Origin of the sequence: Leeuwenhoekiella marinoflava DSM 3653 (assembly GCF_900129005.1) — a bacterium.
Taxonomy (GTDB): Bacteria; Bacteroidota; Bacteroidia; order Flavobacteriales; family Flavobacteriaceae; genus Leeuwenhoekiella; species Leeuwenhoekiella marinoflava.
In genome coordinates, this window is the sequence record NZ_FQUN01000004.1 from 230,686 (window position 1) to 344,985 (window position 114,300).

General features: G+C 36.9%; 101 protein-coding genes, 1 other RNA gene and 2 pseudogenes (1 of these 104 only partly in view). 43 read left to right on the forward strand and 61 right to left on the reverse strand.

What is annotated here, in order from left to right; translation table 11 throughout:
- Window positions 1-1,422, reverse strand: a pseudogene (locus BUB91_RS21205) (DNA polymerase III subunit gamma/tau) (it extends 332 nt beyond the left edge of the window).
- A 178-nt stretch (window positions 1,423-1,600) separates the two neighbouring features.
- Between BUB91_RS21205 and rnpB the strand changes: the two are divergent.
- Window positions 1,601-1,933: RNase P RNA component class A (rnpB, locus tag BUB91_RS03180), an RNA gene on the forward strand.
- 419 nt (window positions 1,934-2,352) lie between these two features.
- On the opposite strand, the gene BUB91_RS03190 is transcribed toward rnpB, so the two are convergent.
- From BUB91_RS03190 to BUB91_RS03200, 3 genes are read right to left on the reverse strand one after another with little or no spacing between them, the layout of a single operon-like run.
- Complete coding sequence (locus BUB91_RS03190; RefSeq protein ID WP_073096898.1) at window positions 2,353-2,907, reverse strand: RsmD family RNA methyltransferase; 555 nt, start codon at window positions 2,905-2,907, stop codon at window positions 2,353-2,355.
- Window positions 2,904-3,701: a DUF3822 family protein gene (locus BUB91_RS03195; RefSeq protein ID WP_073096900.1), complete on the reverse strand. Its 798-nt coding sequence runs from the start codon at window positions 3,699-3,701 to the stop codon at window positions 2,904-2,906. The genes BUB91_RS03190 and BUB91_RS03195 overlap by 4 nt, the downstream gene beginning before the upstream one ends.
- Complete coding sequence (locus BUB91_RS03200) at window positions 3,691-4,338, reverse strand: hypothetical protein (RefSeq protein ID WP_073096902.1); 648 nt, start codon at window positions 4,336-4,338, stop codon at window positions 3,691-3,693. The genes BUB91_RS03195 and BUB91_RS03200 overlap by 11 nt, the downstream gene beginning before the upstream one ends.
- A 117-nt stretch (window positions 4,339-4,455) precedes the next feature.
- On the opposite strand from BUB91_RS03200, the gene BUB91_RS03205 reads away from it, so the two are divergent.
- The 5 genes from BUB91_RS03205 to BUB91_RS03225 all read left to right on the forward strand — a co-directional run bounded on the left by BUB91_RS03205 (window position 4,456) and on the right by BUB91_RS03225 (window position 8,979).
- Window positions 4,456-5,889: an ATP-dependent DNA helicase gene (locus BUB91_RS03205; protein ID WP_073096904.1), complete on the forward strand. Its 1,434-nt coding sequence runs from the start codon at window positions 4,456-4,458 to the stop codon at window positions 5,887-5,889.
- Between the two features lie 5 nt (window positions 5,890-5,894).
- Window positions 5,895-6,455, forward strand: coding sequence for a DUF4126 domain-containing protein (locus tag BUB91_RS03210; protein WP_073096906.1), 561 nt, complete (start codon window positions 5,895-5,897; stop codon window positions 6,453-6,455).
- 7 nt (window positions 6,456-6,462) lie between these two features.
- Window positions 6,463-7,218: a 3-deoxy-manno-octulosonate cytidylyltransferase gene (gene kdsB, locus BUB91_RS03215; protein WP_073096908.1), complete on the forward strand. Its 756-nt coding sequence runs from the start codon at window positions 6,463-6,465 to the stop codon at window positions 7,216-7,218.
- Entirely contained in the window at window positions 7,218-7,754 is a 537-nt protein-coding gene (locus tag BUB91_RS03220; protein ID WP_073096912.1) for a 1-acyl-sn-glycerol-3-phosphate acyltransferase, read from the forward strand. The genes kdsB and BUB91_RS03220 overlap by 1 nt, the downstream gene beginning before the upstream one ends.
- Before the next feature lie 211 nt (window positions 7,755-7,965).
- Complete coding sequence (locus tag BUB91_RS03225; RefSeq protein WP_073096917.1) at window positions 7,966-8,979, forward strand: hypothetical protein; 1,014 nt, start codon at window positions 7,966-7,968, stop codon at window positions 8,977-8,979.
- A gap of 48 nt (window positions 8,980-9,027) precedes the next feature.
- Here the strand turns inward: BUB91_RS03225 and BUB91_RS03230 are convergent, their stop codons facing one another.
- The 19 genes from BUB91_RS03230 to rlmD all read right to left on the reverse strand — a co-directional run bounded on the left by BUB91_RS03230 (window position 9,028) and on the right by rlmD (window position 30,889).
- Window positions 9,028-9,654 (reverse strand): class I SAM-dependent methyltransferase, encoded by a 627-nt coding sequence (locus BUB91_RS03230; RefSeq protein WP_073096921.1) that lies wholly within the window; start codon window positions 9,652-9,654, stop codon window positions 9,028-9,030.
- Window positions 9,655-9,664: 10 nt separating this feature from the next.
- The gene (locus BUB91_RS03235) at window positions 9,665-11,695 is read right to left on the reverse strand and encodes a DUF349 domain-containing protein (protein ID WP_073096925.1); all 2,031 of its coding nucleotides are present in this window, start codon (window positions 11,693-11,695) and stop codon (window positions 9,665-9,667) included.
- Window positions 11,696-11,780: 85 nt separating this feature from the next.
- Complete coding sequence (locus tag BUB91_RS03240; RefSeq protein ID WP_073096929.1) at window positions 11,781-12,512, reverse strand: shikimate dehydrogenase family protein; 732 nt, start codon at window positions 12,510-12,512, stop codon at window positions 11,781-11,783.
- A 78-nt stretch (window positions 12,513-12,590) separates the two neighbouring features.
- Window positions 12,591-13,607 (reverse strand): DUF368 domain-containing protein, encoded by a 1,017-nt coding sequence (locus BUB91_RS03245; protein ID WP_073096932.1) that lies wholly within the window; start codon window positions 13,605-13,607, stop codon window positions 12,591-12,593.
- Window positions 13,597-14,577, reverse strand: coding sequence for a DUF368 domain-containing protein (locus BUB91_RS03250; RefSeq protein WP_073096934.1), 981 nt, complete (start codon window positions 14,575-14,577; stop codon window positions 13,597-13,599). The genes BUB91_RS03245 and BUB91_RS03250 overlap by 11 nt, the downstream gene beginning before the upstream one ends.
- Window positions 14,578-14,705: 128 nt before the next feature.
- Window positions 14,706-16,103 carry a tetratricopeptide repeat protein gene (locus BUB91_RS03255; RefSeq protein WP_073096935.1) on the reverse strand — a complete coding sequence of 466 codons (1,398 nt, stop codon included), beginning with the start codon at window positions 16,101-16,103 and terminating at the stop codon, window positions 14,706-14,708.
- Window positions 16,104-16,222: 119 nt separating this feature from the next.
- Window positions 16,223-17,413 carry an aspartate aminotransferase family protein gene (locus tag BUB91_RS03260; RefSeq protein WP_073096937.1) on the reverse strand — a complete coding sequence of 397 codons (1,191 nt, stop codon included), beginning with the start codon at window positions 17,411-17,413 and terminating at the stop codon, window positions 16,223-16,225.
- Complete coding sequence (locus tag BUB91_RS03265) at window positions 17,403-19,229, reverse strand: OstA-like protein (protein WP_073097190.1); 1,827 nt, start codon at window positions 19,227-19,229, stop codon at window positions 17,403-17,405. The genes BUB91_RS03260 and BUB91_RS03265 overlap by 11 nt, the downstream gene beginning before the upstream one ends.
- Before the next feature lie 72 nt (window positions 19,230-19,301).
- Entirely contained in the window at window positions 19,302-19,877 is a 576-nt protein-coding gene (locus BUB91_RS03270; protein WP_073096939.1) for a class IV adenylate cyclase, read from the reverse strand.
- Between the two features lie 50 nt (window positions 19,878-19,927).
- Entirely contained in the window at window positions 19,928-20,980 is a 1,053-nt protein-coding gene (locus BUB91_RS03275; RefSeq protein WP_073096944.1) for a zinc-binding metallopeptidase family protein, read from the reverse strand.
- Window positions 20,981-21,115: 135 nt separating this feature from the next.
- Window positions 21,116-22,387, reverse strand: a complete 1,272-nt coding sequence (locus BUB91_RS03280; RefSeq protein WP_073096948.1) for an adenylosuccinate synthase — start codon at window positions 22,385-22,387, stop codon at window positions 21,116-21,118.
- Complete coding sequence (locus BUB91_RS03285; protein WP_073096952.1) at window positions 22,388-22,873, reverse strand: Fur family transcriptional regulator; 486 nt, start codon at window positions 22,871-22,873, stop codon at window positions 22,388-22,390.
- A 24-nt stretch (window positions 22,874-22,897) separates the two neighbouring features.
- Complete coding sequence (locus tag BUB91_RS03290; RefSeq protein ID WP_073096956.1) at window positions 22,898-25,114, reverse strand: RelA/SpoT family protein; 2,217 nt, start codon at window positions 25,112-25,114, stop codon at window positions 22,898-22,900.
- A gap of 101 nt (window positions 25,115-25,215) precedes the next feature.
- Window positions 25,216-26,454, reverse strand: a complete 1,239-nt coding sequence (locus tag BUB91_RS03295; RefSeq protein WP_073096959.1) for a M48 family metallopeptidase — start codon at window positions 26,452-26,454, stop codon at window positions 25,216-25,218.
- An 11-nt stretch (window positions 26,455-26,465) separates the two neighbouring features.
- Window positions 26,466-27,269, reverse strand: a complete 804-nt coding sequence (locus BUB91_RS03300; protein WP_073097192.1) for a TrmH family RNA methyltransferase — start codon at window positions 27,267-27,269, stop codon at window positions 26,466-26,468.
- 69 nt (window positions 27,270-27,338) lie between these two features.
- Window positions 27,339-28,259, reverse strand: coding sequence for a CPBP family glutamic-type intramembrane protease (locus BUB91_RS03305; RefSeq protein ID WP_073096962.1), 921 nt, complete (start codon window positions 28,257-28,259; stop codon window positions 27,339-27,341).
- A 2-nt stretch (window positions 28,260-28,261) separates the two neighbouring features.
- Entirely contained in the window at window positions 28,262-29,008 is a 747-nt protein-coding gene (locus tag BUB91_RS03310) for a DUF6048 family protein (RefSeq protein WP_073096964.1), read from the reverse strand.
- Window positions 28,974-29,471 (reverse strand): DUF6452 family protein, encoded by a 498-nt coding sequence (locus BUB91_RS03315; RefSeq protein ID WP_073096966.1) that lies wholly within the window; start codon window positions 29,469-29,471, stop codon window positions 28,974-28,976. Before BUB91_RS03315 ends, BUB91_RS03310 begins: the two co-directional genes overlap by 35 nt.
- Window positions 29,472-29,476: 5 nt before the next feature.
- On the reverse strand, window positions 29,477-30,889 hold the full coding sequence (rlmD, locus tag BUB91_RS03320) for a 23S rRNA (uracil(1939)-C(5))-methyltransferase RlmD (RefSeq protein ID WP_073096968.1): 1,413 nt from the start codon (window positions 30,887-30,889) through the stop codon (window positions 29,477-29,479).
- A gap of 333 nt (window positions 30,890-31,222) precedes the next feature.
- Here rlmD and rocD point away from each other — a divergent pair, with 333 nt between their 5' ends.
- Window positions 31,223-32,503 carry an ornithine--oxo-acid transaminase gene (gene rocD / locus BUB91_RS03325; protein ID WP_073096973.1) on the forward strand — a complete coding sequence of 427 codons (1,281 nt, stop codon included), beginning with the start codon at window positions 31,223-31,225 and terminating at the stop codon, window positions 32,501-32,503.
- Between the two features lie 83 nt (window positions 32,504-32,586).
- Here rocD and BUB91_RS03330 read toward each other — a convergent pair whose 3' ends face one another.
- Window positions 32,587-33,048 (reverse strand): FKBP-type peptidyl-prolyl cis-trans isomerase, encoded by a 462-nt coding sequence (locus BUB91_RS03330; protein ID WP_073096979.1) that lies wholly within the window; start codon window positions 33,046-33,048, stop codon window positions 32,587-32,589.
- Window positions 33,049-33,303: 255 nt separating this feature from the next.
- On the opposite strand from BUB91_RS03330, the gene BUB91_RS03335 reads away from it, so the two are divergent.
- Window positions 33,304-34,302: a TlpA family protein disulfide reductase gene (locus tag BUB91_RS03335; RefSeq protein ID WP_164917818.1), complete on the forward strand. Its 999-nt coding sequence runs from the start codon at window positions 33,304-33,306 to the stop codon at window positions 34,300-34,302.
- Window positions 34,303-34,332: 30 nt separating this feature from the next.
- Here BUB91_RS03335 and pepT read toward each other — a convergent pair whose 3' ends face one another.
- On the reverse strand, window positions 34,333-35,568 hold the full coding sequence (pepT, locus tag BUB91_RS03340; RefSeq protein WP_073097194.1) for a peptidase T: 1,236 nt from the start codon (window positions 35,566-35,568) through the stop codon (window positions 34,333-34,335).
- Window positions 35,569-36,130: 562 nt separating this feature from the next.
- Here pepT and BUB91_RS21605 point away from each other — a divergent pair.
- The gene (locus BUB91_RS21605) at window positions 36,131-36,325 is read left to right on the forward strand and encodes a transposase (RefSeq protein WP_083557814.1); all 195 of its coding nucleotides are present in this window, start codon (window positions 36,131-36,133) and stop codon (window positions 36,323-36,325) included.
- A gap of 12 nt (window positions 36,326-36,337) precedes the next feature.
- Here BUB91_RS21605 and BUB91_RS03350 read toward each other — a convergent pair whose 3' ends face one another.
- From BUB91_RS03350 to BUB91_RS03395, 10 genes are all read right to left on the reverse strand, one after another.
- Window positions 36,338-36,559: a DUF6095 family protein gene (locus BUB91_RS03350; protein WP_073096987.1), complete on the reverse strand. Its 222-nt coding sequence runs from the start codon at window positions 36,557-36,559 to the stop codon at window positions 36,338-36,340.
- Window positions 36,549-37,367 carry an N-acetylmuramic acid 6-phosphate etherase gene (murQ, locus tag BUB91_RS03355; RefSeq protein WP_073096991.1) on the reverse strand — a complete coding sequence of 273 codons (819 nt, stop codon included), beginning with the start codon at window positions 37,365-37,367 and terminating at the stop codon, window positions 36,549-36,551. The genes BUB91_RS03350 and murQ overlap by 11 nt, the downstream gene beginning before the upstream one ends.
- Before the next feature lie 100 nt (window positions 37,368-37,467).
- Window positions 37,468-38,277: a DUF4249 family protein gene (locus BUB91_RS03360; protein ID WP_073096995.1), complete on the reverse strand. Its 810-nt coding sequence runs from the start codon at window positions 38,275-38,277 to the stop codon at window positions 37,468-37,470.
- Window positions 38,277-40,637 (reverse strand): TonB-dependent receptor, encoded by a 2,361-nt coding sequence (locus BUB91_RS03365; RefSeq protein WP_128759298.1) that lies wholly within the window; start codon window positions 40,635-40,637, stop codon window positions 38,277-38,279. The genes BUB91_RS03360 and BUB91_RS03365 overlap by 1 nt, the downstream gene beginning before the upstream one ends.
- 119 nt (window positions 40,638-40,756) lie before the next feature.
- Window positions 40,757-42,982 carry an NADP-dependent isocitrate dehydrogenase gene (locus BUB91_RS03370; protein ID WP_073096998.1) on the reverse strand — a complete coding sequence of 742 codons (2,226 nt, stop codon included), beginning with the start codon at window positions 42,980-42,982 and terminating at the stop codon, window positions 40,757-40,759.
- Window positions 42,983-43,605: 623 nt separating this feature from the next.
- Window positions 43,606-43,956, reverse strand: a complete 351-nt coding sequence (gene rplS, locus BUB91_RS03375; RefSeq protein ID WP_073097000.1) for a 50S ribosomal protein L19 — start codon at window positions 43,954-43,956, stop codon at window positions 43,606-43,608.
- A 135-nt stretch (window positions 43,957-44,091) separates the two neighbouring features.
- A complete protein-coding gene (gene trmD, locus BUB91_RS03380) occupies window positions 44,092-44,769 on the reverse strand; it encodes a tRNA (guanosine(37)-N1)-methyltransferase TrmD (RefSeq protein WP_073097002.1) in 678 nt (225 codons plus the stop codon).
- 77 nt (window positions 44,770-44,846) lie between these two features.
- Window positions 44,847-45,455: a hypothetical protein gene (locus BUB91_RS03385; RefSeq protein WP_073097004.1), complete on the reverse strand. Its 609-nt coding sequence runs from the start codon at window positions 45,453-45,455 to the stop codon at window positions 44,847-44,849.
- A 181-nt stretch (window positions 45,456-45,636) separates the two neighbouring features.
- On the reverse strand, window positions 45,637-47,085 hold the full coding sequence (locus BUB91_RS03390) for a glyceraldehyde-3-phosphate dehydrogenase (protein ID WP_073097006.1): 1,449 nt from the start codon (window positions 47,083-47,085) through the stop codon (window positions 45,637-45,639).
- Window positions 47,086-47,209: 124 nt separating this feature from the next.
- A complete protein-coding gene (locus BUB91_RS03395) occupies window positions 47,210-48,607 on the reverse strand; it encodes a trypsin-like peptidase domain-containing protein (RefSeq protein WP_073097008.1) in 1,398 nt (465 codons plus the stop codon).
- Window positions 48,608-48,744: 137 nt separating this feature from the next.
- On the opposite strand from BUB91_RS03395, the gene dapF reads away from it, so the two are divergent.
- The 4 genes from dapF (at window position 48,745) to BUB91_RS03415 (ending at window position 51,975) form a co-directional block, all read left to right on the forward strand.
- A complete protein-coding gene (dapF, locus tag BUB91_RS03400) occupies window positions 48,745-49,521 on the forward strand; it encodes a diaminopimelate epimerase (protein WP_073097198.1) in 777 nt (258 codons plus the stop codon).
- Window positions 49,509-50,051 (forward strand): GNAT family N-acetyltransferase, encoded by a 543-nt coding sequence (locus BUB91_RS03405; RefSeq protein WP_073097013.1) that lies wholly within the window; start codon window positions 49,509-49,511, stop codon window positions 50,049-50,051. The genes dapF and BUB91_RS03405 overlap by 13 nt, the downstream gene beginning before the upstream one ends.
- Window positions 50,041-51,084, forward strand: a complete 1,044-nt coding sequence (mltG, locus tag BUB91_RS03410) for an endolytic transglycosylase MltG (protein ID WP_073097018.1) — start codon at window positions 50,041-50,043, stop codon at window positions 51,082-51,084. Before BUB91_RS03405 ends, mltG begins: the two co-directional genes overlap by 11 nt.
- 231 nt (window positions 51,085-51,315) lie before the next feature.
- Window positions 51,316-51,975, forward strand: a complete 660-nt coding sequence (locus tag BUB91_RS03415) for a peptidoglycan-binding protein LysM (RefSeq protein ID WP_073097021.1) — start codon at window positions 51,316-51,318, stop codon at window positions 51,973-51,975.
- Between the two features lie 49 nt (window positions 51,976-52,024).
- On the opposite strand, the gene BUB91_RS03420 is transcribed toward BUB91_RS03415, so the two are convergent.
- The 3 genes from BUB91_RS03420 to dnaA all read right to left on the reverse strand — a co-directional run bounded on the left by BUB91_RS03420 (window position 52,025) and on the right by dnaA (window position 54,718).
- The gene (locus BUB91_RS03420) at window positions 52,025-52,744 is read right to left on the reverse strand and encodes an SAM-dependent methyltransferase (protein ID WP_073097025.1); all 720 of its coding nucleotides are present in this window, start codon (window positions 52,742-52,744) and stop codon (window positions 52,025-52,027) included.
- A gap of 9 nt (window positions 52,745-52,753) precedes the next feature.
- Window positions 52,754-53,212, reverse strand: coding sequence for a low molecular weight protein-tyrosine-phosphatase (locus tag BUB91_RS03425; protein ID WP_073097029.1), 459 nt, complete (start codon window positions 53,210-53,212; stop codon window positions 52,754-52,756).
- A 75-nt stretch (window positions 53,213-53,287) separates the two neighbouring features.
- Entirely contained in the window at window positions 53,288-54,718 is a 1,431-nt protein-coding gene (gene dnaA, locus BUB91_RS03430; protein ID WP_073097032.1) for a chromosomal replication initiator protein DnaA, read from the reverse strand.
- A gap of 200 nt (window positions 54,719-54,918) precedes the next feature.
- On the opposite strand from dnaA, the gene BUB91_RS03435 reads away from it, so the two are divergent.
- Window positions 54,919-55,332 carry an acyl-CoA thioesterase gene (locus BUB91_RS03435; RefSeq protein WP_073097034.1) on the forward strand — a complete coding sequence of 138 codons (414 nt, stop codon included), beginning with the start codon at window positions 54,919-54,921 and terminating at the stop codon, window positions 55,330-55,332.
- Here BUB91_RS03435 and BUB91_RS03440 read toward each other — a convergent pair.
- The 4 genes from BUB91_RS03440 to ribD all read right to left on the reverse strand — a co-directional run bounded on the left by BUB91_RS03440 (window position 55,318) and on the right by ribD (window position 58,556).
- Entirely contained in the window at window positions 55,318-55,932 is a 615-nt protein-coding gene (locus tag BUB91_RS03440) for an IMPACT family protein (protein WP_073097036.1), read from the reverse strand. The two genes, BUB91_RS03435 and BUB91_RS03440, sit on opposite strands and share 15 nt — an antisense overlap.
- Before the next feature lie 92 nt (window positions 55,933-56,024).
- Window positions 56,025-56,900, reverse strand: a complete 876-nt coding sequence (locus BUB91_RS03445; protein WP_073097042.1) for an EamA family transporter — start codon at window positions 56,898-56,900, stop codon at window positions 56,025-56,027.
- Window positions 56,897-57,511: an HAD-IA family hydrolase gene (locus BUB91_RS03450; protein WP_073097046.1), complete on the reverse strand. Its 615-nt coding sequence runs from the start codon at window positions 57,509-57,511 to the stop codon at window positions 56,897-56,899. The genes BUB91_RS03445 and BUB91_RS03450 overlap by 4 nt, the downstream gene beginning before the upstream one ends.
- Window positions 57,504-58,556: a bifunctional diaminohydroxyphosphoribosylaminopyrimidine deaminase/5-amino-6-(5-phosphoribosylamino)uracil reductase RibD gene (ribD, locus tag BUB91_RS03455; protein WP_262490523.1), complete on the reverse strand. Its 1,053-nt coding sequence runs from the start codon at window positions 58,554-58,556 to the stop codon at window positions 57,504-57,506. Before ribD ends, BUB91_RS03450 begins: the two co-directional genes overlap by 8 nt.
- 35 nt (window positions 58,557-58,591) lie before the next feature.
- Between ribD and BUB91_RS03460 the strand changes: the two genes are divergently transcribed.
- The 5 genes from BUB91_RS03460 to BUB91_RS03485 all read left to right on the forward strand — a co-directional run bounded on the left by BUB91_RS03460 (window position 58,592) and on the right by BUB91_RS03485 (window position 64,281).
- Window positions 58,592-59,071, forward strand: a complete 480-nt coding sequence (locus tag BUB91_RS03460) for a GNAT family N-acetyltransferase (RefSeq protein ID WP_073097052.1) — start codon at window positions 58,592-58,594, stop codon at window positions 59,069-59,071.
- 5 nt (window positions 59,072-59,076) lie between these two features.
- Window positions 59,077-59,928 carry a peptide chain release factor N(5)-glutamine methyltransferase gene (gene prmC / locus BUB91_RS03465; protein ID WP_073097055.1) on the forward strand — a complete coding sequence of 284 codons (852 nt, stop codon included), beginning with the start codon at window positions 59,077-59,079 and terminating at the stop codon, window positions 59,926-59,928.
- Window positions 59,925-60,515: an LOG family protein gene (locus BUB91_RS03470; protein WP_073097057.1), complete on the forward strand. Its 591-nt coding sequence runs from the start codon at window positions 59,925-59,927 to the stop codon at window positions 60,513-60,515. The genes prmC and BUB91_RS03470 overlap by 4 nt, the downstream gene beginning before the upstream one ends.
- Before the next feature lie 49 nt (window positions 60,516-60,564).
- Window positions 60,565-62,556, forward strand: coding sequence for an NAD-dependent DNA ligase LigA (ligA, locus tag BUB91_RS03475; RefSeq protein ID WP_073097059.1), 1,992 nt, complete (start codon window positions 60,565-60,567; stop codon window positions 62,554-62,556).
- A gap of 1,188 nt (window positions 62,557-63,744) precedes the next feature.
- On the forward strand, window positions 63,745-64,281 hold the full coding sequence (locus BUB91_RS03485; RefSeq protein WP_128759293.1) for a hypothetical protein: 537 nt from the start codon (window positions 63,745-63,747) through the stop codon (window positions 64,279-64,281).
- On the opposite strand, the gene BUB91_RS03490 is transcribed toward BUB91_RS03485, so the two are convergent.
- Both BUB91_RS03490 and BUB91_RS03495 read right to left on the reverse strand, forming a co-directional pair.
- Window positions 64,278-65,186, reverse strand: coding sequence for a metallophosphatase (locus BUB91_RS03490; protein ID WP_073097068.1), 909 nt, complete (start codon window positions 65,184-65,186; stop codon window positions 64,278-64,280). The genes BUB91_RS03485 and BUB91_RS03490 overlap by 4 nt on opposite strands.
- 2 nt (window positions 65,187-65,188) lie before the next feature.
- A complete protein-coding gene (locus BUB91_RS03495) occupies window positions 65,189-65,938 on the reverse strand; it encodes a 5'-nucleotidase C-terminal domain-containing protein (protein ID WP_073097070.1) in 750 nt (249 codons plus the stop codon).
- Between the two features lie 66 nt (window positions 65,939-66,004).
- On the opposite strand from BUB91_RS03495, the gene BUB91_RS03500 reads away from it, so the two are divergent.
- The 13 genes from BUB91_RS03500 to BUB91_RS03560 all read left to right on the forward strand — a co-directional run bounded on the left by BUB91_RS03500 (window position 66,005) and on the right by BUB91_RS03560 (window position 78,434).
- Window positions 66,005-66,523: a DUF6913 domain-containing protein gene (locus BUB91_RS03500; protein ID WP_073097072.1), complete on the forward strand. Its 519-nt coding sequence runs from the start codon at window positions 66,005-66,007 to the stop codon at window positions 66,521-66,523.
- A 1-nt stretch (window position 66,524) separates the two neighbouring features.
- Window positions 66,525-67,406, forward strand: coding sequence for a 4-hydroxy-tetrahydrodipicolinate synthase (dapA, locus tag BUB91_RS03505; RefSeq protein ID WP_073097074.1), 882 nt, complete (start codon window positions 66,525-66,527; stop codon window positions 67,404-67,406).
- 51 nt (window positions 67,407-67,457) lie between these two features.
- Window positions 67,458-68,249 carry an outer membrane protein assembly factor BamD gene (locus BUB91_RS03510; protein WP_073097076.1) on the forward strand — a complete coding sequence of 264 codons (792 nt, stop codon included), beginning with the start codon at window positions 67,458-67,460 and terminating at the stop codon, window positions 68,247-68,249.
- 19 nt (window positions 68,250-68,268) lie between these two features.
- On the forward strand, window positions 68,269-68,592 hold the full coding sequence (locus BUB91_RS03515; protein ID WP_009780002.1) for a DNA-directed RNA polymerase subunit omega: 324 nt from the start codon (window positions 68,269-68,271) through the stop codon (window positions 68,590-68,592).
- A 2-nt stretch (window positions 68,593-68,594) separates the two neighbouring features.
- Window positions 68,595-69,806, forward strand: a complete 1,212-nt coding sequence (gene coaBC, locus BUB91_RS03520; RefSeq protein ID WP_073097078.1) for a bifunctional phosphopantothenoylcysteine decarboxylase/phosphopantothenate--cysteine ligase CoaBC — start codon at window positions 68,595-68,597, stop codon at window positions 69,804-69,806.
- The gene (gene porD / locus BUB91_RS03525; RefSeq protein WP_073097080.1) at window positions 69,799-70,683 is read left to right on the forward strand and encodes a type IX secretion system protein PorD; all 885 of its coding nucleotides are present in this window, start codon (window positions 69,799-69,801) and stop codon (window positions 70,681-70,683) included. Before coaBC ends, porD begins: the two co-directional genes overlap by 8 nt.
- A gap of 148 nt (window positions 70,684-70,831) precedes the next feature.
- Window positions 70,832-72,484: a DNA repair protein RecN gene (gene recN / locus BUB91_RS03530; protein ID WP_073097082.1), complete on the forward strand. Its 1,653-nt coding sequence runs from the start codon at window positions 70,832-70,834 to the stop codon at window positions 72,482-72,484.
- Between the two features lie 39 nt (window positions 72,485-72,523).
- Complete coding sequence (locus tag BUB91_RS03535) at window positions 72,524-73,348, forward strand: enoyl-ACP reductase FabI (protein WP_073097084.1); 825 nt, start codon at window positions 72,524-72,526, stop codon at window positions 73,346-73,348.
- Between the two features lie 179 nt (window positions 73,349-73,527).
- A complete protein-coding gene (locus BUB91_RS03540; protein WP_073097200.1) occupies window positions 73,528-74,520 on the forward strand; it encodes a glycosyltransferase family 2 protein in 993 nt (330 codons plus the stop codon).
- Between the two features lie 17 nt (window positions 74,521-74,537).
- On the forward strand, window positions 74,538-75,482 hold the full coding sequence (locus tag BUB91_RS03545; RefSeq protein WP_073097086.1) for a CdaR family protein: 945 nt from the start codon (window positions 74,538-74,540) through the stop codon (window positions 75,480-75,482).
- Window positions 75,479-76,072 carry a dephospho-CoA kinase gene (gene coaE / locus BUB91_RS03550; protein WP_073097088.1) on the forward strand — a complete coding sequence of 198 codons (594 nt, stop codon included), beginning with the start codon at window positions 75,479-75,481 and terminating at the stop codon, window positions 76,070-76,072. The genes BUB91_RS03545 and coaE overlap by 4 nt, the downstream gene beginning before the upstream one ends.
- Window positions 76,073-76,137: 65 nt before the next feature.
- Complete coding sequence (locus BUB91_RS03555) at window positions 76,138-77,709, forward strand: sensor histidine kinase (protein WP_073097090.1); 1,572 nt, start codon at window positions 76,138-76,140, stop codon at window positions 77,707-77,709.
- Window positions 77,710-77,714: 5 nt separating this feature from the next.
- Complete coding sequence (locus BUB91_RS03560) at window positions 77,715-78,434, forward strand: response regulator transcription factor (RefSeq protein ID WP_073097093.1); 720 nt, start codon at window positions 77,715-77,717, stop codon at window positions 78,432-78,434.
- Window positions 78,435-78,456: 22 nt separating this feature from the next.
- On the opposite strand, the gene miaA is transcribed toward BUB91_RS03560, so the two are convergent.
- The 9 genes from miaA to BUB91_RS03605 all read right to left on the reverse strand — a co-directional run bounded on the left by miaA (window position 78,457) and on the right by BUB91_RS03605 (window position 86,293).
- The gene (gene miaA, locus BUB91_RS03565) at window positions 78,457-79,365 is read right to left on the reverse strand and encodes a tRNA (adenosine(37)-N6)-dimethylallyltransferase MiaA (RefSeq protein WP_073097097.1); all 909 of its coding nucleotides are present in this window, start codon (window positions 79,363-79,365) and stop codon (window positions 78,457-78,459) included.
- A complete protein-coding gene (locus tag BUB91_RS03570; protein WP_073097101.1) occupies window positions 79,358-80,203 on the reverse strand; it encodes an ion transporter in 846 nt (281 codons plus the stop codon). The genes miaA and BUB91_RS03570 overlap by 8 nt, the downstream gene beginning before the upstream one ends.
- Window positions 80,200-80,568: a hypothetical protein gene (locus tag BUB91_RS03575; RefSeq protein ID WP_073097104.1), complete on the reverse strand. Its 369-nt coding sequence runs from the start codon at window positions 80,566-80,568 to the stop codon at window positions 80,200-80,202. The genes BUB91_RS03570 and BUB91_RS03575 overlap by 4 nt, the downstream gene beginning before the upstream one ends.
- Before the next feature lie 3 nt (window positions 80,569-80,571).
- Window positions 80,572-81,948 carry an exonuclease domain-containing protein gene (locus BUB91_RS03580; protein ID WP_073097109.1) on the reverse strand — a complete coding sequence of 459 codons (1,377 nt, stop codon included), beginning with the start codon at window positions 81,946-81,948 and terminating at the stop codon, window positions 80,572-80,574.
- 41 nt (window positions 81,949-81,989) lie between these two features.
- A complete protein-coding gene (locus tag BUB91_RS03585; RefSeq protein ID WP_073097113.1) occupies window positions 81,990-82,652 on the reverse strand; it encodes a YggS family pyridoxal phosphate-dependent enzyme in 663 nt (220 codons plus the stop codon).
- Between the two features lie 120 nt (window positions 82,653-82,772).
- Entirely contained in the window at window positions 82,773-84,005 is a 1,233-nt protein-coding gene (locus tag BUB91_RS03590; protein ID WP_073097117.1) for a DUF1015 domain-containing protein, read from the reverse strand.
- A 159-nt stretch (window positions 84,006-84,164) separates the two neighbouring features.
- Window positions 84,165-85,055, reverse strand: a complete 891-nt coding sequence (locus BUB91_RS03595) for a 3-hydroxyacyl-CoA dehydrogenase family protein (protein ID WP_073097122.1) — start codon at window positions 85,053-85,055, stop codon at window positions 84,165-84,167.
- A gap of 93 nt (window positions 85,056-85,148) precedes the next feature.
- Complete coding sequence (locus BUB91_RS03600) at window positions 85,149-85,445, reverse strand: putative quinol monooxygenase (protein ID WP_073097126.1); 297 nt, start codon at window positions 85,443-85,445, stop codon at window positions 85,149-85,151.
- A gap of 17 nt (window positions 85,446-85,462) precedes the next feature.
- Window positions 85,463-86,293, reverse strand: coding sequence for an SAM hydrolase/SAM-dependent halogenase family protein (locus BUB91_RS03605; protein WP_073097129.1), 831 nt, complete (start codon window positions 86,291-86,293; stop codon window positions 85,463-85,465).
- 109 nt (window positions 86,294-86,402) lie between these two features.
- Between BUB91_RS03605 and BUB91_RS03610 the strand changes: the two genes are divergently transcribed.
- The 5 genes from BUB91_RS03610 (at window position 86,403) to BUB91_RS03630 (ending at window position 91,572) form a co-directional block, all read left to right on the forward strand.
- Window positions 86,403-87,356 (forward strand): PhoH family protein, encoded by a 954-nt coding sequence (locus BUB91_RS03610; RefSeq protein WP_073097134.1) that lies wholly within the window; start codon window positions 86,403-86,405, stop codon window positions 87,354-87,356.
- Window positions 87,357-87,370: 14 nt separating this feature from the next.
- Window positions 87,371-88,324, forward strand: a complete 954-nt coding sequence (locus tag BUB91_RS03615; RefSeq protein WP_073097137.1) for a phosphoribosylaminoimidazolesuccinocarboxamide synthase — start codon at window positions 87,371-87,373, stop codon at window positions 88,322-88,324.
- A 75-nt stretch (window positions 88,325-88,399) separates the two neighbouring features.
- The gene (locus BUB91_RS03620; protein WP_073097139.1) at window positions 88,400-89,773 is read left to right on the forward strand and encodes an alanine/glycine:cation symporter family protein; all 1,374 of its coding nucleotides are present in this window, start codon (window positions 88,400-88,402) and stop codon (window positions 89,771-89,773) included.
- A 230-nt stretch (window positions 89,774-90,003) separates the two neighbouring features.
- Window positions 90,004-90,198: a response regulator gene (locus BUB91_RS03625; RefSeq protein ID WP_073097143.1), complete on the forward strand. Its 195-nt coding sequence runs from the start codon at window positions 90,004-90,006 to the stop codon at window positions 90,196-90,198.
- 735 nt (window positions 90,199-90,933) lie between these two features.
- Entirely contained in the window at window positions 90,934-91,572 is a 639-nt protein-coding gene (locus BUB91_RS03630) for a hypothetical protein (protein WP_073097146.1), read from the forward strand.
- Window positions 91,573-91,631: 59 nt separating this feature from the next.
- Here the strand turns inward: BUB91_RS03630 and BUB91_RS21610 are convergent.
- The 5 genes and pseudogenes from BUB91_RS21610 to BUB91_RS03655 form a co-directional block, all read right to left on the reverse strand.
- Window positions 91,632-91,939 (reverse strand): annotated as a pseudogene (locus BUB91_RS21610) (DUF2200 family protein).
- Window positions 91,940-92,076: 137 nt separating this feature from the next.
- Window positions 92,077-93,369, reverse strand: coding sequence for a serine hydrolase (locus BUB91_RS03640; RefSeq protein ID WP_073097149.1), 1,293 nt, complete (start codon window positions 93,367-93,369; stop codon window positions 92,077-92,079).
- Between the two features lie 103 nt (window positions 93,370-93,472).
- Window positions 93,473-96,379 carry a PEP/pyruvate-binding domain-containing protein gene (locus tag BUB91_RS03645; protein WP_073097152.1) on the reverse strand — a complete coding sequence of 969 codons (2,907 nt, stop codon included), beginning with the start codon at window positions 96,377-96,379 and terminating at the stop codon, window positions 93,473-93,475.
- 156 nt (window positions 96,380-96,535) lie between these two features.
- Window positions 96,536-97,177: a hypothetical protein gene (locus BUB91_RS03650; RefSeq protein WP_073097154.1), complete on the reverse strand. Its 642-nt coding sequence runs from the start codon at window positions 97,175-97,177 to the stop codon at window positions 96,536-96,538.
- A 6-nt stretch (window positions 97,178-97,183) separates the two neighbouring features.
- Entirely contained in the window at window positions 97,184-97,678 is a 495-nt protein-coding gene (locus BUB91_RS03655; protein ID WP_073097156.1) for an RNA polymerase sigma factor, read from the reverse strand.
- A gap of 124 nt (window positions 97,679-97,802) precedes the next feature.
- Between BUB91_RS03655 and BUB91_RS03660 the strand changes: the two genes are divergently transcribed.
- Window positions 97,803-99,098 (forward strand): NAD(P)/FAD-dependent oxidoreductase, encoded by a 1,296-nt coding sequence (locus tag BUB91_RS03660; RefSeq protein ID WP_073097159.1) that lies wholly within the window; start codon window positions 97,803-97,805, stop codon window positions 99,096-99,098.
- A gap of 180 nt (window positions 99,099-99,278) precedes the next feature.
- On the opposite strand, the gene BUB91_RS03665 is transcribed toward BUB91_RS03660, so the two are convergent.
- The 3 genes from BUB91_RS03665 to BUB91_RS21615 all read right to left on the reverse strand — a co-directional run bounded on the left by BUB91_RS03665 (window position 99,279) and on the right by BUB91_RS21615 (window position 100,659).
- On the reverse strand, window positions 99,279-100,109 hold the full coding sequence (locus BUB91_RS03665; protein ID WP_073097161.1) for an alpha/beta hydrolase: 831 nt from the start codon (window positions 100,107-100,109) through the stop codon (window positions 99,279-99,281).
- A gap of 128 nt (window positions 100,110-100,237) precedes the next feature.
- The gene (locus tag BUB91_RS03670) at window positions 100,238-100,483 is read right to left on the reverse strand and encodes a DUF1801 domain-containing protein (protein WP_073097163.1); all 246 of its coding nucleotides are present in this window, start codon (window positions 100,481-100,483) and stop codon (window positions 100,238-100,240) included.
- 47 nt (window positions 100,484-100,530) lie between these two features.
- Window positions 100,531-100,659, reverse strand: a complete 129-nt coding sequence (locus tag BUB91_RS21615) for a hypothetical protein (RefSeq protein WP_394342899.1) — start codon at window positions 100,657-100,659, stop codon at window positions 100,531-100,533.
- 1,209 nt (window positions 100,660-101,868) lie between these two features.
- Between BUB91_RS21615 and BUB91_RS21620 the strand changes: the two genes are divergently transcribed.
- The 5 genes from BUB91_RS21620 to BUB91_RS21210 form a co-directional block, all read left to right on the forward strand.
- On the forward strand, window positions 101,869-102,027 hold the full coding sequence (locus BUB91_RS21620) for a hypothetical protein (protein WP_394342900.1): 159 nt from the start codon (window positions 101,869-101,871) through the stop codon (window positions 102,025-102,027).
- A 505-nt stretch (window positions 102,028-102,532) separates the two neighbouring features.
- Window positions 102,533-103,264: a hypothetical protein gene (locus BUB91_RS03675; protein ID WP_073097165.1), complete on the forward strand. Its 732-nt coding sequence runs from the start codon at window positions 102,533-102,535 to the stop codon at window positions 103,262-103,264.
- A gap of 276 nt (window positions 103,265-103,540) precedes the next feature.
- Window positions 103,541-104,107, forward strand: a complete 567-nt coding sequence (locus tag BUB91_RS03680) for a phage tail protein (protein ID WP_073097167.1) — start codon at window positions 103,541-103,543, stop codon at window positions 104,105-104,107.
- Window positions 104,108-104,158: 51 nt separating this feature from the next.
- Window positions 104,159-105,253 (forward strand): ABC transporter substrate-binding protein, encoded by a 1,095-nt coding sequence (locus BUB91_RS03685; protein ID WP_073097169.1) that lies wholly within the window; start codon window positions 104,159-104,161, stop codon window positions 105,251-105,253.
- Between the two features lie 53 nt (window positions 105,254-105,306).
- Window positions 105,307-114,300 (forward strand): putative Ig domain-containing protein (locus BUB91_RS21210; RefSeq protein WP_139250526.1); only part of this gene is annotated, 8,994 nt, incomplete at its 3' end.

Genomic DNA, 114,300 nt, shown 5'->3' on the forward strand with positions numbered 1-114,300 from the left:
CTTGCATAGCAATCTCCGTAAACGGTTTACGAGGCAATTGGCTTACGTCAATTTCTTTTTCAACCTTCCTTTTTAGGATTTCTTTTTTACGCTTAAGGCCTTTTAAAGAAAGACTTGATACGTGATTCGCTTTTTGAGTTAAGTCTGGTTTTACGAGGGGTTGAGGAACAGTGGATTTCTCTGGTTGTTCTTGTTGTATTTCTTTTTGCTGAGGCTGAACCGTTTCAGTTTTGGTTTCAATGTCTGCTGAAGTGCTACTTTCAACTGCTGTTGTTATTGCTTTATTTTGTGAAGTAACCGGTTGTGCATTCTTAAAGTAAGAAGCAGGAATTATGAAATTACGGCCTTTTTTTTTTCTCCATCAAAAGTGATAGAGGCCATTTGCATCAGACAAAGTTCTACGAGTAATCGTGCGTTGCGACTTGTTCTGTACTTTAAATCACACTCATTTGCAGATTCTAAAGCCTGCATTAAAAAGTTGAAGCTTGTTTTTTGAGCCTGCTCGTGATATTTCTTTTTAGTTTGATCTCCAACTTCTAGTAATGGAATCGTTGATGGGTTTTTACAAACCATAAGATCTCTGTAATGAGAAGCTAAACCGGCTATAAAATGATGACCATCAAAACCTCTGGACAAAATCTCATTGAAATTGAGTAGAAGTTGTGGGATATTATTTTCAAGTATTAGATCTGTAGTCTCAAAATACGTATCGTAGTCCAGTACGTTGAGATTTTCAGTAACTGCAGCTCTTGTAAGATTATCACCGGAAAAACTCACTACACGATCAAAGGTAGAAAGGGCATCACGGAGAGCTCCGTCAGCTTTTTGTGCTATTATGTGTAAACCTTCTTCATCTGCAGTAATACCTTCTTGTTTTGCGATATCGACCAGATGTTCACGAATATCTTTAACTGTAATTCTTTTAAAGTCAAAAATCTGACATCTGGATAAGATGGTAGGAATGATCTTGTGTTTTTCGGTAGTCGCAAGAATAAAAATCGCGTGTTTTGGTGGTTCTTCTAAGGTCTTTAGAAAAGCATTAAAAGCAGCAGATGAGAGCATATGAACTTCATCTATAATATATACTTTATAATTACCTACCTGCGGAGCGATACGTACCTGATCTATAAGGTTACGGATGTCGTCAACCGAGTTGTTTGAAGCAGCATCCAGTTCAAAAATATTGAATGCGTAATCTTCATTTTCATCAACTTGCTCATCAGCCTCCTGATTTATTTTTTTAGCTAGAATACGGGCACAAGTAGTTTTACCTACGCCTCGCGGTCCTGTAAATAACAAAGCTTGTGCAAGATGATTGTTTGCAATGGCATTCTCTAGCGTATTGGTAATAGCCTGCTGACCTACTACGTCTTTAAACGTTGCAGGTCTGTACTTACGGGCTGATACGATAAATTGCTCCACTTTTGTTGAATTGATGCTTTCAGAAAACAACTTATTTTCTGAGAGAACAAATATAAAAATAGCTAATCCATTAATGGTCTAACATGACTGATTTTTGCAATTATGTTATCAACAATTCTAGCTTTTCATAATGTCTTATACTTAATCAGGGCTAAGTAATAAAAGTGTACTTTTGTGGGAAGCAGACCGCCTTATCGCTTTCAGTAAAACTTTGTTTTAAAGGAAGAGGAAAGTCCGGACACCACAGGGAAGCATAGCGGCTAACGGCCGTCGGTCTCGATGAAAATTGAGATTAGGACCAGTGCAGCAGAAAGAATGTACAGGTAATGCTGTAGTGAAACCAGGTAAACTCTATGCGGTGCAATGTCATGTATACCGGCAATTAAGTGCGTCTCGTGCGATGCCGGAGGGTAGACAGATTGAGCAAATAAGTAATTATTTGTCTAGATAAATGATAAGGTATTACTGCTTGCAGTAAGAACAGAATCCGGCTTACAGGTCTGCTTTTTTATTTAAATCTTTACAGAGCAAGTTGGTAATCCACGTTATAGCTTCTTCTAAAGTAAAAAACACTTCAAGTGGCTTTTTAAAAAAGGCTTTTTCAAAATTTGCGGTTTCACGTTTTAAAGATTGATCACTTACTACAGCCATCCCGGTTATATATTTATAAAAAGGACAGGTTAAATAATCTGTGGGATTAACATTATAATCATTAACTCTAAATGATATATACCCATAGTAATTTCCTTCTCCAAAGAAATTTGTGATTGTTTTGTGGGCTTCAGCAATTTGTTTTGCATTCAGACTAATGCCTTCTTTTATTTCAGAAATAACAAAATTTGGGTAAAATGTCAAAATACAAAAGTCAAGCTCTTGTGTTTTAATTGAATTCAAGTTGGGTTTGTTTTGAGTAACAAAAGCATCTAAAAATCAATTGTTTAGAGTTAATTGTGCGTTAAAAAAACTGAAGGCACTTCCGCCATATTTTCTAATTTCGGTGAAGTTGGCATGCTCTTGCAAATCTGTATGTTTACTATGTTCAATAACCAAACAACCATTTGGAAGAAGTAGATTATGTTCTAAAACAAGATCTACTATTTTTAAAAATTCAGTTGCATCAAAATCATAAGGAGGGTCTGCAAAAATCACATCATATTGACCTCCGGCACGAGAAAGGTAACTGTAAACATCAGATTTTATTGCGGTGATATTCAATTCTAAATCTGTTGCCGTTTGATCAATAAATTTGGTGCAGCCTGAATGAGCATCTACTGCTGTTACAGCTTCAGCACCCCGTGAAGCAAACTCATAACTTATATTTCCGGTACCTGAAAATAAATCCAAAACGCTAATTCTAGTCAGGCTATATCTGTTTCTAAGAATATTAAACAGCGCTTCTTTAGCCATATCTGTAGTGGGGCGTACCGGTAATTTTTTAGGAGCTGTGATTCGCCTTCCTTTTAGGCTTCCGCTGATGATTCTCATAAACTTATACTGTATTGTAAAAATGAATTTTTAAGGATTTTGTTGCTTTCAGAAGAATAAAAAGCGATATCTCTTACATATTCGTAAATCAACTTATAAGTAGCATCTTCTTCAGTAATGCTACCATTTAACCAAAGCTTTGTAGTTTCAGTACTGAGCTGTAATTGCTCAAAACAGAACAAAATATAGTAGACAAAATCGTCTGGAGTCTCGTATTTAAAATGGTTGTTTAATAAGAGTTTTTTTTTCTGATAACTAATTAAGTCTATGGCTTGTGGGCTAACCTGAATAAAAATTTCAGCATTATCAGTTGAACTCGTTTGACTCAATATATTTTTTATAAGAATAGATTGACTGTGGTAATAAGTAAAAGTTCCAAAATGGTCAAAAAAGAAATTATTGATGTTCGCATAGGGTACATAAACATTGATAAGGTCTAATTCTTCAATCTCATCATAAACAATAAAATCGGTCTTTAAGATTTTTGTATTGAATTTGAGATAGTCAGTAAGATTTTGCTCATTGAACATAACTTTAGGAACAATCGCAAAGAGTTCGTTAGCATAGATCACAACTACTTCCTTAAATGTATGATTAAGCGACGGAGTTGTGCTAAATACTTTTTGAATCTCTTCTAAAGATTTTTGTGGAGTACCAGAATTTTTAAAAAAATATTCTTGACAAGCTACAAGAGTATTTGTAACCGTATCTTTTATATAAAAAGAAAATCCATCCAAGCTAACTTGGATGGATAGTATAAGATTTTCTGGATTTACCAGATTGTTATTCGTCATTATCGCCGTAACTCTGTGGCCAGTTTCCTGCAGTACTGACTTTAGTCATAGATCCTACAGAAAGATAAGCACCATTAACACCATCTACTGATAGAACTTGCTTCTCTTTGGTTACGTAATCTTTTGGCTGATCAGCCAATAATACATCTTTTGAAACTTTAGCTTCAAAAACCGGAATTGGCACATCGCTTTTTAAAATAGTACCAGCTTCCATCTCAAATTTTTCATCTGTACCTGGTACATTCATCATCGTTTTATAACGATCTGTACCTTGATATAAAGAGTCAGCAATAGATTTATATCCTAGCGTGTCAATAATTGTAATTTCTTTATTTGTGTCTACTCGGTAACGACGTGTAGCTTCTTCATCAAGAACTAATGTATCACGACGCTCAGTAAGTGTAAACTCAGCAGTATCAATGAATTTTACTAATTCGTCAAAGTTATTAGCAAACTTTCCGTTAAGTTGCTTGTATGCCATTTGCCCTTTTTGAATATCTATAAGTTTATCAACGGCTTTCTGGTAACGTACAACTTTAAGGTCGTTAAATTTTACTTCGCCGTAAACAGCGTCAAAAAGCAAATATCCTAATACTCCGATGACAACCCAAAGTACTAACTGAATTACTATTTTCATTCGATGTGTGGTTTTTAGATTTTAATTAAGGTTATAAGCAAATCTACAATTTTTTTTTAATCGTTAAAGTATATCCCCTTAAATTCCTTAGTATCTTTACACATTCAATAATTATTTATGGAGCTGGACCAGCACGCATTTTATAAGCTTTTACTTAAAGATTTTCCACATAACCCTACTCAGAAACAAGATATTCTATTACAACAACTTAGCAGCTATTTATTTGAGCCAAAAAATAATTCTATTTATGTTTTAAAAGGATATGCAGGTACGGGAAAAACAACTGTTATAGGTACGATTGTTAAAAACTTGTGGAAAATTAAAATGTCTTCTGTTCAATTAGCACCCACAGGAAGAGCAGCAAAAGTCATTTCAAACTACAGTGACAAACCGGCTCATACCATTCACAGAATAATATATTATCCTAAAAAAGAAAGTGGTGGGGGTGTTTCTTTTACTTTACAACGTAATAAACATCGCAATACCATTTTTATAGTTGATGAAGCTTCGATGATTTCAGATAACGCAGCAGAGTCTAAACTCTTTGAAAACGGCTCTTTGTTAGATGATTTGATGTCTTATGTATATAGTGGTCATAATTGTAAACTTCTTTTAATAGGGGATCAGGCTCAGTTGCCTCCGGTTAAAATGGATTTAAGCCCTGCGCTAGATGAACGTAATCTGGAGCTTCAGTTTGATAAAAATGTAAAGGGAATTGAGCTTGATGAAGTAATGCGACAAGCTGAAACCAGTGGAATTCTTAGAAATGCTACGCGAATACGAGAGTTTTTAAATGATGAACTTTACGACGATTTTCGGTTTGATCTTAGCAATCAGGATGATGTAGTGCGTTTAGTAGACGGTAATGAGATTATGGATGCTTTGGGTGATTCGTACCGGGAGTATGGTAATGAAGGTACCGCTATAATCGTACGCTCTAATAAGCGCGCAAATCTTTACAATCAGCAAATACGCTCTCGAATTCTTTTTAAAGAAGAAGAGGTGAGTGCCGGCGACTATTTTATGGTTGTAAAAAATAATTACTTCTGGCTTGATGCAAAAAGCGAAGCAGGCTTTATAGCTAATGGTGATATAGTAGAAATTCTTGAGATATTCAGTATAAAAGAATTGTATGGTTTCCGCTTTGCGGAAGTAAAAATCCAAATGACAGATTATCCCAACCTGGCTCCTTTTGAAACGGTTCTTTTATTAGATACGCTTACGTCTGAAACACCTTCTTTGTCTTATGAGGAATCTAATCAATTGTATCAGGAAGTGATGAAAGATTATGCGGACGAAACCTCGAAGTATAAGAAATTTATGAAGGTTAAGAATAATAAATTTTTCAATGCGCTTCAAGTAAAATTCTCGTATGCGATTACCTGTCATAAATCACAAGGTGGGCAATGGGAAACCATTATGGTAGAGCAACCTTATTTACCTAATGGTATGGATAAAGATTATTTGCGCTGGTTGTATACTGCGATTACAAGAGCACGTAAAAAGCTGTATCTTATAGGTTTTAAAGACGATATGTTTATCGAAAATTAAAACTGATGGAAATCTTTTTCAGTATTTGCTTAGGAATAGGTTTGGCTGGTGCAGCCGGTTTTAGAGTTTTTCTTCCGCTTCTTGCCTTAAGCATAGCTGCCTATTTTGATGTCCTTGATTTAACTGAAGGTTGGGCGTGGTTAGGTAATGGTCAAACTTTAATTCTTCTGGGAGTTGCTTCGGGGTTTGAGATTCTGGCTTATTATATTCCTTGGTTTGATAATGCGCTTGATACTATTTCTGTGCCGCTGGCAAGTTTTGCAGGTACTATTTTATTTTTTGTCACGTTAGGCGATTTTGAACCTTGGGTATCCTGGTCGCTTGCTATAATAGGAGGTGGTGGCACAGCCGGACTTGTCGCAGGATCTACCGCAACGGTTAGAGCTGCATCATCAGCGACAACACTAGGTATTGCAAATCCTATTTTTTCAACCTTGGAAGCTATTGTTTCTACCATACTTTCTGTACTTGCTATTTTTATTCCTATTCTTGCAGCAATTTTGGTAATCTATCTGGGTTATCGAATATTGAAATGGTTTAAATATCCAAAGCAGAACATAAATTAAAGCACTAATGACTCATAAGTTAAAAACTATAGCAATGATCCCGGCTCGTTATAAAGCTTCTCGTTTTCCCGGAAAATTAATGCACGATCTAGAAGGCAAACCAGTCATTATACGCACGTATGAAGCCGCCGTAAAAACTCAATTGTTTGATTCGGTTTATGTGGTTACAGACAGCGATTTAATCTATAAAACAGTAAAAGCTGCGGGAGGCGAAGTTATTATGAGCCAAAAGGAGCACAGCTGCGGTAGTGATCGCATTGCAGAAGCTGTGGCCAACCTTGATGTAGATATTGTTGTAAACGTACAGGGAGACGAGCCTTTTACCAATGAAGACGATATGCGTAACGTACTTCAGGTATTTTACGAGAGAGATGCAGATACTATTGATTTAGCGTCTTTAATGACACCTATTACGGTTGATGAAGAGATTAAAAACCCCAATAATGTTAAGGTAATCGTTGATGAAGCTAACTTCGCTTTATATTTTTCAAGAGCGCCTATTCCTTTTCCGAGAGATCAGGATATTGATATCATCTATTATAAGCATAAAGGTATTTATGCCTTTAGAAAACAAGCAGTACTTGATTTTGCAAAACTGCCAATGCGCGGACTTGAAGCTGCTGAAAAAATAGAAGCCATTCGGTATTTAGAGTATGGTAAGCGTATTAAAATGGTTCCTTCAAATTCTCCTGCGATAGGTATAGATACGCCTCAGGATCTTGAAGAGGCACGCGTGATTATTCAAAAACAGCAAAAATCATAATGCAATCTCTGGCAAAAGTCATTTATAAATCCTTAGGCTGGTCAATACGTGGCCGGTTTCCCGAGGAGGTAAAGAAAATGGTGGTTATTGCAGTGCCACATACCAGTTGGCATGATTTCTATATGGGATTACTTTTTAGAAGTGTAGTTGGAGTTCAAATTAATTTTCTAGGAAAGAAAGAGCTTTTCAAATGGCCATTTGGTTGGTATTTTAGAAAAGTAGGTGGTATTCCATTAGATAGATTCAATAAGCAAAATAAAGTAGACCGTATTGCTGAAATGTTTCAGGAGCATACTCTATTCCGTTTAGCACTTTCTCCGGAAGGCACCCGTAAAAAAGTTGAAAAATGGAAATCAGGGTTTTATTATATCGCTTTAAAAGCTGGTGTGCCTATTCTTCCCATCACAATGGATTTTGAAAAAAAAGAACACCATATAGGTGATTTATTCTATCCCACAGGAAACTGTGATTCAGATTTAACTTCACTTATGAGTTTTTTTGAAGGAGTTGAAGGAAAAATCCCGGAAAACTCTTAAATATTTAAATTTTCACATCTAATTCAGGTTATTAAATTCTGCCAATCTTCTATTAAACTTGAGTTAAAGTTAATAACTAGAAGCTTGTAAATGATTGATATTTATACAATTAAATATCTGTAAAAATTTCATTAAGAAAATATTTTAAACTATATGCTGAAGATTTGCGTTTATTTGAGTGAACAAAACAATAAACTAAATTTTTCAATTTATGAACATTTCTAAATTTCTTTATGTTGGGGCGATTGGCCTTTTCGCTTTAACTTCTTGTAGCGATGACGACGATAATACAACTGTAATAGTTGATGGTACAGCAGATCTTTATGCAACAAGTCACACAGACGGTAATGTGACAAAATATGATTTATTACGTGGTGGAAGTACTGTTTACACTACCGAAGCGACAGACTCTGAGGGTATTTTTTACTCTCCAGATGATGACAGTTTTACAATTGCAGCTCGTGGTGCAACTCAAAATTCTTTACAGTCGTATTTGAGTATTAGTGATCTTGTAGATGGAAGTCTAGATTTAACAGTAGATATATCAAGTCCTTCTGCATTACAAAGTCCACGTGATATTACTGTAAGCGGTGATATTTATATTGTTTCTGATGATACAAATGACAACGGACGCTTTTTTGTATTTGAAAAAGAAGGAGATTCGTTTACTTTAAGAAATACCGTTACTGTTGAATTTGCAGTATGGGGTATAGAATTTGTAGATAATGATTTATATGCTGTAGTTGATAAAGATACTGACTTAGCAGTTTTTACTGACTTTGTATCTACAAACACTACAGATGCTACAGTGGCAGCTAGCAAGCGTATTACTGTAGAAGGTATTGTTCGTACTCATGGTCTTGACTATGATGGAGGTACAATGATTATGACTGATATTGCTGCAGCTTCTGGTGGTGATTTTGATACTGATGGTGCATTCCACGTAATCACTAATTTTGACTCTAAATTTAATGCTGTTGAAAACGGAGGAACTTTAGCAGTTGAAGATCAAATTCGCTTTGAAGGCGATGCAACTTTACTAGGTAATCCTGTAAATGTTGTTTATGATGCAGAAACAGATGCTGTTTATATAGCTGAGCTTGCTAACGGTGGTGGTAAGATAAATTCTTATGGAAATGTTTCTTCTTCAGCTGGAGGAAATATTCCTCCTAATTCAAGTGCAGTACTTTCTGGTGTGTCTTCATTGTATTTATATAAAGACTAATTTTAAGTATAAGTTTTAAATTAAAAGCGCAGCGAAAGTTGCGCTTTTTTATGCTTTTAAAATAAATAAATTCTCTTGTATTATTAAATCTGTGAAGCCTAGTGAATCTTTAATATAACCTAATGCTCGTTGAGTGTAGAAAAAGCTGTGTGTAAAATCATTTTTATAAGACCAGTTATCAAAATCTATGTTCTCATTTAAAAGTGAAGTTTTACAATAAATACTTCCGTTAACCTTTAAGAGTGATTTAAGGCGTTTAAATTCTTCAGCAGGATTATGAAAGTGTTCTATGACCTCACAACAAATTATAAAGTCATATTCTAGTTCTAAGTTTTTTTCTTCTTTAGAGTAAAAGGTGTCGTATTGAAACACGGAATAGCCTCTACTTTCTAAAATTTTAGAGAGCACCGGGTTTGGTCCGCTTCCGTAATCTAGTCCTATTTTAGAGTTGTTTTCTTTTTCAATAACCGCTTGAACCAAAGGAGAAAGGAAGTCTACATAACCTTTATTTTGTAGCGTGTTTTCGTGTAGATCATACCGTTGTTTTTCCTTTTGAGGAAAAGGTAAGTCACGGGTATCTAAAAAAACAGACGCACACGAGGTGCATCTGTTATATAGTCTGTCATCGTATGTTTTAAAGTAAGCTGCCGTACTGTTACAAAGTGGGCAATGCATAGTTTAAAGATTAATACAATGATTTTAACTTCTTCAACTTAGCTTTCCAGATCTCTAAAGTTTTCTTGTGTTCAGCTATGTTTTTATGTACTTCTTTAACCAGAGGATTGTCATCGGGCACATGCTGAAAAAAGCCAAGGTTATTCTCTAGCTGGTTGATTTCAGCTTTAACTTCATCTATTTTCTTAGTGATAAAATAGCGCTCTTTGTTTAAGGCTTGAGCATTATCCTCATCTGCCATTGCAGCAACACGATTGTCGTATTTTATCAATTCAGCTTCTTTGCGGGTAAGGTCTAGTTTTTTGAACAAACCATCTAAAACCTTATTGAAATCCTGCTCAATACTCTTTTTAGAATGGGGAACGCGCCCGGTATTTTTCCATTCTTTAATAATAGCTTTAATGGTATTTAAATCTTCTTCATGTTTACCACTAAGTTCAATAGCTTTTACCTTATTTAAAAGTGCAACCTTTTCTTCAAGATTTCCTTTTTCTTCTTCAAGAACTTCTTTTTTCTCAGCGTGAAGACGGTCAAAAAAGTGGTTACAAGCTTTCTTAAAGCGTTTCCAGACCTTATCACTGTCTTTGCGAGGAACGTGGCCTACCTTTTTCCAGTCAGACTGAATACGCTTCATAAGATCAATAGTGACTTTTACATCTTCATTATCTTTATTATCTTCAGCGATTTTTACGAGTTCCATTTTTTTCTGAAGGTTCTCGTATTGTTCTTTTTTCTGGCTTTTATAAAAACTATTTTTATTGTGGTTGAATTCTCGAGTAGCATGCTTGAAGCTTTTCCAGGTAGGCTCATTAGCCTTACGTGGCACTTTTCCTATTTTGAAGAAGTTTTCGCGTAAGGCGTTTACTTCTTTCATTTGCTTTTGCCATCCGTTGTGAGAAGTAGCAGGGTTTGCTGCAATTTTTTCGATTGCTGCAATCACTTCTTCTTTTTTCTCAAGATTTTGCTCATAGACTTTATCTATGTTCTTGAAATATTCTTGACGTCCTTCGTGTATCTTATGTGTAGCAGCACTAAATTTTTCCCAAATCTCTTCGCGATATTCTCTAGAAACAGGACCTACTTCTTCTTTCCAGATTTTGTGAAGCATTTGGAGCTCTTTAAAAGCTCTGTTCACATCAGACTCTTGAGCAAGTTCTTCGGCCTGCTCAATAAGTTTTAGTTTTTTATCTAGATTCTCTTTAAAGTCCTTATCTCTAAATTCGCGGTTTAAGTGTAAGAAATCATAGAAATTTTCGATGTGATGGTGGTAGTTATTCCATACTAAATTATAACGATCCCGTGGAATATTACCGGCATTTCGCCAGCGCTCTTGAATATCTTTAAACTTGTCAAAGGTCGCGTTGATGCTTTCTTCACCACCCAACTCGTTCTTAAGCTCTTTTAATTCTTCAATAAGGGCAGTACGGGTTTCCAGATTTGCATTAAGATCTTTTCGGAGATTCTGGTAATAGTGGTTGCGTTTGTCTCTGTATTCAAAATACAGCGAGTTAAATTCTTTTTTTAAAGGGCTATAATATCTAAAGTCAATGATATTGCCACCTTCTTCTAAGAATTTATCTTTAGCCTCATCTTGCTCTTCTTCAAACTTAGCGATGAAAGCTGCACGTATTTCAGTAACGTGTTCTTTGATTGCTTGTACTTTATGATTATTTAAAAGATGCTTAAACTCCTTAATAAGCTCTTCTTTGCTTAGGGTCTCATATTCTTTTTTAGGAATACTGTGACGTTCTGCAGTGGTCTCATCTTCGCTGTCTTCATTTAAAGCAGCATCTAAATCAGCCGGATCAGCATCTTCTTCATCTGTATCTTCTGCAATAAAGTCATCGTCATCACTATCATCTGTCTTCGCATTCTGAACTACATCAATAGATTCTGTGATGAGTTCATTTTCTTGTACTTCTTCTTGGTCCTGACTAACGGGAGTTGCTTCTGCAGCTTTTTCTGTCTCAATTTTTTGAGTGTTGTCTACAATTTCTTCCGGTTTTTTATCAGTCTTAGATGCTTTATTTTCTTCTGACATTTCTTTCAATGTTAAGGTGCGTTATTAAGTAGTTAAAGATACTATTAACTGAGCAATTAACAAGAGCTGGTAGAAAGAAGGCTTTTTAGTTCCAGATAGTCCAAGCAGCTTCAGCTTGTAATTTTAGCATTTCATATCCGTTAGAAATCACAGCTCCGTGAAGTTTTCCATTCTTTAAAAACTGTGTTTCTTCTGGATTATAAACCAAATCATAGAGTAGGTGACCGCGTGTAAGTAAGCGGTAAGGTATTTTAGGGCAGTCTGTTACGTTTGGGTAAGTGCCCAATGGAGTGGTGTTAATAACCAAAGTATGTTTTGCTAAAATAGCCCCGTTAATCTCATCATATGATAGTTGGCCTTTTTTAGGATTACGAGAGACAAATTTGAATGAAATATCTTCTAACTCTAACGCATAGGCAATCGCTTTAGAAGCTCCACCTGTTCCTAAAATAAGCGCATTAGTATGCGTTTGATGTGTGAGAAAAGGCTTTAGTGATTTTCTAAAACCGATATAATCTGTATTAAATCCCTTCAGTTTTCCGCTAGGTAAGCGCTTTATGGTATTAATAGCACCTATAGAACATGCATGTTTATTGAGTTCATCTAACAGCGGCATAACATCCTGTTTATAGGGAATAGTAACATTAAAACCTAAACAATCTTTTTGTTCTTTAAGTAATTTTGCGAGATCTTTTTCATCTGCACAGTCAAAGTTCACATAAGAGCCTTCAATAGATTCGTTCTGAAACTTTTCGGTAAAATATTTTCGAGAAAAAGAGTATTCTATATTTTTTCCTATCAGTCCTAGTTTAATCATAATTTTAGGGAAGTATTGAAAGTGGCTTAATTTAGATTATCTTTTGTTGATGAAGTAAAATTGCGACTTACAAAGGACTTATGCACGGGTTTTTTCCCCGTATTTGCCTAAAGCAACAACACTCAAAATACCCAAAATTATAAATACTGTAGCTAAAATGTTTTCTGTAGAAAAACTTTCTGGCCAAAACCGGTCATAATTAGTAAGTATGGGGTCACCTATACGGTCATAGTTTATTTCACCTAAATCATTACGTTCAAATACAGGAGTTTTCCATGGCCAAACGACACCCAATGAACCCGCTATAAAACCTATGATTGCTGCATTAGTTTGGTTTTTATAGCGTTTAAGTAAATATCCTAAAAAATTAGATAAGGTTACTAAGCCGGTTACTGATCCTAATGTAAAGACAAGCATCACTTTAAGTAAACGAATTCTATGCGGATCGTTGATGAATGAAAAGTCTGCCTGAAAAACATCTGAAAGGGTATCGTATAAAGCGTTTACAGAATCTACTAGAAGCAACACATAATTACCCAATAGAATTAGAATAAAAGAACCAGACAAGCCTGGTAGTGTCATCCCCGAAACACCGATTATTCCGCAAAAAAATACAAAAATGAGATTGTCATTTTGAGTAGCAGGTTCCAGTAAACTGATAGCAATACCGCTTATAATACCAAAAGCGAAGATGATAATGTTTTTTTGAGTCCATTCGCTAAAGTCTTTTGCTATGTAGTAAATACTACCTATAATCATCCCGAAAAAGGCACTCCAAACGTAAAGTGGAAAATGGTCTATCGCAACATCTAGTATTTTAGAAACACTAAAATAGCTGATAATCATCCCTAAAATCAATAGAAATAGAAACCTACCATTTACATAACGCACAAAACTTCTAAATCTTCCGCTTATAAGCAGTTTAAATGCATTTTTATTAACCTTCTGAAGTGAGTATATAAACTCTTCATAAAAACCCGCAACATAAGCAACCACACCTCCAGAAACGCCTGGTACTTTATTAGCCGCACCCATAGCGAGACCTTTAAGCACCAGCCAGATTTTATCTGAAAAGGAGCGAGGTTTAGATTGCATTTTTTTGTTTAGAATTCGCGAAGCGTTCAAGTAGGAAAATAGTCAAAAAGCCTATAACCGCCAAAACGATAACTAAAATGATTTTTGGATCGCCATCAAAATTTTGAGGTAGAATGCTTTTCTCTAAAAGCGGTACCTGATGTCCTGCAGAATTTGTGCGATAAGACAAAACTTCTTTCCAAGGCCATACTTTATTAAGTGCTCCTATCATAAAACCGGTAAGTAATGCTAATGTTAGGTTCTGATAATTCTTAAAAAGATAGGTCAATACTTTAGAGAAAACTTTAAGACCTATAACACAGCCTAACATAAACAAAATCAATTTGATAGCCGCATCTTTTAATGCAGGAAAATCAAAGGCTAACAGCGCATCTACAAAATTACGTACAGTCCCTAAAACGATGCTGTACGAACCTAAAAGCAGTAATATAAAAGAACCTGATATTCCGGGAAGAATCATCGCTATAATGGCGATAAATCCTGATAGAAAAATAAACCAGTAGCTAGCGCCGGTACTTAAAGGCTCTGCAATTGTTATAACGTAGGATACTATAACACCTATAATTCCGGCGAGAATCACACCAAAATTCCAGCTTTTAATTTGACCACCTACGTAAACGATACTAGCTATTATAAGACCAAAAAAGAACCCCCAAAGTAAAAGTGGATGCTCGTCTAAGAGAAAAGTAATGAGTTTTGCAAGCGATAAAATGCTAAGCCCGATACCTAAAAACAAGGCTCCTAGAAACTTAAGGTTGTACGTGTCAGCCATAACGCTGAATCCTTCTTTTTTCCAGACTTTAAATAGCGAAATATCTATTTTATCTATTGTAGCTATGAGTTCTTCATAAATACCGGCGATAAATGCGATGGTTCCTCCAGACACTCCGGGAACAACATCGGCAGCTCCCATAGCCAAACCTTTTAAGGTTACGAGCGCATAATTTGCGAGTGATCTTTTTTCAGACATTGACTGATTTTGGTTAGGTTTCAAATGTAAGAAACAAATCTATAATCTTGGGAGTTCAAACAGGTAAGAAAAACAAAAAGAGACTGCTCTTACAGTCTCTTTTAAATTCGTTTTAAATAAACTTAGATTCAGCTTTTTTTAGCTTTTTTTATTTTTTGAACTACAGAGCGTTTTGCGTAGACAAAAGGAAATAGTTCTTCTAAAATAATATCATAGTCAGGTTCTAATCGCAGTGCATTTTCTAAATGAAAATGACCTTTGTCATCCTGACCCAATGTAAAATATAATCCTGCCAATCTAAATTCTATCTGTACAGAATCTGAGTAGAACTCTATTGCTTCAAATAAATTAATGACCGCAGCTTCTAATTCACCTAGGTTTATTAAAATATCACAGCGCGTTAACCAAGTATCAAGTTCGTAATTGCCTAGCTCTAAAGTTTTGCTATAACCACGTTCAGCTTCTTCATAGAATTTCAAACGGTTGTTAATTTTAGCATAGCGTTTCCAATATAAGACATTGTCACCATCAATATTTATGGCTTTATTGATATAATAAAGCGCATTTTGATAATCCATTTTTTTTGTGTAATAATCAGTAATTGCGATCCAACCTTTGTCTAAAAGCGGATCTTCTTTTACCGTTTTTAAAAAATAGGTGATGGCAAGATCATCGCAATGTAACTTCTGATAACATTTACCCATTCTTAAGTATGCAAAAGAGGTAGGGTCGTCAAGACCTAGAGTTATTTGGTAATTTTCGATTGCTTCGTTATAACGACCTAATTTTTCAAGAACCTTACCTTTTTCAAAATAAGCGCCAATAAACGTGTCGTCACTTATGATTGCAAAATCATAAGCAGCCAGCGCTTTCTTGTATTTTTTAAGGTCGAAATATTGCTTACCAACTTGATGCCAGGCAACTTCACAATAAGGATTTTTGTCTAGAAACATATTGAGGTAATCTATCGCTTCTTCGTGTTGTTCTAAAAAGTCGAAACAATAAATCACATTATATAGCGCAGAATAATCATCTTCATCAACTTCAAGACATTTCATAAAGTTGAATTTTGCATTCTGAAAATCATCCATAAACAAGTATTCCATTCCTATTAAAGAATAGATATCTGCGTCTGCATCGGTAAGTTCTAACGCAGTTTCTAAAAGCTCAATAGCTTTAGGGTGGTCATCTTGTTTAGAGTAGATGTTTGCCTTTTGAATATAGACTTCCTCATTTTGAGGTTCCAGTTCATATAATTCAGCTAAAAGACGATCTGCTTCTTCTAATTTATTTTCAAAGATTAAAATTTCAATCTTGAATAATTTCAAATTAGAAGAGGAAGGGTGCTGATCCAGCCCCAGTTTAACGGCTTTTTTTGCTAAAGCAATTTTGCCGTTCTCTAAATAATGATTAACAATATTCTCAAAGTCATCCGAATCGAAGAAAAGGACATCATTAGTCTTTAACATAGATTCAAAACGGGTGAGCGGGAAATTATCTTCTTCGTGTTCTTGATTAAATTTCATACACGTTGCTTTTAAAAAATTTCTGCCTTTATAAATTTAAAAAGGATAGCAGGCAGACAGCTGTGCTTTTTATATTGTTGTTAACAAAGTAATCAACAATTACGCCCAAATATATATATTTAAGCCATTTTAGTCGTGATTTTATCTAAAACCTTAAGTAGGATTTTACAACCCTTTTTTATCTCTTCATTAGAGACGGTTAGAGGCGGAGTGATACGTATTGCACGGGTTTCAAAAAGTAGCCAAAATAAAATTAAACCTTCTTCTTGTGCCATCAAAATTGCTTCGGTAGTTATTTCTGCCGAAGGAGTAATGGCAACCAGCATCAGACCTTTTCCGCGTACTTCGGTGATTAGGTCATGTTTGAGCAGGCTTCTAAAGAGTTTTTCCTTCTCTAAAGTTTGTGCCATTAAATCACTTTCTAAAATAGTTTTTGCTGTTGCTAGAGCAGCTGCCGCAATGACAGGATGACCTCCAAAGGTTGTGATGTGACCCATTTTAGGATTGTCAGACAAGAGCTGCATATGCGCTTTTGAAGCTGTAAAAGCTCCAATAGGCATACCGCCTCCCATACCTTTACCCATTACTACAATATCTGGAACTACGTGATAATTTTCAAAACCAAAAAATGTTCCTGTACGTCCAAAGCCGGGTTGAATTTCATCTAGAATCAAAAGAGCGCCCACTTCTTCACAGCGCTTTTTTGCCGCAGCAAGCCAGCCGTGCTCCGGTTGAATAAAACCTGCTCCGCCTTGAATTGTTTCTAAAACGACTCCGGCTGTATTTTTTGTAATCTTATTTAGGTCTTCAAAACTGTTGAAGTCTATATTTGAAATGCCGCCTACAACGGGTCTGAAAGGAGCTACACGCTCTTCATAATTCATTAAACTTAACGCTCCAAATGTATTACCGTGATAGGCTTGATTGGCAGATATAATCTCACTTCTTCCTGTAGCACGTCTGGAAAGCTTCATCGCGCCATCTATCGCTTCGGTACCACTATTTACTAAATAGGTTTGCTCTAAGGATTCGGGTAAATTTTCGGCCAATAAGCGGGTTAATTGAACTGCAGGATCTTGCGCATATTCACCATAAACCATCACGTGAAGATACTTTTCGCTTTGCGTTTTTATAGCATCTACAACTGCTGGGTGACAATGCCCTATACTCACTGCTGATACACCTGCAACAAAATCCAGATACCCTTTACCCGAAATATCATAGATGTACGAACCTTTTGCATGAGATACTTCTACAGCTAAAGGATGCGGACTCGTTTGCGCCTGATATTTAAAAAAATCAGCTTTCATTATCTGTGGTTGTTGAATCTTTAACTTTAGGCTTAGGGACTTCTTTTAAATTCGGTTTCTGTATTGTTGTAGAATCTGTTTCTTTCTGAATTGTTGCTTTATCATTGATTGGAACTCCTAATGAAGGAGCATCTTCTTCTCGGTTTTTAAAGTCTGAAGGATTCAATTTTGAAGCATCTGGGATGTCCAACTCTTCGTCTGAAATGCTATTATCAAAGAAATCTTCATCGATTTCCGGTAACGGAATACCTTCAATTTTAGTAAGGGTAAACGGAGCTTCACCTTTGAAGATATCTTCTTTGGACAATAACCGCTCATCACCCCGCCAATTCAGTCCGGGGAATTCTCTGGACTCAATAGGAAATTTAGAAAGCGGGTAAACCTCACCGTCAACTTGTTTCCACTTTGTGACTTCAACCAGTTCATTTTCTTCTAAAATCGCCGTAATTGAAGCTGATTTACTTTTGTCTATTCCTTGTAAAGCCCCATCTTCTCCACGCATATAATTGATGCTTTCGGCGTTTTTCACAATGTCTATTTGATGCAAAGCATTGTCTAAAAAAGTACCGTAAAGCACATCTCCTTTTACTTGATTAAACCCTGTTTTGTCCTTTTGATCAAATAGGGGAATGGTGTCTTGTTGCGCCATAAAAGCATTTTCAAATACTTTAAGAGAATCGAGTTGCTCGGTTTTGGTATCGCTTTTCAGATGAATGGAGTCTCCAGTCATCTGGCTCAGACCACTCCATAAAATGGGCTTGCCAATCATTTGTGTCAATCCGGTTTGTTGATTGATGTGTATAGAATCTGATTTTCCGCTTAAATCACTTTTGAAAAGGCGTACGTTGTAATAACCGCGTACAATGCGTTTTTCAGGAATTCCTGTAACTACGAGTCGATCTCCATGAATGTAAATGGAATCGTTATCCTGAACGGTTATCGCAACAGCTTTTTTAGTGATAAAAACTGAATCTTTATCCTTGTAAACTTCGGCATAATGTCCTTTGATAACACTGTTATTTGCGGTGTCTAAAACTTTGATATTGTTAGTCGCCGAAGCAAAATTAGTAGGCCTATCAAAATACAAACTGTCTCCGTAGACCGTGCGATTATCATAATCTATACGGGAATTTTTCACAAAATAACCGTTGTCGTTTCGGGTGTCATAATAGCCCCGTTCACAATAAACGGTGCTGGTCTCACTGGTAATAGTAGAGGGACCATACAAATAAGCTACACCGCTTTCCGAATAAAAATCAAGTTGGTCGCTTTCAATAACATATTCCGGGTTTGTGACCACCACGTCCTGAATAAAGGAATACTTATCCTGATCTAAAAAATAACGACCTATTTTACTGTTGATAATGCTTGCTGTGTCTCGTAGTGTTCCACCGGTTCGGTAATAGGCTTGCTGTTTGATTCTGTCAAAATAGAGCGTATCTGTATCTAAAGTAGCAGTAGGTGTTTTTAAATTCACTCCTCCTGATGCCCAAGCAAACTGGGTATTACCGTTATATTCCCCATAGTTGCTGCGCATACTAATGGTGTCGCCTTGTTTCATGCGAACATTACCAATGGCGCGGACAAAATTTTCATTTTTATAATGAAATGCTAAGTCACACCACATTTCTATACCTTCATGCTGAATATAAACCTGATTGGTATTTTTATACATTACCAAAGCTCCCGGATATTTTACCTCATCGATTTGAGAAATATCTGAGGTGATATCTAGTTCTTTTCCTTCCTGAGCAAAGGAGCTTGCGGCAAGGAAAAGCATTAAAAAAAAGAGACTGTTTTTTAAGAAATCAGGCATAATACAATTTGATGCAAATATAACGGAAAAAGAAGCGGTTAAAGTATTCCCTTTAATCAAAAATGAAAGCTATTATTTTTTAGCAGATTGCGCTTCTTTTATCATTTCGATATAGAAATCTTCAGTAAGGTCGTCTTTAGAAAGTTCTAGCTCTGCTAATAAACGATAGAGTTTTTCAAAAAGTGCATCAGTTTCAGAATGATTAGCAGTTGAAGTTTCAATCTCTATAAAAGAATCTTCTAGTTCATCAAATTGAACAAGTGCAATTTCAACAGAAGCTTCGTTGTAATTTAAATTGAAAATTTCACAGTGCTTGGTGTAATGAGCTGTTTTTATATAGCCCAAATGTAAAAGTATTTGCTCAGTATTGTGATGATCTAAAACAATGCTTTCGTATTCAGGTTTAGAACGTGTTACTTTTTCAAAAGGTTTGTCTTTAAAAGTTAGATAATGTTTTGCTTCGCCTGAGTCTAAATTGGTTTTAGTACGCAAACGAAACTCCTGATCTTCTTCCGTCAAGGTATTGTCCTTATCAAAATAGCGGTCGTCATAGTCTAAGCGATATTGAGAATCCAGACTTAATTTTAAGATAGCTTTGCGGGTTTGATCGTGGTTTTTAAGACGAGCCGTAAGTTCTACTTCATACATAATTAAACACTTTTTAGCTTAAAATTAAACTTTACAAGCAAGCTTTGCTTTTATAAACGAACAACTTTATGAATGAAACTTAATTTTTCAATTACCGGTTCTGATAAAATAAAAGGATAAGCGTCTGTATGCCCCATGCTTCGGTTTAATGAGTTTATAGAATAGGTGAGTGGTAAGTAGTGTTTAATAATCTTACTCATATCTGCACCATCATAGGGATCAAAATCACAAGCGACTCTAAGATTAGGCACCTTTGAAATTTCAGGATCTAGTCTAAGGCCAAAATTAAAAGAGGTTTCTAGCATATCCATTAAATGTAAGTAATGCGCCCATGTTTCTGCCCAGTCTTCCCAAGCGTGCATGGTCGCATAACTGCTGATGTAATTTTCACGCCAATTATCTGGAGCTCCATTTTTATAATGCTTTTGTAAAGCTTCACTATAATCTTCACTATCGTCACCAAAAAGTACTCTGAATTCTCTCAAATTATTAGGATTGTTTTTTATTAAAACATCCCAATAGAAATGCCCCACTTCGTGTCTGAAATGTCCTAATAATGTGCGATAACGTTCAGAAAGTTTTTCTTTAACATATTCTCGATGCGCAGCATTTGCTTCCTGAATATTTAAAGTTATGAGTCCATTATAATGACCGGTTTTTACAGCATTTGGCTCGTTGGGGTCTGAAGCTAAAAAATCAAAGGTTAGATTAAATGGAATGTCGTTAAATGTGAATTTTATAGGGAGTTTCAGCTTGTGTAAACTGTAAAACAACCTGCGCTTTGCTGCTTCAATTTTTTGCCAATCGAGTCTGTTTTCCGGGAAACTCAAATCTGGTATCATGTGATTAGTACTGCAAGCTTCACAATATTCATTTTCGCTTTCTGAAGAAACCAACCAATTGCAGGCATCCAGTTTATGGTTTGTACAATATATTAGAGTTTGTTCTTTATTTACAGGATTAGCAACCGGAAAGCTGTTTGCAGGGAACGAAATGATTTCTTCACCTTCGTAAAGATAGCCTAGGTTATTACCACATTTTTCACAAGAAATGTTTTCAAAATAAACCAGATTATCGCAATTAGAGCACTGAAAGAGTTTCATAGTTAGTTGTTGTTAAGGCTTTATAAATGTAAGAGTTAAGGCTTTAAGAGTGTAGTAATAATTTCAGAAATAAAGCATAAAAAAACCCGAAGCAAAATGCTTCGGGTTTTAAGTATTTCAATAAGAATTATGAGACTATCTGTGAATTGTTTGTGTACGGTCTGGACCTACAGAAACAATTTTAATAGGCACATTCAATTCTTTTTCTAAAAATTCAATGTAAGCGTTAAGCTGTTTAGGTAATTGCTCATCGCCTTTCATTTTAGTGAGATCTTCTTCCCATCCTTTCATTTCTGAATAAATAGGCTCTACATTTTCAGGCTCAATATTATAGGGTAAATGATCTATAACTTCACCTTTATACTTGTATTGTGTGCAGATTTTAAGTGTATCAAAACCACTCAAAACATCACCTTTCATCATCATCAATTGTGTAACACCGTTAACGCGTACTGCGTATTTAAGAGCTACAAGATCTAACCAACCGCAACGGCGTGGTCTACCAGTGGTAGCTCCAAACTCGTTACCTATGCGTCCCATAGTTTCACCAACTTCGTCAAAAAGTTCGGTAGGGAAGGGGCCAGAACCCACACGAGTTGTATATGCTTTAAAAATACCAAATACATCACCTATCTGATTAGGAGCAACTCCCAGACCGGTACAAGCACCGGCAGCAGTAGTATTTGAAGAAGTTACAAAAGGATATGTACCAAAATCAATATCAAGAAGAGAACCTTGAGCTCCTTCAGCTAGAATTGATTTTCCGGCTTGTTGTGCCTGATATAAATATTCTTCAGAATCAATAAACGTTAATGATTTTAAAACTTCAACAGCTTTGAAAAATTCAGATTCTAATTCTTTAAGATCAAACTCGATTTTCGCATCATAAAAGTCAATCATATCAATATGCTTATCTCTAAGCGAAGCATAACGATCTTTCCAATCAGCAAGTTCAAGATCCCCTACACGAATTCCGTTACGACCGGTTTTATCCATATATGTAGGACCGATTCCTTTTAGAGTAGAACCAATTTTAGCCTTACCTTTTGAAGCTTCAGAAGCTGCATCAAGGAGACGGTGTGTAGGTAGAATTAAATGCGCTTTACGAGAAATAAGTAATTTTTCTTTGATGTTTAGTTTAAACTGAGCAAGATTGTCTAATTCCTTCTTAAAAATAACCGGGTCAATCACAACACCGTTACCAACTAAGTTGATCGCGTTTTCGTGAAAAATACCTGAAGGAATTGTGTGTAATACATGTTTGATGCCATCAAATTCAAGTGTGTGACCTGCGTTAGGTCCGCCTTGAAAGCGGGCTATAATATCATAGTCTTTTGTAAGAACATCTACGATTTTGCCCTTACCCTCGTCTCCCCATTGGAGACCTAGAAGTAAATCTACTGCCATTTATGAGTTATTGTCTTCGGTTGTGTTTTCTGTTGAATTCTCTTTGCGGGTACCGTAAAAATAAAGGGAGTGTTTGTTGATCTCTATATCGAAAACCTCTTCGATGGTCTTCTTGATAGATTGAATACGTGGATCGCAAAATTCTATAACCTCACCGGTATCAGTTAAAATAACGTGATCGTGCTGTTTGTCAAAATAGGATTTCTCGTATTGAGACTGATTTTGCCCAAACTGATGTTTGCGCACAAGTCCACACGCCAGTAGAAGTTCTATCGTATTGTAAAGCGTAGCTCTACTCACTCGATATTTTTTATTCTTCATACTGATGTATAAAGTTTCTATATCAAAGTGGTCTTTGTAATTATAAATCTCCTGTAAAATCGCATAGCGCTCGGGAGTTTTACGATGACCGTTTTCTTCTAAAAACTTAGTGAAGACGTTCTTTACGACTTCTTGATCTTTATTTATTGTTGCTTTAGGTACCATAATAGAGGGTGCAAAGTTACGTATTTACAGGCGTATGACTTTATCGATACCGTTTATTTTTTTTAAGTTTTCTATAAGCCTGCGTAAATGCTCTTTGTTTTGAACAATGACGGTAATGTTTCCTTTAAAAACGCCGTCGTTAGTTGTGAAATTTAGATTACGCATATTTACATGCATGTGTTCTGAAATTTCACGGGTAACGTTATTTACCAGCCCAAGGGTATCGATTCCGGTTAATTCTAGGTCTGCTTTAAATTCTTGTGCAGATGAATCTATCCATTTTGCAGGAATAATTCTGTATGCATAATTGCTTTGTAATGAGATTGAATTGGGGCAGTTTTGTTTGTGTACTTTAATGCCTTCTGAGACTGTAGTAAATCCAAAAACTTTATCTCCAGGAATAGGGTTACAGCACTGAGCTAAGGTATAGTCTAGTTTTTGCTCATCTTTACCAAACACCAAAAGATCATACTTTTCGGTAATCTCATCTTTGTTAACATGCTCAGCTACCGGAGTTTTACGTATTTTATTTTTAAAGAAACTAACAAAAGCATTACTGCGGGATGTAGCATATTCTTTTATCATTTTATTGTCTATCGAGCCTATTCCAACACGATAGAACAAATCAAGACTGGTTTTTAATTTAAAATAGATAACCATCTCATTAATTACATTCTCATCAAGACTGATCTTTTGAGAACGCAATTTTCTAGTAAGAATTACTTTACCGTCTTCTGCAATAGTTTTCTTCTCGTCTTTTAAAGAAGATTTAATCTTAGAGCGCGCACGTGCTGTTGTAGCATAATCTAACCAGTTGTTATTCGGTTTTGCATGTTCTGAGGTAATAATTTCTACCTGATCACCACTTTTAAGTTCGTGACTCAGTGGAACTAGTTTACCGTTTACACGTGCTCCGCGGGTGTGCATACCTACTTCGGTATGAATACTAAACGCAAAATCTAAAGGCGTCGCCGCTTTAGGCAGAGACTTTAATTCCCCTTGCGGGGTAAACACAAAAATCTCTTTGTTGTACAGATTCAATTTAAACTGCTCAACAAAATCTACAGCATTCGTTTCGTTATTTTCTAATGCTTCCTGTAAGCGGTTTAACCACTGATCTAAAGTTTGATCTTCATCGGTTTCGTTTGATGTACCTTGTTTGTATTTATAATGAGCAGCATAACCTTTTTCGGCAATTTCGTTCATTCGGTCAGAACGAATTTGTACTTCAACCCAGCGTCCTTTAAGCCCCATTACGGTAATGTGCAAGGCTTCGTATCCTGTAGATTTCGGTGAAGAGATCCAGTCACGCAGTCGCGTGGGATTTGGTCTAAAATGATCTGTTACTATAGAGTAAATTTTCCACGCTAAAAACTTTTCGCTTTCAGGCGCTGCCTTGTAAATAATTCTAATTGCAAACTTGTCATACACCTCGTCAAACGGAATATTCTGCTTGAGCATTTTCCGGCGTATACTGTAAATAGATTTTGGTCTGCCTTTTATCTCATAATCTAGAATCTCCTTATCTAAAGACTGCTCCACAGCTTGGGTAAACTCTTCAATATATTGATCCTGTTGTTCTTTAGTATCTTTCATCTTCCGCGAAATGTCTTTAAACACTTCGGGTTCTGTGTACTTTTGTCCAAGATCTTCAAGTTCTGTTTTAATGTTATAAAGACCTATACGGTGCGCAAGAGGCGCGTAGATATACAGTGTTTCACTGGCGATTTTTACCTGTTTGTCAGGTCGCATAGAATCCATCGTTTGCATATTGTGCAAACGGTCTGCAATCTTAATGATAATTACCCTAACGTCATCGTTTATGGTAAGTAGCATTTTTCTAAAGTTCTCTGCTTGTAACGAAACATCACGATGCTTCTTTAGGTTTGAAATTTTGGTAAGTCCGTCAACAATACGTGCTACGGTAGGTCCAAATAACTCTTCTAAATCTTCAAGCGTATAGGATGTGTCTTCAACTACATCGTGTAAAAGAGCAGCAGCAATAGAAGTCGCATCCATACCTATCTCACTGGCAACAATACGCGCAACAGCAAGAGGATGAAATACATAAGCTTCCCCAGACTTACGACGCTGATCTTTATGCGCGTCTACAGCCACCTCAAATGCTTTTCTGATCATTTTTTTATCATCATCAGAAAGCGTGCGGTAACTTATGCGCAATAATTCTTTGTAGCGCCTGGTAAGCTCTTTATTTTCTTTTTCTATATCAACCGGAGTCATAATTTAAATGTACAACTATATCCTAAAAAAGCAAATGGAATTAGCGCTTCTATTCAGAAATAGATTTTGAAAAATGTAAAGTTTTAAAATCAGTTTAAATATTAGCGAAGCTGTTTTAGATTGCGGTAGCGCTGCAATAAGGTAGGGTGTGAGTAATGCAATTTTACATACAGTGGATGCGGAGTTAAATTACTCAAGCTGTTGCGAGAGAGTTTTTTAAGCGAACGTATAAGTGGTTCACCGGAATACGTGTCTTTTGCGTAATTGTCAGCTTGATATTCAAATTTTCTCGATAGCAAACTCATTAAAAATCCTGTAATTCCAGAAATAGGCGTGTATAAAATTCCAAAGGCTATTAAGCCGATATGAAAACTGGGCTGGGTTACGCCTAATGCTTCAGAAAATATGGGCATACTTATAAAAATGCCTAATAACCAAAGCGTAAAACCAGTAAGTAAAATAGAAGTTACTAAATTGATAATGATATGATTCTTTTGATAATGACCTACTTCGTGCGCTAAAACAGCAACGATTTCTTCTTCTTCCAGATCGTTGATTAGCGTATCGTAAAGCGTGATTCTTTTTTCGGATCCAAAACCTGAAAAGTAAGCATTGGCTTTTGTACTGCGTTTAGAACCGTCAATAACAAAAATATTATTCAGTTTAAAACCTACAGTAGCAGCATACTTCTCAATTTTTTCACGCAGCGAACCTTCTTCCAGCGGTTGTTGTTTGTTGAAAAGCGGCACGATGAGTTTTGCGTAAAACATATTCATTACAACCGCAAAAACAGCAAAAACAATCCATGCATAGAGCCAAAAAGAATTTCCGCTCACTTGATAAAACCAAATGACCAAAGCGAGCAAGCCACCGCCCACAAGAATAGTCATCAACCAACCTTTGAGCTTATCCATAAAAAAGAGGGCAGGAGTTGACTTATTAAAACCGAAGCGTTCTTCAATAACAAAGGTCTTGTAATAACTAAATGGCGTTGTGAGGATGTCAGATCCCAGCATAATAATTCCGAAGAAAATAAGGCCTACAATGATCTCGTTAGAGCTCACCGATCGCGCTAGATCATCTACATAAGCAAAACCATCAGCAAAGAAAAAGAGTAACGTGATCACAAGCATAAAACTCGAAGTTAACATTGAAAATTTTGCATTCGATTTTTTATAGGCTTGCGATTTGCGATAGGTTTCTTCATCATAGACGTCAGCCAATTCCTGTGGAATAGCATCGTCAAAATGCTTGGTGTTTAAAGTATCTAGAATTTGATCAATCACAAAGCTGATTGTGATAAAGCCTATAATGATATAAAAAACAAGTGTTGGGGTCATAGTAAGGTATTTTATTTTTTAAAACCGCGCTGTCTACGGGCTTCAAAAATCAAGATTGATGCGGCAACAGAAACATTCATAGAATCTATTTTGCCTTGCATCGGGATGATGATATTTTGTGTTGATTCTTTACGCCATTCTTCTGAAAGTCCGTCTGCTTCTGTGCCTACGACGATTGCTGTAGGGCTTATAAAGTCCTGTTTTTCGTAAGAAATGGCTTCTTGTAAGACAGCCGCGTAAATAGCAATATTCTTTGCTTTTAAATAAGTAAGGACTTCTTCGGTTGTGCCTGTAGCAATTTGCGTAGTAAAAACACCACCTACGCTAGAGCGTATGATGTTTGGATTGTAAAGATCTGTAAGCGGATTTGCTAAGATAAAAGCGTCAACTCCGGCGGCGTCTGCGGTACGTAATAATGCTCCTATATTTCCTGGTTTTTCAGGAGCTTCAGCAACAAGAATTAGTGGATTCTCGGGTAATTGTAAATCATTCAATTGATTTTGTTTCGCTTTCGCGGAAACAACAATTCCTTCTGTAGTGGAGCGGTAAGCTATTTTTTTGTAAACTTCTTCAGTAACTGCAATTTGCGTTATGTTTTCATCTAGTTTAGACTGAAGCAGTTGCAATTCTTCAGCATTAGCTATAGCATCGCAAAATAGAATACGTGTCAGTTGAAAACCGGCTTGCAGGGCGAGATTGATTTCCCGCACACCTTCAATAAGAAATTCACCGCTTTTGCGGCGCTCGCGCGCTTTATCTTGTAAAGCTGCAAGGCTTTTTATAGTAGGGTTTTGCGTGCTGCTAATTTCTTTAATCATTGCGGTAAATAGCCCTGCGGCGATGTAATTTATGTTATCGGCTAAAGATACTAAAGTGAGCCAGTCTTATTCATTTTTTGAAATAGAATCAGTTACCTTTTTAAAGGTATAATGCTCTTTTAAAACTTCAAGCAACTGATTTTTAGAATATCCCTCTTCTTTTTTACTGAAAAGTTTAAGGTTAAGTTGATCATTATCTCTAATCTTTAAAGTATCTGCGAGGTAAAGTTCATCAATCAATTTTTGTAGACTGTAATTTTGAGCGTCCAGACATAGAATGTTTCCATCTTGAAGAGAGTCTATGTTTAAACGCTCTTGCTTATCTACTTTGAAGGCGATCCCGGTAGCTTCAATCTTAACGTTATCATCATCAACAAGGTTTTGTTCTACATTATGGAAGAATAAAAAAGACATCATTATCAAAATGAAATTATGACTGAAATGTCCAAAAAGCGCCCAGACAAATCCCAATTTTAATCTAAAAAAGCTAAAAATAATTCCAGCGAAAAGTTGTGCTCCTACGATAATTGGAGCCAGCATAAAGAAAACGACATCAACATTGTTGTAATTGCTCAAGTGTATAAAGCCAAAAGTTGCTGAAAAAAGGTAAACAATAACACGTAGGTGTTTTTTCCAAAAACCAGAAAAATCGGTTTTAAAAAGATATGCTATAAATCGAAAGATATAGTTGCGTTCGTATTTTAAAGGAAATCTAAAGATGAATTCTTCAAGAAGTGGGGGAAGAATGGTAATTAATAAAATCGACATCCAGAACGAGTACAACTTGCTATTGAGTACATTTTCATAAGGTGTCATTAAGGGCTCTAAAATCGAGATCAGAATAACAAAAATGAATGCTATAATAAAATCATAGATAACACCAGAAATGAGGTATTTAAACTTTTCCCAAGTCGATATGGAAAATGGGATATCGTCTGGTTTTTTTATGAAGTTATTAATGCTGTTTACGCAAACGCGAAATCCCATAATTACTTCTTAAATAAAGGAATCAAATAAGATATCGTGTAACTGTAGCCTGCACCGTAGACATTGTCAAAAGTCACTTTATTATAGCCCGGTGCATACAAATTAGTAAAGTCATCAGGTTCTTTTTGGGTAATCATGCGCTTCAATTGCACATTGAGACCCATGTACAGATTATTAAAAAGTTCAACCTGTATACCCATTTGTAGCTCTAGCCACGTCAAATTGAGGTTTGTGTAATTACGAGAAACGGTTCTTACATCTGGCTCAAAAAAGGGATTTGTAGTGTAAATTGTATAGCGATCTAAATCTTGATTGAAAGTAGAAAAACCAGCATGTAAGCCTACATAAATAAGGTTAGACATTCCTATCCAGTTGTTATACGCATTATAGTTGAAACCAGCCTTTATATAGCTTCCTTGAGTTTTTGAGAAATAATTAGCATCATCAAACTCTTTAGATTCCGAACCTATCTCAGCTGCCAGATAATAACGGTCTTTAATTCTAAAATCACCTACAATGGCAAAACCTTGATAAGTATCATCAAGAACACTGCGTAGAGGTTTACTAAAATCTATACCCACTCGTAAACCATATTTATCAATTTTAGGTTTTTGGGCACTCGTATCACTGACCACTTCTTCTAAAGGTTCTTCAACCTCGATGCCACGGTCTTCTTCCTGTGCCTGAATGTTGAGAAAACTCAACATTGCAAAACTAGTGACTAATAGAAACCTGTGTGGTGTCTTCATCTGAGATAGTTCTGGTAGTAAAATTTATATCATCAATCCAGCGCCCGTCTGAACCCGGATTATTCAGGATGCTAAGATTGGTAAATATCACGCGATACCCACAAGCTGAACTTATAAATTCTTCTTGTGTAGTATAGATAAAAGTCAAGGTGTCTGAGTTATCCGGATCTTCTGTAGCAACTAAATTGTTAGGGTTTTTTGTGAAAACCAAAACTGTTGCGGTAGTGTCTGTACGCAATGGTACTTGTATTGAAGATGCATTTGAGAATACTAAGCTGTCTGAATAATCAGGTTTATATACCGTGATGTTCATTGGTTTATTTTCATTGATATTTTCATTACTTAGAAAACCAATAGTAAGTGCTGGTGTTGTAGGTGTGCTTGCAGCACAAATGTCATCTCGCTCACAAGAAAGCGAAATTAATAATACAGCAAACATTAATAAAATCCAGTTTTTTAGCATCTGGGTTATCTTAATTTTAATAAAACAACATTCTCTACGTGATGTGTCTGTGGAAACATATCTACAGGTTGTATACGCTCTACTTTATATAATTCATCTAGCATCGCCAGATCTCTCGCTTGTGTCGCGCTGTTGCAACTCACATAAACAATACGATCTGCTTTTATCTTAGCCAGTTGAGCAACAACATCTTTATGCATTCCATCGCGTGGAGGATCTGTAATAATAACATCAGGTTGCCCGTGTTGAGCTATAAATGCATCGTTAAACACATTTTTCATATCGCCCACATAAAACTCAACGTTTTCTATTCCGTTTAATTGCGCATTAGCTTTAGCAGCAGTAATCGCATCAGGTATGGCTTCAACGCCAATAACTTTTTTAGCTTCTTTAGCTACAAATTGAGCGATAGTTCCTGTGCCGGTGTAGAGGTCAAAAACGGTTTCAGCACCGGTTAAGCCTGCAAAATCACGGGTGATTTTATACAATTCGTAAGCTTGCTCAGAATTGGTCTGATAAAAAGACTTCGCGTTGATCTTAAATTGAAGACCTTCCATCTCTTCAAAAATATGATCTCTTCCGGAATAGCAAATAACCTCCTGATCATAAATCGTATCGTTACCTTTTTCATTAATAACATAAAGAAGCGAAGTTATCTCAGGGAATGTTTCCTTTAAATAGTTTAAGACCAACTCGCGTTGTTGCTTATCTTCTTTAAAAAACTGAATCAACACCATCAATTCACCGATACTACTCGTGCGTATCATCAAGGTACGTAGTAAGCCCTCCTGATTGCGCGTATTGAAAAAGGGAATATTATTTGCGGTAGCAAAATCTTTAACGCCGTTACGTATCGCGTTACTTGGATCCCGCTGTAACCAACATTTATCAATGTCTAAAATCTTATCCCACATCCCCGGAATATGAAAGCCTAAAGCATTTCGATCTTCAATGATTTTATCACTTTGAATTTGCTTTAGTGTAAGCCATTTGCTATCACTAAACGAAAATTCCATTTTATTGCGGTAAAAGTAAATCTCTTTACTGCCGCTAATAGGAGTGATTTCTGGAAGCTCTATTTTGCCGAGACGTTGCAGGTTATTTACAACTTCACGTTGCTTATATTCCAGTTGATAATCATAATGCATATTTTGCCATTTACAACCGCCGCATGTTCCAAAATGCTGGCATTCCGGTTCGGTACGTTTTGGAGAATATTCATTAATCTTTATCGCTGTACCTTCATAATACGCTTTGCGTTGTTTTTGAGTTTGTACATCTACGACATCACCCGGTACCGCATTATTGATAAAAATAACACGTCCATCAGGGGCTTTTGCTATAGCTTTTCCTTTTGCGCCGGCATCAATAACCTGCACATCAGTAAAAACTTTTCTTGTTTTCTTTCTTCTTGACACGCCGCAAAAATAGAATAAATAAGACGATTATTTCAACGGAGTAGGTATAAGTATTACCGAGTTTAATTTTAAGAGGAAGCTTCTTTATTTAAAGTCATTTTGAATAGAGCTGATGATATTGAATTTAATGCAGTTGTCCTCTAATTTTAGTATTTTGCAAGCACTTGATCGGGATGATTTCTCTCCTGTTGAGGATGTTATAAATCTGCTTCAAAAGATTTAAAATTCAGGCTGATACATTTGTTTAAAACTTTACAACGGAACTGTATAGAACTGAATTATCAAAGCATCTTAAGTAGGAATCGTATAAAGATTACCTTAAAAAATTACAAAATGACTACTGTAAAACAACTCACTTCACAAGAAGCAATCGCTCTTGAGGACAAACACGGTGCACACAATTACCACCCACTTCCTGTGGTTTTAAAACGCGGTGAAGGTGTATACGTATGGGATGTTGAAGATAAAAAGTATTATGACTTTTTATCTGCATATTCAGCAGTAAACCAAGGTCATTGTCATCCTGCAATTGTGGGCGCAATGACTAAACAAGCCGAAGTATTAACGCTTACCTCTCGTGCATTTCACAATGATATGCTGGGACGTTATGAGGAGTATGCAACAGACTATTTTAAGTTTGATAAGCTTTTGCCGATGAATACGGGTGCAGAAGCTGTAGAAACAGCGATAAAAATTGCACGTAAATGGGCGTATGAGAAAAAAGGAGTGGCAGAGCACGATGCGCAAATAATTGTTTGTGAAAATAATTTCCATGGAAGAACTACAACGATTATTTCGTTTTCTAACGATGAAGATGCCCGTAAAAACTTTGGACCGTACACACCGGGATTTATTAAAATTCCTTATGACGATACCAAAGCATTAGAACGCGCATTGATTGAAAACAATAACGTCGCAGGTTTTTTAGTAGAGCCTATTCAAGGTGAAGCAGGAGTTTATACTCCGGCTGATGATTTTATTAAAAAGTCAAAAGCTTTATGTGAAGAACATAATGTATTGTTTATAGCTGATGAAATTCAGACGGGTATTGCTCGTACGGGAGCCTTGTTAGCTGTCTGCGGAAATTGTACTTGTAAGGGACATTGTGAACGTCAGGAGACTTACACAAGACCAGATATTTTAATTTTAGGAAAGGCTTTATCTGGAGGAGCATATCCTGTTTCTGCTGTACTTGCAGATGATGCTATTATGAATGTGATCAAGCCAGGTCAACACGGTTCTACCTTTGGGGGAAACCCTGTTGCGGGAGCTGTGGCGATGGCTGCCTTAGATGTTGTAAAAGATGAAAAACTTGCACAAAATGCTCGCGTATTAGGAAATTTATTTAGAGCTAAACTAAATGAATATATTGCCGGAAGTGCTATTGTAAACTTAGTAAGAGGTCGCGGATTGCTCAATGCTATTGTGATTAATGATTCTGAAGATAGCAGTACAGCCTGGGATATTTGTGTAGCACTTAAAGAAAACGGACTACTTGCAAAACCTACTCACGGAAATATAATTCGTTTTGCTCCGCCATTGGTAATGAATGAGGAACAATTGCTAGAATGTGTTGAAATCATCACCAAAACACTTCAGAGATTTGAGAAGTAGTTTTTAAGATAAAATAAATTCAAAAAATAAAAGGAGCGACAAACCAAACAGCCGCTCCTTTTATTTTTTAAGAACTGTGTTGCTTATTCAGTTGCGATAAGTTCTATATCAAATGCGATAGCTGTGTTGGGAGGGATTGATCCACTTCCTCTTGAACCATAAGCTAATCTTGCCGGCATTAATAGAGTAGCAGATCCGCCTTCTTTCATATAAGAAATACCTTCTCTGAAACCGGGTATTACTTGCCCTAAGTTGAACTTAATTTCGTTGCTGGACTGGTCAAATACAGTACCGTCTAGAAAATAACCTTTATACGTTACGGTTACATCAGAACTAGTGGTAGGTGTAGCGCCTTCTCCTTCGGTTGTAATTATATAGTATAAACCAGAGTTAGATTTTTCAACATCCAGATCATTAGCTTCAATATATGCTTCTAACTCTTTTTGATTTCGAGTAAAAGCTTCGGCTTCAGATTCGCTATTGTCATCATCAGAACAAGAGATAAAAAATAAAAGGCAAAGACCTATGGATAATAGTGTTTTCATAAATTAGTTTTTTTTTTGAAATTGCGAATCTAGGTGTTAATGTTATTTTCGGCAAATAAAATCGATCGCTCAAGTGAAATCATCAAGTGAAAATGGTCTGTTCGCAAACTAAAGGGTTTATTTTTGCGCTTCAATCTGACGAAAGTTAAAATGTAATTTATTGTTCGTTTTATGAAATCTTTTTTTCTTGTTTTCCTTACTGCTTTTACGTTATTCTCGTGCTCTGATGTTCAGGTAAAATCCCCAGAAGAAACATTGGCTAAAGCTTTAGATACGTTAAATAATTGGCAGACTCTAAGTTATGCTGTAGCTACTACAAAAGCAGAAAGAACTTTAACAACAACTTATAAGTTGAAAAAAGTGCTTTATGAACCATACATTAGACTTTTTTTCTACAAAGAGATGAATGGGAATATAGGGGTTTATCATAAGCTAAACTCGCTTGCCGTCGTAGAAGACAAGAAGAAGAAAATATCAATTTTTGATGTTGGAAATGATCGCTCAGTTCCTAAATATCTTGAGTTGTATATGGCCGATGATAATAACCTGATTAATTTAACCGGTTATTTGAATTCTAAGAAGAATGAGATTCAGTTTGTGGAAGAAGAAAAGGTAGATGGCGAGAAAACGTATTGTTATACTTTTGGTAATTATAAGTTGTGGTTGGACGTAAATACTAGTTTGCCTGTTAAATATGAGATAGCTGCTAATACTTCAAAACTTATATCAATTAGCTTAAAGAATATCATCTTTGATTCTAGGATGACAGATGAGGTTTTTACACATCCCCAAAAAGAAGGTTATGTAACCTCAATGGTAGGTGCTAAAACTGAGCCACTACTCAATACTATGGCTAAAGACTGGGAGCTAAAAGATCTAGAAGGTAGTAGTATTACTTTAAATGATTTTAAAGGTAAGCCACTATTTTTAGAAGCCTGGATTTCTACTTGCGATCATTGTGCAGCTTCTATGCCTGCGGTTAAAAAAATCGCATCAAACTTTAGTTCTAAACTGAATGTTGTTACAGTAAATTTTGATTATGATTTACCTTCTGCTAAGGCAGCAGTAAAAGAGCACGTCATAGAATACCAAGTATTGCAAGGTGACGCACTCTTTGATAAAAATTACGATCTGCGCTCTTTTCCATCTTATTTTGTGATAAATAGTGCCGGTAAAATTGTTTATTCTGAACGTGGAACTATTGAAGGACGCAAGCAAAAAGTTTTATTAGAGGTTCTTAATTCTGTCGAATAACTATTTACAAGTTATTCAGTGAGTTAATACTTACTTTTTAGCTGCTAGTTCTGCTATCTTGATAATAACTTCAGAGGCCTTAATCATGCTTTCTACAGGAACATATTCAAACCTTCCGTGGAAATTATGACCACCAGCGAAAATATTGGGGCAAGGAAGTCCCATAAATGATAGTTGTGAACCATCTGTACCACCTCGAATTGGTTTAATTATGGGTTTAACATCTACAGCGCGCATTGCTTTTTCAGCCAGTTCTACAATATGCATAACCGGCTCTATTTTTTCACGCATATTAAAGTATTGATCTTTAATTTCAAGAGTAACCAGTTCTAAGCCATACTGGCTATTTATCTCTAAAGCAAGATTGTTGAGTACTTCTTTTCTTGCTTCAAAATGCTCTTTGTTATGATCTCTTAGAATATATTCTAATACTGTTTCTTCAACATCGCCGTGAATTCCATTTAAATGGAAAAAACCTTCTCTCCCTGAAGTGTGTTCTGGGGTTTCTAACCGAGGTAACGAACTTATAAAATCTTGAGCAATATGAATGCTGTTTATTAGCTTACCCTTGGCATAACCGGGATGTACACTTTTTCCTTTTACAAAAACCTTTACACCGGCAGCGTTGAAATTCTCAAATTCGAGTTCGCCTATCTGGCTGCCGTCCATCGTATACGCCCATTCTGCACCAAATTTATCCACATCAAATTTATGAGCCCCACGACCTATTTCTTCATCAGGAGTAAAACCTATTCTAATGGGGCCGTGCTCAATTTCAGGATGATTAATCAAATACTTTATAGCCTCCATAATCTCTGTAATACCCGCTTTGTCATCAGCTCCCAGAAGCGTTGTTCCGTCTGTGGTAATTAGAGTTTGACCTTTATAATCTAGGAGATCGTCAAAGTCATCAGGAGAAAGAATAATATCTAAGTCTTCATTCAGAACAATATCGCCTCCCTCATATTTTTCAATGATTTTAGGTTTAACATCAGTTCCGGTAAAGTCTGGTGTTGTGTCATAATGCGCAATAAATCCAATAGTGGGTATATCTGCATCTACTGTCGCGGTTAAGGTTGCCATTATATAGCCATTATCGTCTATTGTTGCATCACTAAGGCCGAGGTCTATCAATTCCTGATGCAGCTTTCTTGCTAAAACCCATTGCTTTTCGGTACTGGGAGTAGAAGAACTGTTCTCGTCACTTTGTGTGTCAATTGTTACATAGCTAACAAAACGGCTTATTAAAGCATCTTTTTCTATCATAGAATATTTTATTTTCATTTTTTTTAGTTGAATTGCTGGTTGTTCGTATTAAATAAAACCTTTCTGTTAATTTTTATTATTTAATATTAATTAAGGAGTTCTCGAGAAAAGGAATGATTTGATAATACAAACACAAACTAATCAAAATTAATATTATACTAAGAAATGACACTATTGCTTTTATTTTTTCTTGTTTTATTATTTTAACAGGGAATGCACAACAGCTTGAAGTATCTGCTGTTGTGATTGATGATCAATCCACTCCATTGTCAGAGGTTTCTGTTCAAATCAAGACTACAGACCAATCCATCCAGACAATCTGTTCTATAATAAAGAAACCGATACGTATTGCTGTCTGATGGGCCAGGCGATGAAGAAAATCGGATGCTACCAAAGTGAAACGAAGAATGGTTTTAAGCAGCAGATTCATCGTTACCATGCCGTCAACTGCCAAGGATGCCCCAGCTGCTATAAAGTCAAAGGGAACAGGGCTATCGGACGCAATTACAACCTGATTCGTCTCAAGAAAAAGACCAGAGATCTACTCTTAAGTGAATAACTAATAGCACATCGCAAAAGAAGATGCTGGGATGTAGAAACAGTCTTTGGAAATATCAAGCAAAATACGGGCTTCAAGCGTTTTATGCACAGGGGAATGGATAAAGTAATTACTGAAATAGGCTTAATAACTATGGCGCACAATTTAAAGGAGTTCAGTATAGGAACAGTAAAGGCTATCCTTGTCTTTTTTATTTAATAGTTTTCCGTTCTAATCGTTAAATAAAGCGCTCATAATTCTTCTTAAACCTTTGAATGCAAAAAATATAGCCAGAGTGGCAAATGCGATGCCTAAAACTAAAACCGGAATATAAAGTGGATGCTCTTTGTTCTTAAAGGCTTGGTAGATTATTCCTGGGCCTGTAAACATAAATAATAAGGACATAGCCATAGTGCGTACGCCTTTTGCCAAAGCTTCTTTGTTAGTTGCCATTTAAGTAAAATGTTATTGCAGCTCGTACGGAGCCGTATTCTTTTAAAAGTCGTTCTGCTTCTGAGTGATCAACAGGTATTTCTGCTTGAATCATTCTGATTCCGCGGTCTACAAGTTTATCATTACTGAGCTGCATATCTACCATTTTATTTCCTCTTACTTTACCCAATTGAATCATCGTGGCGGTTGAGATCATATTAAGAACCAACTTCTGAGCGGTTCCTGCTTTCATGCGACTGCTTCCGGTTACAAATTCTGGTCCTACGATCACTTCTATAGGATATTTTGCAGCTACTGAAATAGGGCAAGAAGCATTACACGTAATACTTCCGGTAGGGATATTATGTTCTGTACAAATATTCAATGCATGCAAAACATAGGGAGTAGTACCTGACGCAGCTATACCAATTACAAAATCATTCTCATTGATATTAAAGCCTTGAAGATCTGCCCAACCCTGAGTGGCACTGTCTTCGGCATTTTCTACCGCTTTTCTTATAGCAGCTTCACCACCGGCGATAAGTCCAATTACCAATTCGTGAGACACACCAAAAGTAGGCGGGCATTCAGAAGCGTCAACTACACCAAGCCTCCCGCTAGTTCCTGCTCCCATGTAAAACAGACGACCTCCTTTTTTGAGTTGGATAACAACTTGCTCAACTAATTCTTCAATTTGTGGTAACGCTTTTTCTACAGCTAGAGGTACGGTTTTATCTTCAGTATTTATATTAGTTAGGAGTTGAGAAACACTCATATTTTCTAACTCATTGTATTTTGAATCTTGTTCTGTAATTTTTGTAAAACTCATAATTAGATAGAAGATTGTGCTTTTTTATCGGAATGAATCTAAAATTTATTTGTGTAAATAAAGGTTATAATATTCCGATGATTTCCACACGCAATTTAAGCTATTCAATAATTATAGACTCTGAATAGGTCTGAGTGATTATAAAATAGCCCAGAGGATAATTGTTTTCATCTGTTTCATTTGTAACATTTCCTCTTATTTCTGAAGGAGGAGCTGTAAATGGATTGCCTGAAGCTTGCCCAGATTGATTAATTATGATGCTCATATAATCAAAAAAAGATTTGTCAATACCCATCAACTTAATGTTTACTGTGTCCTGCGGGTTTAAATCTTCGTAGAAATAAGAGAACGAAAAATCCTGATTTTTGTAAAATGTATCTTCACTGGTTAAATAATTGCCCAGATCCAGATCAAAAAGGTAGAAGTCATCCTGATTCTGTGCATCAGTGTAATTAATAATAACTTCGGTTTCATCCCCTGAAAATAGGCTTCCATCCCCTTGAATTATTGAATTTATAGGCACAGCCGGAATAAATTTAGCATCAGATATGTAAACCTCGTCATTATAAAAAATAGTCAGTCTTAAGGAGTCTTGCTCCATAACATCACGCGGAATTGTATTAGAGTAAAATCCGTTTCCTTGTGAGTTTAAAGTAAACGTATTTTCTAAATTGTTTAAGTTGACAAGCGCATCATTTACTGTAGGTACAGAATCTGCAAAATATTCCGCAGTAAGTGTCAACCGCAATCTGACTTCAGTAAGAAATGTCTCAGCATCCGGAATTCTCATCAATGCATCAACGACCAATCGCTCTTGGGTTTCCGGTAAATCAACGTCAATAGTTTCTTGGCAGGAAAAGCATGTGATTCCTATAAAAAGTGCTGCAAAAATTGAATATAAGTGTTTCATTAGAACTTAAAATTATAGGTTACTGAAGGAAGAATACCAAAAATTGAAGTTTTTACAGCTTCATTTTGTCTGGTGTCTTCATTGGTTCTAAAATTAATCGAAGCGGCATTCATTCGGTTATAAACGTTGTATATACTAAAAACCCATTCTCCTTTCAATTTGCGATTTTTGTTATTTGAAGGAGTTAAAGTCGCTGAAATATCTAAGCGATTGTAGGAGGGAAGTCGCTCTTGATTACGCATTCCGTAGTTTGAAATAGATAAACCCTGAAACTGAGATTGACTCACCGGATAATTAGTAGGTTGCCCGGTCTGAAAAATAAAATTGGCATTGAAGTTCCATTTTTTACTGAGTTCATAATTTATATAGGCGCTAATATCGTGCGTTTTATCATATGCTGAAGCGTACCAGTTTCCGTTATTAATTCCGATTTCTTCTGGAATACGTCCCGGAGTTTGTTGTTCGCTTCTCGATAAAGTGTAAGCCAACCAGCCTGTAAGCACTCCGTCGTTTTTACGAGCTAAAAATTCAAGACCATAAGCTCTTGCTTTTCCGTTTAATATTTCACCTTCAATAGCATCATTTGCTATAAGCTGAGCACCATTGCGGTAATCCAATCTATTCTGAATGTCTTTATAGAAAACTTCAGTTTCCACAGAATAGGCTCCATCATTAATTTCTCTGAAATATCCTAAAGCATATTGATCGAGCAACTGTGGTTTTAAATACGGTCCGCTGGGGGCATAAACATCAAGCGGAGTAGGGGAATTGGTGTTTGAAATAAGATGTAAGTATTGCGCCATTCTGTTGTAGCTGGCTTTTACAGCGCTTTTTTTGCTCAATACGTAAGACAAAGAAGCGCGAGGTTCAAAGTTGGTAAAATTAGCAAGCGTGCCGGTATTTAATAAGGTATCTGTTACGGGGGCCGTCTGATAAATCTTTAAATCTGAATTAAAAATTAGTGGATTATCGTCTGCATATATATTTAAGGCTTCCTGGCCTAAACGTGTAAAATGACTGATTCTAAAGCCATATCTTAGCGTCAAATTATCCGTCAGATCTTGTTCTGCTTCGGCGTAGACCGAAAATTCATTTGCAAATTTATGCGTGAGCTGTGAGGCTATAATTCCTGAATCTGGTCGATTAGGTTTTATGGTTGCCGGATTGAAGCGATGGTAGATTTCATTAACTCCGTAACTCAGTTTCAGATTTGAATTGATATACTGCTGAAAATCATATTTAAGGTTAAAATTGCGAATCCCGGAATCATATTGAAAGCCTACAAAATCGAGTAGCAAACCGTAATAGTAGTCAGAATAGATGAGTGATAAATTAGAAAATAGCTTATCGGTAAACAGGTGATTCCATCTTAAATTGATAGTAGCATTTCCATACGTATTTATAAAACTTTCGCTAACGCTGAACAAGTCCCGACCAAAATAACCAGATAGATATAAGCTGTTATAATCGTTAAATTTATAATTGAGTTTGGTGTTAAGATCGTAGAAATAGGCTTTATTATCCAGATCAAAAAGCGGAAGAAATAAATGCGCATACGAGGCTCTACCACCTATTAAAAAGGCCGATTTATCCTTAACTATTGGGCCTTCTAAAAGCAACCTGCTCGCGACTGCACCAATTCCGCCACTGGCGTGAAATTCTTTGCTGTTTCCTTCTTTCTGATAGATATCTAAAACTGAAGAAATCCTACCACCATAACGAGCGGGAATACCTCCTTTATAAAGTTTTAGGTCTTTGATCGCATCCGGATTAAATACCGAAAAGAAACCGAAAAGATGCGACGAATTGAAAATAATTGCCTCGTCCAGAAGTATGAGGTTTTGATCTACTGCGCCACCACGTACATTAAATCCTGAAGCTCCTTCGCCAGCACTGGTAACTCCCGGAAGCAGTAGAATAGACTTAATAACATCTGCCTCTCCCAGAACAACTGGGATCTGTTTTATGGTGGAAGCCGTAAGCGCATTCACGCTCATTTGCGGTTTACGAATACTGAGTTTTTCAATATTCTCTTCAATGATAACTTCGTCTAATGTCTGGGTAGATTCTTCTATGATCAGGTTTAATTTCTTGTTTTGATTCAGATCTATAGTTTGTGTTACCGGCTGAAAGCCTATAAAACTTATCTGAAGTGTGTAGCTTCCTTTAGGTAAAGTTATGGAGTAGAAGCCGTACTCGTTTGTGACCGTTCCTTTATTGAGACCTGGTATGAGTACATTAACACCTATTAAAGTTTCATTAGAAGAAGCGGCACTTACAACACCGCTTAACGTGTAATTTTCTTGAGACCAAGCAGTTGAAATTGCAAATAGTAATAAAAGCGCGTAAATATTCTTAATCACGTTTTTAATCAAAAATAAGAGACTTGATGAATTAACAAGGTATTTTAAGAAAACATATAGAAATAAAAAAGGGTTCCCTAGATAGGGAGCCCTTTTTGTAAATAAGCTTTATGCCTTTATGAATTTACAATAGCATTTAGTGTAGCACTAGGTCGCATTGCAGATTCAGATTTATCTTCATCCGGAAAATAATATCCATCAAGATCAACAGGAGATCCTTGAGCTTCTAATAATTCTTGTAAGATCTTTTCTTCATTTTTTTCTAACTCACTAGAAATTTCAGCGAAATGTACCTGAAGTTCTTTGTCTTTATCCTGAGCAGCTAAAGCTTGCGCCCAGTATAAAGCAAGATAGAAATGACTACCACGGTTATCTAGTTCGTTAACTTCTCTTGAAGGTGATTTTTTATTATCTAAGAATTTGATTGTTGCTTCATCAAGCGTTTCAGCTAAAACCAATGCTTTTGCATTGTCATTAGCGTAACCTTCGTGCTCTAAAGAAACAGACAGTGCTAAAAATTCACCTAGAGAATCCCAACGTAAATGCCCTTCTTCTATAAATTGCTGCACATGTTTTGGTGCAGAACCACCAGCTCCTGTTTCAAAAAGACCACCACCATTCATTAAAGGAACAATAGATAACATTTTTGCACTTGTTCCTACTTCAAGAATAGGGAAGAGGTCTGTATTATAATCACGTAGAACGTTTCCGGTTACAGAGATCGTATCTTCTCCAGCTTTCATACGCTTTAAGCTGAAACGTGTAGCTTCAACAGGAGACATAATCTGAATGTCTAAACCTTCAGTATCGTGATCTTTGAGATATAAATTTACTTTTTTGATTAATTCTGCATCATGAGCACGTTCTTTATCTAACCAGAAAATAGTAGGCAAATTAGTAGCACGCGCACGGCTAACAGCGAGTTTTACCCAATCTTTTACCGGCTCATCTTTAGTCTGGCACATTCTCCAGATATCACCTTCTTCAACAGTGTGTTCTATAAGAACAGTTCCTTCAGCATCAACAACCTGAACTTGACCAGCTAGTGGAATTTCAAAAGTTTTATCGTGAGAACCGTATTCTTCAGCTTTTTGAGCCATAAGACCTACGTTAGGAACAGTACCCATTGTGGTAGGGTCAAATGCTCCATTTTCTCTACAGAAATCTATGGTTTCTTGGTAAATACCAGCATAACTACTGTCTGGTATAACGGCTTTAGTATCTTGAGATTTTCCGTCAGCATTCCACATTTGGCCACTGTTTCTAATCATTGCCGGCATCGAAGCGTCAATAATTACATCGCTCGGTACGTGTAGATTTGTAATTCCTTTATCAGAATTTACCATTGCAAGATCTGCGCGGTTATCTAACGTATCTAAAATCGCTTTTTCTACTTCAGCACGTTTATCTTCAGGTAATTTATTAACATCGTTTAAAAGATCTGCAAGGCCATTTTTAGCGTCAACCCCAATAGCTTTTAAATCATCACCATATTTTTCAAAAACGTCTTTAAAGTAAACACGTACAGCGTGACCAAAGATGATAGGGTCAGAAACCTTCATCATTGTTGCTTTCATGTGTATTGAAAACAAAACACCTTTAGCTTTTGCATCTTCTACCTGCTCACTTAAAAAGGTGAGAAGTGCATTTTTGCTCATTAAAGTAGCATCAATAACTTCTTCTTTCTTAAGTGCTAAATTTTCTTTTAATGTTGTTTTAGTTCCAGACTCGTCAAGGTGTACAATGGAAATAGAAGTGGCTTGAGATACTGTAACAGATTTTTCATTAGATCTAAAATCTCCGGATGCCATAGTTGCTACATGAGATTTACTTTCTTTAGACCATTCACCCATACTGTGTGGGTTTTTCTTAGCATATTCTTTAACCGGCTTAGGTGCACGTCTGTCTGAGTTACCTTCTCTAAGTACAGGATTTACCGCACTACCTAAAACCTTAGCATAGCGTTGTTTTAAAGCTTTTTCTTCATCAGTATTAGCATTTTCAGGATAATTAGGTACAGCAAAACCTTTAGACTGTAATTCTTTAATTACAGCAGTAAGTTGCGGTATAGAAGCACTAATATTAGGTAATTTAATGATGTTGGCATCAGGACTTTTAGCTAAAGCTCCTAATTCTGCTAATGCATCATTTACTTTTTGCTCATCATTTAAATAATCAGGGAAGTTGGCTAAAAGTCTTGCAGCAAGAGATATATCTTTAACTTCAAACTCAATACCTGCAGGCTTTGCAAATTTACTGATTATAGGAAGTAATGAATGTGTTGCTAAAGCCGGAGCTTCATCAGTCTTGGTGTAAGCTATTTTAGATGTTTTGGTTGACATATAATGTGTTCGTTTAATAATTTTTAAGCTATACCTGAATTTGCGAAATCGATTAACCTAAGTATATTTAAAAATTTTATTTTAAGAAAAATTAGTGGTTTGCAAATATAGAATTTTATAGCAGATTTTAACAGCTAAATTCTTCTTAAAGCCCTAATAATACGGTAGACCGAAAGCAATTTAGAGAATTAAGTCTTGAATAGGGTTTGTGTAGTGAACTAAAAAAAGCTCTGTTGAGATATTTAAATTTCTCAACAGAGCTTCTGATGTTTTGATTTTTTACCAGTGAACCCTTGAAGTTCCTAAGACAAGAATATTAGTACTTATACCGTAAATCAACACATAGAGATTAGTTTTTTCTAATCCCAATCCAATACCTTTATTTAAAATTACTGCTAAACAGTGATAACGATATTGGTAAAATAAGAATGCAATTATAAAATAGCACTCTTGAAACGTTTAGTGGAACTAAGTTAATGAAAATATTTAAAACGTTGTAGTTAAATTGAATATTTTGTTAACTTCTTATAAACCAATGTTGTTAACATTTGTTAGTAACTTGTTGCTTTAAACTAAAAATGCTCCTCAATGAGGAGCATTTAAAATATATTCTAAAAGAAAGATTATTTTCTAATTTCTTTGATTCTTGCTTTCTTACCAGTAAGACCTCTGAAATAGTAAATACGTGATCTACGAACTTTACCTTTTTTGTTGATTTCAACTTTTTGAAGAGCTGGCATGTTGATTGGGAAAATACGTTCAACACCTACAGTACCAGACATTTTTCTGATAGTGAATGTTTTTGTAACTCCTGTACCACGTACCTGAATAACAACACCTCTAAAGAACTGTGTACGTACTTTTTCACCTTCACGAATTTCATAATACACAGTGATAGTGTCACCTGCGCTAAATTCGGGGAATTCTTTTTTCTCTACAAATTCGTTTTGTACAAAACTGATTAAATCTTCCATTTTTAAGATTTTTTAAAGTTGTATAAAAGCAACATTCACGTACTTCGCCAGAGGTTGGTTCTATGAGGCTGCAAATTTACTATAAAAAACAAGTTGAACAATTGAAAATTCAATTTTTTTCAATCTTTATGAAAATTAGTCTTTTAAAAGATCAGGTCTTCGCTTAAGTGTATGTTTATAAGCTTGTTCCTCACGCCAAGTTTCAATTTTAGGAGTGTTTCCCGAGGTAAGTATTTCAGGAACTTTCCAGCCTTTATACTCAGCAGGTCTCGTATAAACGGGAGGAGCTAGCATATCATCTTGAAAAGAATCTGTTAATGCTGAAGTTTCATTACCTAAAACTCCGGGAATTAATCTAATCACAGCATCACAAAGTATAAGAGCGCCCAGTTCACCACCGCTAAGTACATAATCTCCTATAGAAATCTCCCGAGTAATAAATTGATCACGTACCCGCTGATCTACACCTTTATAATGACCACACAAAAGGATAATATTTTTTTGTAATGAAATCTGGTTAGCGATACCTTGATTTAAGGTTTCACCATCTGGAGTCAGATAAATAATCTCATCGTAATCCCGCTCTGCCTTTAGTCCACTAATGCATTTATCAATAGGCTCAATCATCATAACCATACCAGCACCACCACCAAACTGATAATCATCAACTTGTTTATAAGCGTTTGCGGTATAGTCTCTAAGATTGTGAAAGTGAACTTCTACAAGTCCTTTTGCAATAGAGCGCTGCATAATAGATGCTTCAAAAGGACTTTTTAAAAGATCAGGAACTACGGTGATGATGTCTATGCGCATAAAGCACGCTATAATTTATTAAAATGAATATAAATAAAGTATTGACTTTTAGGAGTTAAACTTCAATATATGTAAGTTTATTTGTTATTATTTTTTACAGCTTTATTGCGTTCATCCTGAAGTAATCTACCCATTTTTTGCTCTTTTTCAAGTGCTTTTTTACGGTACTCTTCATATTCAGTCTCAACTTCAGCAAGCTTTTTACGAGCTTCCTGCGTATGTGCGTTACTTCCTTTAAATCTTAAAATAAAGAAAACCAAAGCTAGAGCAAGGACAGCTACGATTCCCCACATCATTCCCATATAACCGCCTTTACTCATCGGCATTCCTAAGAAATAGATCGAGTCTTTTTCAGCGCGAGTTGTTTCAAGTGTATTTTCAGTTTCCTGTAAAGAATTTTTGAGTTCGCTAACTTTCGCTTGTTGTGAGTTTATTTGTTCTTGCAGTCTATTAATCTGCTCTTTTAAACCTGAAATACTATCTGCAGTATTACTTTTTAATTTTAAAAGTGAATTTTGATTAACCACTTTATATTCTTGAAAGTTATTAGATTTCTCTAATAAGTCTTCAAATTGTTGTGAAATCGTGTTTACTTTAGGCTCAGTTGCCTGTGTTTGTTCTTCTTGTGCATTTGCTCCTGCAATTACAAATAGTAAAAAAATTAAGCTGGTCTTTATAGTATTCATTTAGGCTAGTCGTTTTTCTGTTTTTGGGAAAACGGAACGCATCCCATCTTAGTATATTAAAAGTGCAAAAATAATCAAATCATCTTGTTCTTACTGTTTATTCAGAATAAATAGAATGATTTTATAAAAACGCATATTTTGCTGAATATAGGAAGTTAAAAAAAGTTCACTTATCTTATTCCTAATAATAGGTGAACCTTCTTACTTTGGCAATATATTTTGCAAGGCGAATGACTTGATGACTGTAGCCATATTCATTATCGTACCAAACGTATAAAACTACGTTTTCAGAATCTGAAGAAATCAGCGTAGCCTGACTGTCATAGATTGAAGGTGCAGACGAGCCCACAATATCACTGGAAACGAGTTCATTGTTTATCGAATACTTTATTTGTTCAACCAGATCACCTTCTAATGCGTATTTTTTTAATGTAGAATTGATACTTTCAACAGTCGTTTTTTGATTCAGTTTTAGGTTTAAAATAGCTAGCGAACCATTAGGAACGGGAACTCTAATTGCATTAGAAGTTAATTTCCCTTCTAATTCAGGCAAAGCTTTAGCAACTGCTTTACCCGCACCGGTTTCAGTAATGACCATATTTAAAGCAGCAGCACGACCTCTTCTATATTTAGAATGCATATTGTCAACTAAATTCTGATCGTTTGTATAAGCGTGAATGGTTTCTAAATGACCGGTAGCAATTCCAAAACTTTCTTCAACGGCTTTTAAAACCGGGGTTATGGCATTTGTTGTACACGATGCCGCAGAAAAAATAGAAACTTCATCAGGGTTATATGCAGTGTGATTTACACCATGAACTATATTTGGAATACCTTTTCCGGGGGCTGTTAGCAAAACTTTTGAAGCACCTTTGGCAATTAAATGTCTGCTCAGTTGCTCTTTATCTCTAAAAGCTCCGGTGTTGTCAATGATCAAAGCATCATCGATTCCAAAGGAAGTGTAATCTATATCTTCCGGAGCATTAGAACTAATTATAGTAACAGTGGTTCCATTTATAATGAGGGCTTCCTTTTCAATACTAATATCTATAGTTCCCGGAAAATCTCCGTGTATGCTGTCGCTTTTCAGGAGAGAAGCTCTTTTTCTCAAAATAGATTCAGTAATCTCACCACGAACTACAATTGCTCGTAGTCTAAGTTGACTTCCGCTTCCGGTACGCGTCATGAGTTCGCGAGCTAGTAATCTGCCGATCCGTCCAAAACCATAAAGAACCACATCTTTAGGAATAATAGTATTTGAAGCTTCGGCATCTTTTAATTTATAATGTACAAATCCAGAAGCATCCGTATAATCGTTATCTTCTAAATGGTATTCATAGGTGAGTTTGCCAATATCTAATTTAGCAGGAGGGAAGTTTGCCTGTAAAATTGCTTTAGCTATCTCAACACTATCAAAAATTGAAATAGGCTTTTGTACAAAAGCGCCTGCATAAGCGTGCAGATTGAGTATTTCGCTCACATTTCTGTCTATCAATTGATTTCGGAATAAGACCAGTTCAATATTCTTATCATACCAAAGGTCGCTGATGATTTTTATGAATTCAACAGTTGCTCTGCGGCGATCTGCCTGAAAGGCTAATTCTTTCTCGTATGTGTTAGAAGTACTCATTAGCGTATAAAATGTTTTAAAATTTTCGGCAAAGATACTTAACTATATCGTTTTCGTGATCATTATTTGAAATAAAAAAGCCCTTCACTCTGAAGGGCTTCAAATTCAATTAGCTAAAAGCTTTTTATTGAAAAATAATTTGCTTTTTCTCACCGCCTTTACTTACAAAATTTAAGCTTACCGGTTCGTTAGGACTTTTGTCATTCAAAATGCGTTTAACGTCATCAACAGAATTTACCGTTTCATCGTCAATTTCTGTAATTACAATTCCTTTTAGATTATAGCGTTTCAATTTGTCATTAGTTGCTTGTGCAATTATAACACCATTTTTTACGCCATATTCTTTAAGAAGTTTAGCTGAAACTTCACGAACTTCCAGACCGGGCTTTTCAATAACATACGTTGAATATTTAAGCAAGCTAACTGGCACAGTTTTGCTTTCTCCATCTCTACTGTACGTAACTTGTACCACATCATTAGGACGTTTAGTTCCTAAGTATCCTGACAAATCTGCAAATTTTGATATTTTAGTATTATCAATATTTGTAATGATATCTCCTTTTTGAAGTCCGGCTTTTTTAGCGCCACTTTCAAATTCAACGTAAGCAACATAAACACCTTCTACCGCATCAATATCTAATTCGCTCGCAATACTTGGATTTAAGCTTGTGCCACTTACACCAAGAATTCCACGTTGAACATCACCATACTCCATAATATCTTCAACAATCTTGCGAGCATTGTTAGAAGGTACAGCAAATGCATAACCTACATAGCTACCGGTTTGAGAAGTAATCGCAGTATTGATACCTATTAATTCTCCATTAATATTTACCAAAGCACCACCGCTGTTACCTGGGTTTATTGCTGCATCAGTTTGAATAAAAGATTGCGGATTAGAATCGTACTCGCTGATATCTCTGGCTTTCGCCGAAATAATACCAGCTGTAACGGTACTTGTTAAATTAAAAGGATTACCTACGGCTAATACCCATTCTCCAAGTTTCACACCATCAGAATCTCCAAAGGGTAGATAAGGTAGCTCACCATCAGCATCAATTTTTATAAGTGCAATATCTGCTTTAGTATCAGTGCCAATAACTTCCGCTTTATACGTTCGGTTGTCATTTAAAGAGACATCGAGCTCTGTAGCACCGTCAATCACGTGATTATTCGTTACGATATAACCGTCTGGCGAAATGATAACACCACTACCTGCTCCTACGAGACCTTTACGCATCTCACCACCGCCGTAGAAAAACTCTTGTAGACTGCGGGGTTGTCGTGAGGTTTGTACGTTTTTGACGTGCACTACCGCATGTACGGTGCGGTCTGCCGCTTCGGTAAAGTCAGCATTAGTGCTGCTGATAGGAGTTCCATTATATTTTACCGGATTAAAAGATGAAGTTGTAGTTAGGTTAGAAACTTCAGTTTGAGATTCTTCTTCCAGAAGCTTATATGCTCCCAGCGTAATACCACCACCTAAGATGGCAACAAACAATAGGCTTGCAAATTTTTTCATAATACGGTTCTATTTTTTAGTATAACATTATAAATACGAGTGACAGTATATCACGTTGCAGTATTTAACTTAGTCTTAACAAGGCATAGAATTTTCGCTTTATGTATTTTTGCGAGGCTTTTAAAAAAAAACCAGAAATGTCAATACCTTTTTATAAATACCAAGGCACTGGAAACGATTTTGTAATGATCGATAACCGTCAACTTATATTTTCCAAAAATGATACCAAACTCGTCAAAGCTATCTGTGACCGAAAATTTGGCGTAGGAGCAGATGGTTTGATTTTGTTAGAAAATCATGACAGCTTAGATTTTACAATGGTTTATTACAACGCAGATGGAAATCCGAGTTCAATGTGTGGTAATGGAGGTCGCTGTATCGTTGCTTTTGCAAAAGAGTTAGGAGTGATAGCTGACAAAACTACATTTGAGGCTGTTGATGGAGTTCATGAAGCTACAGTAGAAAAAGGTTTGGTACATCTTAAGATGCAAGACGTTACTGAAATTAAAGAGTTTGAAGACCATCTTTTTTTAGATACCGGTTCACCACATCACGTGCAATGGGTTGCTGATATTGATGCTTTTGATGTTAAAAAGGAAGGTGCAGCTTTACGTTATGGAGCGCTTTATGGCAAAGCCGGAAGCAATATTAATTTTGTTGAAGCAGTTGATGGTGGATACAAAATGCGTACCTACGAGCGTGGGGTAGAAGATGAGACTTTAAGTTGTGGTACAGGAGCTACTGCAGTTGCTCTAGCCATTCATAAACAGAATAAAGTTTCTCAAAGCAGTATCCCTTTACAGGTTGAAGGCGGTCAGCTTCAAGTGACGTTTGAACCACAGGAAGATGGATATAAAAACATATTTTTAATTGGTCCTGCAGAAAAAGTTTTTGAAGGCGTATGGAAGGTTTAACCTTAAAAGGACAACTCGTATACTTAAGAGCATTAGAGCCTGAAGATCTCGATCTGGTTTTCAAAATTGAAAACGATGAGGATCTCTGGGAACTTACAACGACATTGACTCCTTTTTCAAAATTTTTATTGAAGCATTACATTAAAAACTCGCATAAAGATATTTATGAAGCTAAACAATTGCGTTTGGTTATCTGCAAAGCTATTGATGACGAGGCTTTAGGAATGATAGATTTGTTTGATTTTGATCCCAGAAACCAGCGTGCCGGTCTGGGGATTTTGATTTTTAGTACATCAGATCGTGGTAAGGGTTATGGAGCAGAAGCACTCGATTTAATTACACGTTATAGTTTTAAACATTTGAATGTGCATCAGCTTTATGCTAATATTTTAGAAGAAAATAAGCCGAGTATTAAGCTTTTTGAAAAGCAAGGTTTTGAGGCTGTAGGATTGAAGAAAGACTGGACTCGTATAGCGGGAACATTTAAAAATGAATATTTATATCAATTAATACATAAAGATGTACATTAAAAAAATAATTGCGGCGACCGCTTTAATAGGGCTGGTTATTGCCGGGATTTTTGCATATACTATTTACGGCAAATTTTTATCTCCTAATACGGCATTTAATAATGATGAAGCTCACGTGTATATTGCTTCAGATGCAACGTATCAAGATGTGAAAGCAGAGTTGGGACCTTTATTGAAAGATGAGGAATCTTTTGATCAGGTCGCAAAGCGGAAAGGCTACATAAGTAATATCAAAGCTGGTCATTTCATAATTAAAAAGGGTAGCAGTAATAATGATATTGTAAATTCAATACGTAGCGGAAACATTCCTATTAAAATTTCTTTCAACAATCAGGAGCGTTTAGAGGATTTAGCCGGTAGAATAGGACAGCAACTAGAGGCTGATAGCACAGAACTGATTTCAGCTTTTAAAGATGCTGAATTTCTAAAAGGGAATGGTTTTGAGGAGGAAACAGCGCTTAGTATGTATTTACCTAATACCTATGAATTTTACTGGAATACAGATGCAAAAGCATACCGAGACAAAATGTTTTCTGAATACAAGCGTTTTTGGACGGAAGAACGTAAAGCTAAAGCTGAAGCACAAGGTTTAACACCAAATGAAGTTTATGTTTTAGCTTCAATCGTACAAAAAGAAACCGCAAAAACAGATGAGCGACCTCGAGTTGCCGGAGTTTATCTTAACCGTTTACACAATGGTTGGAAACTAGATGCAGACCCAACAGTTATTTATGCTGTAAAAAAAGAAGCTAACGATTTTGATCGCGTCATCAAACGCGTGCTCTATAAGGATTTGGAGACAGATTCTCCATATAATACGTACAAATATGGCGGTTTGCCACCAGGCCCCATCTTCATGCCCGATCTTTCAGCTATTAATGCTGTGTTAAATCCAGAGTCTCACCAATACTATTTTTTCGTTGCAGACGTTTCTAATCCCGGCTATCATCTTTTTGCAAAGACTGTAGCCCAGCATAATGCAAACAGACAGCAGTATATAAATTGGATAAATAAGCAAGGAATTAACCGTTAAGCCAACAAATGTTAAATGTTTGTCTTTTTTTCAATAGGTGATTTTATACACGGTTAAATATCTAAGAAAAAGAGTTTTATTTCGTAAAATACAACACATTTTATGAAAACATTGATTTTAGTAAAAACTTAACCAATTCATTGTCAATCGCTTATATTCTATTCGTATATTTGCACGATAATATAGACTGGTAATTTAGTAGCGTTCATCTACCGGTCTGAAATTTAATTTATGACGAAAAACATTGTAAAATTAGCAGCGTTACCTTCTGTATTTGGTTTGGTGGCATTAAGTATGTCAGTTAAAGATGCAGATAAACCTCGTGAAAATTCTACTGAAGGTTTAGAGTTATTCTACACTGTACCACAATTTGATGAGACCGATACTGCTGTATTGGATAAGACTTCAAATTTAAATCTAGCCACGCCCGGGAAATCATTTACCGGCTTCAAGGAGGCATTGGGCTTTAAAGAGTCTCAAAACGATTACAAACGTATCAATCAATTAGGTTATTTAGGAAAATACCAGTTCGGTAGGAGTACTTTATTGCTTTTAGGAGTTACTGATACAGATGAATTTATAAACAATCCAAGGTTACAGGAGAAAGCATTTGTTGCAAATGCATCTCGTAATAAATGGGTACTTAGAAAAGATATTAAGCGCTTTACCGGAAAGGTTATAAATGGAGTTAAAGTTACAGAATCCGGAATTTTAGCAGCTGCTCACCTTGCAGGTCCAGGTAGTGTAAAAAGTTATTTACGCTCGGGTGGAGTAGAAGGTTTTAGAGATGCTTTTGGAACTTCGGTTTACAGTTATATGAAAAAGTTTGCAGGCTATGATGTTTCATTCATTGAGCCGAATAGAAATGCAAAAGTTGACTTAGATAGTTAAAATTTAAAAGACATATGAATTCTAAAAAAGCGACCGTCAGGTCGTTTTTTTAGTTTTGTATAATAAACAGCGCAGGCCGTTTATGTAAATCTGGTTTTTTATTTTGCCAGATTGAGATGGGTTTTGTCACAATGAATTCTGTAGGAAGTGTGATGTCACAGGCAATACAAAGTCGGGTGCTAGGGTGTAGCGTGCTACACAATTCATCAATCATTTTGTTATTGCGGTATGGAGTTTCAATAAACAATTGAGATTGGTTATAATCTTTAGAAATGCGTTCCAGACGTTTCAGTTCACTGCGTCGTTCTTTAGAATCGATCGGTAAATACCCGTTAAAAGCAAAGTTCTGACCGTTCATACCGCTACTCATCATCGCCATTAAAATAGAAGAAGGCCCCACTAAAGGAATCACTTGTATTCCTTTTTCGTGAGCAAGTCTTACTACTTCGGCGCCGGGATCTGCAATACCGGGAACCCCGGCTTCAGACATTAAACCGATTGATTTTCCTGCTAAACAAGAGTCTAAATATGCAGGAACTTCGGTAAATTCTGTGTGCTTATTGAGAGGATGAAGTTTTAAAGATGGCTGTGGTTTTTCTTTACAAATCTGTTTGATAAATCTTCGAGCTGTTTTCTCATTTTCAACCACATACTCGTCAATTTCAGTAATTATTTTCTGAACCAAACCCGGCATAACTTCCAGAGGATCAGTATCTCCTAATGTTACAGGAATTAGATACAGTTTACCGTACTCAGGTTTTATATGCATAAAATAGAATTATTTAGTCAGGCGCTCAGCTAATTTGGTTGTAGCTTCGTCAAGCATTTCGTAAACTTTATCAAAACCACGTAAACTGTCGTTATAAGGGTCTGGCACATCTACACGCTCTCCCGGAAATATCTCATCTAAAATAAGATGGACTTTTTCTTTATCTCCATCGTTGCGTACTTGCCCAATTACATCTTCGTAGTTGTAATTATCCATCACAAAAATATGATCATAGTGGCCAAAAAAAGCAGGTTTAAATTGCATTCCGCGTTGATCTGAAATGTCTAAGCCGTTTTTTTGAGCGACCGCAATACTTCGAGAATCAGGTAAACTGCCTACATGCCAATGACCAGTTCCGGCAGAATCTACTTCAAAATTTTCTGTATCTAATTTAGATTTTAGTAAACCTTCAGCTAGTGGGGATCTGCAAATATTACCTAGGCAAACCATTAAAATGCGTGTTTTCATTATAGGTAAATTTTTCGCGAAAGCGTAATTTTTAATTTATAGCAGAAAAGTATCAAAACTCAACTCAAGAGTTAATTACATCGTGAGTTTTTTGTTTAAATCTTCTACGTATTTTTTGAACTGTTTGTCTGTAGTTGATAAGTTATCAACGGTCTTGCAAGCGTGTAGAACGGTAGCATGATCACGTTTACCTATTTGAGAACCAATGCTGGCAAGAGAAGCTTTAGTTAGTTTTTTAGCAAAAAACATAGCGAGTTGTCTTGCTTGAACAATGTGACGCTTACGAGTTTTAGACTGTAGCGTATCTACATCCATCTGGAAATAATCACTTACTACTTTCTGAATATAATCTATAGAAACCTCGCGTTTGGTGTGTTTGACATAGTTGTCAACAATTTTCTTAGCAAGTTCAAGATTTATTTCTTTTTTATTGAAAGAAGAATGAGCGATTAATGAGATGATAGCCCCTTCTAGCTCTCTAATGTTAGTTTTGATATTATTTGCTAAAAATTCAACAATATCTTCTGGCATTTCTACACCATCTTGATAAAGCTTGTTTTTAATGATAGAAACACGTGTCTCAAAACCAGGCTGCTGCAATTCTGCAGAAAGTCCCCATTTAAAACGAGATAGCAAACGTTGTTCGATATCCTGCATGTCTACAGGAGCTTTATCACTAGTTAAGACGACTTGTTTTCCATTTTGGTGTAAGTGGTTAAAGATGTGGAAAAATACATCCTGAGTACCAGCTTTACCAGATAATAATTGGATGTCATCTACTATAAGTACATCTATAACCTGATAGAAATGAATAAAGTCATTTCGGTTATTCTTTTTAACCGATTCGATATATTGTTGCGTAAATTTTTCGGCAGAAATATAAAGAACTGTTTTATCTGGGTAGCGATCTTTTATTTGTACACCAATAGCATGAGCTAAATGTGTTTTTCCTAGACCAACACCTCCAAAAATAAGTAGCGGATTAAAAGAAGTTCCACCAGGTTTGTTGGCAACAGCCATACCAGCAGAGCGGGCAAGACGGTTAGAATCACCTTCTAAAAAGTTATCAAAGTTGTAATTAGGATTCAATTGAGATTCTATCTCAAGATTGCGAATTCCCGGAATTACAAAGGGATTTTTTAGTTCAGGATTTTTATTCTTAAAAGGAGCATCAACCTCTTGCGACTTCATCTTATTTGATCGGTTAGTACTCGGTATTTTTTCGGTGAAAGGTTGGCGGTTTCCGTAGGTGTTTTCCATACGAATAACATAAACCAACTTTGCGTGTTCTCCCAACTCTTTAGTGAGGGAAACTTTTAAAAGCTTCACATAATGTTCTTCTAACCATTCGTAAAAGAATTTACTAGGAACCTGTATGCTTAGTGCGTTATCTGTAAGTTTAACTGCTCGAATGGGCTCGAACCAGGTTTTGTAAGCCTGCGGGGTTATATTGTCCTGAATAAATGAGAGACAATTATCCCATACTGTTTGCGCAGTCATACTCATTCTTTTGGTTAAATTTTAAGTTATTTTTGTTTTCGGACAACTGAAAAGTGAGAAAATAAAGAGATCTTCGTTTCGTTCAGTGCGGGGCAAATATGTGAACAAAAAATGTAATAAAAAAAGAAAATTAGATTGCTTTTTTAGAATTTTTTACGCATACTCTTTCCGAGCTATAATCTAAGAATTTATTTGTTAATAACTATATGAAATCACATACAACTTCTGTTAAAGTTAGATATGCAGAAACAGATCAAATGGGTGTTGTACATCATGCTAATTATGCTGTATACCTGGAGCTTGCGCGAATTGAATGGCTAGAGGCTATAGGAATTTCCTACAAAAAAATGGAGGAAGAAGGAATAATGCTACCTGTTTATGGCATGCAGTTTTATTTTTTAAAACCTGCGCTTTTTGATGATATATTAACTGTTAAAACAATGCTTAGAAAAGTACCTCGTGCGAGTATAGTTTTTGACTATGAAATTTATAATCAGAATCAAGAATTGCTTACCAAAGCAGAAACAACCTTGGTTTTTGTAGATATGTCAACAAACAGACCTACAAGATGTCCAGAATATGTTTTAGAGAAGTTAAATGTATATTTATCCAATAATTGATATTTCGATGCCAAAAACAGCGTTAAAACGTTCTTTAATACGATTTAAATGATTTTTACGAACACTTAGTGTAATTAAGCAGCTCAATTCCATTTTTTGTTCTGCAATATCTAATTGTTCCTCTTTAATAATTCGCATTACTGTATGGAGCAATGGATATTCAAATTTTAATTGAAGTTCTTCGGTGATTAGTTTTATAACAATAGTTGAAGCTTCTAAGGCTAATTGGGCTGCTGTTTTATAAGCTTGTATTAACCCACCAACACCAAGGTTTGTACCACCGTAATATCTAATCACTGTTACCAGTGTTTGTGTTACATCAAAAGACTGCAATTGGCCATAAATGGGTAAGCCTGCAGAATTGCCAGGTTCGCCATCGTCATTAGCACGATAATGCTCGTAATTCTTACCCAGTTGCCAGGCGTAACAAACATGTGAAGCTTTATTGTGTTTGTTTTTTAAATCGGAAACGATAGCCTCAACTTCATTTTCATTTTTTACCGGATGCGCCTGACCGATAAATTTACTTCCACGGTCTTTGAAGAGTGATTCTTCTCCGGTTTTAGCGAGGATTTTATAAAAGTCTGCTTCTTTCTGCATTATTCAGTTTTTACTAGATAATCGAGATTTAAACACTCCGAGACTTGCTTCGAAGTCAAAAGAAATTTCTATTTTATGCCTTGTGGGCTTTCTTAAAAGTGATTTACAATTGCGATTAGTATGATACTCAAAATAGCAAAACCTATCCCGATCCAGTTCTTTGCGGAAAGTTTTTCTTTAAAAAATAAGATTCCTATTAAGGTTGCGACCATTACGATACCTACATTATTTATTGTAAAAACGGTAGAACTTTCTAAAGTGGGATGTCTTAGTGCGCGTACCAGAAAGTATATCGAAAAATAGTTAGGTACTCCCAAAGCTATTCCGCCAATACTATTTTTGAGTTCAATCTTTTGACTGCCTTTGATCAACTGAAAAATCAAAACGGAAACACCAAGTATAAATGCTGTTGCAAATATCATTGCAGAAAAGAGTGGTACATCTTGTTCTGAAACAAAACTATCTTCCAGATATTTTATACTCGTATCAATAAGTCCGCTTCCTAAAAAAACTAAAATTGGGAATATCAGATTTTTCTTAGCTGGTTTGCTAGAATCTTGCTTTTTTATGGAAACCAAATACACGGCAATTAGAGCAAGAAGAATTCCGGCTATTTTTAGTATTGCAGCATTTTCATTGTAATAAATTAACCCGAAAGCAATTGGGATGACTACACTCATTTTAGTCGCTACAGAAACCACTGAAAGTCCGCTGCGTTGTGTGGTTATCGCCATTAAATTGAAGATAACAATAAACAATACTCCTAGAAAGAATGTGCCGGGTAGCCAAGAATACGATGCAAGTTTACTCCAGTTAATTGGTTCTGTATATGCTGCAAAACCTGATGCACAAGCAATGATATAGTTTATAACGATTGCTTGAAAAGTGTTTATACCATATTTATCAAAAAGCTTAAAAACTAAAAAGATGATACTGGAAGCTAATATGCTTAAAAACAAATAGATCAAAATAGTGCTTTTTTGACTTCAAACAGTTGTGTCACATCTTCAAAATCAGGTTCTAAATGCCAGGTATGAATTCCCATTGAAGAAGCTGCAGCGGTATTTAAAATAGTATCATCTATAAATAGCGTTTCATTTGCTATAAGGCCATCTTTGCGCAGAACGTAGTCGTAGCTATCAAGATCTGGTTTTCGTAAATTGATTTGCTGTGAAAGATAAAAACGTTCAAAACAACTTTGGAATTGAGAATAGCGTACCGCTCCCATATTTTTAATAACCTGCTCAATGTGGAGGTCATTGGTATTGCTCAACAAAAGCAATCTGTATTTTTTAGATTTAGCTAGATCTATAATCCAGTCTAGTCGCTGTTGTGGAAAATCAAGAATGATACTATTCCATGTCTGTTGAAAAGATAAAACCGTAAGTTGAGGGAATTTTTTCAGGTAGTTTTCTGTTAGTTGATCACTGGTGATTAATCCTTTTTCATACGTATTGTGCCAGGTGATCATGTCGTTATCTATAGTTCTGATTCCCATTTTAGCTAATGCTTGCTCGGGGGCTTTTTTGTCGAGATTGATGAATACATCCCCAAAATCGAAGAGTAGATTTTTAATCATTTGTAGAACTATAGAACGTTAATATGTCGTCGTTAAGCATTGTGTTTTTAGAATTTTGAATAGCTTTAAGTACAGGAGCTTTTACGCCGGATTGAAAAATAGAACTTCCTTTAAAAACCCGGGCTTCATCCCAAATTTTTTCATCTATAAAAGCTTGTAGTGTTTTCGCCCCACCTTCAATAATTACAGACTGTAAACCTTCTGTATAAAGAGCTTCACAAATCTGAGCAGGGAGATTTTTCGTAAAATCTACTTTTATGTACTTAAGGTTGGGTTTGTTTTCTTCTTCAAGTGTTGTGATTACAAGTGTTGGCACTTGTTGATCAAAAACAGTAGCTTCTTTAGATAAGCTTAACTCCCGATCAATGATAATACGAGTAGGAGAATTGCCTGCCCAATCGCGAGTCGTCAAACTGGGATTATCAGCTTTTACGGTATTAGCACCTATTAATATGCTCTGTTCTTCAGCGCGCCATTTATGTACAAGTTGTCGGCTTGTTTTTGTTGTGATCCAGAACGGTTCTTTTTTGTTTCGGCTTTCAGCATCTGGAGCGATAAAACCATTTAGACTTTCAGCCCACTTGAGAATGACATAAGGACGCTTTTTCTGATGAAAAGTAAAAAAACGTTTATTCAGAGTTTGACATTCTGTTTCTAAAATACCTACAAGAACTTCACAACCGGCATTTAGCAATTTTTTGATACCTCTACCCGCAACTTCAGCAAAGGGGTCAACGGTTCCTATAACAACTTTTTTAATTCCTTTAGCAATAATAAGATCACTACAAGGTGGTGTTTTACCAAAATGACTACAAGGCTCCAGGCTTACGTAAATCGTAGATTTCTCAAGTAGTTCTGTTTCCTTTACGCTATTTATAGCATTAACCTCGGCGTGAGGTTGACCAGCTTTTTGATGCCAGCCTTCTCCTATAATTTTGCTGTCACAAACGATAACACTACCCACCATTGGGTTAGGATAGGTGTTTCCTAGCCCGTTTTTAGCCAGTTGTAAACAGCGAGACATGTATTTTTCGTGTATCTTCACAAACTCAAAAGTACCATTAAAAAGTAAGAAAATCGATGCTGCAAATCAGACCGGTAGAAAAAGCTGATAATGTGAAGTTAGCAATTGTTCTAAGAGCTGTTTTAGTTGAAATGGGCGTGCCTAAAGTGGGCACTGCATACGAGGATAAGGCTTTAGACTGTATGTATGAAACTTATGCAGAAGCAAATGCGCAATATTTTGTGGTAGAGCAAGATGGTGCAATTTTAGGTGGCGCGGGTATTGCTACATTAGCCAATTGTGATGGACCTGTTTGCGAACTTCAAAAAATGTATGTTTCTTCAGAGTTGAGGGGGCAGGGTGTAGGGAAACAGCTTATGGATGTATGTTTTGAATTTGCATCAAAATCAGGTTTTGAGCAGGTTTATATTGAGACGATGCCGTATATGGAAGCTGCTCAGAAACTCTATAAGAAAAGTGGATTTTACTATATAGACGGACCAATGGGTAATACGGGACACAATGCCTGCCCGGTTCATATGCTTAAAGATTTTTAGAGTAGATGATATTAAGCGAATACAGAACTTATTTTTACGAGCAATTAAATGCTTTATATCCTCAGGAAGAACGCGTGACTTTTTTTAAGGCTTTCGCCGAAAAATTCCTCGAAATGCAACCCGTACAGATTCCTATAAGTTTAAATAAAGAATTGACGGGAGCAGAAGTAGCAGCATTAAATGAAGCGCTTTTAAAACTGAAAAATCACGAGCCTTTACAATATATACTAGGCGAGACTGAATTTTATGGTTTCCCTTTTAAAGTTGCTCCCGGAGTGCTTATCCCGAGACCAGAAACCGAAGAATTGGTAGATTGGATCTATCAGGATTTTAAAAATAAGAGTGATTCAATTTCAATTCTTGACATCGGTACGGGTAGTGGCGCTATAGCAGTGAGTTTAGCTAAATTAATACCTGAAACATCGGTCAGTGCGATTGATATTTCTACTAAAGCTTTAACAATAGCCAAGAATAATGCAGTGCTTAATTCTGTTGAAGTTAATTGGATAGAACAAGATATTTTATCAACAACTGGTTTAGAGCAAAGCTATGATGTGATTGTGTCAAATCCGCCTTATGTGCGTGATTTGGAAAAGGTAGAAATTCAGCCTAATGTGCTTAATTATGAGCCTCACGAGGCGCTTTTTGTTGCAGATGATAATGCGTTAGTATTTTATAAAAAAATAGCAGAGCTTGCATTTCAAAGTTTAAAACTTAACGGAATTTTGTATTTTGAAATCAATGAGTATCTAGGAAATGAAATGCTAGAGCTCGTGAAAAATAATGGGTTTGAAAAAGTAGAATTACGAAATGATTTTGCGGGAAAACCCAGAATGCTAAAAGCAAAACGTACATGAAAACTTTAAATTCTATTTGTGTCTTCTGCGGAAGCAGTGAAGGTAATGATCCTGAAATTATTAAACAATCAGAATTGCTGGGAGCAGAGCTTGCAAAGCAAGAAATCACTTTGATTTACGGAGGTTCTCAATTGGGTATTATGGGACGCGTTGCGCAATCGTGTTTATTAAATAATGGGAAAGCAATTGGTATTATTCCGGAATTTTTGAAGACTCGGGAGATTGTACATACGGGTCTTGATCAACTCATTACTACCGAAAATATGCACGAGCGCAAGCTTAAAATGCAAGCGATTAGCGACGGTTTTATAACGCTTCCGGGAGGTTTTGGTACGTTTGAAGAGCTTTTTGAAATCATTACCTGGAGTCAGTTAGGCTTGCATCACAAGCCAATAGGGCTGCTCAATACTAATGGCTTTTACGATCACCTTATCGCAATGCTTGATGAGATGGTAGCTCGTGGATTTCTTAAACGAGAAAACCGCGAACTTTTAATTGAAGATGCAGATGTGGAAAAGCTATTAGGGAAAATGAAAAGTTTTGAACCTGATCTCAATTCAAAATTTTTAAAACCAGAGAATACCTAAATTTTAATTGGATTTTAACTCCTCAAGGTTAAATACAGAATTTCAGTTTATGACTACCCTAGAAAAGATACAGGCTTTACGCGAAGAACTCAGACATCATAATTATAATTATTATGTGCTGGATAAGCCTGAAATTGACGATTATACTTTTGATCAAAAATTAAAAGAGTTACAAGATTTAGAAGAAATGCATCCAGAGTTTTATGATGCTAATTCACCCACGCTTAGGGTAGGAGGGCAGGTAACTAAGAACTTTGCTACAGTAAAACATGAGTCGCGCATGTATTCTCTGGCAAATAGTTATTCTCAGGAAGATCTTGAAGATTGGGAAACGCGACTTAAAAAGTTAGTTGATGGAGAGGTGGAATATGTATGCGAATTGAAATATGACGGAGCCTCTATAAGTCTTACTTATGAGAATGGAGAGCTGGTGCGAGCGGTTACACGTGGTGATGGTGTGCAAGGTGATGATGTGACAAATAATGTGAAAACCATACGAAGTGTTCCTTTAAAACTGAAAGGAGATTTTCCCGCGAAATTTGATATTAGAGGAGAAATTATTTTGCCATTGGCCGGTTTTGCGCAGATGAATGCAGAACGTGTAGAAGCTGGTGAAGAGCCTTACAGTAATCCCAGAAATACGGCTTCAGGGAGTTTGAAGCTTCAGGATAGTGCAGAGGTTTCTAAGAGACCTCTAGATTGCTTGTTGTATAGTATAGTAGGAGAAAACCTGAATATTAAAAGTCAGTTTGAGAGTTTGGAAAAAGCCCGCTCTTGGGGATTTAAAGTTCCGGATGTAGCTAAAAAAACGGCTTCTACTGCAGAGACTTTTGAGTTTTTGAATTATTGGGATGAGCACCGTCACGATTTGCCGTATGAGACTGATGGTGTTGTGATTAAAGTGAATAGTTATCAACAGCAAGAAGAATTAGGTTTTACGGCAAAAGCTCCACGATGGGCAATGGCCTATAAATTTAAGACTGAGCAAGCAGAAACTGTTCTGGAGAAAATTACTTATCAAGTTGGGCGTACCGGGGCAATTACACCGGTTGCTAACCTAGAGCCGGTTCAACTTGCCGGGACTGTTGTTAAGCGCGCTTCTTTGCACAATGCAGATCAGATTGAAAAACTGGATATACGAGAAGGTGATCACGTTTATGTAGAAAAAGGTGGAGAGATTATACCTAAGATTGTTGGTGTTGATTTTGAAAAGCGGAATTCTGACTCTCAACCTACAGCCTACATAACTAATTGTCCGGAATGTGATACGCAATTAGTGCGGCAAGAAGGTGAGGCGCAACATTATTGCCCTAATGATATGGGCTGTCCACCACAAATAATCGGTCGTATTCAGCACTTTATATCACGAAAAGCAATGGATATCGAAGGACTTGGTGGGGAGACTGTTGCTTTACTCGTAAATGAAGGATTGATAAGGAGTTATGCTGATTTGTATGATTTGAAGAAGGAGCAAGTCCTGCCTTTAGAACGTATGGCTGAGAAATCTGCAGATAATTTGATAAAAGGTATTGAAGTTTCAAAAGCAGTGCCTTTTGAACGCGTGCTATTTGGGTTGGGTATTAGATATGTGGGAGAAACAGTAGCTAGAAAGTTGGCTAAACATTTTAAAAGCATAGACGCTTTAGAGGCAGCTTCAGAAGAAGAGTTGATTGCTGTTGATGAGATAGGAGGGCGTATTGCACAAAGTGTCGTTTCCTTTTTTGCTGAAATCGAAAATAAAAACCTTGTAGATCGTTTAAAGCAAAAAGGTTTGCAATTAGAACTCGATGCTTCTGTATTAGAAAATCAAACCGAAAAACTGAAAGGAAAGACTTTTGTTATTTCTGGAGTTTTTACAAAAGTATCTAGAACAGAACTGAAGAAAATGATAGAAGATAATGGAGGTAAAGCTTCAGGAAGTATTTCTTCAAAAACCAATTACTTAGTAGCCGGTGATAATATGGGACCGAGTAAGTTAGAAAAAGCAGAGAAATTAAAAGTTCCTATTATTTCTGAGGATGACTTTTTAAAAATGGTTTAAATTGATATGCCGGTTAAGCTGGTTATTGCTTATAAATTGGTTTAAAGTGTTTGATTTGTCGTTTAAGAGCTTTTATGGGTGGTTTTTCACTTGTAATTTTATTTTAAAAGAATCATCTTGTTAATACATATTATACATACTTTTTGAAAGTTATGGCAAATTAATAAATAACTAATAAAATTTGAATATAAGCGATCTTATATGAAGTTTAAATACTTATTGTACTTATATATACTTCTGGGGATTATTGAAATTTTCTTAGTGGGCTTTCAAATCAATTTTTCAATTTACTTGAGACCTATTTGTGTTGTTTTGATTTATAGTTTTTATGTAGTCAATGTTAAACGCCATAATTATTTCTTACTTTTTTATTTGACTTGTGAATTGATCAACGAGGTATTTTTTCTGATTGATTTTAGTAAATATTTTATATTGGTTCTTACTTGTTATAGTCTGGCTACTTTTTCTATGCTATACCATATTTGGCCGGTGGTTAAGCGTGCAAATTTTAAAACCGGATGGGGTGATTTATTACGGCCTTTTTTAGGTTTATTAGGAATACTATTTATTTTCTGGGAGTTGATTTTTTTAGTGTTTAAAAATTTGCCCGATTATTATGTTTTCTTTCCGGCATTAACGGCTTTATTATCATGGATTTTCTTTTGTTCAATAATTCCAGCTAAAAACAAGCACCCGGATAATTTTGCGCTATATTTTATAGGTGGTTCTATGGCTGTAATGGCGCCAACGATGTTTATTTATGAATTTTTGTGGTCAAGTTCTATAGTCTTATATTTTTCATTAACCTCAATGCTTTTGCTGAAGATTTTTTTAGTTTGGTATTTGATCAATCTCGATAAAATTTTAAATTGTAAAGAGGAATATTTTTGAAAGAAAACACGTGTTAATCTAGCACTTTAACATATGCAATATTGATGTTTGTTAATTTTTTTAGTTATTTACTTCCTTATTTATTAGTGTCGTTGAGTATATCTAAAATAGATGAGAGAAATAAATAGTAACCTTTATTCGGCTAGGCCTTCGCAAATCTTATATCTAGGCGTATTTAGTTGTGTATTATTTATTTTGATTTCATCTATCAACCACAGTTTTGGTTATTACATACAACCCTTCTTTTACTTAACATTTTACTGGTTTTATTATAAAGCTCTAGATAAACATAATCTTGTGTTTGCTGTTTTTTTGTTTTCAGCTTATTTAGGAGAAATTTTCTTGCTTACAGATGTGGATAAATACTTTGATATTGTACTAGTAACATTTTTAATCGCAGTAACAGCAATGCTTTATACATTTATACCTATTCTTAAAATAAGACCTCGTAAAATCACTAAGGAAATGGTGTTGCAGCCCATAATAGGGGTTGTATTTTGTGTTTATACTGTAATGTATTTGATGAGTATGTATTACAATACAGTACCTAATAAATTCTTATTCGTTTTTGGAGGTATCTTTTTGCTCATATTCACTTTAGTGTGTTTTTTGATTCCGCTTAGAAATAGGCATCCGAGTAATGTTTATCTTTATTTGATAGGAGGAGGCTTACTTATTGAGTCTATTTTATCTTTTGTATATACCTATAGTATGCCAATGCCCATAATAGCGACAGGGGTGAAAATTGCAATTTGTGTACATAAGACCTGTGTGGCTATCTATTTTGTGAAAATAGAAAAGATACGCACAGATGTAGATTATGATGAGTATTAGACGGTAATGGTTTTTGAAGTTGCAGTTGCATTACCTGAAAGGTCAAATTCAAAATCTATTCTTCCTAGATTGATTCCGGCCCAGCCTACTTGGTTAACGATAACATCAAGACCTGCTGCATTTTTAATGATTGTTGGTTTTTCTAAAAAAGTATGTGTGTGACCACCTATAATCAAATCAATATTTTTAGTTTTTTCGGCTAATTTGAGATCTGAAATTTTATCATATTTATAGTTGTAGCCTAAATGAGAAAGGCAAATAACCAAGTCACATTGTTGCTCTTCTTTTAAAAGGCGAGTCATATCTAGTGCTATTTCAATAGGATCCAGATATTGGGTTTCTTTAGATAATGCAGGTGTTACTAATCCTTCTAATTGTATTCCTAAACCAAACACACCTATTTTGATGCCATCTTTAATAAAGATTTCATAAGGTTTAGTCAAACCTTCCATTACAGTGTTTGTAAAATCATAATTGGAGCTTAGCATTTTAAAGCTGGCATTAGGCATTTGTGCTGCCAGCCCATTCACGCCGTTGTCAAAGTCGTGATTACCTATGGTTGCAGCATCGTATTGCATCATACTCATCAACTTAAACTCTAATTCACCTCCATAGAAATTAAAATATGGAGTTCCTTGAAAGATATCACCCGCATCTAACAATAAGGTATTAGGATTTTCTTTACGTATAGATTCTATTAAGGTTAAGCGCCTTGCTACTCCACCTTGATTAGGAAATGATGCATCTTCGGGAGGAAACGGATCTATATGACTATGCACATCGTTAGTGTGCAGAATCGTAATTTTTTTAGACTTTTTCGTTTCAGCAAAAAGATTAAAACTAGGCGTACCTGCAACTACTGCACTTGCGATACCGGTTTGCTTTATAAACGTTCTTCTTTCCATATCTATTCTTTTATAAAACGGTTATCTCTTACCGGTGCTATTGTATCTTGCTCTTTAAAATAATCAACTAAAACATTACGTATTTTATAATCTAAAACCTCCATGCTTTTGGGTTCGCTTAAAAAAGTCATACGGTCACCTCCTTGCTGCAAGTAGTCATTAGTTGCTATAAAATAGGTTTTACCATGTTCTACTGGTTTACCATTTATGGTAGCTGTTTTAAGCTCATCATTTTCATTTAATACAAGTTGCATATTAGAGATTGGGTGAGCGGTACCTGACTTTAAATAAGCAAACATTTCATTGGCTTGATTGCTTGTAATTTCAACAACCACAATGCTGTTTTCAAAAGGCATAATATCAAAAGCAGATCGCATAGTTACATCGCCGGCATTTAAGGTTGACCTGATACCTCCGTGATTGAGAAGTACCGCATCAATATTTTTGCCTGTTCGCTTATTGAAAACCGGGTTGCTTAATTCAAAAACAGCATCTGCCATCATATTACCAATGGCAGTATTGTATGGTCCATCCTTCTTAGAAAGACTTAGTGGCGCGTATGCAAGTACAGCGCCCATTTCTTTATCTATACGCTTTCGGTAAGGAGCCACATAATCTAAAATATCCTGATTTGCTTGAATGCTATCTGTAATAGGAAGTTGGTGTCCTTCAATTTGCGTTAGAGTAGGTTGAGAGTTTTTGCAGCCTAGCAGGCTAATTGCAAGAAAAAGAGAGAGAAAAATCCGAATCATTGACTGATTAAATAAAAGATTTGCTTTGCGCGATAATTAATTACATTTGCGCCAAAACAAATTTAGATGTTTTTAGACGGATGGAAACAGAATTTGCTTAAAACTAAGGTTAAGAAACTTCAGAAAAGTAAGGATGCTAATTCAGTAAATAGCTTAGGAGAAGGAGTGGGGTTGCTGGTTAATATTCATGAATTTCAGGACTTAGAAAAGCTTAGAGAGCTGATGAAGCGTGTATCTGAATCAATTAGTAATACACTGATTTTTTATTCTGAAGAAAAAGCTCAAATTGATGCTGGTAATGCCATTGTATTAAGCAAAAAGGATTTTACATTCTCCGGAAGTTTAAAAAATTCTAAAATACAAGAGTTCGTAAGCAAACCTTTTACCGTCTTAATAGGTTATTACCATACAGAAAATGTATTTTTGGATTTCGTTTCGGCGCAATCTAAAGCTTTGTTTAAGGTTGGTATATCTTCTGATTTATCAGAATTTAATGATTTGACCATTAAATCTAAATTAGAAGATGTGAAACAGTTTGAAAACGAATTGTTGAAATATTTGAAATTATTAAATCGCATAGATTAAGATGCAAGAATTGAAAGGGACTGGTGTTGCGCTGGCAACTCCGTTTAATGAAGACTTAAGTTTAGACCTACAAGGTTTGGGTCAGCTTGTTGAATATAACATATCTGGAGGTGTAGATTATCTTGTGGTAATGGGTACAACCGCAGAAAATGCTACACTGACTTCTGCAGAGAAAGACCTTGTTATCGCTAAGGTGATTGAGGTTAATGCTGGTAGATTACCGCTCGTACTTGGTGTGGGAGGAAATAATACTGCTGCTGTAGTAGAAGAACTTAAAACACGAGATTTTACAGCTATTAAAGCGATTTTATCTGTTTCACCATATTATAACAGACCAACTCAGGCAGGTATTTATGCTCATTACCTGGCTGTTGCGGAAGCATCACCGGTTCCTGTGATCTTGTACAATGTTCCTGGTCGTACGGGAAGTAATGTTTTACCAGAAACGGTAATCAAGCTTGCTAAGGATTCAAAGAATATAATAGGTGTTAAAGAAGCTGCTGGTGATTTAGTTCAGATGATGCGTCTTATTAAAGATCGTCCTAATGGTTTTTTAGTACTTTCTGGAGATGACTTAATGGCTTTGCCTACCGTTTCTGCAGGAGGTGACGGTGTGATTTCGGTACTTGCACAAGGCTTGCCCGGTATTTTTTCGCAAATGATGAGTCAAGGTTTGCAAGGTGATTTCACCGAAGCTTATAAAAAACATTACATCTTGATGCCTGCCGTAGATCTGATTTTTGCAGAGGGTAATCCTTCAGGAATCAAAGCTTTACTAGCAAGTAAAAGTGTTTGCAGCAGCAGTGTTAGACTTCCTTTAGTTGCAGCAACAGAAACTTTAAAACAAAATATTGCAACATACTTAAGCGAGACTGGTCTTTAAGTTTTGTAATCCCTAGAAAAACCTTATTTTTGCCCGATGTTTTTAAGCTTAATGAAGAAAACAATAGTAGTAGTATTGGCCGTTGTAACCTTGGCGTCTTGTAGTGAATATCAAAAAGCTCTCAAATCTGAAGATACAGGAGTGAAATATTCAATGGCAGACTCACTTTACAATGCTGGTAAATACCGTAAATCTTTAAAATTGTGGGAGCAGATTGTTCCTGCATATAGAGGTAAACCACAAGCAGAACGTATAATGTATTTATATGCAGATGCACAGTACCAAGAAGAAAACTATTATTTAGCCGGTTATCAGTTTGATCGTTTTGTTTCGGCGTATCCTGATTCTGATAAAGCAGAGGAAGGAGAGTACAAAGCAGCTGTAAGTTATGCAGAGCTTTCTCCTAATTACCAGTTAGATCAGTCTGAGACTGAAAAAGGCTTGACGCAGTTGCAGCAGTTTATTACCACTTATCCTGAGTCGTCTTATGCTGAAGATGCAAATGAGCGAATCAAAGAGCTTAGTGTGAAAATGCAAAAGAAATCTTTTGAAGTAGCAAAAGGATGGCATAAAATCATGGACTATCCGGTTGCGATTTCTTCTTTAGACGACTTTTTATCAGATTACCCTGGGTCACCTTTTCGTGAAGCTGCATTTTTCTATAAATTAGATTCGCAGTATCAGTATGGTTCAAAAAGTATTAACGTACTTGTTAAACCACGATTAGAAGAAGCAATAGAAATGTATGAGACCTTGATTCGTTATTTTCCTGAAGGAGACTATCGTGCAGAGGCAGATAAGATAAAAGCAGATATTGACTCAATATTAGAAAATTATTCCTAATTAAATTAATGCGAATATTATGGATGTAAAAAATCTAGATGCACCAGTAAATACAGTTACTCATAACAGAAGCGAGATTGATGCTCCTACAGGAAACATCTATGAAGCGATTTCTATTATTGCTAAACGTGCTACTCAAATCAACACAGAAATCAAGAGAGAATTGCTTGAGAAGTTAGATGAGTTTGCTACCTATAGCGATAGTTTAGAAGAGATTTTTGAGAACAAAGAACAAATCGAAGTTTCTAAATTCTACGAGCGTTTACCTAAGCCACATGCTATGGCCGTTCAAGAATGGTTAGAAGATAAAATATATTTCCGCGATACGACTGCAACAGAGTAGTCATGTCTGTTTTACGCGGTAAAAAGGTCTTACTTGGAGTAACCGCCGGGATAGCTGCTTATAAAGCGGCTTTTTTGGTTAGGGGTTTTGTCAAATCCGGTGCTGAAGTGCGAGTTGTTATGACTCCTGATGCCAAAGAGTTTGTTACTCCGTTGACGCTTTCTACGCTTTCTAAAAACGAAGTGCTTTCTACATTTACCAATGAGGAAAGTGAAAATGCATTGTGGAATAACCACGTAGAACTCGGTCTTTGGGCCGATTTCTTGGTTATAGCCCCTGCAACAGCAAATACCTTGTCTAAAATGGCAAATGGTTCTTCAGATAATTTGTTGTTGGCAACCTATCTCTCTGCCAAATGCCCGGTTTATTTTGCTCCCGCGATGGATCTGGATATGTACAAACATCCCAGTACGGCGAATTCTTTTGAACAACTTATTAATTACGGTAATGTAATGATACCTGCTGCCAGTGGAGAACTCGCAAGCGGTTTAGAGGGCAAAGGTCGTATGGCAGAACCCGAAGATATTATAGCTTTTATAGAAGCAGATATATCAGAAAAGCTTCCATTAAAAGGAAAAAAAATTCTCATAACTGCTGGTCCTACTTATGAAGCTATAGATCCTGTACGATTTATAGGAAATCATAGTAGTGGTAAAATGGGTTATGCAATCGCAACTGAAGCTGCAAATCTAGGAGCCCAAGTTATTCTAGTTTCGGGGCCTACCCATCTAGAGCTTAAACACAATTTAGTCAATCTTATTCGCGTTACTTCAGCAGCAGAGATGTTTAAAGTTGTACAGAAGTATTACGAAAGTGTTGATGTAGTAATCGCTGCGGCTGCTGTAGCAGATTATAGGCCTGCCGAGGTTGCAACTCAAAAAATTAAAAAGAAAGTTGATGTGCTGAGTATCCAGCTGGAGCCAACTCAGGATATTTTAGCACATTTAGGGAAGCACAAAAAGAATCAGTTTTTGGTAGGTTTTGCGTTAGAAACTGAAAACGAACTGGAGAATGCTAAAGGAAAGATCGCTCGAAAGAATCTTGATCTAATCGTCTTAAATTCTTTAAATGATAAAGGTGCCGGTTTTAAAACCAATACAAATAAAGTAACTTTCATAACTAGAGAAGGAGCTGTCTTTCCACAGGAATTGAAAGAAAAAGAATTAGTAGCTCAAGATTTATTAGAATTTATTCAAAAGTCATTAGATGTATAAACTCGTAGTTGTTTTGTTTTTGGTGTGTTTTGGACTTCAGGCGCAGGAGCTCAATTGCTCGTTGACGATAAATACAGAGCAAACAGGGTTAAGCAATCTTCAGGTTTTTAGAACACTTAAAACGGAGCTGACCGAGTTTATGAATAATACGACTTGGACTGATCTTAATCTTAAACAACAAGAGCGAATAGATTGTAGTTTTGTGATTATAATTTCGAGTATAGATTCAGATTATTTTACTGCTTCTATTCAGGTTCAATCTTCAAGGCCGGTTTTCAACAGTACCTATAATACACCACTTTTAAACTTCAACGATAAGCAATTCAATTTTAGATATACAGAGTTTCAGCCTTTAAATTACAATCCAAATAGTTTTGATTCTAATTTGATTTCGGTATTGGCTTTCTATGCGTACACGATAATAGGTCTTGATGCAGATTCTTATGAATTGGGCGCTGGCGAACCTTATTTTGAAGAGGCAAAACGTATTGTAAACACAGCCCAACAACAAGTAACGGATGGCTGGTCACCACAAAGTGGAACGCAAACTCGTTTTAGATTAAACCAAGAATTACTATCTCCTAACTTTAGGGAATTTCACGATGTTATGTATGCTTATCACCGTAATGGTTTAGATTATATGGGAGATAATCCTAAGGAAGCAAAACAAGCTATTGCTGTGACTTTAGAATTGTTTAACCAAATGTACGCCAGCCGACCAAACAATTTTATATCACGAGTGTTTTTTGATACAAAGGCAGAAGAAGTGAGGAATATGTTTTCAGACGGGCCGCAGGTTTCTATAAGTAATCTGGTAGATATGCTCAATAAAGTGGCACCTACCAAGTCTGCTTACTGGCAACAAATCAAATTTTAAGAGACCGTCTGTTTTCTTTGACTGTAGTAAATTTCTCTAGTATATTTACGACAAGCAAAACGGCTTAAACTATTTGCCGCCTGAGTATGGATTTTATATTCTACTTTCGGTAAAATTTCATTTAAAAGAACTTAAACCAGAATTTTAATTGCTCAGTTCACTACACATAAAAAATTACGCCTTAATCGAAGAAGTCAACCTTCAGTTTAATGAGGGGTTTACTGTGATTACCGGTGAGACCGGTGCAGGTAAATCTATTCTTCTGGGGGCTTTAGGTCTTATTCTAGGAAAACGCGCAGATATCAGCAGCATTGGTAATCCTGATGAGAAATGTGTAATTGAAGCACATTTTAATGTTTCGGCGTATGCTTTAAGAACACTTTTTGAAGAAGAGGATCTGGACTATGAACCACAAACTATCGTTCGACGTGAAATTCTTTCTACCGGAAAAAGCCGTGCTTTTGTTAACGATACGCCGGTTACGTTGAGTCAACTTTCTGCATTGGGCGCGCGTCTGGTAGATATTCACAGTCAACATCAAACGCTGGAGGTTACCGATGTAGATTTTCAGTTTCAGGTTTTAGATGCTTTTGCTGAAAATGAATCGATTCTAACGAACTATCAGGAGCTTTATCAAGAGTTCAGATCTAAGCAAAATCAGCTTAAAAAGAAGCGTTCTCAAAAAGAGGAAGCTCAAAAAGAAGAAGAATATAAATCCTTCTTGCTGGAAGAATTACTCGCTGCAAATTTAAAAGCCGGAGAACAAGAAACGATTGAGGCATCCTACGATGCATTAAATAATGTGGAGCAAATTACTGAAGGCCTTTCTGAATCCTATCAAATTTTAAGTAGGGAAGAGGTGGGAGTTAACGAGATGCTGCTTACAGCGAAAGTACGTCTGGCTAAACTTTCTAGCTTTAGCCCGCAATTAAAGGAATTGAGTGATAGGCTTGAGGCAGTAACTATTGAGCTTGATGATGTCTCAGAAAGCATAAATGATCTTGCTGCAGATACAGAAAGTGACCCAACCGAATTGGCACGTTTAGAAAGTAGATTGAAATTATTTTTTGATCTTCAGAAAAAACATCAGGTAGCTAGTGTTGAAAAACTTATCGAAATCAGGGATACGCTTGATGCCGAAGTACAATCTTTAAGTAATCTGGATACTGAAATAAATAAACTAGAACGTGAAATTACTCACGCAAAAATCGAACTAGAAAAACAAGCTGCAGCACTTACTAAAAGACGCTCAAAAACTATAAAACCATTAACTGAAAAGCTTCAGCAGATTCTTTCAAATCTAGGGATGCCTAATGCACGATTTGAAGTCAGCTTAACAGATAATATAACCTTTTTAGAAAACGGAAAAAATCAACTTCATTTTCTGTTTACAGCAAACAAAGGGATGCGTGCACAAGAATTGAAAAAGGCAGCTTCAGGAGGTGAATTGTCGCGTATTATGCTGGCAATAAAATCAGTATTGAGCGATTATGCAAAATTACCTACACTTATTTTTGATGAAATTGATACGGGTGTGAGTGGGGAAGTTGCTTTAAAAATGGGGCATATTATGAAAGATATGGGAACCCGTATGCAGCTGATAAGTATTACGCATTTACCACAAATCGCCGGTCAGGGAGCAAATCATTTAAAGGTTTATAAAGAAGATTTAGCTAAAAAAACTACCACAGGAATACGGGTTTTAAGCATCGATGAACGTGTGGCAGAACTCGCCGAAATGCTAGGTGGCAAAGCGTCTTCTGATGCAGCTTTTGACCACGCAAGACAGCTTCTCAACTAATAAAATAGTATATTTGACCACTTAAATTAAACAACTATTATGTCCTATAATTTATTAAAAGGAAAACGAGGTATAATCTTTGGCGCGCTTGATGAAAATTCTATTGCGTGGAAAACCGCAGAACGTGTTCACGAAGAAGGCGGAACCTTTGTATTGACAAATGCTCCTATTGCAATGCGTATGGGAAGCATCAATAAACTTGCAGAAAAAACAGGATCAAAAATTATTCCTGCTGATGCAACTTCAGTTGAAGATTTAGAGGCACTTGTTGCCGGTGCAGTTGAAGAATTAGGTGGTAAAATAGACTTTGTTCTTCATAGTATTGGGATGTCTATTAACGTGCGTAAAGGACGTCACTATACCGATCAAAAATACGATTGGACTCAGAAGGGAACAGACGTGAGTGCAATGTCTTTTCACAAGACGATGCAGGTGCTTTATAAGCAAGATGCTATGAATGAGTGGGGAAGTATTGTTGCTTTGACTTACATGGCTGCACAACGTGTTTTTCCTGATTATAATGATATGGCAGATAATAAAGCCTATTTAGAAAGTATCGCGCGTAGTTTTGGTTATTTCTTCGGAAGAGATAAGAAAGTACGAGTGAATACAATTTCTCAATCTCCAACGCCTACTACAGCTGGTCAAGGAGTGAAGGGTTTTGATGGTTTTATCGCTTATGCAGATAAAATGAGTCCGTTAGGAAACGCTAGTGCTCAGGATTGTGCAGATTACACCGTTTCTTTATTTTCAGACTTAACTAAAAAAGTAACGCTTCAAAATTTATTCCACGATGGTGGCTTCAGTAATATGGGAGTTAGCGATGCAGTGATGGAAGCTTTTGTAGAAGCAGAAAAAAAATAAGCTTAGGCTAAAATTTTAAAATGCCCGAAGTCGATGACTTTCGGGCATTTTTTATGAAATAACCTATCATTCTATAATCGAATAAAAGCAGCCTTCCATTTAAGTTTTTACACATTTTAATCTCAATTATAGAGTAAAACGTAATTTAGCCAAACGAATACTACGCACATAATATGTCAATAGAACTTTCCATAATAATTCCCGTTTATAACAGACCTCAAGAGGTGCAGGAACTGTTAGAAAGTTTTGAGAAGCAGACTTATGCTAAAGCTTATGAGATTGTCATTGTAGAAGATGGTTCTACTAAAAGCTCAAAGGAAGTTTGTGAATCTTTTAAAAACTTGAATATTAATTATTTGTTTAAAGAGAATTCTGGCCCTGGAGCTTCCCGTAATTATGGAATGCAACGTGCACAAGGAAACTATTTTATCATTTTTGATAGTGATTGTGTGTTGCCAGATAACTATTTAAAGTTGGTAGCAGATTCTTTGGAGACTGATTATGTTGACTTTTTTGGAGGTCCGGATGCGGCTCATGAAGATTTCACGTCTTTACAAAAGGCAATTAATTATGTGATGACCTCGTTATTTACTACAGGAGGAATACGCGGAAGAAAAGAAGTGAACAGCAAATTTGAACCCCGTAGCTTTAATATGGGGATTTCAAAAAATGCATTTGAAGCTTCGGCTGGATTTGGAAAAATTCATCCCGGGGAAGATCCGGATTTAAGTATAAGACTTTGGGATTTAGGTTTTGACTCTCGATTGATTTCAGAAGCATTTGTATATCATAAACGCCGAATTTCTTGGTCTAAATTTTATACGCAGGTTAGAAAGTTTGGTACGGTTAGGCCTATTCTTACCAACTGGCATCCAAAAACTGCTAAGCTTACCTATTGGTTTCCTACGTGTTTTATGCTAGGTTTAATTACGGCTTTCATTCTGGCAATGTTTGAGATTTATTTACCTGTATTGTGTGTTTTAGGTTATCTTGTTTTGATTGCTTTAGATTCCTCAATAAAAAATAAAAGCTTAGAAATAGGCTTATTTTCTGTTTGGGCGGTCCTGGTTCAGTTTGTAGGTTACGGTTTTGCTTTTCTGGAATCTAAAATCAAAATAGGCTTGCTCAAAAAGGATCCTGAACAAGAATACCCGGACTTATTTTTTAAATAATTTTAATTGAATAATATATGGCAGATCGTAAAAAACGTAGTAAAAACGCAAACCTTCGGGTTTTTATGACTATTTTGGTAGTTGTGGCTACAATATCTGTCATGATAAAATTGAATCGAAATTTCAGTTTTACGGTAAAAGTTCCGTTGAAGTTTCAGAATTTATCTGAAGATCAGATTTTAAAATCCGCATCTACAAATACTGTAGAAGTAACAGGAGAGGCTAGTGGTTACGATTATTTTAAATATCGTTTCTTCTCTCAGGATTTTCCAATAGATTTATCACAGCTTTCCAGAACTAAAGGTCGTTCATATTATGTTTTTAATAATGAGAATGACGCTTTAAAAGGAAGTTTAGTTGATAGCGAAATCACCTCTTTTAAACCCGATACCGTATTTTTTGATTTGGATAGAAATTTTGAAAAAAGAATTCCAATTATAGCAAGATATGATATCACGTATGCGCCGGGTTATGGCAGTTTAGAAGGGTTTAAGATGCAACCAGATTCTATAACCATTCGTGGTCCACAAAGCGAAGTGGATACCATTTCAAGAGTGTATACCGAAGAATTAAAGTTTCAGGATGTGCGTAATTCTATAGCAGATAGTCTCAATCTAACTTTTGTAAACGACATACCATTAGTAAAGCTTTCTCCCAGTCGTGTTGCATATGCTTTGACTGTAGATAAATTTACAGAAGGTAATGTATCGGTTCCGCTTCAGCTTATAAATGTTCCGGCAAATGTCACAGCTAAAGTATTTCCTAAACGGGTTAATGTGATTTTTAATGTGAATTTGAATAACTATGAGCAGGTAAAATCATCAGACTTTAAAGTTGTGGTAGATTTTAATGAGGTTGATAACCTTTCTACTTCATTAACACCTCAGGTTCTTGATGCTCCAGAATATGTGCGCGATATTCGTTTAAGCGAGAGCACTGTTCAATATCTTTTAGTAAAATGATCACAGTAGGAATTACCGGCGGAATAGGTAGTGGAAAAACCACGATTGCAAAGTATTTTTCCTCAGAATTCGGCATTCCTGTTTACTATGCAGATACTGAAGCTAAAGCTTTAATGAATACAGAAGCTTTGCGAAAACCTATTAAAGAACTTCTCGGAGAAGCAGCTTATGTTGAAGAAAAGTTAGATCGTAAGTATGTAGCAAGTAAAGTTTTTAATGATAGAGATTTATTAGAGCAACTCAATCAAATTGTGCACCCGGCAGTAGGTGAACATTTCAAAAAATGGATTTCTCAACAAGATGCTCCATACATTTTAAAAGAAGCTGCAATACTCTTTGAGAATGGTACGGCTTCAGCACTAGATTATATTATTCTTATTACAGCGCCTAAAAAATTGCGAATTCAACGTGTTTTAGAGAGAGACGATTCTACCGTTGAAGACATAGAAAACCGAATGAATAAGCAATGGGATGATGTAAAAAAGATTCCGTTAGCAGATTTTATAATAGAGAATATAGAATTGGATAACAGCAAACTACAGGCTAAAAATATTCATCGACAAATCTTGCGAGACCGCGTAAATACATAGCTCATTCTTGTTAACATTTGGTTAAACCACCAAAGCGCTAAATGTTAAAATCATACATTTGGACTATGAATAAAAATCTATTTGTACTCCTTGTCGTGCTGATGAGCCTATCTCTCATAGGCATCATTTTTGTGCAGGGCTATTGGATATCAAATAGTATTGAAGCAAAGCGTGGTCAATTTGCTTTTAACGCCAAACAGGTCTTAAAAGAAGTCTCCCGTGATATTCAAATGAAAGAAGTAAATGCCTGGTACAATCCGGTGTTGAGAATGCGGGATAGTCTTGGGGTTCCTGATGATGTGAGTTTGTATGATTTGATCTACAAGCAAGATGATTCCCTTACTAACGAGTCTTTTATTTTTAGAAACAGTATTGTAGAGCAGGATTATAAATTGAGTGCACCTATTCTTGATTATGAAGTTGACAGCCTCAAATTTAAAAAATACCTACAGCGACAATATACTCAAATTATAGACAAAAATGATATTGATAATCCTGAGGTAAATCGTACCAAAGTATTGACCAGAATGTCAGATCTAAGCGAGATAGAGCGTTATAATATTGAGCAGGCTGTGATGTATATAACACGTAAAATACCCATTCATAAACGTGTTGAAGAAGAAGAACTAGAGCGTTTGCTAACTATGGAGTTAGCAGAGCGTGATATGGAAACTAATTTTGAGTATGCTGTATATAGTAACAATTTAGTTACTAATGTTCGCTCAGAAGATTTTGACTTACAATCTCCAGATCAGAATTTCAGTGTTCCTTTATTTACAGATAACGAAGGTAACAACGATTACGAGTTGGTAGCTAATTTTCCGGGAGAAAAAAAATTTGTGGTTTCTTCTGTGATAGGAATGGGAGGGCTAAGCATTTTGTTTACGTTGATTATTGTTATTGCTTATAGCAGTGCTTTGCAGCAATTGGTTAAACAGCGTCAGATTTCAGAAATTAAAACTGATTTTATAAATAACATGACGCACGAGTTTAAGACGCCGATTGCGACGATAAATTTAGCGTTAGATGCTATTAAAAATCCTAAAATAAACGGAAATCCTGAAGCACTAATGCGTTATATGGGGATGATAAGGGAGGAAAATAAACGTATGCATGCTCAGGTGGAGAATGTATTGCGTATTTCTAAACTTGAGAAAAATGAACTTGATATCCGCAAAGAGCGTTTAAAACTTCACGATATTATTGAAGATGCAATCTCTCATATAGAGCTTATCGTAGAAGATAAGCAAGGATATATTAATACACATTTTGGTGCGGTAAAAAGTTCGGTATTGGCTAATGAGTCACATTTTACAAATGTGCTGGTCAATATTTTAGATAACGCTGTGAAGTATTCTACAGATGTGCCCAAGATTGATATCTATACAGAAAACTTAAAGAATTTTATTCTGGTAAAAATTAAAGACCAGGGAGATGGAATGACTAAACAGGTTCAGAAAAAAATATTTGACAAATTTTATCGCGAGCATACCGGCGATATACATAACGTAAAAGGACACGGCCTCGGCTTAGCTTATGCAAAGCGTATGGTAGAAGATCACGCAGGTGAGATCTGGGTACAAAGTGAGAAGGGCAAAGGCAGTACGTTCATAATTAAATTACCACTAATATTTTAAACATAATGGAAACAGAAAACAAAAAAATCTTACTCGTAGAGGACGATCCAAATTTCGGAACGGTTCTTAAAGACTACCTTTCAATGAACGACTATGACGTTACCCACGCCAAAAATGGAATGGAAGGCTTTGAGAAATTTAAAAAAGACGACTTTGATCTGTGTATCTTAGATGTGATGATGCCTTATAAAGATGGTTTTACATTGGCAAAAGAAATACGCGAGAAAAATGAAGATGTGCCTATTATTTTCTTAACCGCTAAGGCGATGAAAGAAGATGTATTAAAAGGATACAAAGTAGGGGCAGATGATTATTTAAATAAGCCTTTTGATAGTGAAGTATTGCTTATGAAGATCAAAGCAATTATGATGCGTAAGGCTACAGATTCTGTTGCAGATAGCAAACAGTTTGAATTTAATATAGGTAACTTCTTCTTGAATTCTAAACTGCGTTTCTTAACGTATAAAGATGAAGAAGCTAACAAGCTTTCTCCTAAAGAAAATGAATTGTTACGTCTGTTAGCATTGCATGAAAATGATTTAATGCCTCGTGAACTGGCTCTTACAAAAATATGGAGAGACGATAACTACTTTACATCTCGTAGTATGGATGTTTATATCGCAAAATTGCGTAAATATCTTAAGCGTGATGACACGGTAGAGATACTCAATATTCACGGTGAAGGTTTCCGCCTTGTAGTTAAGAGTGAAGAAGAAAAAAAATAGTGGTATAGATAAGAGTGTCTCTTTAAAGAGACACTCTTTCTTTTATCGTTTTTATAATATCTTCAGAAGGAGTTTTGCAATCAAACCAGATTATAGACTCATCTTTACGATACCAGGTTAGCTGGCGCTTTGCGAAGCGTCTCGTGTTTTTCTTTATTTCTTCAATTGCAGTTTGCAGATCAAATCTTTCTTCAAAATAATTGAACAGCTCTCGGTAGCCTACTGTTTGTAGTGCATTGAGGTTTTTTTTGTGATGTAAGGAGTGCGCTTCTTCTAGAAGTCCGTTTTGCATCATGAGATCTACACGCAAATTTATTCGATTGTAAATAAGTTGTCGTTCTGCGGTTAACCCTATTTTTAAAGAATTAAAATTTCTCTTAACCCTATTTTTAGCTAAAAAAGAGGAATAAGGTTTTCCTGTACCTATACCAATCTCAAGGGCGCGTATAAGGCGCTGTTTATTGTCTAAATCTATTTTTTGATACTGAATAGGATCAAGATGTTTTAACTGATTCTGTAAAATTTCAATTCCTTCATTTTCCAGTTGCAGTATTAAGTCTTCCCGTATTTGCGAATCAACATCTGGAAAACGATCTAAGCCATTAATTACCGCATCTACATAAAGACCGGAACCTCCTACCATAATCACAAAATCATGCACTTTAAAAAGTTCGTCGAGTTTAGCTATTGCTTCACTCTCAAATAAGCCAACGTTGTATTCTTCTTCTATAGAAATATGTTGAATGAAATGATGCTTTGCCTCGACCAATTCATCATCGTCAGGTACTGCAGTTCCGATTCTCATTTCTTTAAAAAATTGTCTGGAATCTGCAGAAAGAATTTCCGTATTAAAATGATTAGCTAGTTTGATGCCCAAGGCTGTTTTGCCAATTGCTGTAGGGCCTACAACAGCGATTAAAGTTTTATTCATAATGGAGGCTGTATCCGCATTCGTGACAATACTTAGCTGAGTCTTGATGTTTTTTAGCTCCGCAATTTTGACAAACCTGAGTATTCAAATGAAGTTTCTGTGCATTCGGTTTTGGTTTATCTCCTTTGGCCATTTCGGCACTTACAATGCCTGTGGGGACAGCGATAATTCCATAGCCCATAATCATAATGATAGTTGCAATAAATTGACCTAAGGCAGTAATAGGGGCGATGTCACCAAAGCCAACTGTTGTCAACGTAACAATGCACCAGTAAACACTAACTGGTATACTTTTAAATCCGTGTTCAGGGCCTTCTACGATGTACATCAACGTGCCTGCGATTACCGAGAGAATCATTACTGCAAATAAGAAAACCAAAATTTTAGGTCTGCTATCTTTTAAAGCTTTTGCCAGTTTATTTCCTTCACCAATATACCGCGTGACTTTTAAAATCCTAAAAACGCGTAAGAGTCTTAATGCTCTAATAGTTAATAGTGCATTAGTACCCACTATAAAAAAGGACAAATACAACGGAATGGTTGATATGAGGTCAATCAAGCCGTAAAAGCTAAATATATATGCCGAAGGTTTTTTGATCGAAATCACTCTCAAAATGTATTCTATTGTAAAGAATATGGTTATGAGCCATTCTCCAATGTAGAAATACTTACCGTATTCAGCCTGAAGGGTAGAGACGCTTTCAAGCATTACCAATACTACACTCAGAAAAATTAAAATAAGCAGTACAACATCAAAGGATTTTCCGGCAGGAGTATCAGCTTCATAAATAATCTCATGAAGTTTGGTTTTCCAGGTATGTTTTTGTGGTTGTGTCAAAGAGTTACATTTAGTTCTTCAAGTTTCTTTGCCAAAAGTTGTATATGAAATTCTGGTTTATATTCTATTTCAATAACTCCGTTTAAAGCTTTGTCACTGTATTTAGCTAAAGCTTTTTTTCCTTTTAAAACCTGTACTTTAGATATCCCCGAAGGAGGAATTTCTTCAATAAGTCTATCGTTGAGTTTGTAAAATTTGTTGTTCAGATGAGCAACATATAATGGGGTGTTTTTAGTAGCTGAAGTTGAAGCTCTACAAAGGAATTTTATCGGTTTATGTTCAGCGATTGGTTCACTCTCGACTTCATGAACAGAACAATTACAACAGCAAATAAGCAGGAAAACTAAAAATAGATTTTTTATCATAGTTTAATTTTCTAATTCATTCAGTTCCATTATTTTGATCACTTTACGAGAGCGCAAATAGCTTTGAATGATGTGTCTGGCATCACGATTATCTTCCATCGGTGTGATGATGCGTTCTAAAATATCCAGATTGTTCAGCTGGTGATTCAGGTTGTAATAGCCAAAACCTTTAAAAATTCCATTTTCAATTAAAACAGCGCTGCGTTCCTCTTTACTAGGACCACGATCTATGATGATGAAGTTTTTATTTTCAAACGTATGTTTTTTAATGAAAGTTTCAACACGTTCATTATAAGTTTCAGGCGATTCTTCACCAATGCAAGCTCCGTTGCAGGTTTTAATAGTATAGTTAAAACAATTACCGTCAGTCTGATGCAAACCGGTTTTGCTTTGGCACAAATTATACTCTTCAAGCATTCGTGCTAAATATGCTTTCCCAGAAGGAATCGTTGCAAAAGTTATAATGCTGGGCTTGGTGCTGTCTGCTTTTTCTACGCGAAGGTTTAGATAGCCAGCTTCATCTGTAAAACTCACCAGTTGTGCTTTATATTTCACACGTCTTAAGGCTCGGTTGTGTTTAGGCCTGATCTTTTTTATTTCTTCATTCTCTTTGAGAAGAGCAACGAGTTCGCTTCCGGTCTCGTCATAACTCACCGCTTCGACTTCTTCTTGTATTTGTTTTGACTTTCTGTTATCGCTTGTAAAATGCTGATTTAAACGTTTTTTAATGTTTCGGCTTTTGCCAATATAAATTACGCTTCCGTTAGCATTGTGCATATAGTAAACTCCCGTGACGCTTGGTGTTTCGGTAATAAGATCCCGTAGTTTAGTGTCTATTTGTTTTTTAGGATTGAGCTTTATAGACTCTTGAATGATGGTTTTTTTAGTGTCTTTTGCCAGTAATAATTTAAACAGCTTTACTGTAGCTAAAGCATCACCGTTGGCTCTGTGACGGTCTGTAATAGGGATTCCTAAGTTTCTGACTAACTTGCCCAAACTGTAGCTGTTTTGACCGGGAAGTAACTCCTGGGCAAGCTCTACAGTACACAAGCTTTTTCGCTGGTAATCATAACCTAATCTGTCAAATTCTAATTGTAAAATTCGGTAATCAAACTGGGCGTTATGCGCAACAATAATACAATCTGTCGTGATCTCGATAATGCGTTTAGCAACCTCATAAAACTTAGGCGCATTGCGCAGCATTTGATTGTTGATGCCGGTAAGTCCAACTACAAAAGCTTGTATAGGACGCTCGGGATTTACAAGACTTATAAATTGATCTACAACTTCATGGCCGTCATATTTGTAGATAGCAACCTCGGTAATTCCCTCTTCATTATATTTTCCTCCTGTAGTTTCTAAATCGAGTATTGCGTACATAAAATGTTTGAAATCTTATATTCTATAGATTGAGTGAGCATCTAATTGTCGTAATTGCGAGCACCAAAAATAGCACTTCCCACACGAACCATTGTGCTGCCGTGTTTTAAAGCAATAGGATAATCACCGCTCATCCCCATAGAAAGCACTTTAAAATCATACTGGTCTTTAAAGGTATTGTAAATTTTTTCAAGTTGAGAAAACTCACGGCTTATTTGTGTCTCATCGTCTACAAATGACGCCATACCCATAAGGCCTACAACGCGAACATTTGGATAATTATTAGCCGTATTTTGTTCTAAAAAGTCTTTAGCATTTTCAGGAGGCATACCGAATTTACTATCTTCTTCGGCGATTTTAACCTGAAGCAGCACATCAATAATTCGATCATTTTTTTTAGCCTCTTTATTGATTTCTTTAAAAAGTTTTAAGCGGTCTGCACTATGAATCAAACTCACGTATGGAGCCATATACTTAACCTTATTGGTTTGTACATGACCTATCATGTGCCATTGGATATCTTTAGGAAGTGACTCCCATTTATCGGTCATTTCCTGAATTTTGTTTTCACCAAAAACACGTTGACCTGCAGCATAAGCTTCTTCAAGATCCTCGTTGGGTTTTGTTTTTGAAACAGCCACCAGCGTTACCTCTTCAGGGAGAGATGCTTTAAACTGCTTTACATTTTGAGTTATTTCAGACATAGATAGAATTAATCGATAATTGAAATTTTAATGCTTTACAAACCATAAACTTCAATGGAACTTTTGATCGTTTGGTATCGCTTTGTCGTAAAGTTAAGTATTTGTAATGGTCTAGAATAGCTAGAGAAACTCATAAATGGTAACACCACTGCGTAATTTAGGTTGAATGAATGTTGATTTTGGTGGCATTGTTAAACCTTCGTTTGATATGTCTTTGATTTGCTGTGAAGTAGCCGGAAACAAACCAAAGGCAACTGCAAATTTTTGTTGATCTACTTTTTCTTTTATGCTAAGCATATCGTTTTTGCCTTTTCCGTATGCGAGGCGTTTGTCTTCTCGTGGATTTTCAATCTGCAACATAGGTTTTAAAACCAATTCATAAAGAATTTGAGCATCCAGACTTTCTAAAGCGTTTGTAAAGTTTTGGTACTGTTTGCGCAATTCAAGTGTGTAAAAATTTCCAGCGAGATACATACTAAAATGATGCAAAGCGGTCGGCTGAATAAACTCTTCCCCGCGGTTTTCAATTTTAAATATCGAATCTAATTGGATTAAAAATTCATCACTATCCATACCGCAAAGGTCTGTGATCATTCTACTGAACGCGTGTACGCGCAAATGTGATTCGGGTATGATGTAACTCATAAAATAATTATGAGCGGTGCTTTCGGTATTTTGTTCATTTAAATCATCAGCAAGCAATGCCGATGAACTGGAACGATGATGCCCGTCTGCAATGTACAGCTCAGGCATTTCAGCGTATAGATGTTCAATTTTCTCAACCAACCATTTATCACAAACCGGCCACAAATAATGTGTATCACGATAGGTGGTGGTAAATTCATATTCAGATCGCTCCTGCATAACAAGCTCGCAAATTTTACTCAACTCATCAGAATCAGGATGCGTAAGTAAAACCGGCTCCGCATTAAACCCCGTAGTTTTTAAATATTCTTTAAAAACTTCCTCTCGTTGTTTGATCGTATTTTCATGACGCTTGATGTGGTTATTTTGATAATCTGCAACGCTAGCAGCAGCTATAATGCCTACAAATGCTTCAGCATCGCGGTTTACAATTTTATAAACATAAAACGAAGCTTGATTTTCTTCAATAAAAATACCTTCTTCTTTAAATTCCAAATAGCGGTTGCGTACCAATTTAAACCGCTCTTCGCCACTAATTACCTTATGGTATTTGTAACCGGGATTTACAATATGTAAAAACGAATAGGGATTGTTTTCCAACCGTGCTTTACGTTCAGATTTGGTATAGGTATCGTAAGAACGAGACGCAATTAGACTTACTTTATCTCGGGTAGGACGTACAGCTTTAAATGGAATTATTTTGGGCATTCAATCTTCATTTTTTCAATTGAGTTCAAATGTGGGTATTATTTTAGGATAGAGCTAAGCTCATCTTAGATTCTATAATTTTCTTCCTTAACTTAACAAGATTCTCTTCCAGTAAGGATTAGGCCAAACTAAATCGGGTTCTGCTAAGTCAACACAGTGTTAAGAAGTGAATTGAGCTGCAACAGTTTCGGCTTTTCTACTCTCGCTGTAATCGTAAAAACCTTCTCCAGATTTGACACCCATTTTACCGGCACGCACCATATTCACAAGCAACGGGCAAGGAGCATATTTAGGATTTTTAAACCCTTCATACATCACTTCGAGAATAGCAAGACATACATCCAGGCCAATAAAATCAGCTAATTGTAAAGGTCCCATAGGATGAGCCATTCCCAGTTTCATAACGGTATCGATCTCAGCAACGCCGGCAACACCATTGTATAAAGTTTCAACCGCTTCATTAAGCATCGGCATCAGAATACGATTGGCCACAAACCCGGGGTAATCATTTACCGGAACCGGAGTTTTACCCAATTGTTCTGATAATTTTGTAATGGTTTCTAAAGTAGCTTTTGAGGTGCTATACCCGCTAATAATTTCAACCAATTTCATTATCGGCACCGGATTCATAAAATGCATCCCGATAACTTGATCAGGGCGTTTTGTGGCTGCGGCAATCTGTGTTATAGAAATAGAAGAAGTATTACTAGCTAGTATGGCATTTGACTTGCAAAACTCTTCAAGATTTTTGAAGATATCCAGTTTGATTTTGAGGTTTTCGCTTGCTGCCTCAACAACGAGATCTGCCTGAGCAACGCCTTCTTTTAAATCGGTTAATAGCTTTATATTGAGTAGGGTTTCGGTTTTCTGAGCTTCAGAGAGAATTTCTTTGGCTACCTGACGATCTAGATTTTTAGTGATCGTAGCAACCCCTTTTTTGAGAGAAGTGTCATTTATATCAATAAGATTGACTTTAAATCCGTTTTGAGCAAAGGTATGCGCAATACCATTGCCCATTGTTCCTGCACCTATTACAGCTATATTTTTCATAAAAGAAATTATAAGCGAATATTGAATAGAATTTACAATATGCTATATTTTAGAATGTTTTATTTGAATTTCCTCTTAAAAATAGAAAGAGGATTAGCGTAAATTTACGAATTTTTCAACGCTCCAGGCTTCGGGTTTTGCGTTAAAAAGGAGTTTAGTCTTCGCCCATGTGGTCTTAAATAAAAGGCTGTTTCGGTAGGTTTCTAAAGCTTTAGCATCTTTCCAGTAACTGTGTGTAAAGAAAATACCGGTCTCTTTTTCGCCCTGCAATAATTCTAAAAATTCACAGCCTTCAAAAGCGCGAATCTGTTCTTTAACTTCGTCAAAAAGATTTAAAAAATAAGCTATTTCTTCAGGTTTGAACTCCATTTTTACCAGACGTACAATCATAATTTTAGGCTTCTTATTTATTCAAAAGTGATACTTACGGTATCGCGATAATCCAAACCAAAAAGGGTAGAAGCACTTCCCACAGTGCTGGGGTTACTTTTATAAATGGCGAGTTCCAAATAACCCGAAGAGTTGAAAAGAGCTATTTTTTTTCCGTCTTCTTCTCGCTTTGTTTTTTCGATATCAAAATTGATCGCATCACTGTACCGCTCATGAATTTTTTTAAAATGTGCGCGTCTTGCCTGTATGATAAAAGTGCGCCCTTTTCCCACATCATCAAAAAGACGACGGGTGATATTTGTGATCACATTTCCGTAGTTATCAACATAAATCACATTACCTATAATTTGTTTCTGATCGCTGTTAATTACCGGCATAATCCCCGTAATTGCCTTGATTTCTTTAATAGGCTTACCAATAACGCCTAAAGTACCGCCACGAGCGATATGGCACGCGACCTGAACAAAAACATCAAGCTCTGTAAAGTTGGTTTTTATGCGGTCGTGAATATTGATTTCAACAAGCTCCTCAGGAACAATAGTGCGGGTGATCATAGACATAATCCCATTGTTGGCACAAACAAAATAATGTCCTTCAACTTTAACTGCAATATGTTTGTTTTCAGGGTTTTGCTCAGAATCTATACCAATAACATGTACGGTTCCTTTGGGGAAATTACGATAGGCATTCTGTATGATATATGCAGCCTCAGTAATGTGAAAAGGAGACACATTATGCGAGATATCAACAATTTTGGCATCAGCCATTTCGCTGTAAATAGCGCCTTTAACCGCACCGGCAAAATGGTCTTTTAAGCCGAAATCAGTGGTTAATGTTATAATAGGCATAGGCGGTTTTGTTGATATTTTTAAGGGGGATAGTTCGTAAATTTAATTACATTTGTTAAGCACAAAACTAAAGATAATTAACTAGTTTTTTTATAAAATTCTTCCGCTTTTGAACGAACTTATCATCGAACTTTCAGAGATCACGCCAAGGGAATTCTTTGGTCAAAATAATAGTAATATTGAACTTCTTAAGAAGTACTTTCCAAAATTAAAATTGGTCGCCAGGGGCAATCATATAAAAGCCTATGGAGATGAGGATCTTTTGGAAGAGTTTGATAAACGCATCACAATGCTGTTGGAACATTTTGTTAAATATAATAAGCTTGATGAGAATACAATTGAGCGTGTTTTAACCAGCGAAAGCAGGGCAGATTATGAGACTTCTCCAGAAAGTGGTGAGATTTTGGTACATGGTGTTGGGGGGAAGCTCATCAAGGCACAGACCGCAAACCAGCGTAAAATGGTAGATCTGGCTCGCAAAAACGATATGGTTTTTGCAATTGGTCCTGCGGGTACTGGTAAGACCTACACAGGAGTAGCACTCGCGGTAAAAGCACTGAAAGAAAAACAGGTTAAACGCATCATTCTTACCAGACCAGCAGTAGAAGCAGGTGAGAACCTGGGTTTTTTACCTGGAGATTTAAAAGAAAAGCTAGATCCGTATATGCAGCCGTTGTACGATGCATTGCGCGATATGATTCCGCACGAAAAGCTGGAGAGTTTTATAGAAAAAGGAGTCATACAGATTGCTCCTATGGCATTTATGCGTGGCCGTACTTTAGATAATGCTTTTGTGATTCTTGATGAAGCTCAAAACACTACTCACGCACAAATGAAGATGTTTTTAACCCGTATGGGTAAACATGCCAAATTCTTGATTACAGGTGATCCGGGGCAAATAGATTTGCCGCGCCGCGTGATAAGTGGTCTTAAAGAGGCGCTTCTGGTGCTTAAAGATGTAAAAGGAGTGGGTATGATTTATCTGGATGATAAAGATGTTATACGTCACAAACTGGTTAAAGAGGTTATTGCTGCTTATAAAGCGATTGAAAACAGAGATTAAAATTCAGAATATAGATGTCAAATAAAACCATCACAGATACAAACTACAACTTTCCGGGACAAACTCATGTTTACAAAGGAAAAGTACGTGAAGTTTACAGTCTTCAAAATGATTTACTGGTGATGATTGCAACAGATCGCTTGAGTGCGTTTGATGTGGTGATGCCTAAAGGAATTCCTTATAAAGGTCAAATCTTAAATCAAATCGCGACAAAAATGATGCGGGATACTGAAGATCTAGTACCCAACTGGCTTGAGGCTACTCCAGACCCTAATGTTGCGGTAGGTAAGAAATGTGATCCTTTTAAGGTTGAAATGGTTATACGTGGTTATATGAGCGGGCACGCTGCTCGGGAATATAAAGCCGGAAAACGTACGCTTTGTGGTGTTGCTATGCCTGAAGGTATGCAGGAGAACGACAAGTTTCCTACACCGATTATAACCCCGGCAACTAAAGCCGAAATGGGAGATCACGATGAGGATATTTCTAAAGAGGATATTCTTAAAAAAGGAATCGTTTCTGCTGAAGACTATGCTGTTTTAGAGGATTACACGCATAAATTATTTCAGCGTGGAACCGAGATTGCTGCAGAGCGCGGACTCATTTTAGTGGATACTAAATATGAATTTGGAAAAACTGCAGATGGTAAAATTGTATTGATCGATGAGATTCATACGCCAGACTCTTCTCGCTATTTTTATGCTGCTGGTTATGAAGAACGTCAACAAAAGGGAGAGGCGCAGAAACAATTATCTAAAGAGTTTGTACGCCAGTGGTTAATCAGTAATGGGTTTCAAGGTCTAGAGGGGCAAACGCTTCCCGAGATGACTGATGAATATATAGAAAGTGTTTCTGAACGCTACATAGAGTTGTATGAGAATATTACAGGAGAACAGTTTGTAAAAGCTGATCTTGATGCAATTGACAAACGTATAGAAAACAATGTTCTAGACTTTCTTAACAGATAAGTTTCAACACTGAATCATAATTTAAAAAACCGAAAAGTTCAATAGTTACCTTTTCGGTTTTTTTATTTTTAAAATATGGAACGATTAAATCACTGGATTGCAGAAGCTGCTTCATTTGTATGGGGGTTGCCACTTTTGATATTACTTATTGGTGGCGGTTTGTATCTTTTGGTTTATTCGCGTTTTCTTCCTTTTAAATATTTTGGTCACGCGATAAAGGTACTTCGCGGTAAATACGACAATCCTGATGATCCCGGAGAAATAAATCATTTTCAGGCATTAATGACCGCATTATCATCTACTGTAGGTATGGGGAATATTGCCGGTGTTGCGGTGGCGATAGCTGTAGGTGGTCCCGGTGCAGTTTTCTGGATGTGGGTGAGTGCGATAGTAGGGATGAGTACTAAATTTTTCACCTGTACACTCGCTATTCTATACCGCGGGAAGGATGATTCTGGCGCGATACAAGGCGGACCTATGTATTTTATTACTGAAGGTCTGGGCAAAGCCTGGAAACCACTTGCAGCATTTTTTAGTATTGCGGGTCTGGTAGGAGCGTTACCGGTTTTTAATGTGAATCAACTCACGCAAGCTATAAATGATATTCTATTAGTTCCTAACGGAATTGCAAAAGACTTTTCTACAGATTTAACCATAGGTATTGTTCTCGCCATTATTGCAGGAATTGTAATTCTGGGAGGCCTCAACCGCATCAGTAAAACTGCTGCTAAGATTGTTCCGGGGATGGTAGTATTATACTTTTTAGCGGTGCTTGTAATTCTGTTTATCAATGCTTCAGAAGTGCCCAGATATTTTCAACTGATTTTTACGGATGCTTTTGCAGCAAATAATTATACCGGTGATCCAATGCTGGGAGGTATTTTGGGAGCTTTGATTATTTTAGGAATTCGCAGAGGAGCATTTTCTAACGAAGCCGGTATAGGAACAGCACCTATGGCTCACGGTGCTGCAAAAACTGAAGAGCCTATTCGAGAAGGTCTCGTTGCAATGTTGGGTCCCTTTATAGATACCATTATTGTCTGTACGCTGACGGCTTTGAGTATTCTGGTAACCGGAGTTTGGCAAAGCAGTGATGCTAATGGAGTAAGTCTTACCGCAAAAGCTTTTTCTGACGCGATGCCGGGATTTGGCTCTTATGTATTGTTGCTGTGTATTGCGGTTTTCAGCATCAGTTCTTTGTTTTCTTATTCGTATTACGGTACAAAGTGCTTATCATTTTTAGTGGGTACCCGCTATAAGCACACCTATAATTATTTTTATATAGGCAGTATTTTGATAGGTGCAACCACTTCACTGAGTTTGATGATCAATCTGATCGACACCTTTTTTGCACTTATGGCGATTCCCACGATGCTTGCAACCTTGATTTTAGCTCCCAAAGTAATGGCAAAGGCAAGAGTCTACTTTAAGGGCATCAAAAACTTATAAAACCTTAATGCCGCTTTCAACATGTTTTACAAGTAATAGATTGCTTTTTGCTAAAATTTGTGCCTTAAATCTAGCTTAAATAATTGCTTTCAATTTAAAAACTGAAGTATTTAAATCTCGACTATCGAGCAAAAACCCTATAAAATACGCAAACGAGTATTAGCTAGCTTGCTAATTGAAAATGATCGTATTGAGGTTATGAAAATCAAACGTTTACGCTTCAAAATGATTTGAAGCACCAACTCAACGAGGCTAAACATGGAGAGGAAGCTTTGCAAATACTGCGCGATAAAAGCAAACTGCCAGACATCATTCTTCTGGGTTTAAATATGCTTAATATAAACGGTATAGAGTTTTTGAAAATTCTTGAAAATGATTCTGTATTAAAATACATACCTACCTACGGTAATTCTAACGACTTCTAATAATCATAATGATGTAAAGAAATGTTATGAGACAGGCATTACAGGATATATACTAAACAGATAGAAACAGCAAATCCGGAAATATATAAACGAATTATTGTCAGAGAACGCGAAGCGCAAAAAACCGCAGAATCTATTCTTGAAGAAAAATCTTCTGAACTCTACACGTTATCTAACGAATTACAAAAATCTAGCGAGCGACATCAGTCATTAAGCTACCAGAAAAATTCTGAATTAGAGGGCTTATTTGAGAATCTAGTTGATGTTTACTGATTTAGAGGAGTATGTTCTTAAAATGAATGGTGTTGCAGTTTGTTTAATGGGCGGGTTACGACTTTCTTTACCTAAAGGTGGATAACAACACGTTGCTGTTGCAGCGGAAGACATCCTAAGAGCTATTACCTCCGAAGAAAAAAAAGCAAAGATCATTCAAGAACAACAGCGGCAGCTCTTGATCAATTAGTGGGTTGTTTTTTGTTAGTTAGAAGGTAGCCTTTGGGAGAGCGCTGCCTTTTTTTGTATCAACTGAGAAAATTTCAGTACATTTCTGTTTTAGTGGTTTTTATTAATCCGTTCAAATTTTAATTTGATCAAGTTATAAGAAACCTTGTTGAGTAAACCTCAAACTATCATAATCTCGATTATAGATTGAATAAACACGTTTTACAAATCATTTGTGTTGCGGGCTTTTTGAGCCTCAACTGTTGTAAATCATATTTTGATAAACAAGCGACCATGCAATCAGCTGCAATCCCTTTTTCTGAAAATTTTGATTCTCAAACCGATTTTGATCAACTCTGGAAAGATGATTCATTCAACAGTCCAAGATCGTATTCCATTGAAAACAATCACTTAAAAATCACAACCCGTGCAGCTCGTAACGACCGGGTGAAAGCGCATACACGTCGCAAAGATTTTGGTGTAGGCACGTATTCCTGGCGTATATTTGTACCGGTTTTTGAAGAAAACGCGCGGTGTAGTATAGGAGCCTTCTTATACCATAGTGGCAAACCCGCTTATGAATTTGACTTCGAGATAGGCTCAGGAAAGCCTCAACTACGCGATGAGCTGCATGCGCAACCTGATGATGCAGTGGTTTATTGTACTTCGCAAAGCCATCCGTTTGCTTCTGAAGAATTTAAAGTGAAAATGGACAAATGGTCAGATTTCAAAATAACCTTGAGCGATGTAGGAGGAAGGTATTTGATCAAGTGGTTTATAAATAACCAACTCGTAAAAACCTTACAAACCGATGTGAAAACTAAAGTGAAATTTTCTGCTTATTGCAGTTTGGAGAACCTCTCTTTTATGGGTACAAAATGGCCCACGCAAGAACATTATGTGTTATTTGATAGATTTACTTTTCAGCAGTAATATTACGGTGTTCTCAAGATTTTTTCCGTTTTTTTGCTTTTAGCTAATTCATCAACAAGCTAGTCTAAATACCGTACTTTTTGAGTCCATGCGTTTTCTAGTTCTTCTACACGATAGCCATAAATAACTCCTTTTATTAGTTGAGCATTTGGGTTTAAAGTCGCTTTACTGAAGAATTTTTCGAAGCTTACTTGCTGCTCTATCAAAGTTTGAAGTGTGGTTTCATCAAAACCGGTGAGCATTCTATAACTTGATGCAATTCTGTTTGAGTTCTGCCTTTTTGCGCTACGTTACTTACATAATGCGGGTAAACCGAAGAAAAGATCATCGTTGCAATACGCTGATTATGTTCTGGAATGGTCTTCATTTTAGGAATGTTTTTTTATCTCAAATCATTTTAAAATTCAGCCTTTTAGAAGAAATTTTGTTTTGTTCATCAACATAAAAAAGCCCTTTAGAGTTTAACTAGAGGGCTTAGTTTTTTTATTAGAAATGATGTAAAAACTATTGTCCGGTGCCTGTCATGTTACTTTCGGCAACTTCTTCTTGTATGGCTTTATCTATTCTCCCTGCAAGATACATATGATCTGTAGCTGAGTTTTTACGCAAAACATTCGTCATTAAACAGACAATATATTTAGGTCCCCCATTAGGATGTTCAACAATTATTACAGAGTTCATATAGTTGAATACATTGCCGGCATAATCCCCGCAAGCACCTTTACTTTTATCACATTTGTAAAAACTTCCGCTTTTAAAATATACAGCAGCAGAATCTAATTCATGGGAATAGGCATAGCGAATACGACGCTCTGTCTGATACATAATGCGTTTCATTTCTACACTAGAAAGCGAGTCAATGGCTTTACCTTGCTCCAAATTTATTAAGAATTTCATCAAACCTTTTGGAGAACCGATGCTCCCCCCCATTCTGCCTACATAGCGTTCACCACCGTTGGTGAAAAACCCGCCCAGACGCCATTCATCTTCAGTGATTCCCATTTTACGCAAGGGTTCATTTACAACCTCATTGGCAAGTCTGGTAACTTCACCTCGGTCTGTGTCTTTAAACCATTGCATAGCCTCTTCATCAGTCAGGTTAAAGTACTTTTCACCAAAAACTTTCAGCAATAAAGCTTCTCTATAAACTACACTAGCAGCTCCGTTATTACTCACAGCAACCATATGATCTATCCATTCAAAAAGGCTAAAAACGTCGTCTTCACGAGCCGTTCTACGTGATAATTTATCTTGCTGGATATCATAGAGTGGGATGGTGTGATGATCATAAACTGCAAAAGGTCCACCTTTTACACGTTTATATTTCAGTAGATTGATTCGAGCTCCCCAATCTTCTGGGCATAATTTTTCAAGCTGATCAAACATTGCGATTAGAATGGCAAGTTTACCAACACTCCCGGGTTGATATCCACGTGTTTCATTACGCGCTGCATATTTCAGATTGGTAGAGTCGGTCATATCCAATACAGAAATTGAGTAACTCTGATCCAGACCATAAAACAAGCCGCCAATTTTTTTCTGAAAGTCCGGATCTTCCTGCATATAAGCAATAGCGCTATCCGCTTTATTGGTCAAATTCAGTTTAATATCGTCCATAGACAAATAAGCACCGGCCGGAATACGGGTGTATTTGATACTGTCTTTTACAATTTTTTGCAAATAAGCGAGTCGGTCAATGCCGGTGCGCTCATAGCCATCAATAGGGTAGAAGCTATTAGGAACCGAAAATGCAAGCGCAAGCAGGATTACCGGTATGAGGAGCAGGATTTTTTTCATAGTTTTTCTTTAAATTTTTTATTGGCACCGTCAAAGGGTTCAAACCCCCGAGGTAGTTTACTCTAAAATATGCTGTGCTATTAAAATGGAATAGAAAATCTTTTTAGAGTTTTGTATCCATTTCAATATACTCATCGGGATTACTTCTAGGTGAAATCGAATCGAGATAGCCGTTACTCAGCGCATTTTTATTTTCAACAAAAGGTCTAATCTGAAACAACCAGATTTTATCATCCTGAAAACCTAACTCTACGTCGTAAGCACCATCAGGATTGGTATGGGTTTCTTGGGGTATCTTAGTACGAATTTCCTGAGCTACTTCTCGCAAACTCTGAATATTTTGTTCACTTAAAATAGTTGATTCAAAAGTGGTACTGTAAGCTTTAGTTCCACCACTTTCCGGAAGTCTGATATAATCCGGTTGACGGGCAGGAGCAAGCAACCTGTTTCCGCTTGCGGTAATCAATCTGGTTTCTGCAGCCTGACCATCTACGGCGCCACCGGCACCACGGCTAAAGGCAACGGTAAGATCGTCGTCAGTTCCTTCATTGATACCTTTTGTGATCATTACACCACTGTATGCTACATCTACACTAGGAATCACTAAAATTGATGGGAAAACATTCTCCGGATTTGATAAATAAACCTGACGCCATTTAAAACTACGCTCAGTATATGGCGAAGCCCAAACTTTTTTGATTCCGTCTACTATTTTTTGTTCTTCAACAACGTTGAATAAGGTAAGGTTTAGACCGGCACCGGTAAATTCTTTAAGATCTTCCATATTGGTGTCACTACGCAAGAATACAGGTGCTTGCCCCATAGGCTTCCCAAAAATAGAACTGAACGAACTGCGTAGCTCGCTAATGAACTGTGGCTTTAGCTGCATTCTGTTGATCGCATCGCGTAATGTCGCTAGTTTTTTAAACTGAAAATCTTCTACTTGTGCTTCGGCTGTGCCGTTATTACGCATGGCTTCTGCGGAAGCAAACATTTCAGTTAAGAATTCCCAGTAGCTTTTATTTTGTCCCGGCATGGGCAAATCCATATGATCTTTAAAAATCCCAAACGGAATCACCAAACCTTCAACTACCTGTTCCGGAAACATTTTCTTCAGCTGGCCGAGATTAGCCGCTTTAGGACCTGCAAGAATACCACTTGCCGAAGCATCAATATCACGCATATTGAGAATGCTCTTTTTGTCAAGCCTTATTTTTTCAATAGGTACGGCGATTTTTTCACTGTTACGTTCTGTGACTGAAAATAAATCTTTTTCTTCCGCAGACATGTTATCTGCTGGTTTTATGATCACGGTTCCCTTATTAGAAACCGCATAAAAAACAGTTTTACCGTTATAGGCCTCAAGATCTTCTAGGTTAGAATCTATAAGCGCAGCATTAGGAATCCCTAAGTTTCTAGCCAATAACTGAACGTGAGAAACCAGGTTTCCTTCATCTACCGTAGCGATTCCTGCAACGGGTTTTAGATCAGAAGGTGGACGCTTAAATATGTAAATCTTATTATTTGAAACTTCTATCCCATCAGGATTACCGGGAACAACTACCAATTCACCCATCGCATAACCGGGATTTAAGCCGTGAATGGCGCTTTGGTCTGCAATATCCATCACATCGTTTTCCAGATTAGATTTGTTGTTTATAAAATCTCCCAACTCACTTACTGTTTTTCCTAAAGGAAGCGCTACAGATGAGCGCACGCGATCATCTATAAATCCTGTGGCAAGCGGCTCAAAAGCGGTATATTTTTCAACTACGTCATCATAAGTAGCTTTTGCCATAGCAGCACTCCATTGTACAGCACTACGTGAAGTATTATGAATCGTATTGAGTTCGGCTAGTGAAACGTTAGTGTAATTAATAGGTGCAATAATACCTTCAATTTCTTCCCATTCCCAGACTTCCAGAAGTCCGGTTCCTGCAGTAGCATAACTTAAATGATATACTTTATCCAGAAGTTCTTTAAGTGTTTCAGGCTCCCAATCTCCAGATTTTTTCAGGAGCATTTCTTCGAGTTTAAGTGAAACATCAAGTAATGTTAATCGGTCTTGAGCGCGTTGTATTTGAGTAATCTGCGTACGAATGTTACACAGCATATCGCTGATTTCAGGAATAATAGAATATGCCGGTGTATTGTTGTCAAATTTTGTGGTAAACGCTATTACTTGATTTTTTACATCAAGGTCACTTTTGATACCAGAAACTTGAGCATTCAATTTTTCTAAATTGATAGGGGCGTAATATTCAGTAAGTGTTTCTAGTAAATTTTTAAACTCCGTTTTTAATTCCGGTGTAAGTTCATCATCATATTCTTCTCTAAAATTTTGAACTAAAGCGACATCGCTCACATCTGGCTGACCGTGAATTTTAACACGTACATCCATAAATTTAGGGAACTCTTCTGCGATCACTTTAGATTCACTACGCATACGTTGCGCAATATTATCGTCACCTGCATGAGGTATATCTTTGAGCGCTTGTCTTATCAAATAGTAATTAGCTTCTAGTCGTTTATCGTCTTTCAACAACCAGTTGAAAAAAGCAATCCCCCAGGCTTCTTCATCTTCAGATTGTATTGCACCGCGGTAATACTGTGCCTTTTCTAAAATCCAGCCGTTGTCAACGCTTTTTAGATAATTTCCTAGTTGGTATTGCTTCAACCTGCTATGATCGCTGGCAGCGTCCCAAAACTTCGTATTATCTGCAGCTGCCAGAATCTCACCGAAGTAGAGATTATTACGGTCTGCAAGATTTTCAGTTAGTTCTTTGTAACTCGCGTGCTGAATACCGTCTATCCCTTCGGGGCATGGATCTTTTGGCTCACGAACAGTTCCATCTTCACAAAACCAGCGAATTCGTAAGTAAGGTCCTCGAGGATCATTCTTAAAATCTTTGATGGTCTGTTTTATATTCTGAGGCGTAAATTCTTGAGCACTTAGGGTGGCGCCCGTGAGAAGCATTACAAGTAGGCTTAAGCGTAGTGTTGCTGGCATAAAAGGTTGTTTGTCACAAAAATAGGTGTAGAGGATGTTAATAGACTTATAAAAAAGGCTATGATTTTCTTAAATATTAAGGTTTGGAGTAAAATTTAAAGTTTGTATAAATCAAAAAAGTCCGCTACACTAACGGACTTTTAGATATACTGTAAGTTAATCTCTCAATTCAAGTTTATTGAGCTCTTTATAGTTGCGTTTTAAACGCTTTAATAAGATTCCATAGAGCAATTTATAAAATAGCCAAAGTAAGAATAGAAAAACAACAAGCCCTCCTATAATTAAAGCTATAAATGCCAGTGGTAAAGTTTGAGAACCATCTGGGGCAGTAACCATTACTTTCTCAAAATCTGGATCAAAAAAGAGCATTGCAAAAAAGACTACTAATCCAATAACAAACATCAATATAAGATTATACGCCACATAAAAATTGACTGTTCTACGCACCTTAAGGATACGATTCATCAAATGTCTGGTATTGTCTGTAGTTTGAACCTCTTTATAATTTTTATAGAAGAGATATATAAAGAAGCCTAAAACTGCATATTGAAGCAGCAGCGTTATGATTTCAAATTCAAATAAGTGAATTTTCTGGAGTGATTCCCAAGTATCTTTGTTTGTTGTTAAAATATTTATCGCCGTCCATAAAATAAATTCAAAAATAGATACATATAAAATCCACTTCATCAATGATGAGGAGCGTTTGTGTATCATTTTATAGATAGCATCGCCGCTAACCTTAGGAAGGTCTGCCTCCTGGCGCTTCCAGTCTTTTTTTAAAAATTCAAGTTCATCCATCTGCTGCTACACATTTAATAAGTCTTTCAACTTTCCTTTTACCCGGTTCATTTTTACCCTGGCATTAACTTCTGTAATACCTAAAGTTTCTGATATCTCGCTATAGGGTTTGTCTTCGAGATATAAAAACACCAGTGCCTTATCAATATCGTTGAGTTGTCTAATCGCTTTGTACATTAACTTAAGTTGTTCTTCAACAGTGTTGTCGTATTCTGTACTGACAATTTTAAACATCACACTCTCATAATCCTGCGTTTTGATACTACGCTTAGATTTACGGTAGAGCGTAATCGCCGTATTGAGCGCCACACGATACATCCAGGTTGTAAACTTAGAGTCTCCTCTAAATTTTGGATATGCTTTAAATAATTGAATGGTTATTTCTTGAAACAAATCATTGTGCGACTCCTGGTCATGAGTATATAACCGGCAGATCTTATGCACTATATTCTGATTCGCTTCTAGCTGGGTTACAAATTGTTTTTCAAGTTGCGGATCCAAATAATTAATTGTTAGTTACCTATTTGTACATAAAGGAGGTAATATGTTACAGCTAACGCTAAAATAATGATAAACATGGAGCGTTTTGCCGGCTGTACTTTAACTTTGTTACAAATAATTAATCATGAATATCCCTGATACTAAAGAACCCCGAATCGTCATAATCGGTGGGGGTTTCGGCGGAATGAATCTCATTAAAAACCTCAAAAAAACCGGCTATCAAGTAGTACTTCTAGACAAGAGGAATTTTCACACGTTTCAACCATTATTATACCAGGTTTCAACCTCGGGTCTGGAGCCGGAATCTATAGCTTATCCGCTGAGGAAGATCATCAGGAAACAAAAAAATATGCATTTCCGCCTTGCGGAAGTAAACCGAATAGATACCAATCTTCAAAAGATACGTACCGATATTGGCGATCTGCACTATGATCACTTGGTTATCGCTACAGGGACGCGTACTAATTTCTTCGGAAACAAAACGATTGAAGAAAATGCGGTTTGGATGAAGAGTTTGCCACAGGCGCTCAACATCCGTAGTTTGATGTTTGAGAATCTAGAGAAAGCAAACCGCACGGAAGATCCGGTAAAACGTAAGGAATTATTGCGATTTGTAATTGCAGGTGCCGGCCCAACGGGTGTAGAACTTAGTGGAGCTTTGGCAGAATTAAAATCTAATGTTTTGCAGGCAGATTATCCAGATATGGATATCAGTGAAATTGAAATTCACCTGATTGAAGGAGCTGACCGGGTTTTACCTCCGTTTAGCAAACAGTCTTCTGAGAAAGCGCAGAAATTCTTAGAAGATATGGGGGTAACCATTCACTTAGAAACTTTTGTAGGTAATTACGAGAATAATTTAGTGACTACTAAAGGAGATTTGTCATTCAATACCGCGACTTTTATTTGGTCTGCCGGTGTTACGGGTGCATCTATAGAAGGTTTTGAAGTTACTTCTTTAGTGCCTAAACTCAATCGCTATAAAGTAGATGTTTATAATCGGGTTGCCGGCTTTCAAAATATTTATGCTATAGGAGATATCGCGCTGATGGAAAGTGAAGAATATCCAAAAGGACATCCGCAATTAGCGCAGCCAGCTATTCAACAAGGAAAGAATCTTTCTAAGAATTTTAAAAAGATGTTACGCGGCGAAGAACTGAATCCGTTTAAATATTTTGATAAAGGTTCTATGGCGACTATAGGTCGTAATAAAGCTGTTGTTGATATGGGCAAGATTCATTTCGGTGGATTTTTCGCTTGGTTTATCTGGATGTTTATTCACCTCTGGTTCTTAGTAGGTTTTAGAAACCGAATGGTTACCTTCTTCAACTGGACGTATAGCTATATCAATTACGATAAAGCTGCCAGACTGATTGTAAGACCGTTTAAACAGAATAAAATTATTGCTGAAGAAGATTAGAATATTCAGCATTCACTCGATAATCGAGATCTAAACCTGTCTACCGGCAGGTGCCCCAAGGCTTGCTTTGAAATCAAAAGCTCTTTTCTTTTAATACCTTGTAGGCTTGTTTCAAGATGATTTACATAAAAAAACAGCTTCTTTTAGAAGCCGTTTTTTTATGCGACACTGTGAATGTTTTTACTGAATACCTTCCGTGAATTTTTGTATTTCTCCAAATCGGGGACTTAGCGGAGAGAAAAACTGTGTGACCATAGCCCCATGTTTTTTGTTGAGAATAATGAGCTTGGCTTCCGGCTGAAATTCCAGTAGTTTTTGATGAAACAAGTCATTGTAATAATATAAGGAAGGGATTGTTTTGGTTCCTAAAAATGTGAGAATAGGCGGTGTGTTTTCGTCTAAAAAATAATAAGGCGAAGCATTCTTCCATTCTTCACGGTTTGTAGTCCAGGTCACATCATAATAAGCTGTGTTAGTTGGTGGATTTTCCTGTAAGTACTTAAACTGGTCTAAACCGGCAGCGTCATCCAGAATGATTCCTTTTATGTAAGCTGTATTGTCCATATATTTTGGATTCATCACTGCTAAGGCAGCAAGATGACCGCCTGCAGCGTGCCCCATTAAAAAAATACGATCAGGATTTCCACCGTAATTTGCGGCATTTTCGTGTGTCCATTTTATAGCTTTAGCGATCTCCAGAGTCATCTGGTCGTAATTTGCATACGGACTCAAGGTATACCCGGGAATAACAGTAACATAATCTTTAGCGGCAAAATTTCGACCCAAAATAGAATAGGTTTCTTTGTTACCGCTGTTCCAGTTTCCGCCGTGAACAAAAAGAAGCACATCGTGTTGCACTAAAGAATCTTTAGGTTGAAAAATGTTGAGTTGGGGTTCTTCAGCAGAAGCCGAATAATCAGCATCCAGATAGGTGATATCTTCTTTTTTTACCGAACCACAACCGGTAAGTATACTTATGATTAAGGCAAAAAGAAATAGGTGGTTTCGCATAGTTTAAGTTTAGTTGCGTAAGCAGGGGATTCGTTTGAAGTTTGAGTACAATGTATCAAAATCAAAGGACTTTTGATTTTAAGTAACGCATAAATTATTCAATCTTGATTATGGAGTAACGAAGAGAATTAAACTTTATTCTCATACTTCTCGCGTATATAGTTTACAGATCCTGTACTAAATTTTTCTAAGATGTTTAGGTGTATGTCTTCCAGTTTGTTGAGGTCTAAGCAAGGGGCACCGGTCTTATGTTTTCCCAGTTGAGTTAGCAAATTTGCAAACTTCTTAAATTCCGGCATACTGTAAACCGAAAGATTCTGCTTACGTGGAGAAAAACCGATTGAGAAAAAATCGCTTGACGACCGCTGTCGCATGTATAAGGATAACTACAGTGGTATAGCCTTTTCTTGTTTGGTGCTGCCTATATGCTCTGCATATTCTTTTTGTCTTCCGAGTGTAATTTTAATAGGGCGGCATTGAAAAACCAAACCCCAAAATGATTTTTAAATCTGCCCAGTCCTGCAACGTTTTTGCCATCTACGGTGTACACGGGAGCATTCCATTTAAAGGTTTCTACAGTTCTGTTTGTTTAAAAACGGCTCTAAATGTTAACAGCATATTTTTAAAAGTATGCTCTTGGTCAAAATACCGCTCTATTTTGCTGGGTTCTTTCCTAATTTCTGCGTTAAAATAATACCGAAATTCAGCTTGAAATATTAACGATAAATTTAACTAAAAGTGAAGGATTATTTTGTCAAACCAATCAAATTTCAGCATACATTAGTATTATAAAATCATTGAAAACAATGGCACAAAATAAGTCATCTAAAAAGGCTGCTCCAGCAAAACAGGCTCCTAAGCCTGCTGCTGTAAAGCCTGTGAAGACTGCTTCTAAGAAGAAGTAATCTTAAGTATCTAAGGGCATCCAGGATGCAGCCGATATATCTAAAAAAGAAAAGCCACTTAAAACGTGGCTTTTTTATTGGCACCGCCAGAGGGTTTCATGGGATCAAGCCTAATTGTTGGGGACTGAGCAAAAATTGTAGTCAATCTGTATAGAATAGAATGTTGCATTTTTCACTCTCCTAAATCGACTTCTAAATGCACCTTCTTCTAACCTATTCGCATAATCTCGTATAGCTATTCATACACTATTGATAAGATAGGAATACTTAGAGATAACCCCAAAATCAATCCACAATCAAACCATATTCACCCACAGATTTTGTGGTAAAGTGTGGTTGCAGTGTGGTTTCACTGTGGTTTCAGTGTGGTATCATTATGCTTTTGCATAGAAGGAAGGATCAAGCCTCAATGAAGTGTCCAGAGGGTTGATTGAAAACTTATTGGAGCAACGGGAACCGGTAAATTTTTGAATGCTGCTGCTGAAGGCTTAATTGCCGGACTCATATAGAAATTAAAGACCAGCTATTCACACCTGTGTACCTAACTACATTTAATCGTTTTTATCAATATCTGGATCCCGATAGCCTGATTCGGTTTTTAGAAACCAATACCACCTCCAGAAAACTAGCAGATGCTTTTTTATCAGTGGGGAGGATTCTGAGCGTCAGACAGCAGGGATGAAAAGTACCTTAGCCAGCGCCTTAAAACACATCCGTATTCAACGTATTTTTTATGCCACTTTCTGCTGATGAAATACCTCTGAATATCAGTAGTACTGACCATCCACGCATACTCTCCATTGTAAATAATCCCAAATAGATAGTCCATACCCGTATCAAACAAAGGAGCGTTCGTGAGCAACAACCTTCTTTTTTTAATGATGGAAGTTCCTACCATTCGGTTACTCCATATGCACCGAATTCCGGCAAGCTTTAGGACTTATGAAGTTGCAATCTTCTATGGGATGCAGGATAAAATTCAGAATGATATGATGCCAGCAGGGCCATTCTGACTAATTTATCCTATTCGTTCTTTGGTAAAGCCAATGACCCGGATACTGCTGAATGCTATGAACGCTTTTTTGAAATCATCAAAAAAACCTACAACTGCTATGAAATAGGGGAGATAACCTGGAATTTGATACTCGGTTAACCACTGGAGAGAAAGAAAAACCAAAGACTAGGGCGGATGCTTTCTTCCGCTTACAATCAAGAGAATTTAGTACTGATGCTGCTGGTACCGATGAAAAAGTACATTTTACAAAAAATACTCCCCTAGAAAACAATCACAAAGCTTACAAAACTATACGGAAGCTGATTTCTAAATTGAATTTTGAAATCATTCACAAACCAGTACGCAATTACTTTTCTTAAAACGTGAACAACAGGGGATAGGATAAGAATTAATACGTTAAAAATTAACAGTTTTAAATGTATATAGTACATAATAAAAAACGTTTTCGTACGTAGTATATAATGCCCGAAAATCTTCTAGGAGTTTCCATAAATACATTAAAAATGAAACAAATTGAATATTTAGAAGAAGAACTACAAAAAATTCCCAAAGGCTATGTATTCTCCCTTACCGACTTAAAAGGCTTGGCATTAAATCAGGATAGTGTACTTAAAAATTTAAATCTTTTAGCAGCACAAGGTGTCTTAAGTAAACTAGCCAAAGATCGTTTTTACAAACCCCAACAAACCAATTCAGGAGTCTCATTACCAGATCACTATCAGGTGGTAAAGGATCTTTTAGAAGTTGATGGTCAACTAACCGGTTATTTGACCGGTACCAGTATTTATAGCGGTTTAGGTTTGACCCTTCAGCCAAGTACAAGAATTCAGATCGGAGTGAAAATTAGAAAACAACCCATTAAAAGAGGTGTGTTTAAAATTTCATATGTAGTGCAGCAAAATGAAATAACTCCATATTCTATACCTTTTTTGCAAGTATTGGATGTAATTAAAAACATCAAAAAAGTACCACAAAGTTCTACGGATCTAATTTGTTTTAACTTAACCCAGCTCTTAACTGAATTGAATAAATGGGAGCATAAAACACTTCTAAAATACGTATTAAACTACTCCCCAAAAACACGAGCGTTAACAGGAGCACTACTTCATAAAATAGGGTATTTAAAACAAGAAGATTTTGAAATTTTAAAAGCATCTTTAAAAAAGAATACGAGGTATACCTTTGATATCGCTAAAAAGATTTTACCAAACGGCTCAGAATGGAATATTTACTAAGTAATTAATGCTTTGTTAGAGACTTGAAATATCATTTTGGAAAGTTTTAATCCATAATTAAGAATGTTTTTTATTCTTGGCTTAAGAGCTTTATTTTTTTATAAAAAATAATAATTTAACACACTTTTTGTAAAATTTTATATATTTGAAGGCTTTTGTCGATTCAAAAAGTTGTTAGTCGTCTTAAATTTTTAAAAAGGGTGTTATTCCCCTTTTTAGAGAATATCATATCCATAATTTTATGAAAGATAAATACTAATCAAAAAAGAACAGATTATGGAACCTTTTATTGGACAAATTCAACCTTTTGGATTTAATTTTGCACCCAGAGGATGGGCTAAATGTGACGGTCAACTTTTAGCGATATCTTCAAATACGGCTTTGTTTTCACTTTTAGGAACTACATTTGGTGGAGATGGCAGAACTACTTTTGCGCTACCTGATTTGCGTGGTAGAAGTATCGTTCATATTGGACATGGCCCCGGCTTATCTACAATTACCTGGGGGGAAAGAGGCGGAGTAGAGCAACTTTATCTTAATCAAGCTAATATGCCTTCTCATTCTCACGCCTTAATAGATGGTGTAGCAAATGTAACGGTAACAACTACAAATAATGAGAGTGTAACTTCAGAAACTGATGGAGGAGCCAATGTATTGGGTACCTCAGGCAGTATGCCGGAAATTTACAGAGAAGATGGAACACCTGGTGATAAATTAGGAGGGGTACACATTTCAGGTACCACTACAACTAGTGGAGGAAACATTCCTGTGGAAATCAGAAATCCTTTTTTAGGAATCAATGTATGTATTGCTGAATTTGGCATCTTTCCATCAAGAAGTTAGAACTAATAAAGGGATTGTTTCAATTGGAATAATCCCTTTTTTTTAAGTGTTATGGGTTTACACATAGGAGTTTTACTACCTCAATCAAAAGAACATTCCAGTTTAGGAAAAGATTTTGTTAACGGTTTACGTTTAGGTTTAGCAGGAAGTGATTTTAACTTAGAAGTTGAAGGCATTGGTTTTGGAAGTAATTCAGAAACCGTGATTAATGCGATTCAAAAATTAACGAATCAGTATGAACTCTCTTGTCTTACGGGGATATTGGGGCACACCGGGCTTTCCCAAATCTTAGATCATGTTGAAGGTGCTGGGGAGCCTATGATCTATGCTGATTTTGGAGCAACGCGTCCATTAGACTTATCAGAGCGAAAGCATATTTTCTGTAATTCTTTAGATCTGTATGGTGCTACAGAATTATTAGGAAGCTATTTTCTGGACAACAACTTACTTAAAGTTGCCACATCAACTTGTTATTACGAATCGGGTTATGGCTTTATAGATGCTATGAAGCGTACGCTTTATAGGGAGAACAGCGGAAGCTTTGCCGGACACTTTATTACACCGCTAAATCCCCGAGAGAATGAAGCGCAACTCTTAAAAGAATTTGTAGATGCTACTTCACCTGATGTGCTCTTTGCATTTCATAACGGCACCTTTGCCAAAGAACACGCCGAATTTTTAGCAACAAGTAAAGTACATAAAAACACACCACTATACACGCTCCCTTTTACCGTTACTTCTCAGGTTTTAGATTTATTCCCGGCTCTTTTTGATAAAACCCGAACCGTAAGTTCGTGGTTGTTGGAGGATACACCATCGCAAGCTAATATGGATTTTATAAAAAAGTATCTCCAAAAATATAAAAAGAACCCTAGTGTTTTTGCAGTGCTTGGATATGAAAATGCGTTGTTGATAAAACAGAAATCGGAAGGTGCTCATAAAGAAGAATTAAACGGTCCAAGAGGGCTTTTGAAAATAAACTCAGAAACAAATCGAATTGACGTACAGCATCGTTTGTGGGAAATTAACTGGAATAATGAATCTTATGAATATGCTTTAGTTGATTCATTAACAAATTCCAATCCTTATGATTTTCAGGTAAGCGATCCCAATTCGGGGTGGCACAATGCCTATTTATGCGTTTAAATCATAGACAACCTGTACTCTAAAACCTAATATTATCAGTTAACTCATACACTATGCAAAAACTTTTACTTTCGTTATTTTTTTTACTTTCTTTTGCTTGCAATACCGCAAACAGCCAGACTCTTGCTCCCGGAGATATTGCTTTTTTAGGTTATAATACGGATGCAAACGGAACACAAGACCATTCTTTTTCTTGGATTACACTAGAAGATCTATCTGCTGGAACGGTAATCTATTTTACCGAAGAAGGTTGGAATGCTAACGGGAATACATGGTATGCGGGAAACGAAGGACATTATTCATGGACTGCTACAGGAGCAACACCTGCCGGAACAATTATATATGTTTATGAAAATGGTTCAACAAATGTTTTAATTTCTTCTGTCGGCAGTATGTCCTCCCTTTTAAGCGGAACGGGTTGGAATCTTTCGGGAGGTGATAACCTATTTGCCTACCAAAGCACTACCGGAGCGAAGCCCAGCTCTCCTACTTTTTTATCTGGACTGTATGGTGATGATAATTTTGCCCATACGGCAGGTTGTGACGATGCAAATAATTGGTTCGATTGCCAGAACTGCACAGTAGTAGGACAGTCATGTGCTACAACTGGAACTGCTACTTCCGGACTTCCGAGTACGCTAACTAACGGAACCAATGCGATTGTTTTGTTTCCTAATCCATTTAATGAAACGGACAACGCAAAATATAATGGTACGCTAACAGGAACTAAAGCTTTTGTAGCCTCAGAAATCAATAATAGAAACAATTGGGTTTATGATGATTCAAATGCCTATACCATTACCTCAGGAGCATTTAATACACCAAACATTATTCCTCCAAGTAGTACACCAACCATAACTACAACAGTCGCTTCAGGCATCAAAGCTACTACTGCAACCTTAGGAGGGAATGTTACTGATAACGGCGGAGTTGCAGTTACCGAGCGTGGGATTGTCTATAATACCACCGGGACACCCACAACATCAGATACTAAAGTACAGATCGGTTCCGGAGACGGTAGCTTTTCTGATGAGATCACCGGGCTTACCGCTTCAACTACATACTATGTAAGGGCTTATGCTATTAATAATGTAGGTACGAGTTATGGAAATCAGGTGAGTTTTACGACTCTTAATTCTTTTGAACTCCCTACACCAACGGTTTATTTTAATTCCTCTACAGAGTTTTCATCCAACTTCAGTACAGGCCAACCTAGCGGACTGGCTTCGTATGCCGCATCAGGTGGTATTGACAATACTGGAAGATTTAGTACAGGAAATATTACTGCAGCACAGATTTGGACCTTTCACCAACCTTTTTCACCTACTTTGGCAAACTGGAAAATAGGTGCTTTTATGGAAGGTACTTATATCAGTGCATTTGGAATCACAAATAAAAAGGATCCAGAAGTCGATGGTGCATTAGGTCTTCCTGCAAACGATGCAGTTACGGCTTATAGGCCTCATATTGCTATTGGAGCTGGCGATAACAATGCAGGTAGTATGGGTTTTTTCAATACAGGGGATTTAACAACTCTACAGACAGGTCTTAATTTTACTTCCAGATGGCGTTATTGGGAAATGGAAGTCTCCTATTTAGGAGCTAATCAATACCGGGTTACTGCAAGGATATTTAATGCAAATTCTGATGGCACACTAGCATCAAGTACTCCGCTGGTAGAGCAAACACAAACAGTTACTAATGCTGAATTGGCGGGGTCTGCAGAGGCATACCTCTTTATCGGACTGGGAACAACTAACATCACTTCCATAGATGATTTTTATACTTCAACCTACGTAGCACCTTCATATTCACCTCCAACCCTAACCACTTTAACAGCAGCCTCTCTTACCGCTACCACCGCCACTTTAGGCGGCAACGTAACTAACAATGGTGGTGCAAGTGTAACAGAACGGGGTGTTGTCTATAATACCACCGGGACACCCACAACATCAGATACTAAAGTACAGATCGGCTCCGGAGACGGTAGTTTTTCTGATGAGATCACCGGGCTTATAGCTTCAACTACATACTATGTAAGGGCTTATGCTATTAATAGTGTAGGTACGAGTTATGGAAATCAGGTGAGTTTTACGACAGATGCACCTTCTGTTTTATTGAATACTAATCCAACAATCTCGTTTTCAAACGATGATGGTTTTTCAGATTCTAAGGCAGTAGACGGTGAAGGAGGGTCTGTAAATATTTCTGATATAGATATAGAAGCTTATCCCATAAATAGTTCTGGTACAGCTTTGACCGCTGATCCTCTGGAATATCATGATCATGTTGACTGGCCTACATATCCGCCAATCGTTACTTATGGGGGGACCTTACAACATTACGGATGGGCTATAAAGTCTGCCAATGGAGACAATTTCTCATTGGAGAGCTTAGATTTTATGGATTGGGGAACATGGAATCTAACATTTATCATCGAGGCCTTTGATAATGGAAGCTCGAAGGGTGCAATTACATTTGCTGGGAATACCGACGAAAGTTATGTGAACCTATCTCAGTCGGGAATACTTTCCGCGGCTTTTTCTAATGTTGATGAAATACGTATTTACAAGCAGGGAGGAGATAAAACCTGGACTGCACTCAACAATATTGAGGTGAATAGTCCTGTAATTAGTGTGCTTGCTACTGTTACCACCACAGCTGCCTCAGGTATTACCGCCACCACAGCTACTTTAGGTGGTAATGTAACCGACAATGGCGGTGTCAGCATTACTGACAGAGGAATTGTGTACAACACCATCGGAACCCCTAATATAGATGATGACACCAAAGTCCAAATCGGCACTGGCGATGGAAGCTTTTCTGATGAGATCACCGGGCTAACTGCTTCAACAATGTATTACGTACGCGCTTATGCTATTAATAGTGCAGGTACGGGTTATGGGAGCCAAATAAGTTTTACAACCAGTTCAGCAAATAAGAGTCCAATTGTTGATGCCAATACGGGTTTAACCGTAAACGAAGGAGAGACCGCAGGTATTGATAGTGGTAAATTGCATTTTGATGATGAAGAAACAGCGGATGATTCTCAACTTACTGCAACTATTACCGGTGCCGTTGCTTATGGAACCTTATTTATAGATGACAATTTGAATAATACGTTTGATTCCGGGGATGCGGAACTCACGGTAGGTGCGTCATTTACTCAGGATGATATCAACAATGACCGACTTAGATATACCAGTACTACTGATAATGATAGTTCAGACAGCTTTATTTTTACACTAAGCGATCCGGATGGGGGGACACTTACGGATCAAACTTTTACGATTACTATTGTACTGGTCAATGATGCGCCCACTTTTACAGGCTTACCAGCATCTGTTACCGTTACCGAAGATGCTACAGAAGATCCTTTCGATATTTCAGCGGGCACAATCAGTGATGTCGATGCCGGAGGAGGGGAATTAACGCTGAAGTTGGAAGCAACAGGAGGGGTTTTTGATTACGCTACAGGTACTGGTATTACACTTAGCGGTCAGCTTACCAGTGAAGCAACATTCACAGGTAATTTGATTGACTTAAACAATTATATAAATACACCCTCAAATATATACTTTAGACCAGATGCCAATCTAAGCGGAAATGGAGCTGGGTCTGTAGACGTATCCATTAATGACAACGGGAATACCGGATCAGGGGGAGGAACGGATATTTTAATAAGTACAATAAGCATCAATATTACCGCCGTTAATGATGCTCCTTCCGATATACTTTTGGATAATAACAGTATACCAGAAAACGAACCCTCGGGTACGTTAGTAGGCACACTCTCAGCCACAGATGTAGACAATGGCGATACATTTACTTATACGTTGGTTTCGGGCATAGGAAGTGATGATAATTTTGCTTTCAGTATAGCAGGAAATGAACTCCGTAGTGCAGCTGTCTTTGATTTTGATGTACAAAACAGTTATTCCATCCGGATTAGGGTGACTGATGCCGGCGGATTGACTTTTGAAAAACCATTCACTGTCACAGTGGATGAAGTTAATGAAAGTCCATCCGATATTTTGTTGGATAACAGTAGTGTAGCTGAAAATGAAGCTATAGGAACAACCGTTGGGACATTATCGGCTGTTGACCCGAATGCCGGGGATACCTTTGTATATACTTTTGCGGATGGGGCAGGAGATGAGGATAACGATTCGTTTACTTTGACAGGAGATGAACTTCTAACAGGGGAAGTCTTTGATTTTGAAACAAAAAACACCTATACCATCCGTGTTCGGGTGACTGATTCTGAAGGATTGTTTCTGGAACTTCCTTTTAGCATAAGCATTACCGATGTCAATGAAGCACCAACTGTAGTCAATCCTATTCCGAATCAGAATATAGACCAAGATGAGGCATTGAGCTTCCAGTTTGCCATGAACACATTCCAAGATGTGGATGGGGATGATTTGACGTATTCAGCACAATTGTCAGGTGGTGGAGCATTACCGGCTTGGCTCAGCTTTAATCCAGCAAACCGAACCTTTAGTGGAACTCCTTTAAATACGAATGTAGGTACTGTCAGTATTGAGGTGATTGCAGATGATGGCAACGGGGAATCGACAAACGACACATTTGATATAACAGTAGCAAATGTCAACGATATCCCAACTGTATCTAATGCGATTCCGGATCAAACTGCTACAGAGAATGTAGTATTTACCTTCCAATTTGCTGCCAATACTTTTGAGGATATTGATGTTGGGGATGTATTGACGTATTCAGCCCAATTATCAGGCGGTGGTTCTTTCCCTGCTTGGCTGAGTTTTGATCCATTGACTAGGACTTTTAGCGGGACACCGGGAAATGATGATACTGGTTTGATAACTATAGACGTTATTGCGAATGATGGAAACGGGGGAACTGTTTCTGATTCCTTTGAACTCAGCATCCAAGGAGTCAACGATGCTCCGGTCATCTCTACTCCTTTAAACATTTCAGTGTTCGAAGACGAGCCTGAAGCACTAACAGGAATAAGCTTTACCGATCCTGACGCAGGTTCGAGTCCGGTCACAGTGACTTTTAATGTGGGTAGCGGAACTTTAGCTGCCATTTCGGGAAATGGTGTGACTGTTGGTGGTACTTCAAATTCCTTGATTTTGGAAGGGAGTTTATCTGATATCAACGCATTTATTGCCAACGGGGAACTGACATTCACTACTGCATTAAATGCTTCTTCCGATGTGAATTTAAACATTAGTATTACCGATAATGGAAATATCGGTTCTGGTGGTGCATTGACTGATCAAGCTGATGTTACCCTTACAGTCACCGCAGTAAATGATGCTCCTGTTAACACTGTTTCTGGAACACAGCAAATTGATCAGGACGCGGCTTTGGTTTTCTCCAGTGGCAACGGAAACCTGATCAGTGTAAGTGATGTGGATGCAGGATCAAATGAAATACAGATCACACTCACCGCAACCAATGGATTGATATCATTATCTGGTACTGGGGGGCTGACTTTTTCCCAAGGTTCTGGAGTGAATGATGGTACGATGGTGTTTTTAGGGACAATTGATAATATCAATACTGCCCTGGATGGTTTGATTTTTAGTCCTATAGCTGGGTTTAATGGCCTTGCAAGCCTTGCCATGACATCCAATGACCAAGGTTTTTCAGGATCTGGCGGTCCACAAACCGACACGGACGTAGTTTCTATAACTGTAAATTCTATCAATCCAATAGTTACCTTAGTCACAAGCACTGCTGTAAACGGTACCTATAACCTGGAAGATGAGCTCACCGTTTTGGTTGAATTTGACCAGGCTGTTACTGTAAATACAGCTGGAGGAAGTCCAATCCTAACCTTGGAAACAGGAAGTACGGATCGGGAAGCGAGTTACATTAGCGGCTCTGGAAGCAATGTTTTGACTTTTGGCTATACCGTTCAGCAGGGAGATGTCTCGTCCGATTTGGATTATACGGCTACAAATGCATTAGCACTTAATGGAGCCACTATACAGAATATTTCAGGAGATGATGCATTAATCAGCTTGCCTTCAACAGGATCACCCAACTCCCTTTTAGGACAAAAGGATCTACAGATTGATGGAGTGATTCCGGTGATAGCCAGCGTTTCAGTACCAGCTGACCAAACCTACGTGGAAGGGGAAACGCTGGACTTTACAGTCAATTTCTCAGAATTGGTGGCGGTGACAGGCAATCCAGAAATCAGTATAAATATCGGTTCAGAAACCGAGCAGGCCATTTTTGTGTCAGGTTCAGGTTCCAGTGCACTGGTTTTTAGCTATACCGTTCAATCCGGAGATCTTGATGATAATGGAATTGTTGTAGGAAGTTTATCATTAAATGGCGGAACTATAAGGGATGCGGCTGGCAACAACGCCAACCTCACCTTAAATAGCGTAGGGGCTACCGATCAGGTACTTGTGGATGCGGTAGCGCCTAATGGATATGCTGCCTCTTTTGAACTTGGTGCTCAAACAATTATTAATTCATCCAATGTTGAAACAGTTGAATTTGGAGGCTTAGCACTTGAAATCGGCACAATACTAAGTTATGAATTCAGCTCCTCAACCAGCGGAGCACCGATAACGGGGACAGCTTCAGTGACTTCGGAAACACAGATTTTTGATAACGCAGGAGGAGGATTTGACTTAACCTCATTAGGAGATGGAACCATCACCCTGACTATTAATTTGACCGATAATGCCGGGAATGTAGGAGCAGACGCTACAACGACTGTCACCAAAGACGCCACTGCTCCGACAGGTTATACTGTGGCTTGGGATGAACTGCTCATCAATGCCATGGAATCTTCGAATACGTCATTCACTATTTCCAATACAGAAATAAACACAACAGCTAATTATAGTATTTCCAGTAGTGGCGATGGCAATACAGCCACTATCACTGGTTCTCTACCTATCAATAGTGCAACGCAACAAATTCCTGTGGATGTTAGCTCATTAACAGATGGAATTTTAACTATTGAAATCACGTTGACAGACGACGGGGATAATGAAGGAAGTATTATTTCAGCAAATAATGCAACATTAGACCAAACAGCACCTGCAAGTCCTTCTATGCCGGATTTATCAGCTGCCAGTGATACAGGTACAAGTTCTACCGATAATATTACCGCCGACCAAACTCCTACGTTTACCGGAACGGCGGAAGCAAATACTTCTGTAGAAGTGTTTAGCGAAGGTAATTCTCTGGGAACCACCACCGCCGATGGATCAGGAAACTGGAGTTTCACTTCTCCCGCTCTTACCGATGGGACTTATGCAATCACTGCTAACGCAACAGATACAGCAGGAAATGTAAGTGTAACCTCTACTGCTTTATCCATCACTATAGATCAAAACGAATGTAATGCCCAGGCGGATTTCATTTTGAGTCCTACGGAAGGTTGCCAAACTCCATTAACGGTTTTCTTTACGGATCAATCCACCTCTGCAGATGTATGGGCATGGGATTTTGGAGACGGAACTACTAGTTCTGCTCAAAACCCTATTCATGCTTACAATGCTTATGGAGATTTCACTGTAAAACTCACAGTAACAGATACAGAATATGGATGTTCTTCTACCATAGAAAAAGTTTTCTCCAATGATGAGTTGAGCGCTGAGTTTAATGCAAATACAACATTTGGTTGCGGACCCCTGGAAGTTGATTTTGAGGATTTATCTGTTGGGGCAGAAAGTTGGAGTTGGGATTTTGGAGACGGAACCACCTCAACAGAACAGCATCCATCCCATACGTATACGCAGCCGGGAACTTACTCGGTAGTCTTAACTACCGATGGAGGCTCTTGCTCCAAAACAATAACAAAGACCAACTATATTCAGGTTATAGGCCCTGATGTTGACTTTTCTACAGATATCACCGAGGGCTGCGGTCCTCTCACTGTGGCATTTACAAATAACACCATCGCAAGCTCTCCTTCTATAGGATGGGTATGGGACTTTGGAGACGGGACAACTTCTACGCAGCAAAACCCAATACACGAGTATGCTAGCGCTGGAACCTACACAGTCAAATTAACTGTAAATGATTTAGATGGTTGTTCTAGAACCCTGACAAAGACAGATCTGATTCAGGTTAATTTGTTGGAAGCTTCCATAGTGCCAACCAACGTGACATGTAACGGAGGGTCTGACGGATCCATAACAGCCACTCCTGATGAAGGCTTGGCACCGTTTACCTATCAATGGAACAATGGAGCATCAACGGCAAGCATCAACGGACTTTCTGCGGGAAATTACTCCGTGATAATCACTGACACAAATGGATGTTCGGTAACCAAGTCAGTTGAGATTACTGAACCAATACCTGCAGCTCTTACTACCTCTACCCCGTCCTTAATAAGCCACTCAAGCGCAGAACTAGGGGGGGAATTATTAAATGGATTGGATTGTGAACAGGAAACAGGAATTGTCTATGCGACCACTTCCAATCCTGATATCTCAGATACCAAAGTTGCGATGACTTTGACCACTAATCTCTTCGGGGAAGCTGTCACAGGCTTACAATTCAATACGACGTATTACGTAAGAGCCTACAGTACTAACCAAAACGGTATGACTACCTATGGCAATGAAGTGACTTTTACCACGTCGAAAAAGACATTGGAAATCACAGCTGCTGCCGGACAGAATAAAATCTATGGTGATGCAGATCCTGTATTTACCTTTACAGCTACTGGTTTTGAAGGAGGAGATGATGAAAGCATCCTGACAGGAGATTTAGATAGGGTTACAGGTGAAGACGTTGGATTCTATGCCATTCAGCAAGGAACTTTAGACGCAGGAGCTAACTACTCGATTGATTTTACAAGTGCAGACTTTGAGGTCAGGCCTGCCACAGTGGGAGGAGTTAGTTTCGACGATACCAGCTTTACTTTTGACGGAACGGAAAAAAACATCGAAATCACAGGCACACTTCCGGCAGGAACGTCAGTAGCTTATTCTGATAATACAAGAACAAACGTAGGAAGCGAGGAAGCAACTGCTACCATCACAGGTTCGAACTACAATACACTAGTATTGACTGCTGATCTGACG

Bases quoted from the DNA above. Each gene is read 5' to 3' on its own strand.
- BUB91_RS03190 (WP_073096898.1), bottom strand. From the start codon at position 2,907: ATGAGAATCATCAGCGGAAGCCTAAAAGGAAGGCGAATCACAGCTCCT.
- BUB91_RS03195 (WP_073096900.1), bottom strand. From the start codon at position 3,701: ATGACGAATAACAATCTGGTAAATCCAGAAAATCTTATACTATCCATC.
- BUB91_RS03200 (WP_073096902.1), bottom strand. From the start codon at position 4,338: ATGAAAATAGTAATTCAGTTAGTACTTTGGGTTGTCATCGGAGTATTA.
- BUB91_RS03205 (WP_073096904.1), top strand. From the start codon at position 4,456: ATGGAGCTGGACCAGCACGCATTTTATAAGCTTTTACTTAAAGATTTT.
- BUB91_RS03210 (WP_073096906.1), top strand. From the start codon at position 5,895: ATGGAAATCTTTTTCAGTATTTGCTTAGGAATAGGTTTGGCTGGTGCA.
- kdsB (WP_073096908.1), top strand. From the start codon at position 6,463: ATGACTCATAAGTTAAAAACTATAGCAATGATCCCGGCTCGTTATAAA.
- BUB91_RS03220 (WP_073096912.1), top strand. From the start codon at position 7,218: ATGCAATCTCTGGCAAAAGTCATTTATAAATCCTTAGGCTGGTCAATA.
- BUB91_RS03225 (WP_073096917.1), top strand. From the start codon at position 7,966: ATGAACATTTCTAAATTTCTTTATGTTGGGGCGATTGGCCTTTTCGCT.
- BUB91_RS03230 (WP_073096921.1), bottom strand. From the start codon at position 9,654: ATGCATTGCCCACTTTGTAACAGTACGGCAGCTTACTTTAAAACATAC.
- BUB91_RS03235 (WP_073096925.1), bottom strand. From the start codon at position 11,695: ATGTCAGAAGAAAATAAAGCATCTAAGACTGATAAAAAACCGGAAGAA.
- BUB91_RS03240 (WP_073096929.1), bottom strand. From the start codon at position 12,512: ATGATTAAACTAGGACTGATAGGAAAAAATATAGAATACTCTTTTTCT.
- BUB91_RS03245 (WP_073096932.1), bottom strand. From the start codon at position 13,607: ATGCAATCTAAACCTCGCTCCTTTTCAGATAAAATCTGGCTGGTGCTT.
- BUB91_RS03250 (WP_073096934.1), bottom strand. From the start codon at position 14,577: ATGTCTGAAAAAAGATCACTCGCAAATTATGCGCTCGTAACCTTAAAA.
- BUB91_RS03255 (WP_073096935.1), bottom strand. From the start codon at position 16,103: ATGAAATTTAATCAAGAACACGAAGAAGATAATTTCCCGCTCACCCGT.
- BUB91_RS03260 (WP_073096937.1), bottom strand. From the start codon at position 17,413: ATGAAAGCTGATTTTTTTAAATATCAGGCGCAAACGAGTCCGCATCCT.
- BUB91_RS03265 (WP_073097190.1), bottom strand. From the start codon at position 19,229: ATGCCTGATTTCTTAAAAAACAGTCTCTTTTTTTTAATGCTTTTCCTT.
- BUB91_RS03270 (WP_073096939.1), bottom strand. From the start codon at position 19,877: ATGTATGAAGTAGAACTTACGGCTCGTCTTAAAAACCACGATCAAACC.
- BUB91_RS03275 (WP_073096944.1), bottom strand. From the start codon at position 20,980: ATGAAACTCTTTCAGTGCTCTAATTGCGATAATCTGGTTTATTTTGAA.
- BUB91_RS03280 (WP_073096948.1), bottom strand. From the start codon at position 22,387: ATGGCAGTAGATTTACTTCTAGGTCTCCAATGGGGAGACGAGGGTAAG.
- BUB91_RS03285 (WP_073096952.1), bottom strand. From the start codon at position 22,873: ATGGTACCTAAAGCAACAATAAATAAAGATCAAGAAGTCGTAAAGAAC.
- BUB91_RS03290 (WP_073096956.1), bottom strand. From the start codon at position 25,114: ATGACTCCGGTTGATATAGAAAAAGAAAATAAAGAGCTTACCAGGCGC.
- BUB91_RS03295 (WP_073096959.1), bottom strand. From the start codon at position 26,454: ATGACCCCAACACTTGTTTTTTATATCATTATAGGCTTTATCACAATC.
- BUB91_RS03305 (WP_073096962.1), bottom strand. From the start codon at position 28,259: ATGGGATTTCGCGTTTGCGTAAACAGCATTAATAACTTCATAAAAAAA.
- BUB91_RS03310 (WP_073096964.1), bottom strand. From the start codon at position 29,008: ATGAAGACACCACACAGGTTTCTATTAGTCACTAGTTTTGCAATGTTG.
- BUB91_RS03315 (WP_073096966.1), bottom strand. From the start codon at position 29,471: ATGCTAAAAAACTGGATTTTATTAATGTTTGCTGTATTATTAATTTCG.
- rocD (WP_073096973.1), top strand. From the start codon at position 31,223: ATGACTACTGTAAAACAACTCACTTCACAAGAAGCAATCGCTCTTGAG.
- BUB91_RS03330 (WP_073096979.1), bottom strand. From the start codon at position 33,048: ATGAAAACACTATTATCCATAGGTCTTTGCCTTTTATTTTTTATCTCT.
- pepT (WP_073097194.1), bottom strand. From the start codon at position 35,568: ATGATAGAAAAAGATGCTTTAATAAGCCGTTTTGTTAGCTATGTAACA.
- BUB91_RS03350 (WP_073096987.1), bottom strand. From the start codon at position 36,559: ATGGCAACTAACAAAGAAGCTTTGGCAAAAGGCGTACGCACTATGGCT.
- murQ (WP_073096991.1), bottom strand. From the start codon at position 37,367: ATGAGTTTTACAAAAATTACAGAACAAGATTCAAAATACAATGAGTTA.
- BUB91_RS03360 (WP_073096995.1), bottom strand. From the start codon at position 38,277: ATGAAACACTTATATTCAATTTTTGCAGCACTTTTTATAGGAATCACA.
- BUB91_RS03370 (WP_073096998.1), bottom strand. From the start codon at position 42,982: ATGTCAACCAAAACATCTAAAATAGCTTACACCAAGACTGATGAAGCT.
- rplS (WP_073097000.1), bottom strand. From the start codon at position 43,956: ATGGAAGATTTAATCAGTTTTGTACAAAACGAATTTGTAGAGAAAAAA.
- trmD (WP_073097002.1), bottom strand. From the start codon at position 44,769: ATGCGCATAGACATCATCACCGTAGTTCCTGATCTTTTAAAAAGTCCT.
- BUB91_RS03385 (WP_073097004.1), bottom strand. From the start codon at position 45,455: ATGAATACTATAAAGACCAGCTTAATTTTTTTACTATTTGTAATTGCA.
- BUB91_RS03390 (WP_073097006.1), bottom strand. From the start codon at position 47,085: ATGAGTACTTCTAACACATACGAGAAAGAATTAGCCTTTCAGGCAGAT.
- BUB91_RS03395 (WP_073097008.1), bottom strand. From the start codon at position 48,607: ATGAAAAAATTTGCAAGCCTATTGTTTGTTGCCATCTTAGGTGGTGGT.
- dapF (WP_073097198.1), top strand. From the start codon at position 48,745: ATGTCAATACCTTTTTATAAATACCAAGGCACTGGAAACGATTTTGTA.
- BUB91_RS03405 (WP_073097013.1), top strand. From the start codon at position 49,509: ATGGAAGGTTTAACCTTAAAAGGACAACTCGTATACTTAAGAGCATTA.
- mltG (WP_073097018.1), top strand. From the start codon at position 50,041: ATGTACATTAAAAAAATAATTGCGGCGACCGCTTTAATAGGGCTGGTT.
- BUB91_RS03415 (WP_073097021.1), top strand. From the start codon at position 51,316: ATGACGAAAAACATTGTAAAATTAGCAGCGTTACCTTCTGTATTTGGT.
- BUB91_RS03420 (WP_073097025.1), bottom strand. From the start codon at position 52,744: ATGCATATAAAACCTGAGTACGGTAAACTGTATCTAATTCCTGTAACA.
- BUB91_RS03425 (WP_073097029.1), bottom strand. From the start codon at position 53,212: ATGAAAACACGCATTTTAATGGTTTGCCTAGGTAATATTTGCAGATCC.
- dnaA (WP_073097032.1), bottom strand. From the start codon at position 54,718: ATGAGTATGACTGCGCAAACAGTATGGGATAATTGTCTCTCATTTATT.
- BUB91_RS03435 (WP_073097034.1), top strand. From the start codon at position 54,919: ATGAAATCACATACAACTTCTGTTAAAGTTAGATATGCAGAAACAGAT.
- BUB91_RS03440 (WP_073097036.1), bottom strand. From the start codon at position 55,932: ATGCAGAAAGAAGCAGACTTTTATAAAATCCTCGCTAAAACCGGAGAA.
- BUB91_RS03450 (WP_073097046.1), bottom strand. From the start codon at position 57,511: ATGATTAAAAATCTACTCTTCGATTTTGGGGATGTATTCATCAATCTC.
- BUB91_RS03460 (WP_073097052.1), top strand. From the start codon at position 58,592: ATGCTGCAAATCAGACCGGTAGAAAAAGCTGATAATGTGAAGTTAGCA.
- prmC (WP_073097055.1), top strand. From the start codon at position 59,077: ATGATATTAAGCGAATACAGAACTTATTTTTACGAGCAATTAAATGCT.
- BUB91_RS03470 (WP_073097057.1), top strand. From the start codon at position 59,925: ATGAAAACTTTAAATTCTATTTGTGTCTTCTGCGGAAGCAGTGAAGGT.
- ligA (WP_073097059.1), top strand. From the start codon at position 60,565: ATGACTACCCTAGAAAAGATACAGGCTTTACGCGAAGAACTCAGACAT.
- BUB91_RS03490 (WP_073097068.1), bottom strand. From the start codon at position 65,186: ATGGAAAGAAGAACGTTTATAAAGCAAACCGGTATCGCAAGTGCAGTA.
- BUB91_RS03495 (WP_073097070.1), bottom strand. From the start codon at position 65,938: ATGATTCGGATTTTTCTCTCTCTTTTTCTTGCAATTAGCCTGCTAGGC.
- BUB91_RS03500 (WP_073097072.1), top strand. From the start codon at position 66,005: ATGTTTTTAGACGGATGGAAACAGAATTTGCTTAAAACTAAGGTTAAG.
- dapA (WP_073097074.1), top strand. From the start codon at position 66,525: ATGCAAGAATTGAAAGGGACTGGTGTTGCGCTGGCAACTCCGTTTAAT.
- BUB91_RS03510 (WP_073097076.1), top strand. From the start codon at position 67,458: ATGAAGAAAACAATAGTAGTAGTATTGGCCGTTGTAACCTTGGCGTCT.
- BUB91_RS03515 (WP_009780002.1), top strand. From the start codon at position 68,269: ATGGATGTAAAAAATCTAGATGCACCAGTAAATACAGTTACTCATAAC.
- coaBC (WP_073097078.1), top strand. From the start codon at position 68,595: ATGTCTGTTTTACGCGGTAAAAAGGTCTTACTTGGAGTAACCGCCGGG.
- porD (WP_073097080.1), top strand. From the start codon at position 69,799: ATGTATAAACTCGTAGTTGTTTTGTTTTTGGTGTGTTTTGGACTTCAG.
- BUB91_RS03535 (WP_073097084.1), top strand. From the start codon at position 72,524: ATGTCCTATAATTTATTAAAAGGAAAACGAGGTATAATCTTTGGCGCG.
- BUB91_RS03545 (WP_073097086.1), top strand. From the start codon at position 74,538: ATGGCAGATCGTAAAAAACGTAGTAAAAACGCAAACCTTCGGGTTTTT.
- coaE (WP_073097088.1), top strand. From the start codon at position 75,479: ATGATCACAGTAGGAATTACCGGCGGAATAGGTAGTGGAAAAACCACG.
- BUB91_RS03555 (WP_073097090.1), top strand. From the start codon at position 76,138: ATGAATAAAAATCTATTTGTACTCCTTGTCGTGCTGATGAGCCTATCT.
- BUB91_RS03560 (WP_073097093.1), top strand. From the start codon at position 77,715: ATGGAAACAGAAAACAAAAAAATCTTACTCGTAGAGGACGATCCAAAT.
- miaA (WP_073097097.1), bottom strand. From the start codon at position 79,365: ATGAATAAAACTTTAATCGCTGTTGTAGGCCCTACAGCAATTGGCAAA.
- BUB91_RS03575 (WP_073097104.1), bottom strand. From the start codon at position 80,568: ATGATAAAAAATCTATTTTTAGTTTTCCTGCTTATTTGCTGTTGTAAT.
- BUB91_RS03580 (WP_073097109.1), bottom strand. From the start codon at position 81,948: ATGTACGCAATACTCGATTTAGAAACTACAGGAGGAAAATATAATGAA.
- BUB91_RS03585 (WP_073097113.1), bottom strand. From the start codon at position 82,652: ATGTCTGAAATAACTCAAAATGTAAAGCAGTTTAAAGCATCTCTCCCT.
- BUB91_RS03590 (WP_073097117.1), bottom strand. From the start codon at position 84,005: ATGCCCAAAATAATTCCATTTAAAGCTGTACGTCCTACCCGAGATAAA.
- BUB91_RS03595 (WP_073097122.1), bottom strand. From the start codon at position 85,055: ATGAAAAATATAGCTGTAATAGGTGCAGGAACAATGGGCAATGGTATT.
- BUB91_RS03600 (WP_073097126.1), bottom strand. From the start codon at position 85,445: ATGATTGTACGTCTGGTAAAAATGGAGTTCAAACCTGAAGAAATAGCT.
- BUB91_RS03605 (WP_073097129.1), bottom strand. From the start codon at position 86,293: ATGCCTATTATAACATTAACCACTGATTTCGGCTTAAAAGACCATTTT.
- BUB91_RS03615 (WP_073097137.1), top strand. From the start codon at position 87,371: ATGTCAAATAAAACCATCACAGATACAAACTACAACTTTCCGGGACAA.
- BUB91_RS03620 (WP_073097139.1), top strand. From the start codon at position 88,400: ATGGAACGATTAAATCACTGGATTGCAGAAGCTGCTTCATTTGTATGG.
- BUB91_RS03630 (WP_073097146.1), top strand. From the start codon at position 90,934: ATGCAATCAGCTGCAATCCCTTTTTCTGAAAATTTTGATTCTCAAACC.
- BUB91_RS03640 (WP_073097149.1), bottom strand. From the start codon at position 93,369: ATGAAAAAAATCCTGCTCCTCATACCGGTAATCCTGCTTGCGCTTGCA.
- BUB91_RS03645 (WP_073097152.1), bottom strand. From the start codon at position 96,379: ATGCCAGCAACACTACGCTTAAGCCTACTTGTAATGCTTCTCACGGGC.
- BUB91_RS03650 (WP_073097154.1), bottom strand. From the start codon at position 97,177: ATGGATGAACTTGAATTTTTAAAAAAAGACTGGAAGCGCCAGGAGGCA.
- BUB91_RS03660 (WP_073097159.1), top strand. From the start codon at position 97,803: ATGAATATCCCTGATACTAAAGAACCCCGAATCGTCATAATCGGTGGG.
- BUB91_RS03665 (WP_073097161.1), bottom strand. From the start codon at position 100,109: ATGCGAAACCACCTATTTCTTTTTGCCTTAATCATAAGTATACTTACC.
- BUB91_RS03670 (WP_073097163.1), bottom strand. From the start codon at position 100,483: ATGCGACAGCGGTCGTCAAGCGATTTTTTCTCAATCGGTTTTTCTCCA.
- BUB91_RS03675 (WP_073097165.1), top strand. From the start codon at position 102,533: ATGAAACAAATTGAATATTTAGAAGAAGAACTACAAAAAATTCCCAAA.
- BUB91_RS03680 (WP_073097167.1), top strand. From the start codon at position 103,541: ATGGAACCTTTTATTGGACAAATTCAACCTTTTGGATTTAATTTTGCA.
- BUB91_RS03685 (WP_073097169.1), top strand. From the start codon at position 104,159: ATGGGTTTACACATAGGAGTTTTACTACCTCAATCAAAAGAACATTCC.